The organism is Nonomuraea salmonea, assembly GCF_042428605.1.
In the GTDB taxonomy this organism is placed as follows: domain Bacteria; phylum Actinomycetota; class Actinomycetes; order Streptosporangiales; family Streptosporangiaceae; genus Nonomuraea; species Nonomuraea salmonea.
This window is the reverse complement of sequence record NZ_JBHMCF010000008.1, coordinates 278,133-385,938: the sequence shown is the minus strand read 5'-3', so window position 1 is coordinate 385,938 and position 107,806 is coordinate 278,133. Positions and strand designations below refer to the sequence as shown.

118 protein-coding genes and 1 pseudogene (2 of these 119 only partly in view) are annotated in these 107,806 nt (G+C 70.4%); 61 read left to right on the top strand and 58 right to left on the bottom strand.

Features of this window, described 5'->3' with window-relative positions; genetic code table 11:
- Positions 1-1,355, bottom strand: the 5' portion of a protein-coding gene (locus tag ACFFR3_RS09355; RefSeq protein ID WP_379482943.1) for an AAA family ATPase. It extends 1,225 nt beyond the left edge of the window; the window shows 1,355 of its 2,580 coding nt (coding positions 1-1,355); its start codon is at positions 1,353-1,355; its stop codon lies beyond the left edge, outside the window.
- Positions 1,356-1,524: 169 nt separating this feature from the next.
- Here ACFFR3_RS09355 and ACFFR3_RS09350 point away from each other — a divergent pair, with 169 nt between their 5' ends.
- The 4 genes from ACFFR3_RS09350 to ACFFR3_RS09335 all read left to right on the top strand — a co-directional run bounded on the left by ACFFR3_RS09350 (position 1,525) and on the right by ACFFR3_RS09335 (position 5,112).
- Positions 1,525-1,953 carry a DUF2267 domain-containing protein gene (locus ACFFR3_RS09350; protein ID WP_345407923.1) on the top strand — a complete coding sequence of 143 codons (429 nt, stop codon included), beginning with the start codon at positions 1,525-1,527 and terminating at the stop codon, positions 1,951-1,953.
- A 119-nt stretch (positions 1,954-2,072) separates the two neighbouring features.
- The gene (locus ACFFR3_RS09345; RefSeq protein WP_379482942.1) at positions 2,073-2,681 is read left to right on the top strand and encodes a DUF1345 domain-containing protein; all 609 of its coding nucleotides are present in this window, start codon (positions 2,073-2,075) and stop codon (positions 2,679-2,681) included.
- A gap of 171 nt (positions 2,682-2,852) precedes the next feature.
- Positions 2,853-3,416, top strand: a complete 564-nt coding sequence (locus ACFFR3_RS09340) for a phosphate-starvation-inducible PsiE family protein (RefSeq protein WP_379482941.1) — start codon at positions 2,853-2,855, stop codon at positions 3,414-3,416.
- 598 nt (positions 3,417-4,014) lie between these two features.
- Positions 4,015-5,112, top strand: a complete 1,098-nt coding sequence (locus ACFFR3_RS09335; RefSeq protein ID WP_379482940.1) for an FUSC family protein — start codon at positions 4,015-4,017, stop codon at positions 5,110-5,112.
- 76 nt (positions 5,113-5,188) lie between these two features.
- Here the strand turns inward: ACFFR3_RS09335 and ACFFR3_RS09330 are convergent, their stop codons facing one another.
- Together ACFFR3_RS09330 and ACFFR3_RS09325 are read right to left on the bottom strand one after the other, a co-directional pair.
- Positions 5,189-6,589, bottom strand: a complete 1,401-nt coding sequence (locus tag ACFFR3_RS09330; RefSeq protein ID WP_379482939.1) for a sugar porter family MFS transporter — start codon at positions 6,587-6,589, stop codon at positions 5,189-5,191.
- Positions 6,590-6,652: 63 nt separating this feature from the next.
- A complete protein-coding gene (locus ACFFR3_RS09325) occupies positions 6,653-7,705 on the bottom strand; it encodes a glucose 1-dehydrogenase (protein ID WP_379482938.1) in 1,053 nt (350 codons plus the stop codon).
- A gap of 369 nt (positions 7,706-8,074) precedes the next feature.
- On the opposite strand from ACFFR3_RS09325, the gene ACFFR3_RS09320 reads away from it, so the two are divergent.
- Both ACFFR3_RS09320 and ACFFR3_RS09315 read left to right on the top strand, forming a co-directional pair.
- Positions 8,075-8,413 (top strand): hypothetical protein, encoded by a 339-nt coding sequence (locus ACFFR3_RS09320; RefSeq protein ID WP_345407911.1) that lies wholly within the window; start codon positions 8,075-8,077, stop codon positions 8,411-8,413.
- A 15-nt stretch (positions 8,414-8,428) separates the two neighbouring features.
- A complete protein-coding gene (locus ACFFR3_RS09315) occupies positions 8,429-8,995 on the top strand; it encodes a hypothetical protein (protein ID WP_379482937.1) in 567 nt (188 codons plus the stop codon).
- 94 nt (positions 8,996-9,089) lie between these two features.
- Here ACFFR3_RS09315 and ACFFR3_RS09310 read toward each other — a convergent pair whose 3' ends face one another.
- On the bottom strand, positions 9,090-9,386 hold the full coding sequence (locus ACFFR3_RS09310) for a DUF6223 family protein (RefSeq protein ID WP_345407905.1): 297 nt from the start codon (positions 9,384-9,386) through the stop codon (positions 9,090-9,092).
- Between ACFFR3_RS09310 and ACFFR3_RS09305 the strand changes: the two genes are divergently transcribed.
- Together ACFFR3_RS09305 and ACFFR3_RS09300 are read left to right on the top strand one after the other, a co-directional pair.
- Entirely contained in the window at positions 9,324-9,491 is a 168-nt protein-coding gene (locus tag ACFFR3_RS09305; protein WP_345407903.1) for a helix-turn-helix domain-containing protein, read from the top strand. The genes ACFFR3_RS09310 and ACFFR3_RS09305 overlap by 63 nt on opposite strands.
- A 47-nt stretch (positions 9,492-9,538) precedes the next feature.
- The gene (locus ACFFR3_RS09300) at positions 9,539-10,582 is read left to right on the top strand and encodes a flavin-containing monooxygenase (RefSeq protein WP_345407901.1); all 1,044 of its coding nucleotides are present in this window, start codon (positions 9,539-9,541) and stop codon (positions 10,580-10,582) included.
- 270 nt (positions 10,583-10,852) lie between these two features.
- Here ACFFR3_RS09300 and ACFFR3_RS09295 read toward each other — a convergent pair whose 3' ends face one another.
- Positions 10,853-12,274: an MFS transporter gene (locus tag ACFFR3_RS09295; RefSeq protein WP_345407899.1), complete on the bottom strand. Its 1,422-nt coding sequence runs from the start codon at positions 12,272-12,274 to the stop codon at positions 10,853-10,855.
- Between the two features lie 196 nt (positions 12,275-12,470).
- Between ACFFR3_RS09295 and ACFFR3_RS09290 the strand changes: the two genes are divergently transcribed.
- Positions 12,471-12,959: a DUF4396 domain-containing protein gene (locus tag ACFFR3_RS09290; RefSeq protein WP_345407897.1), complete on the top strand. Its 489-nt coding sequence runs from the start codon at positions 12,471-12,473 to the stop codon at positions 12,957-12,959.
- Here ACFFR3_RS09290 and ACFFR3_RS09285 read toward each other — a convergent pair.
- Positions 12,953-13,255, bottom strand: coding sequence for a MerR family transcriptional regulator (locus ACFFR3_RS09285; RefSeq protein WP_379482936.1), 303 nt, complete (start codon positions 13,253-13,255; stop codon positions 12,953-12,955). The genes ACFFR3_RS09290 and ACFFR3_RS09285 overlap by 7 nt on opposite strands.
- Positions 13,256-13,282: 27 nt before the next feature.
- Here ACFFR3_RS09285 and ACFFR3_RS09280 point away from each other — a divergent pair, with 27 nt between their 5' ends.
- Complete coding sequence (locus ACFFR3_RS09280) at positions 13,283-14,017, top strand: methyltransferase domain-containing protein (protein WP_379482935.1); 735 nt, start codon at positions 13,283-13,285, stop codon at positions 14,015-14,017.
- A 230-nt stretch (positions 14,018-14,247) separates the two neighbouring features.
- The gene (locus ACFFR3_RS09275) at positions 14,248-14,766 is read left to right on the top strand and encodes a carboxymuconolactone decarboxylase family protein (RefSeq protein WP_364379261.1); all 519 of its coding nucleotides are present in this window, start codon (positions 14,248-14,250) and stop codon (positions 14,764-14,766) included.
- Positions 14,767-14,815: 49 nt separating this feature from the next.
- Here the strand turns inward: ACFFR3_RS09275 and ACFFR3_RS09270 are convergent, their stop codons facing one another.
- The 3 genes from ACFFR3_RS09270 to ACFFR3_RS50230 all read right to left on the bottom strand — a co-directional run bounded on the left by ACFFR3_RS09270 (position 14,816) and on the right by ACFFR3_RS50230 (position 17,594).
- Entirely contained in the window at positions 14,816-16,393 is a 1,578-nt protein-coding gene (locus ACFFR3_RS09270) for an FAD-dependent monooxygenase (RefSeq protein ID WP_379482934.1), read from the bottom strand.
- 102 nt (positions 16,394-16,495) lie between these two features.
- Positions 16,496-16,768 (bottom strand): hypothetical protein, encoded by a 273-nt coding sequence (locus ACFFR3_RS09265; protein ID WP_379482933.1) that lies wholly within the window; start codon positions 16,766-16,768, stop codon positions 16,496-16,498.
- The gene (locus ACFFR3_RS50230; RefSeq protein ID WP_446686038.1) at positions 16,755-17,594 is read right to left on the bottom strand and encodes an alcohol dehydrogenase catalytic domain-containing protein; all 840 of its coding nucleotides are present in this window, start codon (positions 17,592-17,594) and stop codon (positions 16,755-16,757) included. The genes ACFFR3_RS09265 and ACFFR3_RS50230 overlap by 14 nt, the downstream gene beginning before the upstream one ends.
- Positions 17,595-17,799: 205 nt before the next feature.
- Between ACFFR3_RS50230 and ACFFR3_RS09250 the strand changes: the two genes are divergently transcribed.
- Entirely contained in the window at positions 17,800-18,912 is a 1,113-nt protein-coding gene (locus ACFFR3_RS09250; RefSeq protein WP_345407885.1) for a DUF5685 family protein, read from the top strand.
- A 243-nt stretch (positions 18,913-19,155) separates the two neighbouring features.
- Here the strand turns inward: ACFFR3_RS09250 and ACFFR3_RS09245 are convergent, their stop codons facing one another.
- Together ACFFR3_RS09245 and ACFFR3_RS09240 are read right to left on the bottom strand one after the other, a co-directional pair.
- Positions 19,156-20,934 (bottom strand): FAD-dependent oxidoreductase, encoded by a 1,779-nt coding sequence (locus ACFFR3_RS09245; protein ID WP_364379270.1) that lies wholly within the window; start codon positions 20,932-20,934, stop codon positions 19,156-19,158.
- Between the two features lie 132 nt (positions 20,935-21,066).
- Positions 21,067-21,765, bottom strand: coding sequence for an alpha/beta fold hydrolase (locus ACFFR3_RS09240; protein ID WP_345407881.1), 699 nt, complete (start codon positions 21,763-21,765; stop codon positions 21,067-21,069).
- Positions 21,766-21,805: 40 nt separating this feature from the next.
- Here ACFFR3_RS09240 and ACFFR3_RS09235 point away from each other — a divergent pair, with 40 nt between their 5' ends.
- Both ACFFR3_RS09235 and ACFFR3_RS09230 read left to right on the top strand, forming a co-directional pair.
- Positions 21,806-22,090: an MBL fold metallo-hydrolase gene (locus ACFFR3_RS09235; RefSeq protein WP_345407879.1), complete on the top strand. Its 285-nt coding sequence runs from the start codon at positions 21,806-21,808 to the stop codon at positions 22,088-22,090.
- An 89-nt stretch (positions 22,091-22,179) separates the two neighbouring features.
- Positions 22,180-22,767, top strand: coding sequence for a hypothetical protein (locus ACFFR3_RS09230; RefSeq protein ID WP_364379276.1), 588 nt, complete (start codon positions 22,180-22,182; stop codon positions 22,765-22,767).
- A 206-nt stretch (positions 22,768-22,973) separates the two neighbouring features.
- Here the strand turns inward: ACFFR3_RS09230 and ACFFR3_RS09225 are convergent, their stop codons facing one another.
- A complete protein-coding gene (locus tag ACFFR3_RS09225; RefSeq protein WP_345407875.1) occupies positions 22,974-23,231 on the bottom strand; it encodes a hypothetical protein in 258 nt (85 codons plus the stop codon).
- Between the two features lie 198 nt (positions 23,232-23,429).
- Here ACFFR3_RS09225 and ACFFR3_RS09220 point away from each other — a divergent pair, with 198 nt between their 5' ends.
- The 3 genes and pseudogenes from ACFFR3_RS09220 to ACFFR3_RS09210 all read left to right on the top strand — a co-directional run bounded on the left by ACFFR3_RS09220 (position 23,430) and on the right by ACFFR3_RS09210 (position 24,617).
- Complete coding sequence (locus ACFFR3_RS09220) at positions 23,430-23,717, top strand: NADPH-dependent FMN reductase family protein (protein ID WP_345407873.1); 288 nt, start codon at positions 23,430-23,432, stop codon at positions 23,715-23,717.
- Between the two features lie 10 nt (positions 23,718-23,727).
- Positions 23,728-24,149, top strand: a pseudogene (locus ACFFR3_RS09215) (NAD(P)-binding domain-containing protein); the annotation flags it as partial.
- Positions 24,132-24,617 (top strand): imine reductase family protein, encoded by a 486-nt coding sequence (locus ACFFR3_RS09210; protein WP_379482989.1) that lies wholly within the window; start codon positions 24,132-24,134, stop codon positions 24,615-24,617. The pseudogene ACFFR3_RS09215 and the gene ACFFR3_RS09210, both read left to right, overlap by 18 nt.
- Before the next feature lie 140 nt (positions 24,618-24,757).
- On the opposite strand, the gene ACFFR3_RS09205 is transcribed toward ACFFR3_RS09210, so the two are convergent.
- Together ACFFR3_RS09205 and ACFFR3_RS09200 are read right to left on the bottom strand one after the other, a co-directional pair.
- Positions 24,758-24,976, bottom strand: coding sequence for a cupin domain-containing protein (locus ACFFR3_RS09205; protein ID WP_364379282.1), 219 nt, complete (start codon positions 24,974-24,976; stop codon positions 24,758-24,760).
- A 104-nt stretch (positions 24,977-25,080) separates the two neighbouring features.
- The gene (locus ACFFR3_RS09200; protein WP_345407866.1) at positions 25,081-25,521 is read right to left on the bottom strand and encodes a cupin domain-containing protein; all 441 of its coding nucleotides are present in this window, start codon (positions 25,519-25,521) and stop codon (positions 25,081-25,083) included.
- A 122-nt stretch (positions 25,522-25,643) separates the two neighbouring features.
- On the opposite strand from ACFFR3_RS09200, the gene ACFFR3_RS09195 reads away from it, so the two are divergent.
- The 4 genes from ACFFR3_RS09195 (at position 25,644) to ACFFR3_RS09180 (ending at position 28,840) form a co-directional block, all read left to right on the top strand.
- Positions 25,644-25,799, top strand: a complete 156-nt coding sequence (locus ACFFR3_RS09195) for a hypothetical protein (protein ID WP_345407864.1) — start codon at positions 25,644-25,646, stop codon at positions 25,797-25,799.
- A 218-nt stretch (positions 25,800-26,017) separates the two neighbouring features.
- Positions 26,018-26,335, top strand: a complete 318-nt coding sequence (locus ACFFR3_RS09190) for a hypothetical protein (protein ID WP_345407862.1) — start codon at positions 26,018-26,020, stop codon at positions 26,333-26,335.
- Between the two features lie 243 nt (positions 26,336-26,578).
- Positions 26,579-27,397, top strand: a complete 819-nt coding sequence (locus tag ACFFR3_RS09185) for a GNAT family N-acetyltransferase (RefSeq protein ID WP_379482932.1) — start codon at positions 26,579-26,581, stop codon at positions 27,395-27,397.
- A 249-nt stretch (positions 27,398-27,646) separates the two neighbouring features.
- Positions 27,647-28,840, top strand: a complete 1,194-nt coding sequence (locus ACFFR3_RS09180) for an MFS transporter (protein WP_379482931.1) — start codon at positions 27,647-27,649, stop codon at positions 28,838-28,840.
- A 193-nt stretch (positions 28,841-29,033) separates the two neighbouring features.
- On the opposite strand, the gene ACFFR3_RS09175 is transcribed toward ACFFR3_RS09180, so the two are convergent.
- Complete coding sequence (locus tag ACFFR3_RS09175) at positions 29,034-29,486, bottom strand: MarR family winged helix-turn-helix transcriptional regulator (protein WP_345407856.1); 453 nt, start codon at positions 29,484-29,486, stop codon at positions 29,034-29,036.
- Positions 29,487-29,621: 135 nt separating this feature from the next.
- On the opposite strand from ACFFR3_RS09175, the gene ACFFR3_RS09170 reads away from it, so the two are divergent.
- Positions 29,622-30,608: an NAD-dependent epimerase/dehydratase family protein gene (locus tag ACFFR3_RS09170; RefSeq protein ID WP_379482930.1), complete on the top strand. Its 987-nt coding sequence runs from the start codon at positions 29,622-29,624 to the stop codon at positions 30,606-30,608.
- Between the two features lie 166 nt (positions 30,609-30,774).
- On the opposite strand, the gene ACFFR3_RS09165 is transcribed toward ACFFR3_RS09170, so the two are convergent.
- Positions 30,775-31,476 (bottom strand): class I SAM-dependent methyltransferase, encoded by a 702-nt coding sequence (locus tag ACFFR3_RS09165; protein WP_379482929.1) that lies wholly within the window; start codon positions 31,474-31,476, stop codon positions 30,775-30,777.
- Positions 31,477-31,774: 298 nt separating this feature from the next.
- Here ACFFR3_RS09165 and ACFFR3_RS09160 point away from each other — a divergent pair, with 298 nt between their 5' ends.
- The 6 genes from ACFFR3_RS09160 (at position 31,775) to ACFFR3_RS09135 (ending at position 39,472) form a co-directional block, all read left to right on the top strand.
- Positions 31,775-32,827 carry an NAD(P)-dependent alcohol dehydrogenase gene (locus tag ACFFR3_RS09160; protein WP_364379298.1) on the top strand — a complete coding sequence of 351 codons (1,053 nt, stop codon included), beginning with the start codon at positions 31,775-31,777 and terminating at the stop codon, positions 32,825-32,827.
- Between the two features lie 59 nt (positions 32,828-32,886).
- Positions 32,887-34,716: a glycoside hydrolase family 15 protein gene (locus ACFFR3_RS09155; protein ID WP_379482928.1), complete on the top strand. Its 1,830-nt coding sequence runs from the start codon at positions 32,887-32,889 to the stop codon at positions 34,714-34,716.
- Complete coding sequence (locus tag ACFFR3_RS09150) at positions 34,713-36,083, top strand: glucose-6-phosphate dehydrogenase (RefSeq protein WP_345407842.1); 1,371 nt, start codon at positions 34,713-34,715, stop codon at positions 36,081-36,083. The genes ACFFR3_RS09155 and ACFFR3_RS09150 overlap by 4 nt, the downstream gene beginning before the upstream one ends.
- Complete coding sequence (locus tag ACFFR3_RS09145; RefSeq protein WP_379482927.1) at positions 36,083-37,843, top strand: IlvD/Edd family dehydratase; 1,761 nt, start codon at positions 36,083-36,085, stop codon at positions 37,841-37,843. Before ACFFR3_RS09150 ends, ACFFR3_RS09145 begins: the two co-directional genes overlap by 1 nt.
- Positions 37,830-38,825, top strand: a complete 996-nt coding sequence (locus ACFFR3_RS09140) for a C-terminal binding protein (protein ID WP_345407836.1) — start codon at positions 37,830-37,832, stop codon at positions 38,823-38,825. Before ACFFR3_RS09145 ends, ACFFR3_RS09140 begins: the two co-directional genes overlap by 14 nt.
- A gap of 68 nt (positions 38,826-38,893) precedes the next feature.
- Positions 38,894-39,472 (top strand): YdeI/OmpD-associated family protein, encoded by a 579-nt coding sequence (locus tag ACFFR3_RS09135; protein WP_345407834.1) that lies wholly within the window; start codon positions 38,894-38,896, stop codon positions 39,470-39,472.
- Between the two features lie 83 nt (positions 39,473-39,555).
- On the opposite strand, the gene ACFFR3_RS09130 is transcribed toward ACFFR3_RS09135, so the two are convergent.
- Complete coding sequence (locus tag ACFFR3_RS09130) at positions 39,556-39,981, bottom strand: nuclear transport factor 2 family protein (protein WP_345407832.1); 426 nt, start codon at positions 39,979-39,981, stop codon at positions 39,556-39,558.
- A 48-nt stretch (positions 39,982-40,029) separates the two neighbouring features.
- On the bottom strand, positions 40,030-40,920 hold the full coding sequence (locus ACFFR3_RS09125; RefSeq protein WP_364379314.1) for a LysR family transcriptional regulator: 891 nt from the start codon (positions 40,918-40,920) through the stop codon (positions 40,030-40,032).
- A gap of 112 nt (positions 40,921-41,032) precedes the next feature.
- Between ACFFR3_RS09125 and ACFFR3_RS09120 the strand changes: the two genes are divergently transcribed.
- The 3 genes from ACFFR3_RS09120 to ACFFR3_RS09110 are packed head-to-tail and all read left to right on the top strand — an operon-like array spanning position 41,033 to position 44,213.
- Positions 41,033-41,893, top strand: a complete 861-nt coding sequence (locus ACFFR3_RS09120) for an NAD-dependent epimerase/dehydratase family protein (RefSeq protein ID WP_379482926.1) — start codon at positions 41,033-41,035, stop codon at positions 41,891-41,893.
- Complete coding sequence (locus tag ACFFR3_RS09115) at positions 41,890-42,891, top strand: DMT family transporter (RefSeq protein WP_379482925.1); 1,002 nt, start codon at positions 41,890-41,892, stop codon at positions 42,889-42,891. The genes ACFFR3_RS09120 and ACFFR3_RS09115 overlap by 4 nt, the downstream gene beginning before the upstream one ends.
- Positions 42,852-44,213, top strand: coding sequence for an amidohydrolase family protein (locus tag ACFFR3_RS09110; RefSeq protein ID WP_379482924.1), 1,362 nt, complete (start codon positions 42,852-42,854; stop codon positions 44,211-44,213). Before ACFFR3_RS09115 ends, ACFFR3_RS09110 begins: the two co-directional genes overlap by 40 nt.
- Here the strand turns inward: ACFFR3_RS09110 and ACFFR3_RS09105 are convergent.
- On the bottom strand, positions 44,188-44,928 hold the full coding sequence (locus ACFFR3_RS09105) for a GNAT family N-acetyltransferase (protein ID WP_379482923.1): 741 nt from the start codon (positions 44,926-44,928) through the stop codon (positions 44,188-44,190). The genes ACFFR3_RS09110 and ACFFR3_RS09105 overlap by 26 nt on opposite strands.
- A gap of 48 nt (positions 44,929-44,976) precedes the next feature.
- The gene (locus ACFFR3_RS09100) at positions 44,977-45,450 is read right to left on the bottom strand and encodes a hypothetical protein (RefSeq protein WP_345407822.1); all 474 of its coding nucleotides are present in this window, start codon (positions 45,448-45,450) and stop codon (positions 44,977-44,979) included.
- 67 nt (positions 45,451-45,517) lie between these two features.
- On the opposite strand from ACFFR3_RS09100, the gene ACFFR3_RS09095 reads away from it, so the two are divergent.
- Positions 45,518-46,138, top strand: a complete 621-nt coding sequence (locus ACFFR3_RS09095; protein ID WP_364379332.1) for a TetR/AcrR family transcriptional regulator — start codon at positions 45,518-45,520, stop codon at positions 46,136-46,138.
- A 3-nt stretch (positions 46,139-46,141) separates the two neighbouring features.
- Here the strand turns inward: ACFFR3_RS09095 and ACFFR3_RS09090 are convergent, their stop codons facing one another.
- Positions 46,142-46,777, bottom strand: coding sequence for a transcriptional regulator (locus tag ACFFR3_RS09090; RefSeq protein WP_345407818.1), 636 nt, complete (start codon positions 46,775-46,777; stop codon positions 46,142-46,144).
- On the bottom strand, positions 46,774-47,142 hold the full coding sequence (locus ACFFR3_RS09085; protein ID WP_345407816.1) for a DNA-binding protein: 369 nt from the start codon (positions 47,140-47,142) through the stop codon (positions 46,774-46,776). Before ACFFR3_RS09085 ends, ACFFR3_RS09090 begins: the two co-directional genes overlap by 4 nt.
- Positions 47,143-47,198: 56 nt before the next feature.
- Here ACFFR3_RS09085 and ACFFR3_RS09080 point away from each other — a divergent pair, with 56 nt between their 5' ends.
- Positions 47,199-48,266: a PEP/pyruvate-binding domain-containing protein gene (locus ACFFR3_RS09080; RefSeq protein WP_364379338.1), complete on the top strand. Its 1,068-nt coding sequence runs from the start codon at positions 47,199-47,201 to the stop codon at positions 48,264-48,266.
- Here the strand turns inward: ACFFR3_RS09080 and ACFFR3_RS09075 are convergent.
- The 4 genes from ACFFR3_RS09075 to ACFFR3_RS09060 form a co-directional block, all read right to left on the bottom strand.
- Positions 48,259-48,582, bottom strand: coding sequence for a WHG domain-containing protein (locus tag ACFFR3_RS09075; RefSeq protein WP_345407814.1), 324 nt, complete (start codon positions 48,580-48,582; stop codon positions 48,259-48,261). The two genes, ACFFR3_RS09080 and ACFFR3_RS09075, sit on opposite strands and share 8 nt — an antisense overlap.
- A 34-nt stretch (positions 48,583-48,616) precedes the next feature.
- Positions 48,617-49,117: a hypothetical protein gene (locus tag ACFFR3_RS09070; protein ID WP_379482922.1), complete on the bottom strand. Its 501-nt coding sequence runs from the start codon at positions 49,115-49,117 to the stop codon at positions 48,617-48,619.
- 317 nt (positions 49,118-49,434) lie between these two features.
- Complete coding sequence (locus ACFFR3_RS09065; protein WP_345407810.1) at positions 49,435-49,932, bottom strand: MarR family winged helix-turn-helix transcriptional regulator; 498 nt, start codon at positions 49,930-49,932, stop codon at positions 49,435-49,437.
- Between the two features lie 54 nt (positions 49,933-49,986).
- Positions 49,987-50,424, bottom strand: a complete 438-nt coding sequence (locus ACFFR3_RS09060) for a nuclear transport factor 2 family protein (protein ID WP_364379344.1) — start codon at positions 50,422-50,424, stop codon at positions 49,987-49,989.
- A gap of 75 nt (positions 50,425-50,499) precedes the next feature.
- Here ACFFR3_RS09060 and ACFFR3_RS09055 point away from each other — a divergent pair, with 75 nt between their 5' ends.
- Positions 50,500-51,381: a LysR family transcriptional regulator gene (locus ACFFR3_RS09055; protein ID WP_379482921.1), complete on the top strand. Its 882-nt coding sequence runs from the start codon at positions 50,500-50,502 to the stop codon at positions 51,379-51,381.
- Here ACFFR3_RS09055 and ACFFR3_RS09050 read toward each other — a convergent pair.
- Together ACFFR3_RS09050 and ACFFR3_RS09045 are read right to left on the bottom strand one after the other, a co-directional pair.
- Complete coding sequence (locus ACFFR3_RS09050) at positions 51,378-52,238, bottom strand: NmrA family NAD(P)-binding protein (RefSeq protein WP_379482920.1); 861 nt, start codon at positions 52,236-52,238, stop codon at positions 51,378-51,380. The two genes, ACFFR3_RS09055 and ACFFR3_RS09050, sit on opposite strands and share 4 nt — an antisense overlap.
- Positions 52,239-52,294: 56 nt before the next feature.
- On the bottom strand, positions 52,295-53,026 hold the full coding sequence (locus tag ACFFR3_RS09045) for an SDR family oxidoreductase (RefSeq protein WP_379482919.1): 732 nt from the start codon (positions 53,024-53,026) through the stop codon (positions 52,295-52,297).
- 172 nt (positions 53,027-53,198) lie between these two features.
- Between ACFFR3_RS09045 and ACFFR3_RS09040 the strand changes: the two genes are divergently transcribed.
- The gene (locus tag ACFFR3_RS09040) at positions 53,199-55,235 is read left to right on the top strand and encodes a right-handed parallel beta-helix repeat-containing protein (RefSeq protein WP_379482918.1); all 2,037 of its coding nucleotides are present in this window, start codon (positions 53,199-53,201) and stop codon (positions 55,233-55,235) included.
- A 573-nt stretch (positions 55,236-55,808) separates the two neighbouring features.
- Positions 55,809-56,348, top strand: coding sequence for a hypothetical protein (locus ACFFR3_RS09035; RefSeq protein WP_379482917.1), 540 nt, complete (start codon positions 55,809-55,811; stop codon positions 56,346-56,348).
- Here the strand turns inward: ACFFR3_RS09035 and ACFFR3_RS09030 are convergent.
- From ACFFR3_RS09030 to ACFFR3_RS09015, 4 genes are read right to left on the bottom strand one after another with little or no spacing between them, the layout of a single operon-like run.
- Positions 56,336-57,367, bottom strand: a complete 1,032-nt coding sequence (locus ACFFR3_RS09030) for an ABC transporter ATP-binding protein (RefSeq protein WP_364379364.1) — start codon at positions 57,365-57,367, stop codon at positions 56,336-56,338. The two genes, ACFFR3_RS09035 and ACFFR3_RS09030, sit on opposite strands and share 13 nt — an antisense overlap.
- Positions 57,364-58,200, bottom strand: coding sequence for an ABC transporter permease (locus ACFFR3_RS09025; protein WP_364379367.1), 837 nt, complete (start codon positions 58,198-58,200; stop codon positions 57,364-57,366). The genes ACFFR3_RS09030 and ACFFR3_RS09025 overlap by 4 nt, the downstream gene beginning before the upstream one ends.
- Positions 58,197-58,946 carry a molybdate ABC transporter substrate-binding protein gene (gene modA / locus ACFFR3_RS09020; RefSeq protein ID WP_379482988.1) on the bottom strand — a complete coding sequence of 250 codons (750 nt, stop codon included), beginning with the start codon at positions 58,944-58,946 and terminating at the stop codon, positions 58,197-58,199. Before modA ends, ACFFR3_RS09025 begins: the two co-directional genes overlap by 4 nt.
- Positions 58,947-58,972: 26 nt before the next feature.
- Positions 58,973-59,386: a TOBE domain-containing protein gene (locus ACFFR3_RS09015; RefSeq protein WP_364379373.1), complete on the bottom strand. Its 414-nt coding sequence runs from the start codon at positions 59,384-59,386 to the stop codon at positions 58,973-58,975.
- 349 nt (positions 59,387-59,735) lie between these two features.
- Here ACFFR3_RS09015 and ACFFR3_RS09010 point away from each other — a divergent pair, with 349 nt between their 5' ends.
- A complete protein-coding gene (locus ACFFR3_RS09010; RefSeq protein WP_345407796.1) occupies positions 59,736-59,954 on the top strand; it encodes a hypothetical protein in 219 nt (72 codons plus the stop codon).
- Here the strand turns inward: ACFFR3_RS09010 and ACFFR3_RS09005 are convergent, their stop codons facing one another.
- From ACFFR3_RS09005 to ACFFR3_RS08990, 4 genes are all read right to left on the bottom strand, one after another.
- Positions 59,955-60,242: a hypothetical protein gene (locus ACFFR3_RS09005; RefSeq protein WP_364379379.1), complete on the bottom strand. Its 288-nt coding sequence runs from the start codon at positions 60,240-60,242 to the stop codon at positions 59,955-59,957. It lies immediately after the preceding gene.
- Complete coding sequence (locus tag ACFFR3_RS09000) at positions 60,233-61,039, bottom strand: MFS transporter (RefSeq protein WP_379482916.1); 807 nt, start codon at positions 61,037-61,039, stop codon at positions 60,233-60,235. Before ACFFR3_RS09000 ends, ACFFR3_RS09005 begins: the two co-directional genes overlap by 10 nt.
- Positions 61,040-61,248: 209 nt before the next feature.
- Positions 61,249-61,803 (bottom strand): TetR/AcrR family transcriptional regulator, encoded by a 555-nt coding sequence (locus ACFFR3_RS08995; protein ID WP_345407790.1) that lies wholly within the window; start codon positions 61,801-61,803, stop codon positions 61,249-61,251.
- Positions 61,804-61,863: 60 nt separating this feature from the next.
- Complete coding sequence (locus ACFFR3_RS08990; RefSeq protein WP_345407788.1) at positions 61,864-62,085, bottom strand: putative antibiotic biosynthesis monooxygenase; 222 nt, start codon at positions 62,083-62,085, stop codon at positions 61,864-61,866.
- A gap of 92 nt (positions 62,086-62,177) precedes the next feature.
- Here ACFFR3_RS08990 and ACFFR3_RS08985 point away from each other — a divergent pair, with 92 nt between their 5' ends.
- The 6 genes from ACFFR3_RS08985 to ACFFR3_RS08960 all read left to right on the top strand — a co-directional run bounded on the left by ACFFR3_RS08985 (position 62,178) and on the right by ACFFR3_RS08960 (position 67,408).
- Entirely contained in the window at positions 62,178-62,762 is a 585-nt protein-coding gene (locus tag ACFFR3_RS08985; RefSeq protein ID WP_345407786.1) for a TetR family transcriptional regulator, read from the top strand.
- A 69-nt stretch (positions 62,763-62,831) separates the two neighbouring features.
- Positions 62,832-63,344, top strand: a complete 513-nt coding sequence (locus ACFFR3_RS08980; RefSeq protein ID WP_345407784.1) for an RNA polymerase sigma factor — start codon at positions 62,832-62,834, stop codon at positions 63,342-63,344.
- Positions 63,341-64,348 (top strand): CU044_5270 family protein, encoded by a 1,008-nt coding sequence (locus ACFFR3_RS08975; RefSeq protein ID WP_364379390.1) that lies wholly within the window; start codon positions 63,341-63,343, stop codon positions 64,346-64,348. The genes ACFFR3_RS08980 and ACFFR3_RS08975 overlap by 4 nt, the downstream gene beginning before the upstream one ends.
- A 132-nt stretch (positions 64,349-64,480) precedes the next feature.
- Positions 64,481-65,263, top strand: coding sequence for an alpha/beta hydrolase (locus ACFFR3_RS08970; protein ID WP_364379393.1), 783 nt, complete (start codon positions 64,481-64,483; stop codon positions 65,261-65,263).
- A gap of 95 nt (positions 65,264-65,358) precedes the next feature.
- On the top strand, positions 65,359-66,723 hold the full coding sequence (locus tag ACFFR3_RS08965) for an FAD-binding oxidoreductase (RefSeq protein ID WP_379482915.1): 1,365 nt from the start codon (positions 65,359-65,361) through the stop codon (positions 66,721-66,723).
- A 34-nt stretch (positions 66,724-66,757) separates the two neighbouring features.
- Positions 66,758-67,408 (top strand): chorismate mutase, encoded by a 651-nt coding sequence (locus ACFFR3_RS08960; RefSeq protein ID WP_379482914.1) that lies wholly within the window; start codon positions 66,758-66,760, stop codon positions 67,406-67,408.
- Between the two features lie 60 nt (positions 67,409-67,468).
- On the opposite strand, the gene ACFFR3_RS08955 is transcribed toward ACFFR3_RS08960, so the two are convergent.
- Both ACFFR3_RS08955 and ACFFR3_RS08950 read right to left on the bottom strand, forming a co-directional pair.
- Complete coding sequence (locus tag ACFFR3_RS08955; protein ID WP_379482913.1) at positions 67,469-68,407, bottom strand: class I SAM-dependent methyltransferase; 939 nt, start codon at positions 68,405-68,407, stop codon at positions 67,469-67,471.
- A gap of 32 nt (positions 68,408-68,439) precedes the next feature.
- The gene (locus ACFFR3_RS08950) at positions 68,440-69,096 is read right to left on the bottom strand and encodes a hemerythrin domain-containing protein (RefSeq protein ID WP_379482912.1); all 657 of its coding nucleotides are present in this window, start codon (positions 69,094-69,096) and stop codon (positions 68,440-68,442) included.
- Positions 69,097-69,220: 124 nt separating this feature from the next.
- Between ACFFR3_RS08950 and ACFFR3_RS08945 the strand changes: the two genes are divergently transcribed.
- Positions 69,221-70,165 (top strand): alpha/beta fold hydrolase, encoded by a 945-nt coding sequence (locus tag ACFFR3_RS08945; RefSeq protein WP_379482911.1) that lies wholly within the window; start codon positions 69,221-69,223, stop codon positions 70,163-70,165.
- Positions 70,162-70,569: a hypothetical protein gene (locus ACFFR3_RS08940; RefSeq protein ID WP_345407758.1), complete on the top strand. Its 408-nt coding sequence runs from the start codon at positions 70,162-70,164 to the stop codon at positions 70,567-70,569. Before ACFFR3_RS08945 ends, ACFFR3_RS08940 begins: the two co-directional genes overlap by 4 nt.
- Before the next feature lie 6 nt (positions 70,570-70,575).
- On the opposite strand, the gene ACFFR3_RS08935 is transcribed toward ACFFR3_RS08940, so the two are convergent.
- On the bottom strand, positions 70,576-71,136 hold the full coding sequence (locus tag ACFFR3_RS08935; RefSeq protein WP_364379420.1) for an alpha/beta hydrolase: 561 nt from the start codon (positions 71,134-71,136) through the stop codon (positions 70,576-70,578).
- A 274-nt stretch (positions 71,137-71,410) separates the two neighbouring features.
- Here ACFFR3_RS08935 and ACFFR3_RS08930 point away from each other — a divergent pair, with 274 nt between their 5' ends.
- Complete coding sequence (locus ACFFR3_RS08930; RefSeq protein ID WP_345407754.1) at positions 71,411-72,172, top strand: class I SAM-dependent methyltransferase; 762 nt, start codon at positions 71,411-71,413, stop codon at positions 72,170-72,172.
- A gap of 22 nt (positions 72,173-72,194) precedes the next feature.
- Here the strand turns inward: ACFFR3_RS08930 and ACFFR3_RS08925 are convergent, their stop codons facing one another.
- Genes ACFFR3_RS08925 through ACFFR3_RS08900 form a run of 6 tightly spaced genes read right to left on the bottom strand, consistent with a single transcriptional unit; the run spans position 72,195 to position 78,058 of the window.
- Positions 72,195-73,133, bottom strand: coding sequence for a fumarylacetoacetate hydrolase family protein (locus ACFFR3_RS08925; RefSeq protein WP_379482910.1), 939 nt, complete (start codon positions 73,131-73,133; stop codon positions 72,195-72,197).
- Between the two features lie 2 nt (positions 73,134-73,135).
- Complete coding sequence (locus tag ACFFR3_RS08920) at positions 73,136-74,068, bottom strand: VOC family protein (RefSeq protein ID WP_379482909.1); 933 nt, start codon at positions 74,066-74,068, stop codon at positions 73,136-73,138.
- Positions 74,065-75,066: an amidohydrolase family protein gene (locus ACFFR3_RS08915; protein ID WP_379482908.1), complete on the bottom strand. Its 1,002-nt coding sequence runs from the start codon at positions 75,064-75,066 to the stop codon at positions 74,065-74,067. The genes ACFFR3_RS08920 and ACFFR3_RS08915 overlap by 4 nt, the downstream gene beginning before the upstream one ends.
- A complete protein-coding gene (locus ACFFR3_RS08910) occupies positions 75,063-76,175 on the bottom strand; it encodes an FAD-dependent monooxygenase (protein ID WP_345407745.1) in 1,113 nt (370 codons plus the stop codon). Before ACFFR3_RS08910 ends, ACFFR3_RS08915 begins: the two co-directional genes overlap by 4 nt.
- Before the next feature lie 7 nt (positions 76,176-76,182).
- Positions 76,183-77,121 (bottom strand): cyclase family protein, encoded by a 939-nt coding sequence (locus ACFFR3_RS08905; RefSeq protein WP_345407744.1) that lies wholly within the window; start codon positions 77,119-77,121, stop codon positions 76,183-76,185.
- Positions 77,111-78,058, bottom strand: coding sequence for a fumarylacetoacetate hydrolase family protein (locus tag ACFFR3_RS08900; RefSeq protein WP_345407743.1), 948 nt, complete (start codon positions 78,056-78,058; stop codon positions 77,111-77,113). The genes ACFFR3_RS08905 and ACFFR3_RS08900 overlap by 11 nt, the downstream gene beginning before the upstream one ends.
- Positions 78,059-78,154: 96 nt before the next feature.
- Here ACFFR3_RS08900 and ACFFR3_RS08895 point away from each other — a divergent pair, with 96 nt between their 5' ends.
- Together ACFFR3_RS08895 and ACFFR3_RS08890 are read left to right on the top strand one after the other, a co-directional pair.
- The gene (locus ACFFR3_RS08895) at positions 78,155-79,063 is read left to right on the top strand and encodes a LysR family transcriptional regulator (protein WP_345409899.1); all 909 of its coding nucleotides are present in this window, start codon (positions 78,155-78,157) and stop codon (positions 79,061-79,063) included.
- A 13-nt stretch (positions 79,064-79,076) separates the two neighbouring features.
- A complete protein-coding gene (locus ACFFR3_RS08890) occupies positions 79,077-79,574 on the top strand; it encodes a hypothetical protein (protein ID WP_345407741.1) in 498 nt (165 codons plus the stop codon).
- 86 nt (positions 79,575-79,660) lie between these two features.
- Here the strand turns inward: ACFFR3_RS08890 and ACFFR3_RS08885 are convergent, their stop codons facing one another.
- Positions 79,661-80,623 carry a helix-turn-helix transcriptional regulator gene (locus ACFFR3_RS08885; RefSeq protein WP_345407739.1) on the bottom strand — a complete coding sequence of 321 codons (963 nt, stop codon included), beginning with the start codon at positions 80,621-80,623 and terminating at the stop codon, positions 79,661-79,663.
- Positions 80,624-80,708: 85 nt separating this feature from the next.
- Here ACFFR3_RS08885 and ACFFR3_RS08880 point away from each other — a divergent pair, with 85 nt between their 5' ends.
- The gene (locus ACFFR3_RS08880) at positions 80,709-81,428 is read left to right on the top strand and encodes an SDR family oxidoreductase (RefSeq protein WP_364379444.1); all 720 of its coding nucleotides are present in this window, start codon (positions 80,709-80,711) and stop codon (positions 81,426-81,428) included.
- 118 nt (positions 81,429-81,546) lie between these two features.
- Here the strand turns inward: ACFFR3_RS08880 and ACFFR3_RS08875 are convergent, their stop codons facing one another.
- Complete coding sequence (locus tag ACFFR3_RS08875) at positions 81,547-82,065, bottom strand: hypothetical protein (RefSeq protein ID WP_379482907.1); 519 nt, start codon at positions 82,063-82,065, stop codon at positions 81,547-81,549.
- Positions 82,066-82,184: 119 nt separating this feature from the next.
- Between ACFFR3_RS08875 and ACFFR3_RS08870 the strand changes: the two genes are divergently transcribed.
- On the top strand, positions 82,185-83,300 hold the full coding sequence (locus tag ACFFR3_RS08870) for a hypothetical protein (protein ID WP_379482906.1): 1,116 nt from the start codon (positions 82,185-82,187) through the stop codon (positions 83,298-83,300).
- Positions 83,301-83,400: 100 nt separating this feature from the next.
- Positions 83,401-84,948 carry a DUF885 domain-containing protein gene (locus ACFFR3_RS08865; protein WP_364379453.1) on the top strand — a complete coding sequence of 516 codons (1,548 nt, stop codon included), beginning with the start codon at positions 83,401-83,403 and terminating at the stop codon, positions 84,946-84,948.
- A gap of 211 nt (positions 84,949-85,159) precedes the next feature.
- Here ACFFR3_RS08865 and ACFFR3_RS08860 read toward each other — a convergent pair whose 3' ends face one another.
- From ACFFR3_RS08860 to ACFFR3_RS08850, 3 genes are all read right to left on the bottom strand, one after another.
- A complete protein-coding gene (locus ACFFR3_RS08860) occupies positions 85,160-85,762 on the bottom strand; it encodes a superoxide dismutase (protein WP_364379456.1) in 603 nt (200 codons plus the stop codon).
- 62 nt (positions 85,763-85,824) lie between these two features.
- Positions 85,825-85,953 carry a hypothetical protein gene (locus ACFFR3_RS08855; protein ID WP_345407727.1) on the bottom strand — a complete coding sequence of 43 codons (129 nt, stop codon included), beginning with the start codon at positions 85,951-85,953 and terminating at the stop codon, positions 85,825-85,827.
- 184 nt (positions 85,954-86,137) lie between these two features.
- Complete coding sequence (locus tag ACFFR3_RS08850) at positions 86,138-86,599, bottom strand: hypothetical protein (protein WP_364379459.1); 462 nt, start codon at positions 86,597-86,599, stop codon at positions 86,138-86,140.
- Between ACFFR3_RS08850 and ACFFR3_RS08845 the strand changes: the two genes are divergently transcribed.
- Positions 86,589-87,143 (top strand): hypothetical protein, encoded by a 555-nt coding sequence (locus ACFFR3_RS08845; protein ID WP_364379462.1) that lies wholly within the window; start codon positions 86,589-86,591, stop codon positions 87,141-87,143. The genes ACFFR3_RS08850 and ACFFR3_RS08845 overlap by 11 nt on opposite strands.
- 1,015 nt (positions 87,144-88,158) lie before the next feature.
- Here the strand turns inward: ACFFR3_RS08845 and ACFFR3_RS08840 are convergent.
- Both ACFFR3_RS08840 and ACFFR3_RS08835 read right to left on the bottom strand, forming a co-directional pair.
- On the bottom strand, positions 88,159-88,404 hold the full coding sequence (locus tag ACFFR3_RS08840) for a DUF2283 domain-containing protein (protein ID WP_345407721.1): 246 nt from the start codon (positions 88,402-88,404) through the stop codon (positions 88,159-88,161).
- The gene (locus tag ACFFR3_RS08835) at positions 88,397-95,995 is read right to left on the bottom strand and encodes a polymorphic toxin-type HINT domain-containing protein (RefSeq protein ID WP_379482905.1); all 7,599 of its coding nucleotides are present in this window, start codon (positions 95,993-95,995) and stop codon (positions 88,397-88,399) included. The genes ACFFR3_RS08840 and ACFFR3_RS08835 overlap by 8 nt, the downstream gene beginning before the upstream one ends.
- Before the next feature lie 684 nt (positions 95,996-96,679).
- Between ACFFR3_RS08835 and ACFFR3_RS08830 the strand changes: the two genes are divergently transcribed.
- The 8 genes from ACFFR3_RS08830 to ACFFR3_RS08795 all read left to right on the top strand — a co-directional run bounded on the left by ACFFR3_RS08830 (position 96,680) and on the right by ACFFR3_RS08795 (position 100,918).
- The gene (locus ACFFR3_RS08830; protein WP_345407712.1) at positions 96,680-96,895 is read left to right on the top strand and encodes a Tn3 family transposase; all 216 of its coding nucleotides are present in this window, start codon (positions 96,680-96,682) and stop codon (positions 96,893-96,895) included.
- Between the two features lie 283 nt (positions 96,896-97,178).
- A complete protein-coding gene (locus ACFFR3_RS08825) occupies positions 97,179-97,553 on the top strand; it encodes a GntR family transcriptional regulator (RefSeq protein ID WP_345407710.1) in 375 nt (124 codons plus the stop codon).
- Positions 97,550-98,455 carry an ABC transporter ATP-binding protein gene (locus ACFFR3_RS08820; RefSeq protein WP_364379477.1) on the top strand — a complete coding sequence of 302 codons (906 nt, stop codon included), beginning with the start codon at positions 97,550-97,552 and terminating at the stop codon, positions 98,453-98,455. Before ACFFR3_RS08825 ends, ACFFR3_RS08820 begins: the two co-directional genes overlap by 4 nt.
- Positions 98,452-99,147: a hypothetical protein gene (locus ACFFR3_RS08815; RefSeq protein ID WP_379482904.1), complete on the top strand. Its 696-nt coding sequence runs from the start codon at positions 98,452-98,454 to the stop codon at positions 99,145-99,147. The genes ACFFR3_RS08820 and ACFFR3_RS08815 overlap by 4 nt, the downstream gene beginning before the upstream one ends.
- A 110-nt stretch (positions 99,148-99,257) precedes the next feature.
- Positions 99,258-99,491, top strand: a complete 234-nt coding sequence (locus ACFFR3_RS08810; RefSeq protein ID WP_364379483.1) for a hypothetical protein — start codon at positions 99,258-99,260, stop codon at positions 99,489-99,491.
- A 502-nt stretch (positions 99,492-99,993) separates the two neighbouring features.
- Positions 99,994-100,140: a cytochrome P450 gene (locus tag ACFFR3_RS08805; RefSeq protein WP_379482987.1), complete on the top strand. Its 147-nt coding sequence runs from the start codon at positions 99,994-99,996 to the stop codon at positions 100,138-100,140.
- A complete protein-coding gene (locus tag ACFFR3_RS08800; protein WP_345407702.1) occupies positions 100,116-100,274 on the top strand; it encodes a hypothetical protein in 159 nt (52 codons plus the stop codon). Before ACFFR3_RS08805 ends, ACFFR3_RS08800 begins: the two co-directional genes overlap by 25 nt.
- A gap of 53 nt (positions 100,275-100,327) precedes the next feature.
- On the top strand, positions 100,328-100,918 hold the full coding sequence (locus ACFFR3_RS08795) for a hypothetical protein (RefSeq protein ID WP_345407700.1): 591 nt from the start codon (positions 100,328-100,330) through the stop codon (positions 100,916-100,918).
- A 29-nt stretch (positions 100,919-100,947) separates the two neighbouring features.
- On the opposite strand, the gene ACFFR3_RS08790 is transcribed toward ACFFR3_RS08795, so the two are convergent.
- From ACFFR3_RS08790 to ACFFR3_RS08775, 4 genes are all read right to left on the bottom strand, one after another.
- Positions 100,948-101,313, bottom strand: coding sequence for a hypothetical protein (locus ACFFR3_RS08790; RefSeq protein WP_364912213.1), 366 nt, complete (start codon positions 101,311-101,313; stop codon positions 100,948-100,950).
- A 25-nt stretch (positions 101,314-101,338) separates the two neighbouring features.
- Positions 101,339-103,321 carry a hypothetical protein gene (locus tag ACFFR3_RS08785; protein WP_379482903.1) on the bottom strand — a complete coding sequence of 661 codons (1,983 nt, stop codon included), beginning with the start codon at positions 103,319-103,321 and terminating at the stop codon, positions 101,339-101,341.
- Positions 103,322-103,503: 182 nt separating this feature from the next.
- Positions 103,504-104,274: an SDR family NAD(P)-dependent oxidoreductase gene (locus tag ACFFR3_RS08780; protein WP_345407696.1), complete on the bottom strand. Its 771-nt coding sequence runs from the start codon at positions 104,272-104,274 to the stop codon at positions 103,504-103,506.
- A gap of 62 nt (positions 104,275-104,336) precedes the next feature.
- Positions 104,337-105,005 (bottom strand): HAD family hydrolase, encoded by a 669-nt coding sequence (locus ACFFR3_RS08775; RefSeq protein ID WP_379482902.1) that lies wholly within the window; start codon positions 105,003-105,005, stop codon positions 104,337-104,339.
- A 292-nt stretch (positions 105,006-105,297) separates the two neighbouring features.
- Between ACFFR3_RS08775 and ACFFR3_RS08770 the strand changes: the two genes are divergently transcribed.
- A complete protein-coding gene (locus ACFFR3_RS08770) occupies positions 105,298-105,810 on the top strand; it encodes a GNAT family N-acetyltransferase (protein WP_345407694.1) in 513 nt (170 codons plus the stop codon).
- Here the strand turns inward: ACFFR3_RS08770 and ACFFR3_RS08765 are convergent.
- On the bottom strand, positions 105,752-107,428 hold the full coding sequence (locus ACFFR3_RS08765; RefSeq protein ID WP_379482901.1) for an AMP-binding protein: 1,677 nt from the start codon (positions 107,426-107,428) through the stop codon (positions 105,752-105,754). The two genes, ACFFR3_RS08770 and ACFFR3_RS08765, sit on opposite strands and share 59 nt — an antisense overlap.
- Positions 107,429-107,564: 136 nt before the next feature.
- Positions 107,565-107,806 carry the 3' portion of a winged helix DNA-binding domain-containing protein gene (locus ACFFR3_RS08760; RefSeq protein WP_345407690.1) on the bottom strand. 853 nt of this gene lie beyond the right edge of the window, so the window shows 242 of its 1,095 coding nt (coding positions 854-1,095); its start codon lies beyond the right edge, outside the window; it ends in the stop codon at positions 107,565-107,567.

Genomic DNA, 107,806 nt, shown 5'->3' with positions numbered 1-107,806 from the left:
CCATGGCGGTCCTTCCCGTCGATGATCTCCTGCGCGTACGCCCGCGCGGTGCCGTCGTCCGTCAGGCGCGCGGTGGCGTACAGCTGCACCAGGGTCGCCCGCTCGCGTACGTGTCCGGGCAGATCCGGGATCGCCAGTACCGTCTCGGCCTCGTGGATCGCCTCGTCGCCCCGGCCCGTCAAGTACATCGTGTCCGCCAGCAGGCAGCGTAGTTCGGCCGAGCCGTACAGGGAGCCGTGCTCGGTGAGGCGGCTGCGTACCATCTCCTCGGCCTCGTGGAGCCGTCCATTGGCGATCGCCGCGTCTATGGCGGTGGAGGCCGGGCCGGTGAGCAGGCGAGCCGGCGCCACTCTCTCGGAGCTCATGAGAACGCCGGACTGGTCGAGCAGCGTCTGCCGTACCGACGAAGGGATGCCCGCGGCGACGATGTCCGCGACGAGTTTGTGACGGAAGGCCAGGCCGTGCTCGGTCACGATCAGGATGCCGGCGGCCGTGGCCTCCTCCGTGATCGGGAGCAGCGCGGCCGGCGTGGTGTCCAGCAGCGCCGCGGCGTGCTCCAGCGACAATGAGCGGCCGAGCACGGCGATCGTCTCCACGAGGCTCCTGGCCGTCGTGCCGAGGGGGTCGATCCAGCCCCGCACCACGATTCGCAGCCGGCTGGGCGTGCGGGCACGCGCCGCCTCCCGCGGCAGCTCTTCCTCGCGCAGCCCCGCGAACAGCTCCGTGAGCAGCAGCGGATTGCCACCGGCGGTCGCCGCCAGTGCCTGCGTCGCCGGGTCGGACGACCTCCCGAGGGTGTCCTCGGTCAGCGCCGCGACCGCGGCCGGGGACAGCGGCGCGAGCGTCATCCTGTCGGCCCCTTCCCGCTCCAGGATGTCGAACAGCGACACGGCCTGGCATGCGTTCGGCGCGGTCGAGCGGGACATCAGCCAGCTGATGGGCCTGTCGGCCAGCAGGCCGTGCAGGGTGTGCAATATCCTCAGCGTCGCCGGGTCCGCCCGTTGCAGGTCGTCGAGCGCGGCCAGCACGGGCCCCGTGGTCAGCCGCTCGAGGGCCGCTCGCAACCGCTCCAGGACCAGCGGGCCGAAGCGGGTGGAGGCGTCGCCGCCTTCCGGCTCGGACCGCAGATCGAGGGCCTCCAGCAACGTGCTGCACGGGGCGAGCTCGCCCAGCTCCTCCACCCTTCCGTGCACGACCCCGATCCCGCGTTCGGACGCCTCGGCGATGGCATCGGCGAGCAGCCGGCTCTTCCCCGACCCCGGCTCTCCGACAATCAGCAGTGTCCCGCCCCCACCTTGCCGCAACCTCTGCAGCAGGCTCTCGACGTGACACCATTCATGATCGCGTCCCCGCATGGTTCCTCCCATGGAGCGCCTGCCACGACAGGAAAAGGGAAATCCCATGCCCGATGAGATCTTTCGTTCCTGGTGCGACAACTACCCGGCTGGGGGATGTGGCCCCATGTCCGACATGCGGAAACTTGTCGGGAAGGCTGCCCGCAGAGGGGTGAAAGGAGTCAAGGCGATGGCGGAAACCGGTTATGCGCCGTTCAACCGTACGGTGGACAAGACCAACCGCGTGCTGCGGGAGATCGAGGAGGCGCACGGCTGGACGCCTGAGCGCCGCAATCAGTCCTACGCCGCCTTGCGCGCCGTGCTGCACGCGCTACGGGACCGGCTGACCGTGCAGGAGAGCGCCCAGTTGGCCGCTCAGTTGCCGCTGCTGATGCGCGGGATCTACTACGACGGCTGGCGGCCAAGCACCGTGCCGGTCAAGGCCCATCGTAAGGAGTTCCTCGACCGCGTCTCGGGCGAGCTGGCCTTCGAGCTCCAGGAGAGCGAGGAAGAGCTGGTCCAGAAGGTTTTGCAAGCGCTCAGAAGGCACATCACCGATGGCGAGTGGGAGGACGTGAAGTCCGCCATGCCGAAGGATTTGACCTCGATCCTGGCCTGAGCGCCCCGAACTCCGATCGGCGACACACCGGCCGGGGTCCTGTGGCTGCGGAGGCTCGTTGGGATGCTGGAGCGATGAGGTTCGCGTCCAGGGGAAGCGCCGGGAAGCGCGTCATGTCGGTGCGCCGCGTGCTGACATCCCTGGGGGTCGGGGTCGTCATCGCGGCTGGTTCCTGGTGTCTGGGGCTTCCGGAGTTGTCGCCGCTGCTCGGCTGGGGTGTGGCCGCGACGGTGGGCCTGGTCTGGGTGTGGTTGATCAGCTGGCCCAAGGATCACCAGGAGACCAAGCGGCTGGCTCAGGAGGAGGGCGACGCCCGCTCCACCGACACCGGCGTGCTGATCGGCGCGGTAGCCAGCCTGGGAGCGGTCGCGCTCGCGTTGGTCCGCACCGCCAGTCACACCCCGTTGACGACGGTCCTGGTCATTCTGAGCGTGGTGACGGTCGTCGTGTCGTGGGGCCTGGTGAACACGGTGTTCGCCTTCAAGTACGCCAGGCTCTACTACGTGGACGAGGACGGCGGCATCGACTTCGCGCAGAAGGATCCGCCGGCGTACAGCGACTTCGCCTATCTCGCCTTCACGATCGGTGTGACGTTCGGCCTGACCGACGACCGCGTGGTCAGCACGCACATTCGCAAGGTGGTTCTTGCGCACGCTTTGCTGTCCTACTTCTTCAACACCGGCATCCTGGCCGTGGCCATCAACCTCGTCACCGACCTGGGCCGGTAATCCAATGGTCACCATGACGCTGGGCTGCGATGAGCTACGAGTGCAGGACCTGAGCTGGGCAGATCATGGACAGCACCGCACAGGACCGGGAGATTCACACGTGCCGGACCGAGGGTAGAGGCCACCCTGTACGACGGTCCCAGCACACAGCATCAATCCCAGGTATGGCTCATGAACAACCCAACGGACAGATCAGGTGCGCCCGGACCTCCATCTGCGGCCGAAGCCGTGGCACGCGAGGTCGCTCACACGCCGGGTAACAGCAAGCTGCTGGCCATCCTGGTCTCTGCCGAGCACGGGATCCTCTACCTGGTGTCGCTCGTGCTGCTGGCTCTGGGCGTCGGCATTCTCGTCCTGCTGACCCTCACGATCGTCCAAGGAGGGGCATCCGGTGCTGAGAAGATCATCGTCATCCTGGAAGAGCTACTCCTCGTGCTGATCGTCCTGGAGATCTTCGTCACGGTGCAGACCCACCTCGCGGGCGGCCGCCTGCAGCTGGAACCGTTCATCATCGTCGGCATCATCGCGATCATCCGGCACCTTCTGTCGGTGGTCGTCCGGCTGACGGTGTCGGTGAGCCCGTCAGAGAGCCGCCAGCAGCTCACGGAGCTTGCCATTTATGCGGGAAGCGCCTTCATACTGGTGGCGGCGCTGGCGCTGGCGCGATGGTCGCGGCAGCGGCTCACCCCGTCGCCGCCGGGTCCAGCGACTCCAGCGCTTCCGGATGACGGCTGACCGATCCTTGCCCTCAACGCTCTTCCCTCCGAATCTGGTCCGGCCGCTTGTCCGGGCGCAGGCCACGCCAGCTCGGATGCCGCAGAACGGCCGTCCGCGCTTGGTCTCCGGAATGCCACGGCCCCGTCGCCGACGCTGTGGGGCGGACGCCCCAGTGCTCTCCTGCGTCTACGGCCGTCGAAAGCAGGTCTCTGACTTGCGCGTACGGCAGGTCGATGGTGGAGCCGCCGTCCACGTGCAAGGCATCGAAGATCAGGTACGAGATCGGCGTTGACCGAGCCAGGGCCGCGACTCGGCCTGAAGCGGTTCCAGCTCCGGACAAGCGGGGCTCGTGATCTCACCGAGGTGACCTGGCGGCATGGTGAAGGCAATGTGCTGTTCGGGTACGGAGCGCCCGCCACCCGATTGGGCGGCCCCACGATAAAAGGGGAAAGACGACCCGGAAGCCGCCAGGCGAGGCAGCACGTCTAGGGGCCCAGTGATGGTACTTTCCGCCGTGAGGCGATGGCTGAACCGATGGGGCGACCGAATCTCCGACTCGGTTCGATGGCGGCGGCGTGGGGTTCACCGCTGGGTGCGGCGTGAGAGGCAGTTGCTGATGCCGACGGTGACGGTCATCGTCGGCTGCCTGGTGGCTTGGCGGGTCTCCACCGAAGTCATCGGTTCACCCCAGCCGGTGCTCGCTCCCACCGGCGTGTTGCTGTCGGTGACGGTGACCGCTTACAGCACGGTGGTCCAGGCCGTCCAGCAGACGATAGCGGTGCTGGTCGGACTGGCGGCCGCACTCGGCTTCGTGCAGGTGTTCGGCACCAACGCCGCCACCATGGCCATCCTCGTCGCAGTCGCGCTGGTGGTCAGCAGGACCGTCGGCATACCTTGGCAGAACACGCAGGCGCCCATCACCGCCCTCCTGGTGTTCGCCCTGGGCCGCGAGTACGGCATGGCACGGCTGCTCGACATCGTCGTCGGCGCCCTCGTCGGAGCCACGCTCATACTGATGATCCCGCCCCGTCACGTGGGCAGGGCCGCCAAGGACATGGCCGACCTGGCCGATGATCTCGCAGACCTCTGTTCCGATCTGGCGGAAGGCGTCAGGCAACCCTGGACCGCACACCAGGCGCAGAAATGGCTGGCCCGCGCCAGGCGCATGTCTGCCAGGCTGCGATCGGCCCACGAGAGCGCCGAACGAGCCACTGAGTCCCTGCGGTTCACCATGCATCGGGAACGAACCCGCCAGCGCCTGCGCCGGATCATGCAGGCTGTCCTCTGTCTGGAGCACGCCTGCCATCAGATGCGCGGCGTCGCCCGTGCCCTCGCGGACCTGGCCGCCGGGGTCCGTGGCCTTCCAGGACAGCGTGAGACCGGCGATTTCCCCGAGGTCTTCGCCGACCTGCTGGATGGGATCGGGCAGGCCTATGCCTGTTTCGAGCAGCTGCTGGTCGCCCCTGGCGGCGGGGTGGACCTGGTTCGCCTGCGCGGCATCGTGGCGGAAGGTGAGCGCCTCGAGCGCGCTGCTCGCATGGAGATGGCGAAGATCGATCCGCATTCACCGCTCTGGACGTTGTACGGCGCTTTGCTCGACGACTGCGTCCAACTGCGCTACGAGGTCGATCCCGACGACGGGCCACATCGTGAGGCCATTCCTCCACGCGCCCGTGAACAAGCGGACTGGCTCACGTCGCGGCGACGACGCTGACCTTCCGCCGTCCAGCGCATTCACCGGGAGATGGCCGGCCGACGGGCGGTGGCGCGCCACGGTTGTAGCGACCGGGTCAACCCATTTCCTCCAGACTGCGCCCCTTGGTCTCCCTGATCCATCTGGCGACGAAGACGAACGACAGCAGCGCCATGACGGCGTAGCCGGCGTAGGTGAGCGGAAGATTCCACTCCGCGAGCGCCGGGAACGACACCGAGATCAGCCAGTTGGCGATCCACTGGGCCCCAGCGGCGACGCCCAGGGCTGCGGCGCGGATGCGGTTGGGGAACATCTCGCCCAGCAGCACCCAGATCACCACCCCCCACGACAGTGCGAAGAACAGCACGAACACGTTGGCGGCGACGAGCGCGATCAGCCCCTGCGGATCCGGCAGCGTGACCTTGTCGCCGGTCCCCCTGGCCGCGCTGAACGCCCATGCCGTGGTGGCCAGCGCGATCGTCATCCCCACTGAGCCGATCAGGAGCAGCGGCTTGCGGCCGATCCTGTCGACCAGCGCCATCGCGATCAGTGTGCCGACGATGTTGATGATCGAGCTGGAGAAGCTGATCAGCAGGGAGTCGCTCTGGTTGATGCCGACCGACTGCCACAGTACGGTCGAGTAGTAGAAGATCACGTTGATGCCGACGAACTGCTGGAAGGCCGACAGGATGATGCCGATCCAGACGATCGGCAGCAGCCCGAGCGCCGGGCCGCGGAGGTCCTTCACTCCCGGCACGCGTTCGACGCGCACCACGTGCTGGATCTCCGCGATGCGCTTGTCCAGGTCCACGTCCTCACCCTCGATCTGAGTCAGCACCTCGCGCACCTGCTGGGTGCGGCCCGACATGATCAGATAGCGGGGCGATTCGGGGAGTTTCAGCGCGAGCAGCAGGTACATCAGGGCAGGGATCGCGCAGGCACCCAGCATCCACTGCCAGGCCTGCAGCGGCCCGAGGTGGTTGCTGACGTTGCCGCCGGCGATGCTGGCGATCACATAGTTGACGAGCTGTGAGATGGCGATGCCGAGCACGATGGCCAACTGCTGGAACGAGCCCAGCCGGCCACGGTAGGCGGGCGGCGCGACCTCGGCGATGTACGCGGGTGCGAGCATCGACGCCATGCCGATCGCGAAGCCCGCCACCACTCTCCAGAAGCCGAGATCCCAGAGCGAGAACGGCAGCATCTGCCCGATCGAGCTGACGGCGAACAGCAGCGCCGCCAACTGCATGGACCTCGTACGCCCCAACTGGTCGGCCAGCCGTCCGCCCGTACAGGCGCCCACGGCCGACCCCAGCAGCGCGATCGCCACCACGACGCCGGTCTCGACCGGTCCCACCCGGAAGCGGTGCTGGATACCCACGACAGCGCCGTTGACGACGGCACTGTCGTACCCGAACAGAAATCCGCCGACGGCCGCGGCTGCCGCGATGAACGCGACACGTCCCAGGCGCCCGCGCCGGGCTTGGTCAGTGATCATGAAAGTTCCCCTCGGCGGGGCATACCCACTGGTCACCCCCAGTAGCCGGCATGGCCGGTTCCGCTATGTGGTGAGGTCGATGACGACCTTGACGTCGTCCCCGGGCCGGAAAGCCTCCAGCGCGCAGTCCAGCGGCACCCGCCTGGTGATCAGCCGTTCGAGCCACCCTCGATCGGCCTCGGCCAAGGCGGTCGCCGCGGCCCTGAAGTGGCGCAGGTTCGCGTTCACCGTGCCGAAGACCACGTCGTTCTCCAGCACGATCTCCCGGTTGATCATCCCGGGGTCCACCCGATGCTCGCGCCCTCCGGGCGCGAGCCCGCACAAGCACACGATGCCCGTCGGCGCATTCATCGTCATGGCTTCGATGACGAGTTGCCCAGCACCAGTGCACTCGATGATGACGTCGGGCTTGTGCCGGCGGAAATCCATCAGGGACGTGCCCGAGTGATAGGTGCCGCCCAGGTCTGAAACCAGTCTCGACTTGAGTCCTCCTTCAGGAGCCAGGTCGAGCACGTGCAGGTCAAGCCCCCGCTGCCGCCCCATGAGCGCGGCCAGCAACCCGATCGGCCCTGCCCCCGTCACCAGCACCATGTGTGGCTCGAACCAGGCCCGTGCACCGATTCGGTCGATCTGCTCCCACGCCTTGGCGACCACGGACATGGGCTCGGTCAGCATGCCGACACTTTCCAGCGACGGATCCAGGCGCACGGAGTACCCCGCCTCTACCGTCCAACGCTCGCTTCCGTACCCGTCGAACTCCTTGATGCCGCGCTCGGAGTAGCGGCCGTTACGGCACATGTCGAACTCGCCGTGCAGGCACGCCCCGCACGGCACCGGATCGGGGCGACGTACGACACCCACCACCAGGTCACCCGGCGAGAACGCGGAGCCCGCGGGCGCCTCCAGCACCCGGCCGAGCGACTCGTGCCCGATGACCATCCGCTCCTCGCCCGGGGGCGCCCAGCCGTACACGGCGGCGGCCAGCTCCCTGTCTGTCCCGCAGATGCCCAGGGCCAGCCCTTGGACGAGCAGCTCACCCGCGCCCGGCTCCGGATCGGGCACCTCCCGCACCGCCAGCGTCCCCATCTGGCCTGGCGCAAATGTCAGCGCACGCATCCGGCCTCACCCCCGGGACGGGTTCCTACCCGGGACGTTCAGGGGAATGGTAAGGCGCCGACCATGACATGGCGCTCAACGCCTTGCCTCGCATTCGTATCCGGCGCGCACCGCTTGGATGAGGGGCCGAACACCTGATTTCCTGGGGCCTCCTTCCACGGTGCCCCGCCGCGGCTCTGCTCGAGGCTGAAAGCGGAAGGTCGATCGAGGCCGCCGCCGATACGGCCCGACCTGAGCGTTCTCGATGCGGCCCGCGGTGCCGGTGTATCGCTGTTGCACCCCGGCCGATCCGGTGCCCTTTCTGACGACGGCGTCCCAGCGGGCGGTGCGCAGCAACCGCTGTCGGTTGGTGCCCCGATAATCTTCCTCATGACGAAATCTCTGACGGCCGTGATGGCGGCTGTCGTGGTCATCCCGGCTGCCCCAGCCCAGGCGGCATCGGTGGATGTGGTGAGGGCGGTCGAGAAGCTGGTCGCCGACGGGGCCGCAGGGCGGGTCTGGCAGTTCGCGAGTGCGGCGATGCCGCATGATCCCAGAATGGACGATCTGCCGCGCGGTTCGTTCCCCAGCACCTCGTTCCACGTCCACACCAGGGGCATCTTGCGGCTTGGCCGCCCGGGCATCGTGAGTTCCGACCTACGGCGGGAGGTCAAGGCGAACTATTGGCACGTGCATTTCCTCAAGGAGGATGCCGCCTACGGCGATTAGCGGGACGCGGACCTGGTGAAGGTGTTCACCCGTCCGCAGCGGCTGCGGACGGTCGGCGGCGTGCAGTATGCCAACGGGCCAGCGTATGGACGGAAGGGGTGGGTGAATCTGGGCAAGGCGCCAGGCGGAGCCGGGCTGCACGCCGACCAGGTCATCGACATCTTCGAACGGGCCACGCTGAAGGCTTTGATCGCCAAGGCCACCATCAACAGGCCCTCCGGCGCGCTTGTCGGTGTCGACAACCGAGCGGTGGTCAAGAAGTCCTGGACCATCAGGGGGACGATCACCCTGACTGAGTTGTTCAAGCTGTCGCCTGCCTTCCGCGAGATGGTTGGTGGCCCGCTCCACCCGAGGATGCGGAACCTCAGCCTCATGTGGGGAATCTCCGCCGATCTGAGCGGACGTCCGATCGTCGTCCAGACAGTTCTGAGGACGGGCAAGGGAGACCCGGATCTCGCGATCGGGAATGTGGTCTCGGCGACCCGGTACGGCTGGGACGCCAAGGCCACTGTCACGGCGCCGACCGCAATGCGGGTCAAGCGGTTGCCCTTTGGGGACGACATCACCGACTTCTTTCGGTGAGCCGGTGCGATCATCCCCCGGGGGTCGGCGAACTGCCCGCCTCAATGGAAATTGAAGCCGGTCCACGCACGACATCCGACGGTCCAGTTGCGGGTCAGGTGGTCCGGCGGGAGCGGAGCAGAGCCAGGGCGCCGAGGAGGAGGGCGATCCGGGCCATCGCCAGGTCCACGTAGCCGCCGACGATGCCGTACCCCGTGCCAGGACCGCCTTCTGCGGCGGCGATGATCCAGCCGCCGATGACCGCGGTGGCGAGCCCCGCCGTCAGAGCTATGGTTGCGCCCCGCCTTCCGAGGCGGCCGGTGGGGCGGGCCGGCCGTACGTGCTGTGGATGCGGCTCCGGCTCGCGCTGTACGCGCTGGCGGACGGTGCCACCCTGACCGACGCCGCGCACGCTGCCGGCTTCTCCGACGCCCCGCACCTGAGCCGGACGATCCGCCGCATGATGGGCGACGCACCATCGGTGCTGTCAACCGGGGTGCGCTGGCTGCGGGGATAGCAGGTTCGTTCAAGCCAGACCGGCGGGCGGCGGGCCAGGCTGATCGCATGATAACCGTGATCGGCGCCGGCCAGGCAGGGCTTGCCGTGGGCCGGGAGCTACGCCTGGCCAGGCATGACGTGCTCGTCCTGGAAGCGCACTCGCGCGTGGGGGAGTCCTGGCGGCGCCGCTGGGACTCGCTGCACCTGTTCACCTCCGCCCGGCTGAGCTCGCTGCCTGGCCTGCCGCTGCCCGGCGACGGCGGCCGTTACCCGCATAAGGACGAGGTGGCCGCCTACCTCGAGACCTATGCGACACACTTCGACCTCCCCATCCGTCTGGGCACCCCCGTACGGCAGCTGCGCCGGGCGAAAGACGGAACCTTCGAGGCGGTCACGGATCACGACACCTACACCGCCGAGGGCGTGGTGGTCGCGACCGGCCCTTTCCAACGTCCGCACATTCCCGGTCTGCCGCTCCCGCCGGACATCGTCGCTGTGCACAGTGCCCATTACCGCAGCCCCAGCCAACTGCCCGACGGACCCGTGCTCGTGGCAGGCGGCGGCAACTCCGGCATGCAGATCGCAGCAGAGCTGTGTGCGGACCGGCAGGTCACTGTCGCGCTCGGCACGCGTAAACCGGCGTTGCCCCAGCGCGTTCTCGGCCGCGACCTCTTCGCCTGGCTGGAGCTGGCCGGGGTCGTACGAGCCCCGGTCACCAGCCGTCTCGGCCGCCTCGTACGCAGGCGCGACCCGCTGATCGGCACCGGTCCCGAGCAACTGCGCCGTTTGGCAGTGCGCGTCGTCGATCGCATCGTCTCCGTAGAGGGAAACCGGTTCAGAACGGCTGAAGGCGAGACGGTGACGCCGTCCGCCGTGATCTGGGCGACCGGATACCGCCCTGACTACCGCTGGATGCGTATCCCCGGAGCTCTGGACGGCGACGTGCCGCTGCACATCGGCGGAATCAGCCCGGTGCCCGGCCTCACCTACGTCGGCCTGCCCTTCCAGAGCAGCCGCGGCTCTGCTTTGCTCGGCTGGGTGGGAGAAGACGCGGCTCGCGTGGCACAAAGCTACCCGTCAAGAGGCTCCGCGATAACGGTACGTCGGTGACTCGACCGCAGGTCGCCGAGGCAGGGCCGCAGTCCGCCGCGGGCTGGGCCCTGCACGCCCCTGAACTGTCCTACCGGAAGACCTGCTATGCAGGGGAGCGACCTGCACCGATTGCCGGGTCAGCAGGAGCTTCGTGAGTCGATCTGAACGGTTTGGATCGGTGTCGGGCCGATCTCTCCCAGAGCGTCATTGTCGTCCGCGCCGACCCACCAGGTCGTGCGGTGGATCGGCACGGGATCGCGGCCCGGTCCGGTATCGGTGGGAGGACACTCAACTTCGGGCGGCGGTGACCTGCTCGGTGGGAGCCGGGGCGGTGGTCCGCAGGGTGGTGGCGGCGGTCAGGGCGGCCAGGAGGGCGATGGCGGCGGCTCCGATGAAGGCGGCGGAGAAGCCGTCGGTGAGTGCGGGCAGGTTTCCGAGCCGATCGGCGCCGTTGGCGGCGGCGACGGCGGTCATGGCGGCCAGGCCGAGCGCCGAGCCCACCTGGTAGCTGGTGTTGACGATGCCCGAGGCCAGGCCGCCTTCCTCCGGGCGGGCGGAGGAGATGGCGGTGCCGAGGGAGGGGATGAAGGCCAGCGACATGCCGAGCGCGGCCACGAGGCCGGCGGGCAGGACGTCGGTGAGGAAGCCGCCGTCCGGGCTGATCAGCGACAGCCAGGCCATACCGGCGGTGAGCAGGACGAGGCCGGCGACCGTGGTGGCCTTGGGGCCGAAGCGGCCGATGGCCCGGGGCGCCAGGACGATCATGCCGAGCATGATGAGGACGGTCATCGGGAGCAGCGCGGCGCCGCTCGGGAAGGCGCTGTAGCCGAGGACCTGCTGCAGGTAGAGGTTGAGGAAGAACCACATCGGGATCCACGCGCCGCCCAGCAGGAGCTGGGTGAGGTTGGCGGCGGCCAGGTTCGGCGTACGGAAGATCGACAGGCGCATCAGCGGCTCGCGGCGGCGGGCCTGGACGGCGACGAACGCGGCCAGCAGCACCACGGCGCCGGCGAGGACGAGCCACGTCTCGGCCGAGCCCCAGCCGGCCTCCGGTGCGCGGACGATGGCGTAGACGGCGGTGCCGAGGCCGAGGGTGACGGTCAGGGTGCCGAGCACGTCGATGGAGCCGCGCGCCGATGGGGTGGCGGGCATCAGGGCGCCCGTGGCCAGGAGCGCGACGAGGGCGATGGGGATGTTGATGTAGAAGACCCAGGGCCAGCTCAGGTATTCGGTGATGAGGCCGCCGAGGAAGACGCCCGCGGTGCCGCCGGCGGGGGCTGCGGCGCCGTACAGGGCGAGAGCCTTGGTCAGCTCCTTCGGGTCGTGGCCGAACAGCATCATCAGCAGGGTGAGCGCGGACGGAGCGATCAGCGCGGCGCCGACGCCCTGGACGGCACGGCCGGTCAGCTCGATCCACACCTCGGGTGCGACGCCGGCCAGGAGGGATCCGGCGAGCAGGATGAGCCAGCCGGTGCTGAAGAGCCGGCGCGCCCCGAACAGGTCGGACAGGCGGCCGCCGAGGAGGAGCAGGCCGCCGAAGGCGACGACGTAGGCGTTGAAGACCCAGGACAGGTTCTCCTGGGAGAAGCCGAGGTCCTGCTGGATACGGGGGAGGGCCACGCCGATGATCGACGTGTCCATGATGACGATGAACTGGGCGGTGGCGATCAGGGCCAGTGCGGCCCAGCGCCGGGGGAATGGTGCGGGCATGGGTGTTCTCCACTCGAAAGCCTGATACCCCTAAGGGGTATTGCGTCGGCTAGAAAATACCACCGGGGGGTATCTGTCAAGCCGGTCGAGTGGTGAACGGGGAACGCGGCTGCGCAGGGCCGGCGGCAGAACATTGCCAGCATACGGGTAGGGGGTATAGGTTTGCCTGGGTGTCTATTCGAGCTAGAAGGTTCTGATGTCTGAATCGACGCACCACGGTGACGGCTCCGGCGTCCACCGGCAGCGGAAGGTGACGTGGGGAGTGGCCGCCTCGGCGACCCTGCACTGCCTCACCGGCTGTGCCATCGGTGAGGTGCTCGGCATGGTCATCGCCACCGCCCTGGGCTGGCACGACCTGCCCAGCATCCTGCTGGCCGTCGCGCTGGCGTTCGTCTTCGGATACGCGCTCACCCTGCGCGGACTGTTCCGTGCGGGCCTGAAGTGGCGTGCGGCGCTACGCCTCGCCCTGGCCGCCGACACCCTGTCGATCCTCGTCATGGAGATCGTCGACAACGGCGTCATGGTGATCATCCCGGGCGCGATGGACGCCGGTCTCGCCTCGTTGCTGTTCTGGGGGGCGCTGGCGTTCTCGCTGCTGGTGGCCTTCCTCGTCACTCTGCCCATCAACAAGTGGATCATCGGGCGCGGCAAGGGGCACGCCGTGATCCACGCCTACCATCACTGACCGGTCGGCCTGCCCGACGCGTTCGGATCCTCGCGGTTGCGGCGGTGGATCTCGCGGCGGGTGGCCGGCTCTGCGGCGGTGAGCGTCTGACGGAGATCCTCCAAGCCGATGCCGGCTTCCCCGGCGCGCAGGATCGCGGCGACCCGGTAGAGGTCGTCACGGCCGTGGCGGCGGCGATCGCCCTCGGCGCGGGCCGGGGAGAGCAGGCCCACCGCCTCCCAGTGGCGCAGGACGTGCGGCGCGAGCCCGAACCTGGCTGCGGCGTCGCCGACGGCCATCGCCGGAGTTGACTTCATGTCGACATCAAGTCGCATGGTGGGGGCATGTCGAACGAACTCATCAAGCTCCTCGACCGCGCCGACGCCATGCCGGCCGCCGCCCTGTTGCGCGCCCGCACGTACGACCTGCTCCGGCTCAAGCCCGGCGACACCGTCGTCGACGTGGGCTGCGGCGCGGGCCTGGCGGTCGCCGAGCTGGCCGACAGGAACGTCACGGCGGTCGGCATGGACGTCAGCGAAGAGATGATCACGGTGGCCCGGCGGCGCCGGCCCCAGGCCGACTTCCGCATCGGCGACGCCTATCGCCTGCCCTTGCATGATCGCGAGGTGGCCGGTTACCGGGCGGACAAGGTCTTCCACGAGCTCGCCGACCCGGCCAAGGCTCTGGCCGAGGCCGTACGCGTGCTGACCCCCGGCGGCCGGATCGTCCTCATCGGACAGGACTGGGACACCATCGTCATCGACTCCGACCAGCCCGCCCTCACCCGGATCATCGTGCACGCCCGCGCCGACCTCACCACGAACCCGCGCGCCGCCCGCGCGTACCGCAACCTGCTGCTGGACGCCGGGTTCCGCGAGGTGGAGGTGGAGGCGCACGTCGGGGTCTTCACCGGCGAGACCATGCTCGCCATGCTGACCGGCCTCGCGCAGGCCGCGCATTCGGCGGGGGTCATCACCCGGGAGGAGTGCGACGCCTGGACGGGGGAGCAGGCGCGCCGTGCCGAGGAGGACCGGCTGTTCCTCGCCCTGCCGCTGTTCGTCGCCTCCGCCACCAAGTAGCCGATCAGCCGGCGCCGCAGGCGCGCCACCCCAGGTCACGGAAGCCGGCGGCCTCGGCCACGGCGGCGGAGGCCCGGTTGGCGGGGTCGTGCATGTAGGTGGGCAGGGCGCCTTCGTCCAGCACCCGCCTGGCCGGCGGGCCGGCGGCCGAGCCATCGAGACAGATGCCGAGTCAGCAAGCGTTGCATCATCTTCCCTTCCTATACGGTAGGGGGGTAGGGTACGTCGCTATGAGACGCTTGGTGCCGCTTGAGCCCGCGACCGCTCCCGGCAAGTCCCAGGACCTGCTGCAGGACATCCTCGACAGGAGGGGCAGCGTGGGGGAGATGGTCGCCACCATGGCGCACTCCCCGGCGCTGCTGGAGGGTTACCTGAACCTGTCGCGCGCCATGAAACGCGTCAAACTGCCGCGGGCGCTCAGCGAGAAGGTCTCGCTCGCCGTACAGGAGTGGATCGGGTGCGGCACCTGCATGCAGGCGCACATCGAGGCGGGACGTGCTGCCGGGCTCAGCGATGCCGACATCGCGCTGGCGCGGCAGGGCACGTCCACCGACGCCAGGGAGGCGGCCCTGATCGCGGTGGCCGTACGGGTGCTGGCCGAGCCGTCGTCCCTCACCGACGCCGACGTGGCCGATCTGCGGGCGCACGGGTGGAGCGACCGGGTCATCGCCGAGATCGTCGGCGTCGTCACGCTCAACTTCCTGACCGGCGCCTTCAACCTCCTGGCCGGCCTGCAGCCGTCGAGCTGACGATCGCCAGAATCTGGTACGAAGGCTGGGCCGATGAAGGGCTGTTCGACTACCGAGGGTCGCCGGTCAGCCTGTCGAGGTGGTCGGCCACGGAGCGGTCGTTCCAGCTGCCTCCCGCGAGGGCGACGTAGCCGTCAGGGCGGATCAGCACGAGACCGTCGCCGTCCACCCCGTACAGCTCGTGCGCCTGTCCCGTCGCGTCGATGAGTGCGCCGTCGCCACAGGACAGGCCCGGGGGAACGATGCGATGCGGGTGCACGTCGGCGCGCCGGCTCCCGCGCACCTGAGGTGCGGGGCCGGAGCCGAAGACGAGCAGTGTGAAGTGCGTGCCGTGGAAGAGGTCGAACAGTCTGACCTGCTTGCCGCTCTCCGGTTCGACGCAGTGGGCGTCCGGGGCGCGGTCGCCGGCGCGGATGCCGATCGCCTCGTCCAGGTCGCAAGCCAGGCTGCCGCCGCGGTAGGTGAGGGTGAGCTGGCTGACGTCGCTGAACGGGTCCTGCCCCTTGAACGCGCCGGCGATGCGCTCCGACACGCGTGCGGTGTCGCCGCCGGCCCAGTATCTGCCCCGGGCGGTGGTCGAGGCCAGCACGTGCCTGGCGATCGGCAGGCGTTCCTCCTCATAGGTGTCCAGCAGCGGTTCGGGCGCTCCGCGCAGGACGTGCGCGAGTTTCCAGCCGAGGTTGTACGCGTCCTGGACCCCGGTGTTCATTCCCTGGCCGCCCGCGGGGGTGTGCACGTGGGCGGCGTCTCCCGCCAGGAAGACGCGGCCGGCCCGGTATCGGTCGACCATGCGGATGTTGACCTGGTAGATCGACAGGTAGATCGCGTCGTGGAAGCGCACGCCGGGCAGCCCGACGTGCTGGGCGAAGATGTCGCTGAACGTCTCCACCGAGACCAGGGGAAGCTCCTGGCCGTCGTCCGGCGGCAGCGGGGCGGTGAAGAACCAGGTTCCGCTGCTCGGCATCGGGGCCAGGGTCAGCATGCCGCCGGGGCCGGTCGCCCACATGTGGGAGACCGAGGCGTCCAGGCCGTCGACACTGAGGTTGCCGAACAGCATCCGCTGCCGTTCCCACGTCTCGCCGAGGAAGTCGATGCCGGCCTGCTTGCGTACGGTGCTGCCGCCTCCGTCGCACCCGACGAGGTAGCGCGCGCGGATGTCCTGCAGCCGCCCGTCGGTGCGGACGGATGCCGTGACCAGGTCACGGTCTTGGGACAGGGCGACCAGTTCGGCGCCGAGCTCCACCGTGGTGCCGAGTGAGGCCAGCTTCTCGCGCAGGGCCGCCTCGGTGAACTGCTGACCCACCATGAGGCTGCCCGGATAGGGCGCGCCCGGCACCGGAGGCGCGTCGTACATGATCACCTCGCGCACCACGTTCCCCTGCGCGTCGTAGAAGCGCGTGGGGAGCGGCGGTTCGGCGTGTTCGGCCAGGCGGCCGAGCACGCCGATGTCCTCGAACACCTCCTGGGTGCGGGCCCGGACCCCCCGGGCCCGCGTTCCGGCCGGATGAACGGTGGCGCGATCGATGATCCGCACGCGCACGTCGCGGCGGGCGAGCTCGCACGCCAGCGTGAGCCCCACCGGCCCGGCGCCGACGACGAGGACGTCCGTGATGTCCGAGGTCTCCATGGAGACGCTCTCCCTTCATGACGACAATAGAGTGGGCGAGCGCCCATTCTTAATGGGCGCTCGCCCACACGTCAATTCGGCAGAGCGGGCGTGTACGTCGTCCTATGGCTCTGACCTCGGCGTTCTGCTAGGAGATGACGCCCGTCCAGCCGCTCCAGTCGGAGGGCGAGTTGACGAGGTGGGTACCTGAGCGGGTTGTGCACGGTCTTGATCTTGGTTTGCCGCAGACGGCGTCGCTGTGGTGGTGCACCGTGACGTGCAGGGGCCGTCGTCGGTGAGGGTGGCGCCGTCCACCCTGGCTATGCCGAAGTCGATCACGCGCGGGCCGTCTGGGCCGAGGGCGACGTTCTCGGGCTTGAGGTCACGGTGGATCACCCCGGCCCGGTGGATGGCGGTCAGCGCGGTCGCCGCCCAGATGTACGGCTGCGTACCGTGCAACCTGCCAAGAGGCCGGCTCGGCCGGCCGGCGCCCCGTTGCTCGGCCGCCGATGGCGGGGGGTGGCGCGAGGATCACTCGCCGGAGGCGGCCTGTTCCCGCTTGCGGGCGCGGTAGGCGCGCAGGTTTGCGGCGTTGCCGCAGAACCGTACGTCGTGCCAGACGCCGCTGTTGTTGCGTGAACGGTCGTAGAACGCACACGGGCAGCGAGACCTCATACCCGGCGGACCGGCCCAGCTCCGCCTTCTCGGTGGTGGTGGCCGTGGTGATGGCCTGCGACGCGCCCAGGACACGGGCGACCTCCACGCCGCCCTGGCCGACCGCACCGCCGACGCCCGGCGCCAGTACGCTCTGGCCGTCGCGGAAGCCCGCCAACTCCTTCAGCGCCAGGTAAGCGGTCAGGTAACCGGCGCCGGTGGTCAGCGCGGCGGCGGTCTCGTCGTCGACGCCGTCCGGGATCGGCACCAGATGGGCCGCGTCGACCGCGATGTAGTCGGCCCACGAACCGTCGGTGCTCACCCCGTACCGTCCTCCGCTCAGCACGACACGGTCACCTGCGGCCAGTCCCGTGGCGCCGGGCTCCTCGACCCGCCCCACACCGAAGCCACCCGGCCGGATCGGCAGCGGCTTGTGCAGGGCGGGTGCGAGTTTTCCCGAACGCACCGTCTCGTCCAGCAAGTTGACCCCGGCCACCGACATCCTGACGAGCACCTGCCCTCTCGGCGGGCACCGGCAAGTGCCTCTCCCGCACCTCCAGTACGTCATAGCTGCCGAACCGGTCGTATTCAATCGCGCGCATGGCTCGTTCCTCACCTCGGTCCCGCCGATCGGTCGGACGACCGATGCTGAGAGTCGACCGCGCGCTGGGATGCCGGCAGGCGATCGGCGGTCCGCAGGCCGGCGGCCGCAGCTCACCACCCAGGGGCTGCTGCTACGGTTAGGGATCTCCGTTGTGACCATAAGGGGACGTATGTTCGGCATTGTCCGCCCGTGTCGGCACGTCCTGTGCAAGGGCCTGTACGCGGACTGGATGGGCCACTTGTGCGGACTCTGCTTGGCCCTCCGCGACGAGCACGGACACCTGTCCCGGCTGGTGACCAACTACGACGGCCTGCTCGTGTCCGTCCTGACCGAGGCCCAGACATCCGCGCCCACGCCGCGCAGGAAGGCGGGCCCGTGCGCGTTGCGCGGGTTCAAGGGCGCCGACGTGGTGGAGTCCGAGGGAGTACGGCTGGCGGCCTCGGTGTCGCTGCTCCTGGCGGCCGGCAAGGTGAACGACCATGTGGCCGACGGCGACGGCATGTACGCCCGCCGCCCCGTGGCCGCCGGCGCCACCCGCCTGGCGAACCGCTGGTCCTCCGCCGGTACGGCCACGGCCGGTACGCTGGCCTTCGACCCAGCCCCGCTGACGGAGGCGGCCGAGCGTCAGGCGCTCCTGGAACGCATCCCCGCCCAGAGGTCTCCAGGATTAGGCGAGCTGACGAGGCCCACCGAGGACGCCGTGGCGGCGGCGTTCGCGCACACCGGGACGCTCGCCGCCAAACCCCACAACCGCGACGCCCTCGAGGCGGCCGGTCGCGCGTTCGGGAGACTGGCCCACCTGATCGACGCGGTGGAGGACTTGGCCGAGGACCGGGCGTCCGGGGCGTACAACCCGCTCGCCGCCACCGGCACCGGCCTGGACGAGGCGCGCCGCCACTGCGACGCCGCACACGCCGACCTGAGCGCCGCCGTACACACGCTCGACCTGCCCCGCCCCGCCCTCACCCACGCCCTGCTGGTACGGGAGACCGGCCACGCCGTCTCTCGAGCCTTCGCCGTCGCCGAACCGAACCACCCTGGCGCACCACCGGACCAACGGCCGCCCAGGCGCGACCCCGGCGGGCTGCTGTCCCTGGCGTGCGCCGCGCTGACCTGCTGCACCTGTGGCCTGTACCGGCCCGCCTGGGACGAGGAGCGCGACAGCTCCTGCTGCGGCCGCCTCGACTGCTCCGGCTGCGACTGCTGCAGCAACTGCGGCGACTGCTGTTCCTGCTGCTCATGCGAGGACGGCTGCTGCTGCGACGGCTGCAGCTGCGACTGACGTCAGCGGTCTCAACGGACCGCCCATCGGTGGGGAGGGCCGCGCGGCGCGGGACGAAGGCTTTCGGACGTAACCGAACCAGTTGTAGAAGCACCAGGGGTCGCTGATGTAGCTGGCCGCCCGGACGATGGGCGGGATGATGTCGGCCGCATCGTCATACAGGCCGCGTGCAACGAGACCGTACGGCTCAGACCACTTGGTGGTGCCGCCCGGAGTCCCTGGGTGTGTGGCCGGCCGGGCGGCCTACGGGCCCAGGTAGACGGTCGGCGAGAGCCATGCCGGACGTGGCAGGCCGAAATGCTCCTGGAGCATCAGTTCGGCCTGGGTGAGCGCACCGTAGACCCAACCCTGCCCGGTCGACCACGCCGATCCGCAGATGTACACGTTGGCGCCGGGGATCGGGCGGCGCATCCGCGGCATGATCTCCCAGCTCTTCGCCCCGACCTGCCAGAAGTGGTAGGCCGCGCCATAGGGGTCCTGCACCCAGTTCTGGAAGTACGCGGCCGTCGGGTCGGGGATGCGGGCGCGGCGCCCATGCAGCTCGCGCAGCTGGCGCTGCGCCTCGTCGACCAGTGTTCCCGGTGCCGTCGCGTCCATCGGCCGCGGCGGCCGGGTCACCGACACCGGTGCCAGGCGTTTCGGTCGCGTCAGCAGCTCGTTCCAGTACTCCACGTCGCTGAGGTCGTTGTAGGAGGCCAGCAGCAGGGCATTGCGGTTGGCGGGGTCGGCTCCGGGCTGGTTGCCCTCGACGCCCCAGTAGTAGGTCTGGCGCAGGGGCATATCGGTCACCGAGCGACCGGCCTTCAGGCCGAGATCCTCCCACCACGGCCGGTCGTAGGCGAGGAAGAGTTTCGAGGCCGGCCTCGTGACGATCGAGCCGAGGTCGGACAGGAACCGGTTGCTGGAGAAGAGGAACGTGTCCGGGTCCAGCAGCTCGATCGAGCGCTGCGGCATCGCCAAGACGACGTGGCGCGCCCGGACCTTGAGCGGCCGGCCCTCTGGCCACACCGTCATGGCAAGGGACAGCACCTCCTCGCCGCCGACCGTCTCCCGGTCGATCCGGCGTACTTGGTGGTGGAGGTGGACGCTCCCGCCTTCCCCCACGAACCGGCGGACGAGCTCCTCGGGCATCGTCTGGTAGCCGTCACGCAGGAGCAGGTACTGCGGCGGCGGGGAGCCGACGAAATCCGCCACGGACGCCTCCATCGCCTCGACGCTGTTGACGCTGGACACCACCGACCCGTAGCCCAAGCCGTCGCGGAGGAACGACCACCCCTCCTGACCAACCGCGTCGAGCAGCAGATTCCAGAACCCGATGTCGTACAGACGCCGCCCCTCGGCCGACGCCGTCGGCTTGATCGCGTCCCAGGCCCGGTGATCCATCCGGGCGGCGTTGGGAACGAAGCGCTGAATGACGGACAGGAGCGCGTCGTCCGGCGTCCTGCCGCGGATCGCGGCCGGCAGGTCGTACGGCACGACCCTCGGATCGGTGAACTGGCTCATGGTGAAGCGGCGCCGGCGCAGGTAGACGAGGTTCTGTGGCTCGTCGACAGGGAAGGGGGCCGTCGGCAACCGGAGATGGCTCACCAGGTCGGCCACGACCGGCTGGTTGCTCAAGTAGCGCATCCCACCCAGCTCGGCGTGCAAGTGCGGCATGCCACGCGGCGTCACCGAGAAGAGGCGGCCGCCGACGCGCTCGCTGCTCTCGAACAGCCGCACCACGAGCCGGCCGCCGCGCCGCCGCCGCCGTAGCCTGCTCAGCACGCCGCTGCGCCTGGCCTCCGGTCCGAGCAACCGCCAGCCCGCGTACGCCCCGGACACTCCGGCGCCGATGACGGCGACGTCGATGACGCCCTCCCGGGCGGGCGCCGAGGCGGCCCGCGCCGGGGCGCCGAGCATTCCCCCGACGATGGCGGCGGTACCGACCGCCGCGCCCCCCTTGAGCAGATCGCGCCGCGTGGATCCCCCCTTCGCCGACGGCATTCCGGCTGGGATGTCCTGGCTGTGCTCGTGAATGCTCATGCAGCCCCCCTGGCGTGCTCCGCAAGTGGGGGGCGTGATGATCTTGCATCTGGTGGCCGTTCTTGTCGAGGCGACACCCCGACCAGGCACATTGTCGTGCGGGTGGCATGGCTGCGCGAGGATAGCCTGCGGTCACTCCCCGGCTGCTTGGAGGAAGATCTGCGCCAGTTCGCGGGGCCGGGAGAACATCGGCCAGTGACCGGTGTCCATCTCGACCAGCCGCCAGTGCCTGCTGGTCAGCAGCCTGCGCACGTCGTCGCTGAGCTCCGCTCCGGCGAGCAGGCACTGGATGTACGTCGCCGGGAGTTCGTCCAGGGGCCGTGCCAGCACGGCGGGCTCGGTCAGCGTGGCGCCCGGGTGCGGCGTCGAGCCACTCAAGATTCGTGCGATCTGCTCATCGGTCAGGCCGTGGCCGTCGTAATGCGTTGCGGGCACGAGCGGCCAGAATCCTCCGTTCTCGGCGATCGACGCCTTCACCATGGCCCCACCGTCCGGCCAGGCGGAGACGCACGCCTCGCCATCGGCTGGCACGCTGGAATCGACGAAGATCACGTGGGACAGCCGGTCACCGATCCGCTCCGCGGCCTGACCGACCGGGATGCCCGAATAGCTGTGACCCACCAGGACGACGTCGCGCAGATCCCGACCTTCGACCTCGTCGACGATGTCCTGGACATGGGTCTGCTGCCCAGCCGGCACACCCCGTCTGTCGGCAAGGCCGGACAGCGTCAACGGATGAGCGCCCTGGCCCGCTGCACGCAGATGGGGCACCACCTCGTCCCACGCCCACGCCCCGAGCCGCGCGCCTGCAACTAACACGAAATTCGCCATGGCCGCACCGTAACGGAGCAGCCTGCCAACCGCCCGGCCGTTGCCTGCGGAAGGACTCGCCCTCGAAGGGCACGAGCTGCACGCGGTCGAGGTCGGCCACAGCGACGGCGACGCCTCGACCGTTCTGCACGTACCGGCGCTCCATCTCGTCGTCGCAGGCGACGACGCCTACAACAACGTGCACCAGTACCTCGCCGACGGCGGCATCGACGCGGTACGCGCCCTGCGCCCGCCGCCGTGGTGGCCGGGCACAAGGACGCGGACCGCGCGCGTTCTTCGGCGAGATGGTGCAACGCTACCCGGACCGCCTTCAAGCATCTGGTGAAGGGGATGATGAACGCGCCGGGATCTGACACCGAAGTCGAGTCCGCACGAGCCCATCGCGGGCTTGTCGCCCATCGCAGAGGAGCATCGATGGAATACGTCACCCCCCTCCTTGCCGCAGCGATTGCTGTGGTGGGGACATTGACCGCGTCGATCTACACCCAGCGATCAGCGCTTCGCGGCAAGCGGATGGATTTCGAGCAAGCGCAGTCCCAGCGGAAGGAGGACCAGGAAAGCAAAGAGCGAAAGGAGTGGTTGGAACAGCGGCGTGCATGCTACGTGGCGTTGAACATCGCCATCAGGCAACACCGCACGGCCATCAACGACCTCCTGCACGGTATCCGTGACGGTGCGGCCAGCGATGAGCTAAGAGCTGACGTCGCACAGACACGCCGCATGTATATCGAACGACACGCTGAGGCCCAGATGACCGGCCCCCGTGAAGTGCTGAATACGGCTGGCGCAGTCAGAGGACACCTCAGCAGCTGGTATGGGATGGTCAGAAGACTGGATCAAGGGATCGCCGGCGAGGGAGAAACCCTGGACGCGGCCCTCGCGTACAGCGAACGATTCTGGGAACGGGGCGAGCGCCTGCGTGCGGCAATGCGGAGTGACCTTGGAATCTCAGATGTCTCCGACGCGGTTGCCGACTCTGGTCAGGACACGAGAGACGGGTAGCACACCTCAAGTCCGTGGCGCGATGAGCCCTTCGCCGGCCACCGCATTCAGTCAACGCCCGTCGCTGATTTCCACGAGTTCAACCTAGTACTCGAGCCGGACTCAGCGGTTGAGGAGGCGTTGTTGTCGCTGGTAGTGGCATGGCGAAACCGCGGATCGACCCCGCGCAGGTGCCGACGTCGGTCGCGCAGCGGGTTGCGGACGTTCTACCTGCGGAAGGGTGACCCTTTGGGCAGCAGGCGCAGGGTGCAGGCGCGTTCGAAGCGGGCGTCGATCGAGGTCCACAGGTCGGCGGCCTCGGTCAGTGCGGCGTGGTCGTCGTACAGGATGCCGCGGGTACGGGCCAGGCTCGCGGCGGCCCAGGTGTTCTGCTCCGCGTACGGCGCGGCGAGGAGTACTTCGAAGGCGTCGCCGACCTGGCCGGCAAGAGCGAAGAAGAGCGCGCGGAGTTCTTCCTCCGCCACGACAGCTTCTTCGTCTGATCCCTCACCACCCGCACCTGCGAAACGAGCACGTCATGACCAAGGTCGCCGTCATCTACCACTCCTCCACCGGCAACGTCCACACCATGGTCGAGGCAGCGGCCGAGGCCGCGGCGAAGGCGGGCGCAACTCAAGCAGTTCGTCGACACCACGGGCGGCCTGTGGTTCCAGGGCAAGCTGGTGAACAAGGTCGTCTCCTCCTTCACCTCGGCCGGGCACGGCGGCCAGGAGAGCACCCTGCCGGCCCTGAACAACGCCATCTACCACTGGGGTTCGATCATCGTCCCGCCCGGCTACGCCGACCCCGTGCAGTTCGACCCGGCCAACGGCAACCCCTATGGCGCGAGCGGCACCTCCGGCAACACCCCGGCGAACGTCGCCGAGGCCAACCTGACCGCCGTCGAGTTCCAGGCCCGCCGCGCCGTCGAGATCGCCTCCGCGCTGCCGCGCGGCCTCATCGCCGCCTGAAAGGATCATCATGACCACGACGAACGCAGGCCCGGCCCAGGTCACCGTGCTCGGGCTCGGCTCCATGGGCTCGGCGATCGCCCGTACCCTGCTCGACCGGGGCCACCGTACGACGGTCTGGAACCGGACGGGGAGCAAGAGCCGCCCCTGGCCGAGGCCGGCGCCGCGACGGCCGCGACGGCCGCAGAGGCGGTGGCGGCGAGCCCGCTCGTCCTGATCTGCCTGCTCGACGGCCCGGCGGTCGAGCAGGTCCTGGAGTCCGTCGAAACCGCGGTCGCGGGAAAGGTGCTGGCGAACCTCACCAGCGGCTCGCCCGCCCAGGCGCGGGCGAACGAGCGCTGGGCCCGCGAACGCGGCGCCCGATACCTCGACGGCAAGATCATGGGCGACCCGCCGTACGTGGGCACACCGCACGTGCAGCTGCCGTTCAGCGGCTCCTCCGCCGCCTTCGCCGCCTGCGAGCCGGTGCTGCGGGAGCTGGGTACCGTCACCCACCACGGCGAGGACGCGGGTCTGGCGGCCGTGGAGTTCCTCGCCCAGATCGCCGTGTCGTACGAGCTGCTCATCGGCTACCTGCACACGTTGCGCCTGGTCCAGGCCGAAGGGGTCGACGTGGTGGAGTTCGCCGGGCGCGTCGGCGCCTCCCTGCCCGCCTACCCGCCGCTGCTCACCTCGATGGCGCAGGCGGTCAAGAACGGCGACTATGGGCCGGACCTCGGCCCGCTCACCGTGCAGGCCGCGCTCATGGACGACCTGATCGGCCACCGGCACGCCGCCGGCGTGGAAGCCGTGCGGATGCGGGAGGTCAAGCGGCTGATGGACCGCAGGATCGCCGGCGGCCACGGCGACCAGGGATTCTCCAGCCTTTTCGAGCTGCTGGCCGAGCCCACCGGCACGTGACGCGCCCCGAGCTGACCGAGCGATACTTCCGCGAGTCTCCTGGCAGCCGCCGCACCTATATACATGTGCGCGAGCACGGGAGCTTCTCCCGGCAGCTGCGCCGACGGCGGGAACCGGGCCCCGGTTCCCGCCGTCCGTCTTCACCGCGTGGTGGTGAACAGGTATACGGAGTTCTCCACGGCCTCCACACGGTGGCGGCGTTCGGGCATGACCAGCAGGTCGCCGGGCAGCCCGTCCCACGAGTCAGGTCCGGCGACGAGCCGTACCCGCCCGTGCAGCACGTGCACCGTGACCTCGCCAGGATGCTCGTGTTCGTGCATGTGCTCGCCCTGCCGCAATGCCATCACGGTCTGCCGCAACGAACGATCGTGTCCACCGTGGACAGTGGTGGCGCTCCGACCGCTGCCCGTCTCACGGGCACGCGCGAGCAGATCGTGAACGAGCGCGGTCAGTGAAACCTTGGTCATGACCGTGGCGCCCGACGGTCTCGCCGAGCCTCCAACTCCTCTGGGCTGACCACGGTCAGCATCGGTTGCCCGGGCGCGCAGAACATCGTCACGACGAACGCCGACTCCTCGTCGGCGAGGTGGTTGCCGTCCTGGTAGTGGATCACGTCCCCGCCAGGCTCCCAGAACGCCTCGCCTGCTCGGACAACCCGTACGGGTTCACCTTCGAGTTCGAAGTTGATGGCGCCCTTGACCACGTACCCGTATGCGGGACCGGAGTGCCGGTGAGGCGGCGCACCAGGGCTGTTCGGCGGCAGCGTGACGTGGATCGTCATCGCCTCGGCCCCCTCCGGCGCGGGCGGCGCCCCGGGCACGGTGGCGACCACGTCGATCTGCGGCGGCGGCCCGCTCTTGTCGGGGTTCTCCAGGTGGTGAGCGTGTGCTTGATCGGTGCCCATCAGGCTTCCTTCCGCGAAACGGTGGCCGGCTCGATCCGGCCGTGCACCAGCTCAGACCGGACAGCGCCCCGTTTTGTGACAACTTCCGCAGCATCTCGGGCGCGTCGGCCCGGATGCTCTGCATGTGCACACCGGCCGGGCGGGACGAGTACTTCGTGCGCATCGGCGACGTGGTGGCGGGCAAGGACGCCCCGCCGCCGCAGCTGTCGCCGGACGAGCTCGCGGAACGCCGCCGCGCGGCAGAACTGGCCCCGGCCTACCGCAGCGAATTCCTCTGACCAGCGCGACGACAGGTTTCACCGGGCGGTTCGGTCGCCGCGATCGACGGCACAAAAACAGCTCACTGACAGACCATTTTCGTTCCGGACTATAAAACAATACCTTGCGGTCGGTCCGTAAGATCACCCGCGGAAAAATGCGTTCCACTCCCTATGGATATCCACCAAAGCTGTGGCTACCATCAAGCGGTGATGATCGACACCGAAGGAGGTAGTTGATGGGCCACATCAAGAAGTTAGCCGTTTCGGCGGCAGCGGCGGCCGGAATCGCCGCCGTGACGGCTCTCGTGTCACCGGCTTCCCCTGCTCAGGCGGCGACCTGCAGCACTGACGCGCAGATCGGCACTCCCGGCGGCACCGGCTGGGCGCTGTGCAGCGGCACCGGAGTCACTCAGACGCGGGTCGTGCTCTTCTGCCAGAACAGCAGCGGCGGCTACACCACGCTGTTCGGCCCATGGGTTGCTAATTCCGTCAAATCAAATGCGAAATGCAGCAGCACCTCGTGGCCGATCTCGGTCGGATATCAAACGCTCTGAGCCGCCGCGAGTTCATCTGATTTCGGCTCGAAATAAACCGGCTGTGCCACGGTCCTTGCACCCCTTCACGTTCTGATCGCCGGTTGCCGTCCAGGTTCTTGCTTTTTCGGCGAGCCGCCATGGCTCCATCAGTCACGTGCGCGACCGGTGCCCGGCCTGCGAGGGACGGGCACCGAGGGGGGACGGTGTCACTGAGATCATCCGCTGCTGGGGTGGAGGGGGCGACGGAGTAGGTTCTCGTCTGTGAGTGATATTCGGCTTCTCGGCCTGGATGACCTGCCTCTGTGCCAGCGGCTGGAAAGTGATCGGGGGTGGTCCACCGACGAGGCGAAGTGGCGGCTGATGTTCGAGGTGGGCGCGGTGTACGCCGTCGATGCGGCCGACGGTGACGGTCTGGCGGGGTGCGTGGTGGTGACCTGCTACGGCGACTCGCTGGCCGGTGTCGGCATGATGCTCGTCGCCGACAGGTACGGCAGGCAGGGGCTGGGTACGCGGCTGATGGAGCACGCCCTGCAGGTGGCCGGGAATCGTGTCGTGGAGTTGACCGCGACCCGTTTCGGGCGTCCCGTTTACGAGCGGCTGGGCTTCCGCCCTGTTGGCAGCCTGACGATCACCATGGGTCCGATGCGGGGGACGGCGTGCTCGCCGCGAGTTCGCGTGGCGACACCGGAGGACCACGCCGCGCTGCTGAAGCTGGACGCGGAGGTGACCGGGGCCGACCGGAGCAAGGCGCTGACCGGGCTGCTGGCCAGGGCCGAGCGGACGGTCGTCACCGACGGCGGCTTCGCCGTGGCCTGGACCGCCGGCCCTCACCGTGTCATCGGCCCCGTCGTCTCACCCTCGGAAGAAGCGGCCCGCGAGCTGATCCTGGCGGCCGTCCACGGCGCCGACCGCGACGTGCGCATTGACCTGCTGGACGCCTACCCGGGCCTGCGCCCGTGGCTCACCAAGCTCGGGCCCGTCCAGGGCTCCGCAGCCCTGCCGACGATGGTCTATGGCGCTCACCGACCCCCGGGCGACCGTGGGCGATACGTCGCGCCGATCCTCATCTCGATGGGCTGACCGGCCTTCGAACCGGCCCGCCGCCCGAACCGAACAGACCACGCCGGGCACGACGGTTCCTATCTGCAGGTCCTCGTCTATGGCGACGCGTGGCTGATGAACCTCACGGTGGCCGGGATCGGTGCGAACGCCGCGACGGAAATACTGTTCCGCGCTCAAGAAGTACTGGTGACACGCGGCATGCCCACGGAGAACGGATCGGCGAGCCGACCACCGACTCCGACGGCCTCACCCCCGGAGAATGTACCGATGTTCCGCAAGAACCGAGATTTCACCCTGCTCTGGAGCGCCGGTGCCGGCTCAGCCCTGGGCGTGCACATCGGGCTGGTGTCCTATCCCCTCATCGCCCTGGAACTGACTGGATCCTCCACCCAGGCCGGCCTGCTGGGTTCGCTCGCCCTGCTTGTCCAGTCGGCCATCCGCTTGCCGGCTGGAGCACTTGTGGACCGCTGGGATCGCCGGAATGTCATGATCGCTTGCGACACCGTTCGTATCGTGCTCGCGGCCGGGCTCGGTGTGTCCGCGTTGCTGGGCAGCCTGACCTTCTGGGTCTTGATGGCCGCCGTCGCCTTGTCCAGCGCGTGTGAGGTCGTTTTCCAGCCTGCCGAGACAGCGGCGTTGCGTCGCGTCGTTCCCGCGGATGCCCTGCCGAGGGCGGTGGCGGCCAACGAGGCCAGAGGGCATGCCGCAGCCATCGTGGGGCAATCCTTGGGCGGCACCCTGCTCGGCCTCGGCAAGGCCCTGCCCTTCCTTGGGCAGTCCATGGGTTTCCTGGTTTCACTGTTCGCCACCCTCCTGGTTCGGACGGAGATGCGTGGCCATGGAAAGTCCGAGTTTCTCCTTCGGGAGATCGCCGAGGGTGTCCGCTGGACCTGGCGGCAGCGGACGCTGCGGGTGATTCTCCTTTCCGGAATCGGTATCAACTTGGCCTTCGCGGCATTGACGTTCGGTGTTGTGGTCATGGCACGGTCCGAGGGCGCCTCCGCAGGGGAGATCGGCCTGATATTCGGAATGGGGAGCGTCGGAGGCATGCTGGGGGCCGTACTGGCCACACAGATCGTCCATCGCTGGCCCCCGAGCCGCATCATTCTCGGCGTGTTCTGGACCAATTCCGCGCTGATCGGGCCGATGATCCTCTACCCGAACGTCCACGTGATGGGTGTGCTCCTTGCCTGCATGCTGTTCATGACCCCCTCCGCGAACGCGGTCCTGATCGGTTTCCAGGTCGCCGTCACACCCGACCGTCTTCAAGGCCGGGTCATATCGTCCATGCGACTGATCATCTCTTTGGGCGCGCCGCTGGGGCCCGGTTTCGCGGGCCTCCTCGCTGAGTCATCGGGAGCCTCTGTCGCGCTCCTCGCGACGAACGGAGTGATGCTGTTGGTCGCCGTGGGAAGCACCTGCAGCCGGACCATGCGTCAATTGCGGCCGCAGCAGACGTGACTCCTCGTCGGAACGTTTCGATGGGCGCCGGCGATGGGCCGGGGAAGGGCGGCCAGTGGCCGTCCGGCGCGCGGACGGGGCAGCGTTGACGGCTGGGCACGGTGGCGGTGTCCGTTCGTGCCGTCGAGGGGTTGCACCAGCCACTGTCGCGCGAGCACCGAGGCGGCACGCGGCGGCCGTGAACTCGGCTTTGTCAGTCGTCGGTCGCCGGCGCCTTCTCGGCGCTGAGGGTTCGCAAGATGCCGGCCAGGGTCGACAACTGCTCTTCGGTGAGCGGCTTGAAGAGCTCTTCCGCCGCCCGTTCATAGCCGGCCGTCCAGTCCTGCGCCAGTGCGGCTCCTTCTGCTGTCACGTGGAGGAGCACGGAGCGGCGGTCGTCCGCGCTGGCCTGGCGTTCGAGTAGTCCGTCGCGGACGAGCGCGTCGACCAGGGTGGAGGCGGTGCCCTGCGCGATGCCGACCGCGAGGGCGAGTTCGGTGAGACGGACGGGCTGCGAACGCGCCACCTCCACCACCAGGCGGGACCTCGGCGTCGACACCCCGTGCTCGCCCAGACGCTCGTTGAAGTGACGCACGAGAACCTTCGCCGTACGGCTGAACTCGTCGGCGACCTGTGCGGCGGTCACGCTCTTCTTCGCTTGCGGCATCGCCCACCTCCCCTTGACGCACCCATCGTACGAGAGGTTACATTGACACCAATACATCTACATCAAACTATTTGAGGGCGATGTATCAGCGCGATCAACGATGTATCAGCGCGATCAACCACGAGGAGCGGAAGCATGAAGGTCTTCGTCACGGGGGGCAGCGGTTTCGCCGGCGGCGTTGTCGTCCGTCGCCTCATCGCCGAAGGACATGAGGTCATGGCACTCGCCCGATCGGAGTCGAGCGTTCAGCGCGTACGTGCGGCCGGAGCCGAGCCCGTTCCCGGCGACCTCACGGACCTCGGACAGGACGGCTCACCGGCGCCGAGCTGGGTCGTCAAGCTGCGCGAGGGCGACGCGGTCGTGCACGTCGCGGCGCACATGGAGTTCTGGGGTCCCGACTCGCTCTTCGAGCGGGCCAACCACGTGCCGACGGTCGCCCTGCACGCCGCGAGCGTCGCGGCCGGGGTGCGTCGGTTCGTGCTCATCAGTGCCGCATCCGTCTCCACGGGGAGTCAACGTCGTCCCGTCGTCGACGAGTCGACGCCGGAAGGCCGGCCGAACGTCGCCTACAGCCGGGTCAAGCTGGCCACCGAGCGCGCACTCCTGCAAGCCTCCGGTGGGAACACCGAACTGGTGGTGCTCCGCCCGCCGTTCATCTGGGGTCGCGGAATGGCGGCGATCAACGACATGGCCGAGGTCGCCGAGGCCGGACGGTTCGCCTGGATCGACCACGGCAGGCACATCGCCGACTTCGTGCACGTCGAGAACCTGGCCGCCGCCACGCTCCTCGCCCTCACGCGGGGCCGCCACGGTGGGGTTTATTACGTGACGGACGGTACGCCGATGCCCATCCGGGACTTCCTCACCCCCTTGCTGGCGACCCGCGGCGTGGACGTGTCCAAGAGCCGCAGCGTCCCCCTGGCGATGGCGGTGCCCCTTGCGGCGCTGGTGGACCGTACGGCCCGCCTGCTCCGGCGCAAGTCGGCGCCGCGGCTGACGAACTGGCTCGTGAGCTTCACCGGCCGCGACCGTTCCTACGACATCACCGCCGCGCGGCGAGAGCTGGGCTACTCACCTGACCTGACTCTGGAGAGGGGCCTGGTGGAGATGGGCTTCTCGTGAGTCCGCTTTGAGGGAATGTGGTGGCGAGATCACAGGCAGCCGGACAGATGGCGGGTTGTGCCCGTAGCTCGCCCTCGTCTGGGGCGACAGTGCTCACGCCGGTACATCGGCGCGCCGTTTTCTGCCCAGGCATCGCCGCCACGGCACACGTGGCCAGCTTCGGGCATCAGTCGGTCTGCAGGACGAAGAACAGGAAGGACAGGAACTTCCCCGAGGGTCTGTCCACGAAGGCCTCGGGGAACACTTCGCGGGCGCCCGGTGCGGGGGCCGGTTCGCTGATGGCGGTGATGCGGAAGCCGGCCCCGGTGAAGGCGTCGGCCATCGCGTGCAGCGGCCGGCTCCAGAAGGTCAGCACTGCGGTGTGACCGCCGAGGGTCCATTCGTCGGAGCTGCTGCGCGTCGCGAAGTAGCTGGTGCCGGGCTCGGCTTGCAGGAAGTCGGCGAAAGGGTGATTGACGGACACGAGCAGTCGGCCGCCGGGCACCAGCACGCGCCGCAGCTCGGCCAGGGGTGCCGTCCAGTCCTCCAGGTAGTGCAGGACCAGCGACGCGACGACATCGTCGAACGCGGCGTCGGGGAACGGCAGCGGGCTGCTCAGATCAGCGAGGTGCAGGGGTACGTCGTCGCCGAGCCGCTGCCGGGCCAGTTCCAGCATCTTGGCGCTGGCGTCGAAGCCGGTCATGATGGCGCCGCGGTCGCGCAGCGCCGCGAACAGGGGGCCGGAGCCACAGCCGGCGTCGAGGATCCGCCTGCCGGCCACATCACCGGCCAGGTCCAGCATCGCGGGGCGCTCGTAGTACGCGTTGAGGAGGCTGGTCTCGTTCTCGGCCGAATACCCCTCGGCGATGCTGTCGTAGTCGTTCGGCACAGCCCCCTCCGCGAGGGCGGCGGCACCGTCAACAGGACGGATCCACGACGGCCGCGTGACGCGTCCGGTGCCTGCTTGACCTGCGGAACTCTGGGGAGCGAAAGCCATAGCAGCGATCTTGGCACGCGCTCGACCCCTTTTGCCGTGAAAGATGCAATGTGAACACGGACGGTTGTCGGAAGGGTGTTCCCGCTGCACGGCGCCAGGCCGCCCCAAGGACCCGGTCAAAGCCCTGAGGGCGTTAAACGCCGAGGTCACAGGGGTAGAGCTAGGCACCTCGGGGACATGCGGGGGCACCATGCGAGCGTTCGTGATGAAGGAGATCGGGCAGGTCGGCCTGATGGACAAAGACGTCCCGCGGCCAGGTCCGCTGGACGCCGTCGTCAAGACGACCACGGCACTGATCTGCACGTCGGACTCCCACACCGTCAAGGGCGGCATCGGGCCGCGGCAGAACCTGACGCTCGGCCACGAGGGCGTCGGCGTGGTGCACGAGGTGGGCGACGAGGTGCGGACGTTCCGTCCCGGTGACCGGGTGCTGGTGGGCGCCATCACCCCCGACTGGGGCGACCTGGCCGCGCAGAACGGTCACCCGTCGCAGTCCTGCGGGCCGCTCGGCGGGTTCAAGTTCGCCAACTCCAAGGACGGCGTCTTCGCCGAGTACTTCCACGTGAACGAGGCCGACGCCAACCTGGCGAAGATCCCCGACGGCGTCCCCGACGAGATGGCGGTCTACTGCGCCGACATGCTCTCCACCGGGTTCATGGGCGCGGAGAACGGCGACATCCCCATGGGAGGGACGGTCGCCGTCCTCGCCCAGGGCCCGGTGGGGCTCATGGCCACCGCGGGTGCCAAGCTGCGCGGCGCCGGTCTGGTCATCGGCGTCGAATCCGTTCCCAGGCGGCAGAAGCTGGCCCGCTTCTACGGCGCCGACGAGATCGTCGACTTCACCACCGAGGACGTCGTCGAACGCATCCTCGACCTGACGCAGGGGCAGGGCGTCGACACCGCCATCGAGGCCCTCGGCGCGGACGCGACCTTCCAGACCGCCATCAAGATCACCAAGCCGGGCGGGACGGTGTCCAACACCGGCTACTACGGCGAAGGCGACTTCGTACGGATCCCTCGCCTCGAGTGGGGCGTCGGCATGGCCGACAAGACGATCACCACCGGCCTGTGCCCGGGCGGCCGGCTGCGCATGGAACGCCTGCTGCGCATCCTGGAGGGCAAGCGGCTCGACCCCACCCAGATGACCACGCACACCTTCCGCTTCGACGAGATGGAGCGGGCGTTCGAGGTGGCGGACAAGAAACTCGACGACGTGGTGAAGGTGCTGATCACCTTCTCGTGACGGAAGCTCAGGAACGCCTTCTCGCAGACGTACACCGCCACCAAGGACAAGGCCCAGGCATGCTCGACCTCGATCCGCCCTTTCGCCCGGTGCGCCGCCTCGACGGCTACCTGGCGCTGGAGGATCTCGGCCTCATCGGCGACGGCACGACCGCGGCACTGGTCGGCCTCGACGGATCCATCCCGTGGCTGTGCCTGCCCCGCTTCGACAGCGACCCGCTGCTGTGCGGCCTGCTGGATCACGAGCGCGGTGGCCACTTCACCGTGACGGTGGACGACCTGAGCGAAGCCAGGCAGTTCTACGAACCGGACACCGCGGTCCTGGTGACCGAGCTGCGCGGCCCCACCGGCCTCGTGCGCGTCACCGACGCGATGACCCTACGCGCGGGCACCGACCTCAGCGACGACGCGGGCGGCGGCCGGTCCGAGCTGGTCAGGTCCGCGGTCGTCCTGGACGGGACCGTACGGCTGCGGGCCGAGCTGGAACCGCGCGGCGGCGCGCAGGCGCGGGCCCTGCACAGCGGCCTGGAGGTGCGCGTCACCCGGCGGCCCGACCTGCGGCTGCACCTGCGGTCCAACCGTGCGCTGACCGGCCTGCGCACCGTGCACGACCTCCAGCGGGGCGACCGCCTCGACCTGGTGCTGTCGTGGGGCCGCATCCACCGTCATCACCGGTTCGACCCCGAGACCATGCTGCGGCAGACCGCCGAGGCCTGGCGGCGCTGGGTGGGCGCCTGCACCTATCACGGCCCGCAGGAAGCGCTCGTGCAGCGCTCGGTGATCACGCTGAAGCTGTGCGACGACTGGCACAACGGCTCGCTGGTCGCGGCGCCCACGTCCTCCTTGCCCGCGCCGATCGGCGGCGTCCGCAACTGGGACTACCGCTACACCTGGATCCGCGACGCCGCCTACGCCGTGTTCGCGCTGCGCCGCGTCGGGTTCGGGGAGGAGGCGGACGCCTTTCTCGGCTGGGTCCTCGACGCCTTCGAGCAGAGCGGCCGGCCGCGCATCATGTACACCCTGCGCGGCGACCCCGTACCCGAGGAGGTCGTCGACGCAGAGCTGGAGGGCTACCGGCGCTCCGCCCCGGTGCAATGGGGCAACGGCGCCGCCGACCAGCGCCAGCACGACGTCTACGGCGAGGTGCTCGACTGCGCCGACCAGTGGCTGCGCTCCGGCCGCGAGCCTCAGCCGGCGTTGTGGTCCGGCCTGGCGGACCTGGCCGGAGCCGCCGCGCACACGTGGCGGCAGCCCGATCAAGGCATCTGGGAGGTACGCAGCGAAGGCCGTGTCTTCACCTACTCCACCGGGATGTGCCAGGTGGCACTGGACCGCGCCGCGGCGATCGGCGAGCGGCTCGGCCTGTCCGGCCCGATCACCACCTGGAAGAGCACCGCCGAGAAATTGCGCCGCCTCATCCTGGAACAGTCCTGGGACGAGAAGGCCGGATGCCTGAGCGAGCACCTGGACGGCGGCGGCTCCCTGGACGCCAGCCTGCTCGCGCTCCCGCTGCGCAAGGTCGTCCCGGCCGATCACCCGCGCATGGCGGCCACCACCGCGGCCATCGCCCGGCGGCTGTCCGCCGGCGACGGCCTGCTCTACCGATACCTGCACGACGACTCACCCGACGGCCTGCCCGGCGACGAGGGCGCCTTCCTGCTGTGCAGCTTCTGGCTCGTCGACAACCTGATCCTGCAGGGCCACCTCGAACAGGCCGAGGACCTGTACGCCTCGCTGTGCGCCCGCGCCAGCCCCGTCGGACTGCTGCCCGAGCAGATCGACCCGGCCACGGGCGCGTTCATGGGCAACTTCCCGCAGGCGTTCAGCCACATCGGGATCATCGCCAGCGGCGTCAACCTCGCACGCGCGAAAGCAGGCGGTACGACATGATCAACCGGCTCGTCATCCTCGGCGCCACCGGCGACCTCAACGGCCGCTACCTGCTGCCGGCCCTGACCGCCCTGCGTGCGGCCGGGCACCTGGCCGATCACTTCGAGCTGAGGTGCGCCGACCGGCAGGACCAGACCGCGGAGGACTTCCGCCGCTGGGCGTCCGACCAGCTCGATCTGCATGCCGCGCGGGAGCAGCGCGAGGCAGGGGACGCGATCGCCGAGCGCGCCGAGTACCGGCAGGCGGACGCCACCGACCCGGCCGACCTCGCCGCGCTGCTCGCCGGTGACGGACCCGCCGCCGTCTACCTCGCCCTCCCGCCGGGGATCTTCCCCGGTACGGTGGCCGCCCTGCGCGACGCGGGCCTGCCGCCGGGCAGCCGGATCGTGCTGGAGAAGCCGTTCGGCGAGGACCTGGACGGCGCCGTGGCGCTGAACCGGCTGCTGGCGCAGGTCGTCCCGGAGCAGGCGGTGTTCCGCGTCGACCATTTCCTGGCCATGACGACCGTCCAGAACGTGCTCGGCAGCCGCCTGGCCAACCGGGTGCTGGAACCCCTCTGGAACAGTGCGCACATCGCCGAGGTCGAGATCATCTGGGAGGAGTCGCTGGCGCTGGAGGGCAGAGCCGGCTACTACGACGGCGCGGGAGCGCTCAAGGACATGGTGCAGAACCATCTGCTCCAGGTGCTCTGCCTGGTGGCCATGGAGCCGCCGCTCAGCCTTGGGGAGCGTGACCTGCGCGATAGGAAGATCGACGTGCTGCGCTCGGTACGCCCGCTGACGGACGACGACGTCGTGCGCCGCACCTGCCGCGCCCGCTATGGGGCGGGCCGCATCGCCGATCGGGACGTCCCCGCCTATGCCGAGGAGGACGGCGTGGACCCGGGGCGCGGCACCGAGACGTTCGCCGAGGTGGTGCTGGAGCTCGACAGCTGGCGCTGGTCGGGGACGACGTTCCGGCTGCGTACCGGCAAGGCGCTCGGCCGGGATCGCAAGGAGGTCGCGGTCCGCTTCCGGCCCGTGCCCCACCTGCCGGCCGGCTTCGGCACGGAGGCCGAGCCCAACGTGCTGCGCTTCGGGCTGGAGCCGGAGGGCATGACGCTGGCGCTGACCGGCATCGGCGCCGGGAGCCACGTGCTCGCCCCGGTCACCCTGACCGCGCGGCCGGCGCCTTCCGACCTGCCCGCGTACGGCCGGCTGCTGCTGGACGTGCTCCACGGGAACGCGGCCCTGTCCATCCGCGGGGACGAGGCCGAGGAGTCCTGGCGGGTCCTCGAACCGGTCATGTCGGCGTGGTCCAGGGACTTGGTGCCGCTCGTCGGCTATCCGGCCGGATCGGACGGTCCTGCCGTGGTGAGGGGAAGCTGATGCCGCAGACGAAGCCGTCCCTGCGCAGCAGGCTCTGGTGGGACAACGCCGGCAATCCTGAGATGACGGCGCTGTATCTCGAACGTTTTCTCAACTTCGGCCTGACCGCGAAGGAGCTTCAGTCCGGCCGGCCGATCATCGGCATCGCCCAGACGGGCAGCGACCTCGTTCCCTGCAACCGCCACCACCTCGCCCTCGCCGACCGGGTCAGGGCGGGCGTCCGCGACGCCGGCGGCATCCCGCTGGAGTTCCCCGTCCACCCGCTGCAGGAGACCGGCAAGCGCCCGACGGCCGCCCTGGATCGCAACCTCGCCTACCTCGGGCTGGTCGAGGTGCTGTACGGATATCCGCTCGACGGAGTCGTCCTGACCACGGGCTGTGACAAGACCACCCCCGCCTGCCTGATGGCGGCGGCCACGGTGAACATCCCCGCGATCGTGCTGTCCGGCGGGCCGATGCTCAACGGCTACCACCACGGCGAGCGGACCGGCGCCTCAGGCTCGGGGCTGGTGATCTGGCAGTCGAAGCGGCTGCTGGCCGCCGGGGAGATCTGCCCCGACGAGTTCATGGAGCGCGTGGCCGCCTCCGCACCCAGCATCGGGCACTGCAACACCATGGGCACCGCGCTGTCGATGAACTGCCTCGCCGAGGCCCTGGGCATGTCGCTGCCCGGCTGCGCGGCGATCCCGGCCCCCTACCGGCGCCGGGCGCAGATGGCGTACGAGACGGGCCGCCGGGCGGTGGCCCTCGTCCAGGAGGACCTCACCCCGCGCAAGATCATGACCCTGGCGGCCTTCGAGAACGCGATCGCGGTCGCCTCGGCCATCGCCGCCTCGACGAACGCGCCGATCCACATCAACGCCATCGCGCGGCATACCGGGGTGCCGCTGTCCATCCAGGACTGGCAGCGCGTCGGAGCCGACATCCCGGTGCTGGCGAACGTCGCCCCCGCCGGTGAGTTCCTCGGCGAGGACTTCTACCGCGCCGGTGGCGTGCCCGCCGTCATGTGGTCGCTTCTGACGGCCGGGCACCTGCACGGCGACGCCATGACCGTCTCCGGCCACACCGTGGCGGGCAACCTGGCCGAGGCGCCGCCGACCGACCCGACGGTCATCCGGCCCTGCGACGACCCTCTCGCCGCGCGCGGCGGGCTGCTCGTCATGACGGGCAACCTGTTCGACTCCGCGGTCATGAAGACCTCCGTCCTCGCCGGCGACGCCCGCCCGGTGCGCGAATACCGCGCCGTCGTCTTCGACGGGCCGGAGGACTACCACGCCCGCATCGACGACCCAGGCCTGGGCCTGGACGAGGACTGCATCCTCGTCATCCGCTACACCGGGCCGATCGGCTACCCGGGATCGGCCGAAGTGGTGAACATGGAGGTGCCCGCCGCGCTGCTCCAGCGGGGCGTCGCCACCCTGCCGACGCTCGGCGACGGCCGCCAGAGCGGCACCTCCGACGCGCCGTCCATCCTCAACGCCAGCCCCGAGGCCGCGGCGGGCGGCAACCTCGCCATCCTGCGCACCGGCGACCGCGTCCGGGTCGACCTGGACGGCGCGCGCGTCGACCTGCTCCTTCCAGACGAGGAGATCGCCGCGCGGTGGGCCGCCTACACGCCGCCTCCGCTCGACCATCAGACGCCCTGGCAGGAGATCTACCGCTCCACGGTCGGGCAGCTGGACGGCGGCGGCTGCATGGAGCTCGCGCTCGCCTACCAGGACCTCGTACACACCAAGGGAGTCCCGCGTGACTCGCACTGACGCCAGGGGCACCATCATGATCGCCGACTTCGACTTCGGCGACGTGGACATCGAGCGCCCGATCATCGAGGGGGCCGGGTTCGAGCTGCTCGCCGCCCAGTGCAAGAGCGAGGACGAGGTGATCGAAAGGGGCAGGGACGCCGACGGCGTCCTCACCCAGTACGCGCGGGTCGGCGCCAGGGCCATCGACGCGTTGCCGCGTTGCCGGGTGATCGCCCGCTACGGCACGGGCGTGGACATCGTCGACGTCGACGCCGCGACCCGGCGGGGCATCCAGGTCACGAACGCGCCGAACGAGTGGTGCGCCGACGAGGTCGCCGACCACGCCGTCGCGCTCTGGCTGGCCGCCGCCCGCAAGATCTGCGTGTACGACCGGGCGACCCGGCAGGGCGAATGGCACTGGCGCAGCGCACAGCCGATCTGGCGGCTGCGGGGACGCGTGCTCGGGCTGCTGTCCTTCGGCGCCATCGCCCAGCTGATCGCCGAACGCGCCAGAGCGTTCGGCGTCGAGGTGTGGGCGCACGACCCGTTCGTCGACGAGGCGGAGATCCGATCCCGCCAGGCGCGGCCGGTGTCGTTCGACGAGCTCGTGGAGGGGTCCGACTACCTCGTGGTGCAGGCGCCGCTCACCCCGCAGACCCACCACCTCTTCGACCGTGCGACGCTGCGCAGGATGAAGCCGACCGCCGTGCTCGTCAACACCGCGCGCGGTCCCATCGTGGAGGACGCGGCGCTGCACCAGGCGCTCACGGAGGGCTGGATCGCCGGCGCGGCCGTGGACGACCTCGAGGAGGAACCGGCGAAGCAGCGCGACTGGCGCCCCAGCAGCCCGCTGTTCGCGCTGCCCAACGTGATCGTCACACCGCACGCCGCCTACTACTCGGAGCAGGCCATCATGATGGTGCGGCGCATCGCCGCGGAAGAGGCCGTACGGGTCCTGACCGGACAGAGCCCCCGCCATCCCGTCAACGACGTGACGTGATGCGCCAAGACGGCATTTTCTAAGACAGAATGCTGGTGCGAGTCCCCGAGAGAAGGAGCGCTCAAGCCGTGGCGGAGAAGCAAGGCCTGCCCATCATCGCCTTCCCCTCCCAGGAGGCGTTCGAGAAATGGCTGGAGGCCGAGCACGAGTCGCCGGGGCTCTGGCTGCAGATCGCGAAGAAGGAGTCCGGCATCCCCTCCGTCACCTACGCCGAGGCGCTCGACCTGGCGCTCTGCTTCGGCTGGATCGACGGGCAGAAGGCCGCGTTCGACGACGACCACTGGTTGCAGCGCTTCACGCCGCGCAAGGCCAGGAGCAAGTGGTCCAAGGTGAACCGCGGCCGGGCGGAGCAGCTGATCGCGGCGGGGAGGATGCGCCCGGCCGGCCTCGCCCAGATCGAGGCGGCGAAGGCCGACGGCCGGTGGGAGGCGGCGTACGCGGGGCAGAAGACCGCGACGGTGCCCGACGACCTGCGGGCGGCCCTGGACGCCGACCCGGCGGCGGCGGAGTTCTTCGCCACCCTCGACGGCAGAAACCGCTACTCGATCCTCTACCGCGTGAACGACGCCAAGAAGCCCGAGACCCGGGCGGCCCGAATCGAGAAGTTCGTCATGATGCTCCGGGAGAACAAGAAGATCTATCCCTGAGCGGTCATGGAGCGGCGGCGGACCCGTCCGGGTCCGCCGCCGCTGCCCGCTTGAGCTCGGCCCGCGAGCTGCTGAGGCGGTCGTCAGCCGCGCTTGGCGGGGTCCCAGCCGTGGCCCCAGCCGCCCTGGACCATGGTCTGGAAGGCCCAGCCGTCCTCGGTGCGCACCAGCAGGTCGGCGTAGTGCATCTGGTGCTCCTGGCCGTCGATGGTCATCGTGGCCTCGGTCTCCACGACGACCAGGTTCGGGCTGAGGAAACGCGGGGTGCGGGTCGAGCGCAGGTCGAGACCGGCGGTGCCGCCGCCCATGGACTGCCGCATCGCCTCGATGTACTCGGCTCGCGTCCACTGGCGGACCGCCGCGTGGCCGTCGGGCACGTCGGTGACCACGTTCATCGGGAAGACCGCCAGGTCGGCCAGCTGCTCGATCGCGCCCTGCTCGGCCAGCGCGTCATAGGTGGCGAACCATGCCTCGATGCTCTTCAGTTCTTCGGTGATGGGCTGGTACATAAGGGTCCTCCTCCATAAGCCGTACGCCGTACCGTACACCATACGGGATCAGAATGCACGCTCGCGATGGATGTGCTGGGGGAGCAGGTCCATGAAGGCGTAGAGGGCCCGGGTCGGTTTGCGGCGGGCTGAGCGGATCACGCTGAGGGTCCAGGACAGCTCCGTGTCCAGAGGCAGCGCCCGCACGCCGGGGGCTGCGGGGAACGCCTCGGGCAGGAGCGCCACGCCGAGGCCGTGGGCGACGTACGCGGGGATGGTGGTGACGTCGGAGACCTCGACCGTCACCTGGCGGCTCAGCTCGGCGCGGGCGAAGGCCTCGTCCACCACCTCCCGCTGGCCGAAGCCCAGCGGCATGTCGATGAACGGCTCCCCGGCGACCTCGGCGAGGCCCACGGCCGCACGCCCGGCGAGCGGGTGGTCCTCGGGGACGAGCAGGCGCAGGTCGTACTTCTTGATCGGGGTGACGTGCAGGTGCTCGTCGCGGAGGTGCCTTCCGACGAAGGCCACGTCCATGCGGCTGTCCTTGATCTGCTCGGCCAGTCCCGCGGTGCCGCGCTGCGACATGGCGAGGCGGAGCCGGACCCCCGGGTGCCTGCGGTGGAAGTCGCCGGCCAGAGCGGGGACGTCCACGATGGTCATGCTGGTGAGCATGCCGACGGTGAGGCTGCCGCGCAGGCCGGCGGAGACCGGCTCGACGGCGGCGCGGGCCCGGTCGAGCGCCTCCAGGGCGGCCCGGGCCTCGGGGAGGAACGCCGCGCCCGCCTCGGTGAGCTGGACCGATCGGGTCGAGCGGGTCACCAGCTCCACGCGCAGCTCGCTCTCCAGCGCCTTGAGGCCCGCCGACAGCGTCGACTGGGTCACGAGGAGGCGCTGGGCGGCGCGGGTGAAGTTCATCTCCTCCGCCACCGCGATGAAGTACTCCAGTCTGCGCTGGTCCATCCACGCCTCCAATAATCGAGATCAGCGATAACAGCATCGAAATTCTTCGTTGGACACGATATGTGAGCGTCGGTGAAAGTGGCCAGGACGGCACTTCCACGAAGGACGATTCATGCGCGTATTTCTCACCGGCGGCACCGGCTACATCGGCACGGCGGTTCTCGGCCGGCTCATCAGCGAAGGCCACCAGGTCACCGCGTTGGTCCGCGACCCGGGCAAGGCGGAGGCCGTACGGGCGAAAGGGGCGGACCCCGTCATCGGCGACCTGGCCGACGGCGCGACCGTGCACCGGCTCGCCGGCGCCGCCGACGGCGTCATCCACCTGGCCTCACCGGGTGACGGCAGCAGTGCGCGGATCGACGACACGGCGGCCACGCACATCATCGCCGCCCTGAAAGGCAGCGACCGGCCGTACGTCCACACCACCGGCGTCTGGGTGCACGGGAGCGGCGCCGCCATCACCGAGACGAGCCCGATGAACCCGCCGCGCCTGACGGCCTGGCGGGTGCCGATCGCGGAGCGGGTGCTGTCCGCGCCGGGCGTGCGGAGCGTGGTGGTGGCTCCCGCCGTGGTCCACGGTCACGGCGGCGGGCTGCTCGATGTCGTGGCCGCGGGGCCGAGGACCGGCGGGGCACTGACCATGATCGGGCACGGTGACCAGCATTGGAGCACCGTGCACGTGGACGACCTCGCCGCCCTTTACGTGCGGGCACTGGAAAAGGCGCCGGCGGGCTCGTACTTCATCGGGGCGAGCGGCGCGAACCCCACCGTCCGCGAGATCACCGAGGCGGTGAGCCGGGCGATCGGCCTGTCCGGCCGGGTCGCGCCCGAGCCGGTGGTCCAGACGCTGGAGCGGCTCGGGCTGCTCGGCGAGGCCCTGCTGCTCGACCAGCAGGCCACCGGGGACGCCGCACGGCGCACCCTCGGCTGGGCACCGGAACACCCCACGATCCTCGAGGACATCGCGCCATGACGCGGCCATGGATGCGTTCGCCCGCCCTGCCCGTGCTGGTGGCCGTCGCGGCCGGAGCGGTCGTCCCGGTGCAGTCCCGGGTGAACGCCGAGCTGTCCCACCGGCTCGGTGACGCGGTCGGCGCCGCCGCCATCAGCTTCACCGGCGGCGCGATCATCATGACCGTGCTCGCGCTCTGCCTGCCGCGGCTGCGCCAGGCGCTGATGAGCCTGCCGCGCGTCACGCGGGAGCGCCGCCTGCCGCGCCGCTACCTGCTGGCGGGGATGCTGGGCGGGACGTTCACGCTGGCCCAGTCGACGACCGCGCTGATCACGGGCATCGCGGTGTTCACGGTGTCGGCCATCGCGGGACAGACCCTCGGCGGGCTGATCGTCGACGCCCGGGGCGTCGGCGGCGTGCTCCGGCAGCGGCCCGGCGTCCATCGTCTGGCGGGTGCGGCGCTCACCCTGGTGGCCGCCGTCGTCTCCGCGCTGCCGGGGCTCTCCGGCGCCCCGGCCACGGTGCTGCTTCCCGCGCTGCTCGCCGTGGCCGCCGGCCTGCTGCTGGGCCTGCAACAGGCCATGAACGGCGCCACCGGGGCGGCGGTGGCCTCGCCGCTCGCCGCCACCTGGGTGAACTTCGCCGTCGGCGCGGTCTTCCTCGGCCTCGCCTGGACCGTGAAGACCCTGGCCTTCGGCCTCGGCGGCCACCCGTTGCCCACGCAGTGGTGGGCCTACCTCGGGGGCGCGTGCGGCGTCGTCTTCATCGCGACGTCCGCCCTGCTCGTCCGCAGGATCGGCGTGCTGCTCCTGGGTATGGCGTCCATCGCGGGACAACTGCTGAGCTCCATCGTCCTGGACGCCGTCCTGCCCTCGGGCGACCACGCGCCGGGAGCGTTCACCGTCGTCGGCGCGGTCCTCACCTTCGCGGCCGTCTGGATCGCCGCCCATCGCAAGCAGGAAAGAAAGGAAGAACCACAGTGCCCCACGACCGCATCCTCATCAAGGGCGCGTATCTGATGACCCAGGACGAGCGGCTCGGCGACCTCGCCGGGGACGTCCTCATCGCCGATGGAACGATCCAGGAGATCGGCCCTGACCTCCAGGACGGGCAGGCCCGCGTGATCGACGGCTCCGGCACCGTCGTGCTGCCCGGCTTCATCGACACCCACCGGCACAACTGGCAGGGAGCGCTGCGCGGCCTGGGCCCCGCCTGGACCTACGAGGAGTACCGCAGCCGCGTCCAGATCGGGCTCGGCCAGTACTTCGAGCCCCGCGACGTGCACATCGGCAATCTGGCGGCCGACCTGCTGTCCATCGACGCCGGGGTGACCACGGTGCGCGACGAGTCGCACATCAGCAACAGCCCCGAGCACACCGACGCCGCGATCGCCGCGCACTGGGAGTCGGGCATCCGCGCGGTGTTCGACCACGGGTGGCCGTCCACGGAGGCCGAGGCATGGCAGTTCGGCAGCGACCGTACGCACCCGGACGACATCCGGCGCGTACGCCGCGACGTGCTCACCGACGACACCGCCCGCGTCACGCTGAACGCGATGCTCCGCGGCCCGGAACTGTCCACCCCCGAGGTGGCCGAGCACGACATCCGGCTCGCCAGGGAGCTCGGGCTGCGCATCAGCATGCACGTGGGCCTGGGGGAGTGGGGCGCGAAGCAGCAGGCGATCGGCAGGCTCGCCGGCTCCGGGCTGCTGGGCTCCGACATGACGTTCATCCATTGCTGCACCTCCACCGACGAGGAGCTCAGGATGATCGCCGCCCACGGAGCCACGGCGTCCGTGGCGTCCGCGCTGGAGGTCTTCATGCCGGGGCTCGGCCAGCCGGCCACCAACCGCCTGCTCGCCGCCGGCGTACGCCCGAGCCTGAGCGTGGACACCGAGACGATCGTCAGCGGCGACATGTTCGGCGTCATGCGGGCCGCGCTCGCCTACCAGCAGCTCGTCGTCGCCGGGGCGGCCGGCCCGATGGACCGCGCCCCGGGACTGCCCACCTTCGACGCGGCCGACCTGCTCTCCTTCGCCACCATCGAAGGCGCGCGGGCCTGCGGCATCGACGACCGTACGGGCAGCCTGACGCCGGGGAAGGAGGCGGATCTGATCATGATCAGGATCGACCACGCGAACCTGCTGCCCGCCACCGACCCCGCGGCCGCGATCGTCGCGAACGGTCACGCGGGCAACGTGGACACCGTGGTCGTGGCCGGTCGCGCCCTGAAGGAGGGCGGCGTGCTCAAGGGCGGGGAGACGGTGTTCGAGCAGGCGGCGGCCTCCCGCGACCGGCTGTTCCGCGCCGCCGGCCTCAGCCGGTCCGGGGCGGCGGGCTGAACAGGCGGTATTCCCCTACCTCGACGAACCCCATCCGCCGATAGACGGGGGCGCCCATGCCGCTGGCCTGGAGCGTGCCGATGGCCAGGCCGCGTTCGCGTCCTGCCTGGAGGGCGGCGGCGGTGAGCGCCGCGCCGATGCCCCGGCGGCGGTACGGCTCCGCGGTCGCGACGACGTAGACGCCGGCCACCCCGTGCGCGTCGTACAGCAGGGCGGTGCCCACCGCCCTGCCGTCGATCCGTCCGACGAGGCGGACGATGCGTGCGTCGTCCGTCCGCGCCGACTCGTTGCGGACGGCCTCGTCGATCAGGTCGCCGGTGACGCCGAAGGACGGGCCGTAGGCGTTCACCCACTCCTCCAGCGCGTCCACGGGCGCGATCTCCAGGCCGGCGGGCTGCTCGACGGGGGCGAGTCGGTCAAGGTCGACGGCCATGATCGGCATCGCCCCCGCGAGTTCGGCTCCGTGGCGGACGAGCTCGTCGGCGATGCCGCCGGCGCTGTCCGGTCCGACCCACCACAGCCACGGGACGTCGCCCATGGCCTCGGCGGCCTGCCTCACCCGCCCGGGGTCCTGGGCTCGGAGCACCCCGTTGAGCTGGGAGTGGGCGATGTCGCTGCGGTAGTACGCGAGGGCACCGCCGGAGCGGGCCGCCGCGCCCCAGCCGAGCCAGTAGTCGCGGCAGTTGGCCAGGTGCGGTTCGAGGTCCGGCGTCAATGTTCCTCCTCCACCGATGCGTCCGGTGTGGCTGCTTGACCAGGTGATTCAGCGTATGCGGTCGAGCAGGGAGCTCCCGCCCTCCGGGGCGAAGGGGGCGCCGGTGGTGCGGGCGCGCAGGCCCAGGGCGAGGGCTTCGCCGAGGAGGCTGACACCGATGGACAACGTCATCGGGCGCAGCTCTTCCGACGTGGTCAGCGCGCCGAGGCCGGCGTTGACGGCGGCCGAGGCGGCCCAGACGAGCAGGGTCCAGACGGTGTAGCGCTGCCAGAGGTGGCCGTCGCGGACGAACAGGCGTGGGGTCAGGCCGCGCAGCGCGCCCAGCAGCAGTCCCACGACGGCGCCGGCCAGCACCCAGGCGAGGTCGGCGCCGACCGGATGCACGTCCTTGACCAGGCCGTACGCGCCGATGCCGACGAGCACCACGGGTGGGCCGAACAGGTCGCGGGCCCGCAGGGGCTCTCCTTTGAAGCGGCGGATCACCACGACGACGACCAGGGCGAGCGCGATGAACGCGAACATGACACCTCCGTTTTGTAGCACGAGCATGCTAAATAAGAACGTAGCATGAGCGTGCTATAAAGGCAGGGTGCCGAAGATCGTGGATGCGGGGGAGCGGCGGCGGGCGGTCGCCGAGGCGGTGTTCCGTGTGGTCGGCCGTGACGGCCTGGAGCAGGCGTCGCTGCGCAACGTCGCCGCCGAGGCCGGGCTGGCCATCGGATCGGTGCGGCACTACTTCGACGGGCACGACGAGCTGATGGTGTTCGCGATGCGGGAGATGTCCGCGCGCGTGATCGGCCGGCTGGACGCCCACGCCGAACGCCTCATGGACCCGTCGGCGCCGCCCACCCCCGACGAGCAGCGCGAGATCGCCGTCCGCATGCTGGCCGAGCTGCTGCCCCTGGACGACGAGCGGCGTACCGAGGTCATCGTCTGGTTGTCCTTCGTCGCCGCCGCGCGCACCAGGCCCGGCCTGCGCGCGCACGCCGACGAGTTGTACGACGGCCTGCTCGCGCTCACCACCCGCATCCTCGAGGGCGCCCGCCGGTCGGGGCGGCTGCGCCAGGACCGCGACGTCACCCTGGAGGCGCGCCGCCTGTGCGCGCTGCTCGACGGGCTGGCGATGCAGGCCGCGTTCCACCCCGGCAGGCTGGACGCCGACACCATCCTCGGCGTCCTGCGCACGCACCTGGCCGCGCTCGCGCCCTGAAAGTCAGATCTCCGTGCGCCGGTCGACGCCGAGCGTGGCGATGAGGTCCTCGTGGAGCTGGAACCAGACGCGGTGGCAGGAGTCGACCTCGCTGCCGTCCACCCAGGCGGTGTCCCCTGCTCGCGCGCGGGCCAGGGCCGCGGCGAAGCGGGTGTCGTACCCGCGCAGTCGTGACAGGACGCGCCCGAGCCGGTCGGTCAGTGGCGTGAGCGCGTCCGAGAGGGCGGCGAGTTCGCCGAGGACGCGGGTGTCCCAGGCGGGGTCGGTGTGGTCGTTGGCGGCGAGCCGGTCGCCGGGGGCGGGCCGGAGCTGCCAGTCGGTGCAGGCCTGCTGCAGACGGGCGTTCAGGGGGAGGAACGCTCGATAGGCGTCGCGGACCTCGTCCGTGCCGCCGGCGTCGGCGAGCTCGGCGGCGAGGCGGCGCTCGTTCTCGGCGCGGCCGCGTTCGGTCAGCGACCAGCCTGCGGTGCCGGCGAAGGCGGAGCGGCCGACCCAGCCGTGCGCCTCGGCGTCGTGCAGCAGTTCCTCCGTCTCGGCCGCGTCGAGGTCGTAGCGCCGGGCGAGCTCCGGGGTGCCGGCGAAGCCGAGCACGCGTACGGCGTGCAGGACCAGCAGGTCGGGTACGGAGTCGCGGGTCATGAGACGGTGTCCTGCCGCGCGGTCAGGCGGGTGTAGTGCTGCTGGCAGGCCTGGGGCGAGTTGAAGCCCATCGCGTCCGCCATCTGTGCCCAGGTGAGGCCGGCGCCCCGGGCGATGAACAGCAGGGCGGACTCCAGTCCTTCGGCCTCGGCGCGGGCGGCGGGCAGGAGGGCCAGCGCGCCGAGCACGTCGCCGGGGCCGAGGTCGGCGTGGCGCCAGACGGCGAACTGGACGAGGTCGATCGCCGACGGCGGCACCGGCGCGGGGCGCCAGGGGCGGGGGTCGAGCGCGTCCGCGCCGAGGCGCAGGAGGCGTTCACGGGCCTCCTTCTCGCGGTCGGCTTCCTCTCGTGGGTTGCGTGACATGTCGGTTATGGTCCAACATCAATAAATCGTTGTCAATCTTTTGTTGATGAGGGCAGATGATCGTACCCCTGAGGGCGGCTGTTCCCGAGACGTGCGGAGGCAAGGCCGGGGCGCTCGGTGCGCTGCTGCGGGCGGGGCTGCCGGTGCCGGACGGGTTCGTCGTGCCGTTCGCCGATGCCGGTGCGGATCTGCGGCGGGCGGTCGAGGAGTTCGGTGACGCGCCCGTCGCGGTGCGGTCGTCCGCCTCGGACGAGGACACCGCGCACGCTTCGGCAGCCGGTCAGTATGAGAGCTTTCTCGCCGTACGAGGGCCCGACGCGGTGATCGAGGCCGTACGCGCCTGCCGGGCCTCGCTGTTCACCCCGCGCGCCCTCGACCACCACGGCGACCGCGCCATGGCCGTCCTCATCCAGCGCCACCTGGACGCCGACGTGTCCGGCGTCCTGTTCACCCCCGCGGCCCCGCACGACCCGGCCCGCATCGAGGCGTCATGGGGGCTCGGCCCCAGCGTCGTCGGCGGCACGGTCACCCCCGACACCTACCTCGTCGCCGAATCGGTCACGCGCACGATCGCCCGCAAACGCACCCGCCTCGACCGGCGCGGCGGCGAGCTGGTCACGTCCGACGTGCCGCTCGATGCCCGCGATCGGCCGGCGCTCGATGACGCGACCGCCACAGCGCTCGCCGCTCTGGGCAGGACGATCGCCGCCGTACGCGGCGGCCCGCAGGACGTCGAATGGGCGATCGCCGGCGGCCGCACCTGGATCCTCCAAGCACGCCCGATCACCGCCGCACCCCCGCCGCTCGCGTCGGCCGCGCTGAACGGAATGCCGGGCAGCCACGGCGTAGCGACCGGCACCGCGCGGATCGTCCGCGGCCCGGACGACTTCGCGCGCGTGCGTCCTGGCGACATCCTCATCTGCCCCTTCACCGACCCCGCCTGGACGCCGCTGCTGCGCATCGCCGCCGGCGTCGTCACCGAGACCGGCGGCGTGCTCTCCCACGCCGCGATCGTCGCCCGCGAGCGCGGCATCCCCGCCGTCCTCGGCATCCAGGACGTCACGAACACCCTCCACGACGGCGCCACCATCACCATCGACGGCACCACCGGCACGATCACCTGACGAAGGCGCGCAGGGCGTCGAGCAGGCAGGCGAAGTCGGCGTCCCTGACGTCCTGCGCGTGGTGGTCGAAGCGGCCGGCCGCCTCGCTGGTGGCGAAGCCCAGGACGGCGGTGCTGATGAGGCGTTCCGCGCGGGCGGCCCGCTCGTCGTCCAGGCCCGCCTCGCGCAGGGCGGCGCGGGCCCGGTCGCGGACCTGGCGGGCCTCCTCGGTGACCGCGGGGCGCTGCAGCAGGAGCGGGAACACGCTGGGGTGGCGGGCGGCCGACCGCCGTACGCCGGTGGCCAGGTGCCGCAGGCGGTCCTGAGGAGCGGTCATGCGGATCTTGATGACGGACGGCTCAGGGCTCACCTCACGTCAATGCGCCACCGTGCTGTCGCGCGCCGGGCACGTGGTCGAGGCGCTGACGTCCGACCCGCTGTGCGTGTGCGCCTTCACCCGGCACGTACGCCGCCTGCACCGCGTCCCGCCCTACGGCGACGACCCGTTCGCCTGGCTCGAAGCGGCACTGACCGTATATGAGGCCGGCGGCTTCGACGTGCTCCTGCCCACCCAGGAACAGGTGGCGGTCCTGTCCCGGGCGGCGGACGGGCGGGCCGCCACCGTGGTGCCCCCGTTCGCCGCGCTCGCCCGCGTACAGGACAAACTCTCGGCCGCCGCCACGCTCGCCGAGCTCGGACTGCCCCAGCCCCCGCAGGCGATCATCACGAGCGCCCGCGACCTGGCCGAGTGGGACGTCTTCCCCGCCTACCTCAAACAGCCCATCGGCACCGCCACCAGCGGCGTCATGAAACTGACCGGCCCCGAAGACCTCAAGGACCGGCCCGTCGAGGACGGCCTGGTCGTGCAGCATGAGGTGCCGGGCCCGCTGGCGATGATCCAGACGGTGTTCCGAGGGGGAGCTGCTTACCTTCCACGCCTGCCGCAGAGAGGGCGAAGGCGCGCGGGGCGGAGCCGGTCGCAAGCGCGGCCTCGCCCTGCCCGAGGTCCGCGACCACCTGGTCAAGCTCGGCCGGGCGTTGTGCCGGCACGGCGCGCTGTCGGCGGACACCATCCTCGGCCCCGACGGGCCCGTCTTCATCGACCTCAACCCGCGCCTGGTCGAGCCGGTGAACGCACTGCTGCGCGCTCAGCGGGCCGGCCTGGCGGCGCATCGTGCGGGGGCCCGTGTCATGACGACCGGCGGGCCAGGTCGCCGGTCGCGTCCTGGCCGGCGTCGGTGGTGCGGCGGAGGAAGTCGGCGAGCAGGTCGAGATCGTGGTCGCCGTACTGTTCGCAGATCTCGTCCATCTTCGAGCTCATCCCGCCGTAGAGCTCGAACAGCTCCGCGTTGCGCTCCCGGTTGGCGCGGACGATGACGGCGCGGCGGTCGGACGCCTCCGGGTCGCGGTCGCGGGTGACCCAGCCGGCGCGCTGCAACCGGTCGAGGATGCCGGTGATGGTGGCGGGGTGCAGGCCGGCGCGGCGGGCCAGCGCGGTCGGGCTGAGCGGGCCGTGCCGGTTGATGAGGTCGAGGCAGGACAGATCGACGTCCTTGAGGCCCGCGTGCGCGCCGACCTGGTGATTGAGCAGCGACAGCTGGATGCTCAGGGCGCGCAGCGACTCCTTGATCTCATTCGTCACCCGGCGCCGTGACCGCGCCGGGTCGGCTGCCTCTGAGGACGTCATACGGTGGGCCTCCCGCGCGAACAAATATGACCCACGTATTGTATGTGACTCACATCATGTGGACGCCGAGCCCGGCAGAGGGCTGGAGTCGGCGTACCTGACCTCGTAGACGCGTTCGGCGAACTTCCAGCCCTCAGGGGTGCGCTCGTAGCGGTCGTGGTAGATGGCGTAGTTCAGGTGGGAGCCGCCGTCGCGCAACCGGCCGAACTCCTGGATGTACGACCGCCCGGTCGCGGTGTCACCGTCGATCCTGATGACGCCCGGGTGGACGTTCTGAACGAAGAACTCCCACAGGCCCTGCCCCCACTCGACGCCGGCCCTGATCGCCTCCCGGCCGGCGAACTCCCTGCCGATGTGCGGCCACCGCACCACGCACTCGGGAGTGAACAGGGACTCGACGCGGTCGTAGTCGCGCATCATCACGGCGTCGGTGAGCTCGCCGCGCAGGGCCTCGATCTCGACGCGGTCGGCGATCGCTCGCATGTCGTTCATGGCTCCAGCATCGAAGCCGGCGCCATAGAGAACAACGTAGGCTTCGTGTGGCGATCCATAACATGGGGGTTATCCGTGGAGCTGAGGGACATCGAGATCTTCCTGACGCTCGCAGAAGAGCTGCACTTCGGCCGTACCGCCGAGCGTCTGCACGTCTCGCAGGCCCGCGTCAGCCAGGCCATCGCCCGGCAGGAGCGGCGGCTCGGCGTGGCGCTGTTCGAGCGCACCAGCCGCCGCGTCGCCCTGACCCCGGTCGGACGGCGGCTGCGCGAGGACCTGGCGCAGGCGTACGACCTGCTCCAGCAGGGGCTCGCCCGGGCCGAGGCGGCGGGACGGACGCTGCGTCTGGGGGTGTTCGGCCACGCCGGGTACGAGCTGCGCCCGCTCATCGACGCCTTCCGCGCCCGCCACCCCGACAGCGACGTGCTCTTCAGCGAGGTCACCGGCGCCGACCCGTTCGCCGCACTGCGCGCGGGAGAGGCCGACGCCCACGTGCTGTGGCTGCCGGTCGCCGAACCCGACCTCACCGTCGGCCCCACCGTGCTCACCAGCGGGCGCGTGCTGGCGGTGGCGGCCGGGCATCCGCTCGCCGGACGCCGCGGCGTGTCGCTGGAGGACCTGGCCGGCGAGCGGGTGGCCGACCTCGGCCCGGCGGCCCCGGAGTATTGGCTGGAGTCCATGGTCCCCGCCCGTACGCCGTCGGGCCGCCGCATCCCGCGCGGGCCCGCCGCCCGTACCTTCAACGAGATCCTCACCCTGGTGGCCGCCGGGCACTGCGTGCACCCGCTGGGCGAGCTCGCGGCCCGCTACAACAACCCGCCGGGCGTCGTGTTCGTCCCGATCCACGACGCCCCGATCCTCGAGTTCGCCCTGGTCTGGCTGTCCGTCACCGACAGCCCGGCTGTCCGCGCGCTGGCACGGACCGCCGCCGGCCTCGGGCCCGTCGCGATCGGCTAGGCCGCGCCGCGGAAGGCGGTGGCATGGTCGGCGACCCAGTCGGCGTAGGTGCGCGCGGGGCGGCCGAGGATCTTCGCCACCTCGTCGGTGACGGCCTCGGCCGGTCCGGCGCCTCTGGCGTACCTGGCCAGCAGGGCCGCCACGAACGCCTGCGGGAACCCCCGCTGGACCATGCCCTGCGCGTACGCCTCCGGCGGGATCTCCTGATAGCGCAGCGGCCGGCCGATCACCTCGCCGATGACGGCCGCCATCTCCTCGTGCGACAGCGCCTGCGGGCCGGTGAGCGGCATCTTGCGGAACGCCGGCCCTTCGTCGAGCAGCGCCCGCGCGGCCACCTCCGCCAGGTCCTCCTCGTGGATCAAGGGCTCGGCGAAGGTCGCGTACGGACCCCGCACGACGTCGCCCGCGCGGACCTGCGGAGCCATCGTGTGCAGGGTGTTGACCGCGAAGGACGCGGCGCGCAGGCTCGCCCACTCCATGCCGCTGGCGACGGCGGCGTCCTCGGCCTCCTTGTTCCTGTCGCCCTGGAAGCGGGACGGCTGTGCGGCCAGGTCCTCGTCGACGTTGATCGCGGCGAGAGCCACCACCCGCCCGGCGCCGCGCTCCCTGGCGAGCGCGCACAGCTCGGCCGCCGAGTCTCCGACGGCGCGCGGGTGGAGGAACAGCGATGTGACGCCCTCCATGGCCGCCGCCATCGTGCCCGGCCGCGACGGGTCGCCCACCACGATGTCCACGTTCGCGGGCAGGCCGGACGCCTGCGGGCCGCGGGTGACGGCGCGCACCTTCGCGCCTTCGGCGGCGAGCAGGGCGACGAGGCGGCTTCCGATGGTGCCGGTGGCGCCGGTGACAAGGATCATGACGAGTCCCCTCTCTTGTATGAGTTTCATATTATACGAAACTCATACAAGATGCGTCAGACCATGCCCGCCCGGATCTCGTCGTACAACCGGGTGGGATCCTCCGCCAGCGACCTCTTGACGTGCTTGCTCCATTCGTCGGCGAGCACCTCGGCCGCTCCCGCCTCGATCCCGTCCAGGCCGGCCCGCACGGCCTCGGCCGGGTCGCCCTTCGGCCCGTCGTAACCGGCGCTGAAGTCGGTGTCGACCGCCCCCAGATGCAGCGCGGTCACGAGCGTGCCCGGCAGCTCCAGGCGCACGCCGTTCGTCAGCGCCCACTGGGCGGCCTTGGTGGCGTGGTAGCCGTTCGTGCCCGGGTAGGCGTGCCAGGACTGCGCGGACAGCACGTTCAGGATCGCCCCGCCGCCGTTGGCCGTCAGCGCCGGTGCGAACGCGCGGACGGCGGCCAGCGTGCCCCAGAAGTTCGTCTCCATCTCCGCGCGGATGGCCGCCGGGTCCGTCGTGAGGAAGTACGTGGAGTGGCTGACGCCGGCGTTGTTCACCAGGAGCGTCACGTCGGTCGCCGCGGCGGCCGCGGCCAGGACCTGCGCCTCGTCCGTGACGTCCAGCCGCAACGGCACGACGCCGGGCAGGTCGATCGTCTCCGGGCGCCTGGCGGTGGCGTACACGCGGGCCGCGCCGCGATTCAGAAGCTGCCGGGCGAAGTGGCGGCCCAGCCCGCGGTTGGCGCCGGTCACGAGCGCCACCGCGCCCTCGATGCGGAAACCGTTCAGGTTCTTCGTGGTCATGCGAGCACGCTAAGACCTACCGCTGACGTCAGGGTCAAGTCCTGGGGAGGTTCGGGACAAATCGGTCGGGCGTTCGCAGATGATTCGGCTGACTGCTATTGATCTTGACCGCTACCCTTCACGATCAACAACGTTTCGTAGAACGGGAGCTTTCATGCGACACCCTGTTGTCGTGAGTGCGTTACTCGCCCTGGTGACCGGCGCCGGCCTGCTGGCCGGACCGGCCACCGCCGCGGTGGCCGACGACAGCGCGGCCGGCGGCTGGTACACCGAACTGCCGGACACCATGAAGGTCTGCGACAACGCGACCTGGCAGGACGGACCGGCCGGCGCACCACAGGGCGCCATCGTGGTCCCGGCGGGCGACAACGCCGGCTTCGACTTCGGCCAGAGCGGCAAGACCTACTGGTTCGCCCCGGGCACCCACACCCTCGGCGACGAGCAGTACAGCCAGATCAGCCCCGGGGACGACAGCGTCTTCCTCGGCGCCCCCGGCGCCATCCTGGACGGCCAGAACAAGAACCTCTACGCCTTCTCCGGCGGCGCCTCCAACGTGCGCATCGCCTACCTCGAGGTCCGCAACTTCGGCCGCGGCAAGGACAACAACAACGAGGGCGTCATCAACCACGACGCGAGCAGCGGCTGGGTGATGGAGCACCTCTACGCGCACCACAACGACGGCGCCGCGGTGTTCCTCGGCAACACCAACACGATCCGCAACAGCTGCCTGAAGGACAACGGCCAGTACGGCATCAGCATGTACCGCCCGCAGATCGAGGGCGACGCGGCGATCAAGGACATCGTCGTGCACAACAACGAGATCTCCGGCAACAACCAGGACGACTGGGAGGCCGAGATCGAAGGGTGCGGCTGCTCCGGCGGCGTCAAGTTCTGGGACGTCGAAGGCGCCACCGTCACACAGAACTACGTCCACGACAACCTGGGCGTGGGCCTCTGGGCCGACACCAACAACATCGACTTCCTGTTCGACCGCAACTGGATCGAGCACAACGAGAGCATCGGCATCTGGTACGAGATCAGCTACAACGCCACGATCACCCGCAACGTCTTCAAGCGGAACGCCTGGGTGAGCGGCAACGACAACCAGGGCTCGCCGGCGCCGGCCATCTACATCTCCGAGTCGGGCGGTGACGCGCGCCTCGCGAGCGACACCAGCGGCAGCACCGACCTGAGGATCAGCGACAACTACTTCGAGGACAACTTCTCCGGCATCTCGATCTTCGAGAACGCCAACCGCTTCTGCAACTCCAACGGCAACACCAGCAAGACCTACTGCACGCCGTTCGTCGCTCCGACGGTGATCCCGGAGCCGTACGACTTCGAGTACCCCAACCCGATCAACGACGCCCACCCCTGCTACACCTCGATCGCGAACGAGCCGCAGCGCACCGACTGCCGCTGGCACTCGCGCAACGTGAAGGTGACGGGCAACGAGTTCCGCTTCGACCGCTCGGTCGTGCCCTGCGCCGGCACCTACTGCGGGGTCCAGGCCCTGTACGCCCAGGGCGCCGACAACATGCCGTGGGCGCCGTACACCGTGTCGGAGATCCAGCAGGACATCATGTTCGACGCGGGCAACAGCTTCACCGGCAACACCTACGTCGGCGACTGGAAGTTCGCCAAGGGCTGGGGCGAGACGATCTCCTGGGACGCCTGGCGCTCGGCCCCGTACAACCAGGAGGCCGGCAGCACCTACAACGGCTCGACCGAGGAGCCGCCGGTGCCCAACGCCCTCGACGCCGACACCTCGACCCTCGAAGGCTCGATCGGCCAGTGGTCCGCCTGGTACAGCAGCTCCGTCGAGCGGTCCGCCGACGCCGCCCACGAGGGCGACTACGGTCTGCGCATCGCGGTGACCGAGGCGAACGGCTGGGGCGTCGCCCTCGACAACTGGCCCGGCTTCGAGACCAGGGCCGGCGCCAAGCAGATCAGCTTCTGGGCCCGGCAGGGCACCCCGGGGATCGCCGACGCGACGATCAGCGTGCTGTGGCGCGACTCCGAGCAGGAGCTGATCCGCACCGACGAGATCCCGCTGAGCGGCCTGACGACGAGCTGGAAGGAGTTCACCCAGCAGCTCACCGCCCCGTCGGGCACCGCCGCCGTCTCACTGGAGCTGGGCGGCGACGGCTCCGTCGGCGAGATCCTCGACCTCGACGACATCGTGATCGCCGACGAGGAGAACGCCTAGATAAGTGGGGAACGGGTGCCCACCACCCGTTCCCACCCTCTCCGCCGCATCCAGCGCGACGCTTGAGCGTCTCCAAGGACGTCTCAGGTGTCCGCCTCCGGCTCATGGCGGCGCATCAGAGGGCTTTCGGGCGCGCCCGGCTCGCGGTCTTCGGCCGGTTGCCGGGAGACGAGGTGGGCCCGTCGCCGTGACCCAGCGGTGCTGCGACGCCGTCACGGCTATCCAGCACGGCAGTGGATCGGGGTGGTCGGTGAAGCCGAGATCCCGGCAGAGCGGTTCCGCTTCGCGGGAGGCGGTGAGGTCGACCCGTACGGCGTCGCGTGACCGGAACCAGTCGAGCAGGCCGAGCGTGATCGCCCGGCTGTGCCCGCGCCGCCGGTACGCCAGGTCGGTGACGGCGGACGAGTTCCGAAACATCGCGCCCTGTAGCTTGTCGCGTCAAGGCTTCCGTAAGGACCTTGAACGTCTCAACCCTCACATCCCGTCGATTCCCTCGCGCGGGGGAGGCGCGCTCTGGGCCCATGACAGGACGCTGGTCACGTTACGAGCGTTCGAAAGGGCTGGAGGGGTGGCGTGACTGCGTCGTTGCGGGTCAGGGTCTGGGTGTACGTGTTGCTGTGCGGGCTTTTGCCGTGGTCCGTGGTGAAGACCGTGTGGACCCTCGGGGGAGACGCGCTCGGGGTGAGCGGCCAGGACTGGTTACGGAGCGTCGAGAGCGACGGCGGCGCGGTCTACGAGGCGCTGGCGGCCGTGGGGATCGATCTGACGGTGCTGGCGGCCCTGCTCGGCGTGTTCCTCGCGCTCGGGCTGGTGCATCGGTGGGGGAAGATCTTTCCGCGGTGGACGCTTTTCCTGGCCGGGCGACGGGTGCCGCGCCTCCTGCCGCTGATCCCCGCGTGGGTGGCCGGGGTGTGTCTGGGCGGGTACGGGCTCGTCCTCCTCGTCATGGTGCCGCTCTCCCTGACCGGGGTGATACCGGCGTTCACGCCGCCGGAGCCCTTCACCAGCAGCGCGGACGTGACCTGGATGATCCTCTTCGGGGGCCTGGCGTTCGGCGGCCTCGGCGGAGCCCTCGTGCTGGGAGCCTGCTCGTACACCTCTCATGCGGGGTAGGCGTGCGTCTCGGTGGCCTTGACCGACGCCCAGATCTCCTGCCCCGGGCTGAGGTCGAGGTCGGCCACGGCGGCCGGGGTGATGTCGGCGAAGGCCGTGATCGGGCCGTCGAGGTGGACGCGGACGTTGTCGCCGTGCCGTTCGATCCCGTCGATGCGGGCCCGCCACAAATTACGCGGGCTGCCGTCGGGACGCGAGCGGTAGAGGGCGACGGCGGCGGGCGGGAAGGCCACGAACGCGGGCCCTGACAGGTGCTCGGAGCTGTGCAGCAGGAGCTCGCCGACCTTGACCCGGCCGGCGTCGGCGCTGCCCCGGTAGAGGTTGAGCCCGACGAGGCGGGCGACATAGTCCGTACGGGGCCGGCGCGCGACCTCGGCGGGCGGCCCCTCCTGGACGACGGCCCCCTGCTCGATGACGATCAGCCGGTCGGCCAGCACCATGGCGTCCAGCGGGTCATGGGTGACCAGCACGGTCGCGCCGTCGAAGTCGGCGAGGTGGCGGCGCAGCTGGGAGCGGACTGCAAGCCGGGTGTGGGCGTCGAGCGCGGCCAGCGGCTCGTCCAGCAGGAGCAGCTCGGGCCGTACGGCGAGCGCACGGGCCAGCGCCACCCGCTGCGCCTGCCCACCGGACAACTGCCGCGGCCTGGCACCGGCCCGATCGGCCAGCCCCACGCGTTCCAGCAGCTCGGCGGCGGCGCGGCGGGCCTCGGCCTTGGGCACACCCTGGCAGCGCGGCCCGAAGGCGACGTTGTCGAGCGCGGACAGGTGCGGGAAGAGCAGGTAGTCCTGGAACACCATGCCGATCGGCCGGCTCTCGGCGGGCAGGGTGTGCAGCGCCCGGCCCCGCAGCGAGATGTGACCTGCGGACAGGCGGGTGAGCCCGGCCAGCGCCCGCAGCGCCGTCGTCTTGCCGGCCCCGTTCGGGCCGAGCAGCGCCACCACCTCACCGGCGGCGGCGTGCAGCGTGGCGTCGAGGGTGAAGGCGGGCCTGGTGACCACCAGGCGGGCATCGAGGGTCACGGCGCGCTCACCCACCGATCACGCAGGCTGGCCAGGATGACCACCGACACGGCCAGCAGGACCAGGCTGAGCACGATGGCGGCCTCGGGCTCGGTCTCCAGCGCCAGGTAGACGGCCAGCGGCATCGTACGGGTGGTGCCGGGGAAGTTGCCGGCGAACGTGATGGTCGCCCCGAACTCGCCCAGCGCCCGCGCCCAGCACAACACCGCGCCCGCCACCACACCAGGCATGACCATCGGCAGCGTCACCCGCCGGAACACCGTCCACCGCGAGGCGCCGAGCGTCGCGGCGGCCTCCTCGAACCGCTGGTCGGCGCCGCGCAGCGCCCCCTCCACGCTGATCACCAGGAACGGCATCGCCACGAACGCCTCGGCGATGACCACCCCGGCCGTCGTGAACGGCAGCGTGACCCCGAACGACGCCTCCAGCCACTGTCCGACGATTCCGCGCCGGCCGAGCACCAGCAGCAGCGCCACACCGCCGACCACCGGCGGCAGCACCAGCGGCACGGTGACCAGCGCCCGGACCACCCGCCGTCCGGGAAAGTCGACCCTGGCCAGCAGCCAGGCCAGCGGCACGCCGAGCAGCAGGCACGCGGCGGTGGCGATGGTGGCGGTGACCAGCGACAACCGCAGCGCCTCCAGCACCTGCGGCTCGGCCAGCCGGCCGGGCAGCGTCGTCCACGGTGCGCGGACCAGCAGCCCCGCCAGCGGCAGCACCAGGAAGACGAGCCCGATCAGCGCGGGCACCACCAGCATCCACGGCAGCCTGCCGGACGCCTCGCGTCCTCGGGTCGTGGGGCCGGTCTGGTCTTGGACGGGAGCGTTCGTCATGGCGCTTCGAATCCGGCCTTGGTCAGCACGTCCTTGCCCTGCTGCGACAGCACCAGGTCGACGAACCGCCGGGCCGCGTCACCGGCCGGGGCCTCGGTGATGGTGGCGATGGGATAGTCGTTGACCGCCTGGTCGGCCTCGGGGAACGCGATGCCCCGCACCTTGCCGGCGGAGGCGATGACGTCGGTCTTGTAGACCAGCGCCGCGTCCACCTCGCCCAGCTCGACCTTGGTCAGCGTGGCCTTGACGTCCTGCTCCAGGGTGACGGGCTTGACCTGCAGCCCGGCGGCGTCCAGCGCCTTGGCGGCGGCCGCGCCGCACGGCACCTGCTCGGCGCAGAGCGCGACCTTCACCTTCGGGTCGGTGAGGTCTTTCAGCTCGTCGATGTGCGCCGGGTCATCAGCGGGGACGGCGATCTGCAGCTTGTTGCGGACGAACGTGGCCGGCGAGCCCGCCAGGGACGCGTCGGTGACGGTCTTCATGGTGGCCGGGCTCGCGGCGGCGAAGACGTCGGCCGGGGCGCCCTGGACGATCTGCTGGGCCAGCGTGGCGCTGGAGCCGAAGTTGAACCGCACCGACGCACCCGGATGAGCGGCCTCGAAGACCTTCCCGAGCTCGGTGAACGTCCCGGTCAGCGACGCCGCCGCGAACACCGTCACCTCCTTGCTCCCTCCAGCGGCGGGCCCTCCTGACCCGCACCCGGCAAGGACCAGCGCGACGGGCAGAACGAGCGCCCACGAGGACATGCGCCGAAACACCAAGGGCCGGCTCCTCACACCTGACTGGCCACGCGCTCGTGGTCAGGGATCTCCACGACGACGTTGGTCGACTTGATCACCGCGACCGCCACCACCCCCACCTCCAGGCCCAGCTCATCGGCGGCCTGCCGGCTCATCAGCGACACCACACGGAACGGCCCCGCGGCGATCTCCACCTGCGCCATCACCGCGTCGCGGACCACCTCCGTCACGATCCCCCTGAACCGGTTGCGCGCCGAGGAACGCCCGCCCCCGCCGCTCTCCCCGACCTGCGCGCGGGCGAACGCCGCCAGGTCGGCGCCGTTGACCTGCCGATGCCCGTGCTCGTCGCGCTCGGCCCGCAACCGGCCCGCGTCCACCCACCGGCGGACGGTGTCGGAGCTGACCCCGAGCAGCGCCGCGGCCTCACTGATCCGAAACGTCGTCACAAGTCCTCACCCTACCCCCGCACTTTCGAGCACGAACACCCGTCAGAAGCAGCATGAGCGACACGTTACGCTTTCTAGCCATCGCATCCACGAGGTCAGGCGTTACCCGGCCCCTGTGACCGCTGACGACGTGCTCGCGATCTGCCGCTTGCTGCTTCGTGATCATTGGCTCTCCCAGGAGACGACGGCCTCAACACCCGGATGGCCCTCACGGTTCAAGGGGCCGTCCAGCCGCGCTCGGGGGAAGGGACGAGGGTGATGCAGGAACGGATCCAGCACCCGGCGGCGGCACCAGCGTCCCTCGAGTGCGGCTCGATAACGTGACGGTCCCCTCGCGCTGGAGAGCCTCATGTCATTCCTTCGCTCAGCCCAGGTGTGGGCGCGCAAGGCCGGGAAGCACCTTTACGCAGGTCTGGTCATGCTGGGCGCCGGTGTCCACGCGCCCTCGCTGCCCCTGCTCTGGGACGGGCGCGCGGAGCACGACGTACCGGACCTGCGCCTGAGCCCGTCCGAACGCGCCGCCTGGCGCCAGCTGACGGCCTCCCTGACGAGCGACGAGAAGTCCTGATCATCTGGGTTTGGGCGGCAGCATCAGTGCGGTGAGGACGGACAGCAGGAGCAGTGCGGCGGAGATGAGGAAGCCGAGCTGGTGGCCGCTGGTGTGGGCGATGAGGGGGTCTGTTCCGGCGTCGAGTTGCCGGTTGGTCTGGGCGGCGGCGATGGCGGCGATGACGGACAGGCCGAGTGCGCCGCCGGTGACGCGGGAGACGTTGATGAGGCCGGAGGCGATGCCTTGGCGGTCGGCGGGCACGCCGGTGCCGGCGGCCAGGGACAGCGGCAGGAAGGTCAGAGCCATGCCGACGCCGATGACGATGGACGGGCCGAGGATGTTGGCGAGGTAGCTGCCCTGGGGTCCCGACTGCCGAGCCCGGTCTGCAGGGGGTTGTAGTGCAGGACTTCCTGCTGGTAGAGGGTGGCGATGTAGAGCATGGCGAACATGCCGCCGCCGACGAGGGCCTGGGTGACGTTGGCGCCGGCGACGTTGGGGATTTTGAGGAGGGTGAAGGGCAGCAGGGGGTCTTTCGCGCGTGCTTCGTGGAGGGTGAAGGCGGCGAGCAGCGCCAGGCCGACGATGAGGGGCAGCAGGGTGGTGGGTGAGGTCCATCCGGTTTGGCTGCTTTGCACGATGCCGATGGTGAGCAGGGTGACGCCGGCGGTGGACAGGACGGCGCCGGTGAGGTCGAAGCGCTGGGTGCGGCGGGCTGGGCGGTGGTCGCGGGCGATCCAGAGCAGGACGCCCGCGATGACGAGGGCGCTGATGGGGACGTTGATGAGGAAGATCCAGCGCCAGCCGGGGCCGATGGTGAGCAGGCCGCCGAGGACGAGGCCGAGGATGTCGCCGATGCGTCCGCACAGCAGCAGGAAGCCGCCGAAGGTGACCAGGTAGCCGTTGACGACCCAGCTCAGCCCGGCTTCGGTGAAGCCGAGTTCGCTTTTGATCGGGGGCAGGGCGACGTTCATGATCGAGATGTCGATCGTGTCCAGGATCAGTGCCGCGCAGATGACGACCACGGTGAGCGTGTGACGGCGCGTCCACGCGAACCGCGCCCCTGCCTGTGGTGCCGCGTCCTGCTCCTGCTGTGCGTCGGTCACGCGGCACCCCCGCTACTTGTCGAACGGTCGGTCAGTTGGCCTCAGCGTAGGTACCTGACCGAACGGTCGTCAAGGCTCTTGCGGCAATGGAAAGGTACGGCGGCATAGGTGGATGGAGCGGGATTGCCGCCCCGGCGGTCAGGGCAAGCGCCACGAGGCGGGAGCCGACCGGCCACGCCGGTGGCCACCCGCCGTTGCCCCGGGGGCGATCACTGATCCAGGCAGCGCAGCGCGGCGGCCAGGAACTCCTGCTTCTGTGCCGGCGAGAGCGTGCCGTTTCCGGCCTCGACCGCCCAGAACGCGCCCTGCTTGGCCACCGCGAACGCGGCCCAGGCACGGGCCAGGGCCTCGTCGCTCGCGTTGGGGCCGGCCAGGGCGTGGATGAACGTCCGGGTGCTGCCCTCGACGTCGTACATGCCGCGCAGGACGGGGGAGATGGACGGGTCGCTGCTCAGCAGCGCGTTGACCGCGTGCGTCTCCACCGTCAGATCGATCAGGGCGCGCAGCAGTTCCTCGGGGCTGAGCCGCTCTTTCGCGCAGCGCTCGGCCAGCTTCGCGAACAGCGACAGCGGCTCGGTGATGAGCGCCCCGAGGATCAGCTCCTTGGAGTTGAAGTGGTAGTAGAGCGTGGCCTTGCTGGTGCCCAGCTTCCCCGCGATGTCGGCGATGGAGGTGCCGGCGTAGCCGCGCTCCACGAAGAGCTCCTGCGCGGCCTCCAGGATGCGCGCCCGGGTGCGGACGCCGTCGCGTTCCCCTACGGCCACGAGATCACCCTCTTCATGGGCCGAGCATACGGGACTTGACGACCGTCCGGTCATGGTGCTTCACCGCTCGCGCCGATGAAGGCGGGCGTTGACGCGCAGGAGGGCCGGGACCAGCAGGTAGACCACCACGGGCACCACGATCGCGGTCACCACCAGCGTGCGCAGCGCCTGCGGCAGCGGGCTGATGACCGGCTCCAGCAGCAGTTGCACCAGCATGAGCGTCGCGTAGACGGCCGCCCAGGTGATCAGGGCGCGGCGGTGCACGGACGGTGTGGCAGGCATGACGGGTCCCCCTCGATAATCCAACTCATCAGTTGGAGTTTTGCACACGAATCTCCAACTGTCGAGTTGGATAGTGCGGCTATGCTGGGAACATGGCATGGAACACGGCCCGCACCCGGCAACTCCTGCTCGACGCGGCGGTCGAAGAGTTCGCGGAGCACGGCCCCGAGGCGGCCAGGCTCGACCGCATCGCCGCCACGGCCGGCGTCAACAAGGAGCGCATCTACCAGTACTTCGGCAACAAGGAGCAGTTGTTCGCCGCCGTGCTGAGCTGGAGTCTGGAGCGTTTGGCCGAGGCCGTGCCGCTGGACGGGCCGCTCGCTGCCGACCTGCCCGCGTACGCCGGCCGCGTCTACGACTACCACCGCGAGCACCCGCAGTTCATCAGGCTGCTCTACTGGGAGGGCCTGCACCGCGGCGGCGACCCCATCGCCGCCAGGGAAGAGCGCGCCGCCCACTACGCCGCCAAGCTCTCAGCCCTGGCCGCCGCACAGAAGGACGGCACGCTGCCGTCGGAGTTCACGCCGGGCGAGCTGCTGTACGCGGTGATCGCCCTGGCCGGCTGGTGGTACGCCACCCCGCCGCTCGCCCAGATGATCATGGGCGACGGCATCGGCGGCGCCCGCGACGCCCTGGTCCGCATGGTCGCCAAACTGGCCGGCTCAACCTCCTCCTAGCGAGCCGCCACATTCCGCAAGGTGCCGGACATTTACCAGATGTTCGACACCTTGTGGCAAGGAGACTTCGTGACCTACCGAGATCGCTTCGAAGCGGTCTACGACGCGTATTACCCGGCGATACATCAGTACGCCGCCCGCCGTACCGGCTCGCCCGACGACGCGGCCGACGTCATCTCGGAGACGTTCCTCACCGCCTGGCGGCGCATCGGCGACGTGCCCGAGGGCGAGGAGGCGCTGTTATGGCTGTACGGGGTGGCCCGCCGCGTGCTGGCCAACCAGCAGCGCGGCGCATCGCGCAGGGCCGCGCTCACCGAACGGCTGCGCGCGGAACTGGCCGCCGACCGGCCGGCCGGATCGGTGGATCTGGACCATGTACGCGCGGCCTTCGACGCTTTGTCCGAACGTGACCGCGAGGTGCTGGCGCTGGCCTGCTGGGAGGACCTGACCGGCCAGCAGATCGCCAAGGTCCTGAAATGTACGCCGATCGTCGCCCGTACCCGGCTGCACCGGGCGCGCAAACGGATGGCGGCGGCGCTGGAGCGGCAGACGTCCATGACGGTCGCGATGGGGGAAGCATGAGCGACATCGACACCCTGATGAAGGCCATCGACCCGGCACCGCACGCGCCGGAACAGGGGCCCGCCGCGCGCGACCTGCGTGCGGCGATCATGGCGACTCCGGCGCCCACGCGCAGGACGGCCAGGCGGACGCCGTGGCGGGCCGGGGCCATCGGGCTCGCCGCGGCCGCGGCCGCGACGGCGGTCTTCCTCGTCCAGCCCACGCCCACGGTCGTACCTGCCATGCCGGGGACGTCGCTCCTGCTGGCCGCCGCCGCGAAGGCCCAAGCCGCCCCGGAGGGCGCGTACTGGCATCTCAAGGAGCTGTACGTGGGCTCGGCGGGACCGTACGGCCGCGACGGCGACACCTACCGTCTGGAGACCTCGTATCTCTCGGAGACGTGGTTCGCCAAGGACGGCCGGGCGTGGATCGGCGGCAGGAGGCTCGCCGCACGCCCCCTCGACAGGGAGGCATGGCGCCGGGACGGATCACCGACCGAGTGGACGATCGGAAGGGACGGCGGTCTCTACTCCACCTCGCCCGGCGCGGGCACGCTCACCCGGCTCAAGGGGGAGCGGAAGCTCTACTGGAGCGCCATGCCCATGACCATCAAGGAGATCGCGGCGCTGCCCGCCGACCCGGAAGCGCTGAAGAACCGGGCCGCTGAGGCGATCCGCCGCGATCGGGACTTCGCCGGTTCCGTGGCGGACGGCCTGCCGCCCACCTTGGCCTCACTCCTGTACGCGCTGCCCGCCTCCCCGCAGGTGCGCGGCGCCGCGTACCAAGCGCTGGCGAAACTGCCCGCGGTGCGGGTCGAAGGCCGGACCACCGACGTCCGGGGGCGGGCGGGCGTCTCCGTGACCTTCCCGCTCCAGGGAGGTGGACCTGCTCAGGGCAGGCTGATCATCGACCCTGACACCTCCAAGGTGCTGACCTACGCGGTCACCGGCGGCGGGTCGAAGGAGGACCGGGTCACCGTGGTGCTGGACTCCGGCTGGACCGACACCCCGCCATCCGCGGACTGATCCAGGTGTGAGGGAGAACGTTCGGTCTTGACTGGTGTGCCAGGTGTGCCATGATGAGACCGAACGTTCTCCCTTGTCTGGGGGAACGTCGTAAGTCGTTCTGACCTGAAAGGCCACATCATGGGAACCCGTATGCTTCGCCGTGCCGCACTCGCCGTCGGCGCCCTCGCCTTGATCGGTGCCACCGCGCCCGGCGTGGCGATGGCGGACAGTGCGAAGTCCACCGGCGCGAAGCCGACCATCGTCCTGGTGCATGGAGCGTGGGCCGAGTCGTCGAGCTGGTCGTCGGTGGTGGAGCGGCTGCGCAAGGACGGTTATCCGGTGCGCGCCCTCGCCAACCCGCTGCAGGGCCTCACCAGTGACAGCGCCTACGTCTCCAGCTACCTGGCCTCGATCGACGGCCCCCTGGTGCTGGTCGGCCACTCGTACGGCGGCGCCGTGATCACCAACTCCGCCGTCTCCGACCCCGACGTCAAGGCCCTGGTGTACATCGCCGGTTTCATCCCCGCCAAGGGCGAGACCGTCGGCGACCTGGCCGCCAAGTCCTCCCCGGCCATCCCGCTGGTCACGACCACCGTCCCGGACGGCGCCGAGGTGTCCATCGACCCGGCCCACTTCCGTGAGTCGTTCGCCGGCGACGTCGACAAGGCCACGGCCGCCACCCTCGCGACCGTCCAGCGTCCCGCCAACACCAAGGCGGTCACCGACGCCGGCGAGAAGGAGGCGTACCGGACCATTCCGTCCTGGAGCCTCATCACCCGGCAGGACAAGGCGATCGCGCCCGACCTGCAGCGCTTCATGTCGAAGCGGGCCGGTGCGCGCGTCGAGGAGGTCAACGCCTCCCACGCCGTGATGGTCAGCCGCCCCGACGCGGTCACGAACCTGATCGAGAAGGCCGCCCGCAGCGCCCGCTGAGCATGGGCCTCATGTTCCCCGCCGGCCGGTACGGACCCTCCGGCCGGCGGCGGACCAGCCGATCCGCACGCTCCTCCCGAGTGAGGTCTCAACCCATGACCCAGCACCAGATCGGCCGCCTGGCCGACACCCTGCGGCGGACCATCCACGCCGACCGCGTCATCACCACAGGGCCGGACTACGACGCCGGCCGCGCCATCTGGAACGGCGCCGTCCTAGCCCGGCCCGGCGTCATCGTCCGGTGCGGCGATCACACCGACGTCCAGACCGCCGTACGGGCCGCGCGCGAGGCCGGGGTGCCGCTGTCGGTGCGCGGCGGCGGCCACGACTGGGCGGGACGATCGCTCAGCGACGGCGGCCTCACCATCGATCTGTCCGGTATGCGGCAGGTGACCGTGGACCCTGAGGCGAAGGTCGCCGACGTCGCGGGTGGGGCGACGGCCGCCGACGTCGTACGCGCCGCGCAGCCGTTCGGCCTGACCGCCGCGACCGGCTCCGCCGGGTCCGTGGGCATGGCGGGCCTGACGCTCGGCGGCGGGTACGGGCCGCTGAGCGGCCGGTTCGGGCTCGCCCTGGACAACCTGCTCGCCGCGGACGTCGTGCTCGCCGACGGCTCCCTCGTCACCGCCGACGCCGAACGCGAGCCGGACCTGTTCTGGGCACTGCGCGGCGGCGGGGGCAACTTCGGCGTCGTCACCTCGATGCGCGTACGGCTGCACGCCGTGCCGACCTTGTTGTCCGGCATGGTGCTGTTCGCGTGGGAGCAGGCCGGGGCCGTACTGGCCGGACTGCAGGACGTCCTGACCGGGAGCCCGGACGAGCTGACCGTGCAGTCCGGCGTCCTGGCGGGCCCGGACGGCAAGCCGGTGGTGTTCCTCTCGCCGACCTGGAGCGGCGACGACGCGGCGGCGGGGGAGCGGGCGCTGGCCCGGCTCGGCGGCCTCGGCACGCCCCTCCTCTCCCAGATCGGCCCCGCCACCATGCCCGAGATGCTCGCGGGCATCGACGCGCAGTTCCCCTTCGGCCGGCACGTCGAGATCCGTCCGCGTTCCGTGCCGTCCCTTTCGCCGGGCGTACGCGAGGTGCTGAGCGTCGCCGGCTCCACCCTGACCTCGCCCTACTCGGCGGTCTCGGTGCACCACCTGCACGGGGCCGCGGCCCGCGTACCGGTCACGGAGACGGCGTTCGGCAACCGCGACCCGCACCTGATGATCGAGATCATCGCCCTCTGGGAGCCCGGCGACGCGCAGGCGGCCGGCCACCGCGCCTGGGCCGCCGACGTGGCCCGCGCCCTGGAGCCCGACGCCCTTCCGGGCGGCTACCCCAACCTCCTCGGGGACGACGAATCAGCCCAGATCGCCCACGCCTACGGCCCGAACGCCGAACGGCTCCTAAAGGTGAAACACCGCTACGACCCGGACCGGATCTTCCGCGCGATCCCGCTGCCGGACCCGTCCTGAACCCCCTCTTTCCTAACGAGATAAAGGTAGATGTATGAACCTGCGTACGAGGATGACCCGCTTCGCGATGATCGCCGGAATGTTCGGAGCCACGACGGCCCTGTCCCTGCCCGAGGCGATGGCATCGGCGGCCCCGGCCGCCGTGGGCGGCGTGGTCGCGGCACCACCGTCGTCGTCGCTGGGCAAGCTCGGCCCGTTGACGGACCTCGTCATCGAACGGCTCCTGGTGAGCGACGACGTGGCCGCCTCCAAGTTCGGCACCGACTCGCCCATCGAGGACCCGGCCCGCGAGCAGCAGGTCCTTGACCAGGTCCGCCGGCAGGCCGAGGACCTGGGGGTGGACGGGGACGCCGCGGTGGCGTTCTTCCGCGACCAGATCACCGCCAGCAAGGTCGTCCAGAAGGGTCTCTTCGCCCGCTGGACCGCCCACCCGGAGGAAGCCCCGACCACCCGCCCCGACCTGGCGGAGATCCGCCGGCGCCTCGACCGCCTCACCACGGAACTCCTGGACAGCCTGAAGTCCACGGAGCACATCAGGAAGAAGGCGGTGGCCTGCGCGACCCAGCTGACGCTGGCCACCGCATCAGGCGCGAAAAGGGAACGCCTGGACGCCCTCCACCGCCAGGCCCTCGAAACCGCAACCGACTCGGTGTGTAACCCCGCCAAGCCCGCCGGACACAACTGACGGCGTAAGGTCGCCGCCGCAGAGGAGACGGCAGTGTATGGACGCACTGCCGATGCCTGCTCAAGGGCGTTGCGCCGCTACCAGGACAGGGCCGCCCGGCACCGTGGGGAAGCGTTGCTGATCCTTCAGCCCGTACGTGGTGAGAGCCTCGGTGGTGCGGTCGGCGTCGTACGTGTTGCCGCCGTTGCGTACCGACTGCCAGCCCGCCACCGCACGGCGCAGGCCGTCAGCCGGAGCCGGGTTGGTGCCGACCACGAGCCAGGCGCCGGGTTTCAGGGCCTCGATCAGGCGGGGGAGGGCCTGTGTGAGGATGGGTTCGGGGAGGAAGGGGGCGGGGAGCCAGATCAGGTCGTAGACGGCCTGGTCCGATACGGCCGCGACGTCCATGTGGCGCAGGGTGATGCGGTCGGCGGCGGGGCCGGCGGTGGCCAGCTCCTCGCGAGCCAGGCGCAGCACACGCTCCATGATGTCGATGCCGACGACCTCCGCCTCGGGGAACGCCTCCGCCAGTGCCAGAGCCAGGGCGGCGATGCCGGTGCCGACGTCGAGGATGCGGCTGCCCGGCTCGGCCAGCCGTGCGGCGAGGCCGGGCAGGGCGGGGACGACCTTGGTGGCGAGGGCGCGGCCGGTGCCGGCCGACGCGCGGCCCTGGTTGCGCAGGACCTCGTCGTCATGGTCCGCCCAGCCGGCCGTGCCCGACTCGCCCGCGGCCGCCGCCACCGCCTGGCGCAGCGAGCTGAGCCGGGCCTGCGCCGAACTGCGGTAGCTGGGGCCGTCGGCGTACTGGTACGCCGGGTGCAGGGTCAGGGTGTCGCCGTCCCGCTGCGCCAGCCCGGCCGCCTCCAGGACGGCGGTGCGTTGCGGGTCGGCGGCCAGGACCTCGGCCAGGGGTTTCGTGGCGGCCTCGTCAAGGGTCGCGATCAGGGCTGCCAGCGCCCAGGTCGCCGCCTCCAGAGTGGCGGACGGATCCGGGGCGGATGGCGAGGTTCGTACGGACATGTGCGCCTTTCTGCCGCAGGCCCAGAAGGTGGTCAGGCCCGTCCGAGCAACCGCTCCCGGTGGGCGGCGTATTCCTGGGGGCCGACGGCGGAGACCACGTCGAAGATCTCGGGCGGTACGGTGCCGCGTACCAGCTCGTAAAGCTCCGGGTCGAGGTCGTGCAGCAGCATGCCGAACAGCAGTGTGTGGCTCGACGGTGGCAGGCCGGCGAGGCCGTGGCGGCCGACCTCGGCCCACTCCTCGGCGGTCAGGTGCTCGTCGATGAGGGTGAGGATGGCCGACTCCTCGGCCGCCAGGTGCTCGCGCAGCACCGGCAGGAGGTCGCGCAAGGAGCGGACGGCCGCCTCATGGCTCGGCTGGTCCGGGGTGGCGCGCCATTGCTTTATCGCGGCGGCGACGGCGTCCAGGCGGTGGTCGATCTCGTCGTGCTGGGACTGCATGGTGTCGAGCAGCGGGGCGACGTCGCCCGGAGCGCGGTCCTGGAGCTTCGGCCAGAGCAGGGCGTCCTCGGCGGCGTGGTGGGCGTGCAGCAGCCCCGCCACGAACTCGACATGGCCGGCGACCACCGCCGCGTGGCCGCCGTCACCGGGCCGCACGTTCTCCGCCAGGTCGGGCATGGCGGAGAACTCGCGCCTGAACATGTCGTGGACGGCGATCATCTCGCGGCTGTCGGCACGATTCGCGTTCATGAGCACTCTCCATCGCATAGGGATGCCGCCCAGACTACAGCAGTAGATAGAACGTTCGGTATTGACAGAGGGAGGTGCGAGCGCCAGGCTGGGGGAGAACGTTCGGTATTGCGAGGGGGAAGATATGAGAACGGAACCGGCAAGTGAGCACGTCGGGGCGATGGAGACGCTGCCTCTCCAGGACGGCCGGATCCTGGAGTACACGGTACGAGGGCCGGAACGAGGACCGCTCGTCCTCTTCCACCACGGCATGCCCGGCTCCGCGGTCCCCATGGGGTCCGTCTTCGACTCGGCCATCGACAAGGGGTACCGGGTCGTCACGTACTCGCGTCCCGGCTACGGCGCCTCGACCCCGGCGCCCGGCCGTACGGTCGCCGGCGCCGCCGAGGAGTGCCGCCAGTTGATGGACCACCTGGGCGCCCGCCGGTACCTGGTGGCGGGATGGTCGACGGGCGGCCCGTACGCGCTCGCCACCGCCGCAGGGGACGCGCCCCGGGTGATGGGCGTGCTGCTGATCGCCTCGTTCGCACCCCACGACGGGGAGGGGCTGGCGTTCGCCGACGGCATGGGGCTGCAGAACCAGGTGCTGTTCGGGGTCGCGTCCCGCGACGAGGAGAAGCAGCGCGCGGTCGTGGCGCAGCTGGCCGCGGCCGTACGCGACGGCGACGCCGCCGACCTCGCCGCCGGCATGGCGAGCCTGTTCCCCGAGGTGGACGCCGCCGAGCTGGCCGGCGCCTACGGCGCGGAGAACATGGCCCACATGCACCACGCGCTCGCGCCGGGCGAGGAGGGCTGGCTGGAGGACTTCCAGGCGCTGACCACCTCCTGGGGCTTCGACCCGGGCGGCGTCACCGTCCCCGTCGAGCTGTGGCACGGAACGCTCGACCGCATGGTGCCCGTCGCGCACGGGCAGTGGCTGACCGCGCACCTCCTGAACGTCCGTGCTCATATAGAGCGCGGACACGGGCACATCTCGATCGGCGTCGGAACCCTCGGCGACAAGCTCGACCGCCTCAGGTCGAGAGTCAGGGGGAGCGCGCCGGTCAGAACTTTCTGGGAGGGACTGTGACGAACGGCACCGTACTCAACGTGGGACTCGATCCGCAGGTCGTCGGCGACCCCGGCGCGCCGAGCGAGGCGTTCCCCACGGTAGACGCGGAGCAGGTCAGGGCCGGTCTCGCCAAGGCCGCGGCCGAGCTGGCGGACATGGGTCTCGCCTTCGAGACCTGCCTCCTCGGCCGGGGTGCGGGGGCGGAGGAGAAGTTCCGCGAGGCCGTAAGCGGCAAGCACTACGACGTCATCGTGTTCGGCGGGGGAGTGCGCCTCGAACCCGCGATGACCCCGCTCTTCGAGAAGCTCATCAACATCGCGCGGACGCACTCGCCGGCGTCCGTGCTCTGCTTCAACACCGGCCCGCAGACCACCGTGGACGCGGTGCGCCGCTGGTGGCCCCGGCCGTCCGACGCGGGCTGACGCGGGTCACTTCGTGTCGATCCGGCCCAGCGGTTCGCCGGCCGCCGCCAGCGCCCGGCGGACGGCGGGCCAGGCGTCGTCGTCGAGGCCGAGCGCGGTCCGCAGGTAGGCGAGGGTGGCCTCCTGCACGAGGGCGACCCGCTCAGGGCTCTCATCGGTGGTACGGGTGTCGAACGCCCCCTGGGTGCCGCCGAGCCCGTGCTCCGCGCCGAACAACGTCAGCAGATCGGTCGCGCCCGGGCCGAGCCGGTAGCCGTCGGCGAACCAGTCCGGCCCGCGCACCGTCAGCGGCGACTGGTCGCGGTCACCCGCCACGACCAGGCTCGGCGTCTTCAGCTCGGAGAAGTCGGGGTTCATGAAGGGGAAGTGCTGGGCGGCCAGCGGGCTCAGGTCGTCACCGCCGCTTCCGGGCAGGCGCAGCAGCACGGCCGCCGCGACCCGCGTGCCGATCAGGCTCTCACCGTCGCCGACCCGCGCACCGGCGAGGGTGCTCGCCGTCCGGGCGCCCCACGAATGCCCGGCGACGGCGACGCGTTCGCGATCGACGCGCCCGGCCAGCCCCGGCACCTGGGCCTCAATGACCTCCAGCTGGTCGAGAACGCCGGTCAGATCGCCGGTGCGAGCGGCGCCAGATCAGCGGCGTACGGGGGTCGTCGGGGGCGAGGCCCAGCGGGGGCCGGGAGCACGACCGGGCGGACGGAGATGAGGGCGATGTCGTTCATAAGGGGAGACCTTCCAACAAAAGCGGAACACTGCTCCGCATCAATATACGGAGCAGTGTTCCGCTTGCCCAGTCGCGAAGATGTCCGCGTTCTGTGTGGATCTTGGGCAGAATGGCCCGATGCCTACCATCCCGCACAGGTTCGCCGAGGCCACGTCTTCGTCCTCGTACAACGACTACGACCAGATGGCCGAGGGCTACTCGGCCGAGAACGAGACCAGCCTCGCGAACGCCTACTACGAGCGCCCCGCCATGCTGGAGCTGGCCGGGGACGTGGCCGGGCGGCGCGTTCTCGACGCGGGTTGTGGCTCAGGGCCGCTGTTCGCCGAGCTGCGGAGCAGAGGGGCGATCGTGACCGGCATCGACGCGAGCGCGGGGATGCTGGAGATGGCCAGGCGGCGGCTGGGCCCCGACGCGGACCTGCACGAGGTGGATCTGGCCGGGCCGCTGCCGTTCCCCGACGACACGTTCGACGACGTCACCGCGTCCCTCGTGCTGCACTACCTGGAGGACTGGGGGCCGACGCTGGCCGAGCTGCGACGCGTGCTGAAGCCCGGCGGCCGGCTGCTCGTCTCGGTGGACCATCCTTTCTCCATCGCGCTCTTCCAGCAGATGGCCGGGGAGAAGCCCGCGTACTTCGAGACCCGCACCCGCACCGAGGAATGGGTCATGGGCGGGGAGACCGTCCGGATGAGGTTCTGGGACCGGCCGCTGCACGCGATGACCGAGGCCTTCGCCGCCGCGGGCTTCCGCATCGACGTCATCAGCGAGCCGCCGTTCGCGCCGGAGGCCCGCGAGCTGTTCCCGGAGGAGCTCGGCCACATCGGGCCCGATCGCACGAGATTCCTCTGCTTCCTGTTCTTCGTTCTCGAGGCCGGCTAGACACCGGCTCAGGCCCCGCACATCACCGCGGGTTCTCCTGGGGACGGATCCGGGCCTTGGGCAGGGGCAGCGGGGACGTCCCGGGCACGACGGTGTTGCGGATGGTGCCGATGCCCTCGACCGTCATCTCCACCACGTCCCCCACCTGAAGCGGCGGCGGGTCCTGGCGGCCGTTGCGGCCCCACAGCTCGGCCAGGCAGCCGCCGTTGCCGCAGGTGCCCGAGCCCAGCACGTCGCCGGGCCGGATCCGGGCGCCGCGTGAGGCGTAGGCGGCGAGCTCCTCGAAGGTCCAGGCCATGTTGGACAGCAGGTCACGGCCGACCTCCTCGCCGTTGACGCTGACGGACAGCGTGAGGCGCAGGAAGCCGTCGGCGTCCCGGTACGGCTCCAGTTCGTCGGCGGTGACCAGCCACGGGCCGAGCGTGGTGGCGGTGTCCTTGCCCTTGCAGGGGCCGAGGCCGACCTGCATCTCGCGGGACTGCAGGTCGCGGGCCGACCAGTCGTTGAAGATCGTGTAGCCGTAGATGTGGTCGCGGGCCTGCTCGGGGCTGAGGTCCGCGCCTTTCTTGCCGATGACGGCGGCGACCTCCAGTTCGAAGTCGAAGGCCCGGCAGCCGGGCGGGACGGGCACGTCGTCGTGCGCGCCGATCAGCGCGTACGGGTTGCTGAAGTAGAAGGTGGGCGCGTCGTACCAGGCGTCCGGCACGCCGCCGCGGCCGTCCACGCTCTTGCGCACGCCCTCGACGTGCTCCTCGAAGGTGACGTGGTCGCGGACCGACGGGGGCTCGACGGGCGGCAGCAGGCGTACGCCGGCCAGCGGCAGCGGCTCCCCGGTGGCCGGGAGGTCGCCGGTGCGGATGACGTCGAGCAGGACGGTCCCGCCGGGGAAGGGCAGGACGGCGTCGCCCGAGACGACGCCGCAGCCGCGCAGGCCCTGGTGGGTGAAGGTGGCCAGGCGCATGATCACACCGGCGGGGCGACGAACACGCCGCGGTCGACGTCGTTGAACGACTCCTTGGCGATCAGCTCGTTCATGGGGTTGGCGGTGCCCCACTGGTCGCTGACCTCGGGCTGGGAGAAGTCGTACACGTGCGGGTGCCAGGCGTCCTCGTCGAGCTCCTCCAGCTCCGTGGTGTATTCGACGGTGTTGCCGTGCGGGTCCAGGAAGTAGGAGAACGTGTTGTCGCCCGCCAGGTGACGGCCGGGCCCCCAGAGCATCCGGACGCCGGCGCGCAGCAGCCTGCCGGTGCCGTACATGTACTCGTCGAGGCCGCGCAGCTCGAAGCTGATGTGGTGCAGGCTGGCGTGCGGGCCGCGGGCGATGGCCATGCTGTGGTGCTGCGGGTTGCAGCGCATGAAGTGCATGACCTGGCCCATGCGGGGATGGGCGAGGGTGTCGGACAGGGCGAAGCCGAGGTGGGTCTCGTACCAGGTGCGGGTGGCGTCGATGTCGGGGGCGTTGAGCACGACGTGCGAGAGCCGTACGGGCACCGCCTCCTTCGCCTCCAGCCTGCGGTGGGCGCGGACGGCGACGTCGGCGGAGACCTCCACCGTGCGGCCGTCGAGGTCGAAGAAGCGGAAGCCGTAACCGCCGCCGGGGGTGTCCAGCTTGCCGGGCTCGGAGATCAGCCGGACGCCGGCGGCGCGCAGCCGCCCGGCCAGCGCGTCCACGTCCTGCGGCGCGGCGGCGCCGAAGGAGATCAGGTCGAGCCGCTTCTCCTCGGCCTTGCGCAGCCGGACGATGTACTGCTCGGGCGAGCCCTCGGCGGCCAGGAAGCTGATGCCGCTGTCGTTCGCGACCTCGGTCAGGCCCCAGACGCCGGCGTAGAAGTCGCGCTGCCTGTCGTAGTCGGGCACGGCCAGATCGACGTGCCGCAGGTGCGTGATGAGTCTCATGAAGGGTCCTTCAGGTCGAACAGCCGGACGGCGTTGCCGCCACGGACGGGGGTGTCCGCGAGCCCGGCCGCGCGCAGGGCCGCGAGCGGGTCGGGATCGCCCATGTCGAAGGGGAAGTCGGAGCCGAGCAGCACCCGCTCGGGCCCGGCCACCCTGACCAGCTCGCGCAGCGCGGCCGGGTCGTGGGTGAGCGAGTCGAAGTGCAGGTCGCGCAGGTAGCTGCTGGGCGGCCGGGCGCAGCCGCGGGCGTCGGGCCGCACCCGGTGGCCGTGGTCGGAACGGCCCAGGTAGTACGGCAGGTAGCCGCCTCCGTGCGCGGCCAGCAGCTTCAGCCCAGGATGCCGGTCGAGCACGCCGGAGAAGATCAGGTGGGACAGCGCGACGGCGTTCTCCACCGGCTGGCCGACGATGTTCGACAGGTACCAGCGGTCCAGCCGCTCGTCCAGCGTGCAGCCGAACGGGTGCAGGAACACCACCGTGCCGGTCTCGGCGGCGCGGGCCCAGAACGGCTCGTACGCGGGGTCGGACAGCTCGCGGCCGGGCGCGTGCGAGGAGATCTCCACGCCCTTCAGGCCCCTGGCGAGCGCCTGGTCAAGGGCCTCGACCAGCAGGCCGGGGTGGTGCAGCGGCACCAGGCCCAGGCCGTGCAGCCGCTCGGGGGCCCGCGCGATGTGCGCGGCGACCCCGTCGGCGGCCAGCCGGCACACCTCGGCGGCCGCCTCCTCGCCGGTCCAGTAGTGGTAGTGGGAGGGCGACGGGCTGACGATCTGCACGTCCACGCCGGCCGCGTCCATGGCGGCCAGCCGGGCGTCCACGTCGGTGAGCAGGGGGATCCTGGCCGCGACCATCGGGCCGCTGACCTCCAGCGCGGCCGGGCCGTTGCGGCGGGCGTCCAGCTCGCGCTGCCGCTCGTGGCCGGGCAGCCCGGCCACGGCCCGGTCGATCTCGGGCAGCAGGACGTGCGCGTGCACGTCCACGGTGAGCGGGCGGCCGGTCATGGGTGCTCGCTCACGATCGCCGAGATCCGGCCCATCAGCCCCGGTACGTCGGCGTCGCGCACGCCGTCGAGCTGCCAGCGCGCCAGCTGCAACGACGCCTCCACCACGGCCTGGACCCGCGCGTACCGGCGGTCCATGAACGCGTCGAACAGCTCCTGGTCCAGCCGGTCGGCGGCGAGCAGCAGCTCGGCGAGCACGGCGGCGTCCTCCAGGCACAGGGCGGCGCCCTGGGCGAGGGTGGGCGGGCAGGCGTGCGCGGCGTCCCCGACGAGCACGACCCTGCCGCGGTTCCACGGCCGCTCGACCAGCAGCGACTCGAACCACGTGTAGTTGATGCGAGCCGGGTCGGTGATGCCGGCGCGGATCTCGGCCCAGACGCCGCCATAGCCTTCGGCCAGCGCCCGCATGTGGGCGCACTTGTCGCCCACGGCCTCGCGGGGACGAGCCTGCTCGACGAGGTAGGCGTACATGGTGTCGGGGCCGGTCGGGCAGTAGCCGGCGATGAAGCAGGGGCCGCCGTAGATCAGGTCGGTGCGCTCGACCTCCTTGGGGCGGCGGGTGTGCAGCCGCCAGATGCCCATGCCGGTCGGCTCGGGCGCGACGTCGATGCCGAGCATGCCGCGTACGGCCGAGCGGATGCCGTCGGCGCCCACGATCAGGTCGTAGCGGCCGGTGGCGCCGTCCGACAGGTGTGCCTCGCCGCTTTCGGCGACGCCGGTGACGGTCGTGCCGTACCGGACGCGGGCCCCGGCCTCGCGGACGGCGGCGGCGAGGATGGCGGCCAGCTCGGGCCGGTTCATGCCGAGCGTGGCGGGCAGGTCGGAGCCGCCGGTGCGGGTCTCGGGCGGCTCGGCGAGCAGCGTGCCGTCGGGGGCGCGCAGCCCGACGGAGGTGAAGGCGAAGCCGGCCGCGCTCGCCCGCTCCCAGACGCCGAGGTCGCGCAGCACGCGCAGCGCGTTGCCCTGGAGGGTGATGCCGGAGCCGTGCGTGGCGGGTCCCGGCTCGATCTCGACGACGTCTACGGCGACGCCGGCGCGGGCGAGCAGGATCGCCAGGGCGGAGCCGGCGGTGCCGGCGCCGACGATGAGGACGCTGTCTACTGCTGGCATGGGGGCCTCACTTGAGCGCGAGGGGGTTGACGGGGGAGCCGACCGCGCCGGTGATCGGCAGCGGCGCGGCGGTGAGGAGGAACTCGTAGACGCCGTCCGCCGCGCAGTCGGCGGCCAGCGCGTCGAAGTCCCACATCTCGCCGACGAGCAGGCCGAGGTGCGGGATGACGACCTGGTGCAGGGGCTGGAACGCGTTCTCGAACTCGTTGGGCCGCACCTCGAAGCCCCACGTGTCGGTGGCGACGGCGGCGATCTCCGTACGGTGCAGCCAGCCCGCCGTCCAGAACGACAGGCCCGGCGCGGGGCCGCCCGCGTAGTCGCCCCAGCCGTCCCGTTTGGCCCTGGCCAGCTGCCCGGTGCGCACGCACACCAGGTCGCCGCGGCCCACCTCGACGCCGTGCGCCCGCGCGGTGGCGGTCAGGTGCTCCTCGGTGATGGCGAAACCGTCCGGCAGCTCGCCGTACACGGCGGCCACGTCCAGCAGCACGCCGCGCCCCGCGACCGGGGCGGCCAGGTGCTCGATGCCGGTGACCAGGTCGCCCTCGCTGGTGACGACCTTGTCGGCGGGCCTGCCGTTCCACGCCCGGCCGTGGTCGAAGATGTGGCCGAGCCCGTCCCACTGCGTGGAGCACTGCAGCGGCATGGAGATCACGTCGTCCGCGCCGCCGATGCCGTGCGGGAAGGCCGGCTCGCCGTACACGGCGTCCAGGCCGGTCGAGGTCATCGTGTGCACCGGGTTCGTGCGCCGCTTCCAGCCCTTCTGCGGACCGTCGGCGTCGAAGCGCTGCGCCAGAGAGAAGGCGGCGCCCCTCCTGACCAGGCCCGCCGCGCGGCGGCGGGCGGCCTCGTCGATGAAGTTCACGGTGCCGAGCACGTCGTCCTCGCCCCAGCGGCCCCAGTTCGAGTACGCGGCGGCGGCCTGCGCCACGGCCTGCTCAGCGTTCATCGCGGCACCTGTTCCGCTGCGAGCCGAGGCCGCTGATCGTGCCCTCCATGACGTCGCCGTCGCGCAGCAGCCGGCCGTGGTGCAGGCCGTTGCCCGCCGGGCTGCCGGTCAGCAGCAGGTCGCCGGGGAGCAGTTCGACGGTCTGCGACACGTACGACACCAGCCGCGCCACGTCGAAGATCATGTCCTTGGTGGACTCGTCCTGCATCGTCGCGCCGTTGAGCCGCAACGTCACCCGCAGGTCCTGGGGGTCGGCGACGAACGCGGCCGGCACCAGGTACGGCCCGAGCGGCGTGAACGTCGGCGCGTTCTTGGCCCGCAGCCAGTCGGTGCCGATCTCCTTCATGTCCCGCCGGAACACCGCCTCCCGCGCGGTGACGTCGTTGGCGATCGTGTACGCGGCCACGTGCCCAAGCGCCGACTCCACCGGTACCCGGAAGGCCGGGCAGCCGATCACCGCGACCAGCTCCAGCTCCCAGTCCGGCTCGGTGCACCAGGACGGGAGGACGACGTCGTCGTACGGGCCGGTGATCGAGGACGGCAGCCCGGCGAACACGTACGGCAGGTCCTCGGCCGCGCGCCGGTCCATCATCGCCGCCACCTCGGCCCGCACCTGCTCGGCCGGCCGCCCGCCGGCGGGTTCGTGCGCCACGGCCAGCTCGGCGACGTGGGTGCGGTAGTTGGCGCCCGACTGGAAGATCTGGCGCGGCTCGACCGGCGGCAGCACCCGCAGCCCGTCCAGCGGCCGCCACGCGCCCGTGGCGTCGTGCAGCAGGGGCAGCACGTCGTCCCAGCGCTCCAGCAGGGCCCGGGTGTCCGGCGCGAGGCCGCTCAGGTCGAGGACCCGATCACCGGCGACCAGGCCGGGGAAGGCAGGTCCGTCGGCGGCGAACGTGCCGAGCGCGAAGGGCCCGGCGAGAGAGGGGGATGATTCCACGAGGTTTCCTCCGGATTTCGTGCCTTAACCTTGAGCCACCCGCCCTGATAGGGGAAATCGATTCTCTGGATGCGCACTATCCATGCGGTGGATGACATGAACCTGGCCAGCCTCGACCTCAACCTCCTGGTCGCGCTGCACGCCCTCCTGGAGGAGCGCAACGTCACCAGGGCCGGCCAGCGCGTCGGGCTCAGCCAGCCCGCCATGAGCGCCGCCCTGGCCCGGCTGCGCCACCACTTCGCCGACGAGCTGCTCGTCCGCCAGGGCAATCGCTACGAGCTCACCCCGCTCGGCAACGCGCTGCGCGCCCCGGCCGCCAACGCGTACGCCATGCTCGACCGCCTGTTCACCAGCCGCGCCGACTTCCGTCCCGGAGACGAGGAGCGCGACTTCACGCTGCTGTCCTCCGACTACGCCATCGCCGTCTTCGGCGCCGCCCTGGCGCGTGCCCTGCACGCCGAGGCGCCCGGCCTCCGGCTGCACTTCCGGCACGTGCCGCCCGGTTTCGTGGAGGCCCCCGAGGCCGTGCTCGGCGCCGTGGACGGCGCGATGATGCCGCACGGCGTGATCAGCGGACTGCCCGCCGTCGAGCTGTACGAGGACGCCTGGGTCTGCCTGGTCGCCGACGACCATCCCGAGATCGGCGACCGGATCACCCTCGACGACCTCGCCCGCCTGCCCTGGGTGGTCTACCAGCGCACCTTCGACGCTCCCGTCACCCGGCAGCTCAGCATGCTCGGGCTGGAGCCGCACGTGGAGGTGTCCGTGCAGCACTTCCAGCTGCTGCCGAGCCTCGTGGCGGGCACCCGCCGGGTCGCGCTCGTCCAGCGGCGGCTCGCCGAGCTGCTGCGCGACGTCGCGCCCGTACGCATGCCGGCCCTCCCGTTCGAGGCGGTGCCGCTGCGGGAGGCGCTGTGGTGGCATCCGGTGCACACCCACGACGCCGCCCACACCTGGCTCCGCACGACCGCCACCCGCGTCGCCGCGAGCCTGCCCGCCCTGTGAAGGAGCCGCTCACGTGTCACGCTCAGCGCCGTTGGCCTGGACCGCGGCCCTCGCCGCCGCTGCCTATCCCACGTGGGAGTGCTGGAGGATCCCGCTGGAGGTGTTCTCCGGGAAACTGCACTACGGCGGTCATGTCGAGGGGTTCGTGGCTTGTCGCGAGCCGCCCCACTCCTTCTCGCCGTCCGCGCCGTCGCGCGACGCCCTCGCCACGCTCGCCGAGGTGGCGACGACCTGGGCCGTGCCGGTGCTGGTCGTGCTGGCCGCCCTCGTCGGGCGGACGTCCGCGTCCCGCGCGGCCTGGGCGCTGGTGGTGATCGCGGCCGCCAGGCCGCTCGCGGCCGACTACCGGGATGATGACATCTGCTCCCGCTTGCCCATGTTCACCGCAGACTGGTTCGAGTCCTTCTCCGGTGGCTGGGGACTGTACGAGTCGTGCCTGCTGGGGGCCGCCCTGCTGGTGCTGACCGCGCAGCCGTTCAGGAGGGCGGTCGTGCGAGGCCGCCGGCGGTGAGCATGAGGTGGGTTCCCGCGGCGATGACGGCCTGGCCGGTGGGCGACAGGAACATCCGCGGCGGGTCGGGCAGCGTCGATGCTGATCTACTTTGTAAAGGCGCCGGCACAGGTCGTCGCCACCTGATGCAGCGCTTCCAGCAGCTCCGGCGGCTCGGTGACGGTGAACGGCAGGCCTAGTGCCGCCAGGTAGACGGCCAGCGTCAACGGGGTGCCGGCGCCGATGTGCAGCAGGCAGCGCTCGTCGTCGAGATGCTCGACGCGAGCGACCGGCGGCACCCGTTCGCCGACGACGGCGGCGGGCGCGTGGACGGTGGCCACCGTACGGCAGGGGCCCAGCGTCGAGGCGACGCCCTTGGTGACGAAGTCGATGGCGTCACCCGGCGGCATCTCCCGTCCGGAGAAGACGGGGCCGAGTGGCACGCGCGGGGTCAGCCGGTCGATGCGGAACGTCCGCCAGTCGTCCCGCCCCACATCCCATGCCACCAGGTACCAGCGCCGCCCGGTCGAGACCAGCCGGTACGGCTCCGCGTCCCGCACGCTCACGTTCCCGTCGTGGTCGCGGTAGTCGAAGCGCACCCGCCGCCGGTCCCGGCACGCGGCGGCCAGCGTCGCCAGCACGTCGGCGTCCACGTCCGCGCGGGCGCCGCCCGGCACCGGCACCGTGTACGCGGCGAGCGCCGCCAGCCGGGGCCGCAGCCGGGCGGGCAGCACCTGCTCCAGCTTGGCCAGGGCGCGCAGCGACGCCTCCTCGATGCCGCCCACGGCCTGCACCGCCGCCGTACGCAACCCGACGGCGACCGCCACCGCCTCCTCGTCGTCCAGCAGCAGCGGCGGTAGCCGGGCTCCGGGCCCCAGCCGGTAGCCGCCCGCCGTACCGGACACGGCCGACACCGGGTAGCCGAGCGCGCGCAGCCGTTCGACGTCGGAGCGGATCGTCCGGGTGCTGACACCGAGCCGTTCGGCCAGCTCGGGGCCCGGCCAGTCGGTGCGGGACTGCAGCAGCGACAGCAGCCGCAGCAGGCGGGCCGCAGGGTCCTTCGTGCTCATGCCCGCACTCTCTCGCACCTCGCGGAAGCCCTGCTTCCGCAAGGGCTGCCATGGTGTGGGCTCCCTCTTACATGAAGGAGTTCCGATGACGAATGCGGTGGTGACCGGAGGGTCGCGCGGGATCGGGCGGGCCGTGGTGGAGCGGCTCGCGGGCGACGGCGCGACCGTCGTGTTCAGCTACGTCGCGGACGAGGCGGCGGCGCGGCAGGTGGAGCAGGCGTGCGGCGGGCGGGCCGTCGCCGTGCGGGCGGACGCGGCCGACCCCGCCCAGGTGGAGCGATTGTTCGAGGAGGCGGGCACCGTGTTCGGCGGGCCGCTCACGGCGCTGGTCAGCAACGCGGGCGTGATGGATCACACGCCCGTGGACGCCGTCACGCCGGAGGCGTTCGAGCGGGTGATGGCGGTCAACGTGCGCGGGGCTTTTCTCGCCGTACGTGCGGCGGCCGCCAGGATGGCCGACGGCGGGCGCATCGTCACGATCTCCTCGACCGGCACCGCCTGGCCCAGCGCCGGCGAGTCGCTGTACGCGGCGAGCAAGGCGGCCGTCGAGCAGCTCACCCGCGTCGCCTCCCGCGAGCTGGGCCGGCGCGGCATCACCGTCAACGCGGTCTCGCCGGGCCCGACCGACACCGACCTGCTGAGGGCCGACGTGCCGCCGGAGGGGATGGCGGGGGTCGCCCACATGACGGCCCTGGGCAGGATCGGCACGCCCGCCGACATCGCATCGGTGGTCGCGCTCCTGCTGAGCCCGGACGCGGCCTGGCTCACCGGCCAGAACCTCCGGGCGGACGGCGGCCTCGTGTGACCGCCGGCTCCGTGGTTGCGGCGACGATCGCAGAGGCTTCCTCGGCATGACCCGCCGCACGCCCTGCGCGCAGGGCATGCGGCACGCCCGTCGGCCTACGGCGACCCGGGCGGGTTGGTCAGTGGTGCCGGGCGCCGGTTTCGATCTTGCCGCCCACCTTCTTGCGCAGCCCCTCAAGCAGCGCGGGCTCGGCCACGACCGTCCAGCGGTCGCCCACCAGGTACGTCCCTCCATAAGCCTGGGCGTAGTCGAGCCAGTCACGCTTGCCCTTGTCGGCGGCGAAGGTGACGATCGTGTACCGGCCGCGCTTGGTCTGGCAGGCCGTCTGCTTCAGCTCGTCGGCGTCGATCTGCAGGCGTGCCTTGGGGCAGCCGGCGCCGGCTTTGAGCTTCTTCATGCTCCGGCGTGGCAGCTTCACGGTCGCGGAGGGCTGCGTGCCGCCGCCGGCCACGTGCCCCTGATGGTGCGCCTGGTGGTGCGCGGCGACGGGGGCCGCCGCTTTGGCGGTTGGAGTCGGCGCGTTCCCGCAGGACACCAGGCACGCGCCCAGCACGGCCGCACCCGCCGAAACGGCCAGCAGGCCCGTCACCCGCCTCCGTGCACGTGCGGGGGACGGCGGCCGCGGTGTGAGCGTCATGGCGATGTTCCTCCGATTCAGGGAAGCTCCCACCCGAGGTACGCACGCCCGTCCGCACGCGGTTCACCCGCAGGAAAAGCGTTCGTGTCCATCACGGACGTCCCGTTACCATCGCGCGGATGAACGCTGTGCTCTGGTTGTCGGGCCCTTCGGGCGTCGGGAAGTCGTCGGCCGGGTGGGAGATCTGCGCGCAACTCGGCCGGGAGGGCGTCAGGACGGCGTTCGTGGACGCCGACCAGATCAGCCTCATCCACCCCGAGCCGGGCGAGAACACCCACCGCCTTCGCGCCCGCAACCTGGCCGCCCTCTGGGACGGCTTCCGGGCGGAGGGCGCGGAGTGCCTGGTGCTGGCCGGCTTCGTGGACACACCGGACGAGGTACGCGAATACCCCTCCGTCCTGCCCGACGTCGCGTTCACGGTGTGCCGGCTGCGGGCCCCGGCGGAGGAGCTGCGCCGGCGCTTCCTGGGCCGCGGGTGGCAGCCGGACCTGGTGGAGCACGCGGTGGCCGAGGCCGCGGCCCAGGACCGCACGTCCTACGCCGACCTGACCCTCGACACCACCGGCCTGACGGTCCAGGAGACGGCCCGCCTGATCAGGGAACGCACGGGCTGGCCGGGGGCCACCGCACCCGGCCCAGGACGTCCCGTGCGGGCGGAGCCGGCGCCGGTGCCGCTGCTCTGGTTCACGGGGGCGACGGCGGTGGGGAAGTCCACGGTCGCGTACGAGGTCTTCCGCCACGTCGTACGGACCGGCACGCGCACCGCGTACGTCGACCTGAAACAGATCGCCATGCTGCGGCCCGCCTCCGGCGACGGACACCGGCTCAAGGCCCGCAACCTCGCCGCGCTCTGGGCCGGCTACCGCGCGGCCGGGGCGACGTACCTGATCGTCTGCGGCGAGGCGGACACCGACGAGACCGTCCGCGACTACCTCGGCCTGCTGCCAGGCGCGCAGCCTACGGTGTGCCGGCTGCACGCCTCCCCGGCCACGCTGCGCGGACGCGTCCTGGACCGCGGGAGGGGCGGCGGCCCGACGATCCCCGGCGACGAGCTGCGCGGGCTGGACGAGCACGCCCTGCACGAAGCCGCCGCCCGCGCGGCGGCCGAGGCGGCCCGCCTCGATCAGGCGGGTGCCGGAGACGTGCGCATCGACACCGACGACCGTCCGGTGCCGGACGTGGTGGCCGGCGTGCTCGCCCACCTCGGGCTCACCCCGGAGAACTCCCGAGCTTGAATTGCTCTCGCCCTGACCCCGTTACTGTGTCCGGATGACACCGATTTTTGCGCTTTGTGGGGGATATGTCGGGAAGTCGGCGGCCCTCGATCCGATCAGCATGGGAGTCCGTGGGGTCACCGGTGAGTTCGCCGCGGCCACCGATTACAGCCCCGACGGCCATGCCGCCCGCGCCGACCTGATCCGCCGCACCCTGGCCGAGCTCGCCGGGCTGAGCCCTGCTTCGGAGGCCGATCGGCACGCCGCCGCGCACCTTCGGGAACGGCTGGAAGCGCAGCTGGCCTGGCACGACAGCGGGGAGCCCCTGCGCATGCTGCGCGGCCAGTTCGGGCTGATCAACGTCATCCGCGACAGCGTCGACCTACTGCCACGCGGCGACGACGACCGGTGGCGCGACGTCGCCGCCCGCCTGGCGGCCGTGCCGGAGATGCTCGCGAGCTGGCGTACGAGCCTCGATCTCGGCCTGGAGAAAGGGCTGGTGGCGGCTCGGAGGCAGGCTCTGGAGGCCGCCGACCAGGCCGAGCGTTTCGCGGGGGTGCACGACGCGCTGGTGACGTCCTATGGCGACGGGCCCCTGGCCGGAGAGCTGGCCGAGGCGGCGGCCGTGGCGCACGCGGCCTACGCGGCGACCGCCGGCTACCTGCGTACGGACTACGCGCCCCGGGCGGCGGAACGGGACGGGGTGGGGGCGGAACGCTACGCCGTGGCGGCCCGGCAGATCCTCGGCGCCGACCTCGACCCGGCCGAGGCGTACGCGTGGGGCTGGGCCGAACTGGACAGGATCGAGGCGGAGATGGCCGCCGAGATCGAGCGCATCCGCCCGGGTGCGAGCTGGGCGGAGGTGGCCGCGTACCTTGATGGGACCCACTGCGTGACCGGGGTGGACGCCTACCGGGGCTGGCTGCAGGACCAGCACGATCGCGCCATCAGCACGCTGCACGGCACGCACTTCGACATCGCCGAGCCGTTGCGCGAGGTCGAGGTGGTCATCGCGGCGGGCTCCACCGCCGGGTCCCCCTACTACACGCCTCCGACGGAGGATCTGTCGCGGCCTGGCCGCACCTGGTGGCCGGTGGCGGGCCGGGAGCGGTTCGCGATCTGGCGTGAGCTGACGACGGTCTTCCATGAGGGAGTGCCCGGTCACCACCTGCAGATCGGCGGGATGATGGCGGCCGGGGACACGCTGTCGCGCTTCGCGAAGACGTCCCGGGTGAGCGCGCACAGCGAGGGCTGGGCCCTCTACGCCGAACGCCTCGGCGACGAGCTGGGCTGGTTCTCCGACCCGGGAACCCGCCTCGGCATGCTGGCCGCGTCGGCGCTGCGCGCGGCCCGCGTGGTCATCGACATCGGCGTCCACCTGGACCTGCCGCTGCCCGACGGGTCCCGATGGACGTTCGACAAGGCTTGCGAGGTGCTGCGCGAGCGTGGTCACGCCGCCGCGCACCGGATCCGTCCCGAGGTCGCCCGCTACTTCGGCTGGCCCGCTCAGGCGATCTCGTACAAGCTCGGCGAGCGGGCCTGGCTGACGGCCCGCCAGGCGGCGAGCCGGCGCCCGGGCTTCGACCTCCGGCGCTGGCACACCACCGCCGTCGGCCTCGGCCCCATCGGGCTGGACGGCCTGGTCGACGCCCTGAAGGACGTCGGCTGAGGCGCCGCCGGTCAGTGCCGCACCTGGGCTCGTCAGCCCAGGTCGCGAGGGGTACGTGCGGCTCGGCCTCGCCGTCGTCGGCGGCATCGTGGTGCTCGTCGCCGGACGATGGGTGATCGAACCGGCATGAGCGCGGACCGGTTCCTGAAGGCGGCGCCCGCCTGGCCCCGCGGACCAAGCTCGGGCCGGGTGGGCGCCGCCGGCTCAGGGGTCAGGCGCTACGTGCGGCGTCGTAGCGGGCGATCACGTCGGTCCAGTTGATCAGATCCCACAGCTTCTCCACGTAGTCCGGCCGCACGTTACGGTACTGCAGGTAGTACGCGTGCTCCCAGGCGTCGAAGACGAGCAGCGGGGTGGTGTTCATGCCGACGTTGCCGTGGTGGTCGTAGACCTGCTCGACGACGAGCCGCCGGCCGAGCGGCTCCCACGCCAGCACGCCCCACCCCGAGCCCTGCACCGTGCTGGTCGCGGCGGTCAACTGCTTCTTGAACGCCTCGAACGAGCCGAAGTGCTCATCGATGGCCGCGGCCAGCTCGCCGCCGGGGCGGTCGCCGCCGTCGGGGGACAGGTTCTGCCAGAAGATCGTGTGCAGCACGTGCCCGGACAGGTTGAACGCGAACGTCTTCTCCAGCCCGACCAGCCCGCCGAACTCACCCTTGTCCCGCGCCTCAGCCAGCCGCTCCAGGGTGTCGTTGGCGCCCTTGACGTACGCGGCGTGGTGCTTGGCGTGGTGCAGCTCCAGGATCTCGCCGGTGATCGCGGGCTCCAGGGCGGCGTAGTCGTACGGCATGTCGGGCAGCGAGTACTGACCCATGACGCTCCTCATCGTTGTTGCGAACTATTCGCAACAACGATAGACCCGCAATAAGCCTCCCGTCACGGACGCGGATACGACCGCATGTTCGCGGCGATCGCCGCCACGATCGCCGCCACGATCGCCGCCAGAACGCCGGCGATGATCGCGGCCGGGGCGTTGGCCTTCGGTTCGGGCGGCTTGGGCGGCATCGGGTTCGGCGGGCCACCTCACAGCGCGGGGCCGCCTGGTGCCGGTGCGTGACCAGACTGGGGGAAACCGGGCTGCCGGTGATCTGGTTGTATCCGCACTCCTCGCGCGTTCCGTCGACACGCGAGTGTGTCGACCGTCATGAAGCGATCATCGTAACGAAGGCGGATGCGCGCCTGATCCTTGTTACGGCGTGGGGTTGCCCGTGCTCCCAGGTCGGGTGTCGTCGTCATCATCGGCGGGGCTTTCGGATGGGGCGGCGTTCCCGTCCGGATCGCGTGGCACGGGCTTGAACCAGGAGTCCAGAGCTCCAGGCGGATCAGAGGACGCGAAGGGCGGCCTCCAGGCGGCGGTCGCCTCAGGGTCCGCGTCGGGGTCCGCGCCGGGGTCCTGCGGGGGTGAGCCGGGGCGCGGGTCGTCCGCCTTGTTCTGGTCGTCGAGGGCGACGACGTTCTCGAGGGCTTCGAGGAGCTGCCGCGTCCAGGGGTTGTCCTCCTGCACGGGGTACGGGCGCGGGGCCGGTGGTGGGGGCACGGGGTCGGCGACGGGTTCCGGGGTGGCCAGGCGGGTCCGGCGGGACCTCGTTACGACCACCGCGAGCACGGCCAGCACGGCGGCCACGAGGAGCACGGTCGAGGTGATCACCATCGTGGTGGAGACGTCCCGCTGCTGGCTGGCCACCGTGGTGGTGAGGTGCGTGGGGACGGCGCTGGAAGCCGTGGCGGACGCCGACGGCGCCGCGGCGCCGCCCTCGTCCTCCTCGGCCTCCGGCGTGGGCGACGTGGACGTCGACGTGCCCGCCGCCGCTTCCGAAGAGGACGTGGCGGACGCCTCGGCTTCGTCGGACGTCGAAGCGGCCGGCGACTCCGACGCCGCGGCGCTCTCGGTGGGCGCCGGTGCGTCGGAGGCCGTTGCGGTCTCTGCGGGCGATGACGGCTCGGACGCGGTCTCCGTGGGCGACGCCGAGTCGGATGCCGTGGGGGTCGCTGTCGGAGTCTCTGTAGGGGTTTCCGTGGGGGTGGCCGAAGGGGACTCGGTGACCGTGGGCGTGGGGGAGGACGAATCGGACGGGGTGGACGTCGGGGTGTCCGAAGCGGTGGGTTGCGGCGTATTTGTGGTGGGGGCCCCGCTCGGCGTCGAGGTGGGGGTGGCCGTCGGAGTGCTCTCGGATGGCGACGTACTCGGAGTATGAGTCGGCCTCGGAGTATGAGTCGGCTCTGGCCCGGGACGAGTCGGCGCAGACGACGGACCGCCACCTTCGTGGTGGGACCCGCCCTGATGGGAGCCGCCCTGATCGGATCCGCCCTGATCGGATCCGTGCTGATGCGGGCCGTCATGGCCGCTGTCGCCGCGCTCCGGAGGAGCCGGCGAGAAGTCCGGCTCCTCCGGGGAGCCCTTCCATCCGAACCCGTGAGAATCCGAGCCCTTCCCATGCGAGCCCTGGTGCCTTCCCTGGGCATCGTCCGTGCCGGTGCGCGGCCCATCATGGGGCTCGCGCTCCGGCGGACCCACGTGGTCATAGGGGGGCCGGTGGTCCGGCTGACCCGTCAAGAAGGAGACCGAGTCGATGAACTGCTGGAGATCGTGCGTCATGGAAGCGGGGGACCTCCTGGGACGAGACCGGACTTAACCTCGCAGAAAGGACTATTGGGGCTAAAACCGGAAGCATGTGGGGTGCAGCGAGCGTACCGGATGTCCTCGCAGGTCACACGGCGCGATCAAAGCCCCGGCCGGGAGCGAAAACCCAAGCAGGAGAGGCACTGTCGCCGCATCAGCCGACACCGACGAGCAAAAAGATCTACCAAAAACCTCTGGTCGCCCCACCGCCCGAAGAGGGTGGGGCGGAAATCAGCGCACGTCCCAGCCGGCGCACTCCGCCATGGCCCGCGCTATCCGCCGCCGCTTCGGATCATGCGCGCGGATTTTCGCATGGCGCTCTGCGTACGCCTCGGCGACGTCGCCCCCTGAACGGGAGACCAACATCCCGATCCTGCCAGAGCGCTTCCACCCCTTCCAAGTCGTCTTGATCCCCTGTAATTCGGGCCGCAGAAATCCACCACCCGGATGCACCCAGTGATCGCAGGAAGCCCGGCAATTCCCGATGCTCGCCACCACCCGCCGCTCCGAATCTCGTGCAGGCGTCTCAGGCGAGTTCAAGAACCGGCGGCATTTCGGCGAGAGACGGCTCTCCCGCCGGCCGCCACAGGTCAGGTGCCTTCAAGATCGATGCGCTCCGCCGCCTCAAGCATGTACGCGGGCAGCTTCGACCTGGCGTCCAGCACCTCGACGCCTACCAGGCGCCCGCCCGCATCGAAGTCAAGGTTGATCATGCCGCCGACTTTGACGGGGTCGCAGGGATACATGCTTGCCACATTCGGGCGGGCCTGCGGGTCCGCGAGCTGTATATAGGCCGCGTTCGCCACCAGATCGTAAGTGACTTTGAGATCAGCCATGGTGCCCGTCCATGAGTCTTCTGATGTAGGCCCGGTCGACATTGATCATCACTGTGTTGATGTTCCCATCGATGGTTTTGGCGACGAACAGCTTGGAACCTGGATGGTAATAGCCCAGCTTCCACTGGCCTTCATGGAAGTAGGAAAATGGTTCCCTGTTGAGAACGGCTCGAGCTTGCTCTTCTGGTACCTGGCGCCGTGCCAAACGTTCGATCGCATGCTTGGTGAGGTCGTCGGCGACAGGCTCGGGGCCGGGCTCAGGTTCGGCGCGCACAGGTTGAGCCGGCTCAGGTTCTCCGCGCACAGGTTGAGAGCGCGGGACCACTGGCATGCCCTCGTAATTGCAGTAGCAATCCTCGGCGTGGTCCCAAGTGCCGCAATCATTGTGTACCAGTACCGGCGTCGTTCCTGCCAGCACATAGTAGGTGTGCAGGTCGTCGACCGTGAGGTTGTGGACCTGCCGGACGGCCGTCCACCGCTCGACCGCGGATACGAGCACGTAGGCGCCCGCTGACGTGCGCAGCCACATGCCGGGCTGAAGATCGCCGGCGTCGATCCAGGCGTGCAGATCCGGTACCCAGAAAGGATGGTGGTCCGTCGCGATGATCGTGTCGGTGGTGACATCGCCCGTACCGCCGACATTCACGGTGATCGTGATCAGGTGTTTGGTGCCGTTGCCCGTGATGAGCGCGGTGACAGATTCGGCCTCGGTCTCGCCGGTGGCCGCGTCGGTCGCCAGAACACGGTCACCGACCTTGATGTCCTCGATGGCCTTGCTGCTGCCGTCGGCCAAGAGAACTCGGGTGCCCGTGACGAAGCTGTTGGGGTTGCAGTCGACGGTGGATGGGGGCCGTTCGCTGGTGTAGGTCGGGATGTCAGCGGGAACCGGGTCGTCGGTGAAAAGGCTGGTGACTGTCTCGGTGGCCGTAGTGGCGACGAAGGTCGCACCGAGTACGAGCGCCGGACCGGCGTGGGCGGCGACGAAGGTGCCCGCCTCGAAGAGTCCCGTGGCCGCCACCGTCGCGGGCAGCAGCCACCAGCACGGCTCGCCTATGCGGCAGTCGTCCTCCGGTGCCAGCGGGCCGTGGCCGTCTACCATGCATTTCTTGCCGCAGTTTTTCCCGGGAAAATACCGTCCCCAGCAGAAGATCTCACATGGATCCTCCTTGTCTTTGACCTTCTTGGGATCCGTAGGGTTCTTCGGACGTGGGGGATTCGTCGGCTGAGGTTCGGAGGACGGGCGATCGGGTGTCTTCGGGTTCTTCTTCTTTCCGTTCGTGGACGGTTCGTTTCCGTTCGTGGACGGTTTGGCGGGGCATTTGTTGCTGAACTCGGCACACTTGTCAGGTGGCGGGGGCGGGTTACAGGCGGCGGTCCTGCCGTACTTGTCCTTACAGACGTCATCGCTGGCGGTTGGCCTGGCGTCGGTGAAGACGTCACAGATGGTGGCGAGCGGGACACCGACTATGGGAATCGAGGCAGCTCTGTAGCAACGTGGATTCGGGGCGTGTCCAGTCGGGTCCTGATAGAGAAGTGGACTTCCTGCTCCATAGGAGTAGCGGTTGCCGAGAATGGATGGGGAGGGGGCGATGTCCCAGGTGTCGCGACTGGTGAAGTTTCCGGTGCCGGGCTGGTACCAGCGGGCGTGCATGTTGACGTTGCCCGTGTCGGGGTCGGTGTATTCGCTCTGGTAACCGAGGGCGGGTTTGCTGCCCGTCTGGGCGGTGACTTCGCCGAAAGGGTTGTAGGTGGTGGTGCTGGACAGGGTGGTAGCGGTGAAGGTGCCGACCAGGTCGTTGTGAAGGTCGGTGAAGGTGCCGGCGGCGGGGGCGATGCCTTCCTTGACGCTGGTCAGGTTGCCGAGGGGGTCACGGCCGTAGCTGGCCTGGACGGCGCCGTCCTGGCCGGTGACGGCGATGACGTCGTTGTCCAGGCCGGCGTAGGCGAACCGCTGCTCTGTGGAGCCGCTCTTCTGGCGGGTGGCCATGCGGTCGAAGGCGTCGTAGGTGTAGGAGGCGTCGCCGTCGTTGATGAGCCGGTCGAAGGCGTCGAAGGTGAGGTTGCGGGTGACGCCGTTCTTGGTCTGCGTGGCCAGGGTGCCGCGCGGTGTGTACGTGTAAGTGTTGCCGTCACCTTCGATCAGGCGGTTGCGTTCGTCGTAGGTGTAAGTCTTGTCGCCGGCCCTGGTGCGGTTGCCTGCGGCGTCCCACTCGTAGGTGGTGGTGCTGCCGTCGGGGCCGGTCCAGGAGGTGAGGCGGCCGGCGTGGTCGTAGCCGTAGGTGTTGCTGCCGGCTCCGGCCAGGCCTTCGGTGGTCTTGGAGGTGAGGTTGTCGTCCTTGTCCCAGCCGTAGGCGATCTTGGCGAGCCGGCCGCCGCCGCTGTCCTTCAGGGTGTGGGTCAGCGGTCGATCCAGGGCGTCGTAGGTGAAGACCTGAGTGTTGGCGGGGTTGGCCGAGGTGATCGTGGTGAGCCGGTCGGCGCCGTCGTAGTCGTAGGTGTTGGTGCGGCCGCTGACCGGGTCGGTGACGGTTTTGAGGCGGTTGTCGGCGTCCCAGGTGTAGGTGGTGGTGCCGGTGACGTCGGCGCGCTGTGTCGGGTTGCCGAGGGAGTCGTAGGCGTAGGTGGTGGGGGTTCCGGTCGGCGGGGTGAGCTTGGTGAGCAGGCTGCGATCGTTGTATTCCAGCCGCTGATCGCTCACCGACGTGGGGCGGTCGGCCAGGTCGTAGGTGTAGGTCTTGTCGTCGGCGACGATGCCCGCCCCGGAGGCGCTGATCTTGGTCAGGCGGTTGAGGTTGTCATACTGCTTGTCATGGCGGACGCCGCCGGGCTGAATCAGCGCGGTCTCGTTGCCGCTGGCGTCGTAGACGTGCGTCCAGGTGCGGTCGTCCAGGTCGGGGTGGGAGGTGGTGGCCGGCTCGGTCAGGGTCTCGATGAGGCCGAGGGTGTTGTAGCCGGTCCAGGTGGCGTTGCCGCGGCCGTCGGTGACGCGGGTGCGGGCGCCGGTGGCGTCGTAGCCGAAGCTCGTGGTGATCGACGTGCTGTCGGAGACCGGCTCGATCAGTTCCAAGAGCAGGTTGGTGGCGTCGTAGCGGCGGTGGGTGACGTGGCCCTCGCCGGAGGTGGAGCGGATGAGGTTGCCGGCGGCGTCGTAGCCCAGGCCGATGGTCCGGACCGGGGTTCCCGTGCCGTCCAGGTTCTTGACGGTGGTGAGCCGGCCGGCCAGGTCGTAGTCGCCGACCGTGGCGTTGCCGAGCGGGTTGGTGGTTTTGACCGTTCGTCCGGCCAGGTCATAGGCATAGGTGACGCTGTCCTGCGCCGGGTCGGTGACCTTTTCCGGCTCGCCGGCCGCGTTGGGCGTGTAGACGGTGGTCTTACCGCCCGGCTGGACCTGCCGGGTGAGGTAGCCGGCGTCGTTGTAGTGCAGCTCGGTGACGTACGCGGCGCTCGCGGGTTTGCGTTCGAGCACCGTATGCGTAACTTGGCGGCCCAGGTCGTCGTAGGTGGCCTGGACGCGGGCGCCGGTGGGGTCGACCGTGGCGAGCTGCTCACCGAGCAGGTCGTATTCCGAGATCCATTGCCCGGCCGGCTGTCCTGCTGCCGCGGGCGGATCGGTCACCCTGACCGGGTTGCCGAGCGCGTCGTACTCCGTCGTCGAGGTCTGCCCGCGGGCGTTCGTGACCGTGATCCGTCGTCCGGCGGCATCGTAGGCGTAGCTCGTCTTCGGGACCAGCTGGGTGCCGCCGGGCGGCGTGTACGGCATGCCCGTCACGGACGTCAGACGGCCCATGCGGTCGAAGCCCGAGGTGGACAGGCGCCCTTCCGCGTCGATGACGTGGGTGCGCTCTCCCGCGGCGTTGTAGCCGATCCGGATCGTGGGGCGGCTCTGCTCGGCCGTGCCGGCCTTTTCGATCGTGACGCTGGGCGCCTTGACCTCGACCGCGCGGCCGAGCGGGTCGTAGCCGGTCGTGGTGGTGTAGTCGGCGGCGGAGGCGCCGTCGGCGTTGCCTCGCGGGTCGGTGGTCGCGGTGATCAGACCGCGGTCGTCCACCTCCCAGGTGGTGGTCAGGTCCTGATCGCCGTTCTCGGCGGTCTGACGGGTCAGGATGCCCGCCGCGTTGTAGGCGTATGTGGTGATCTCCTGCCGGGTTCCCCCGGCCGCTCCCGTACGGGTCTCCTTGATGGTCTGATCGTTGGCGTTGTACGCGAAGACCGTCTTGCGGGCCAGCTTGTCCGGATCGAGCGTGGCCGAGGTGAGCCGGTTGGCGGCGTCGTAGGAGTACGAGGTGGTGACCGTCCCGCCGCCGGTCACCCGGCTGACGAGGTTGCCCGCCTTGTCGTAGGTGTTGCTCTCGAGGATGACGTCCTTGGTCGTGAGACCAGGGTTGACCTTGGCGTCGTCGGCGATCACCTGTGACAGCAGGTTGTCGCCGTAATAGGTGTAGGTCGTCTTGCGGCGCATCGCGTCGGTCTGGGCGACCAGCCGCCCGCCGGGATCGTAGGAATAGGAGTTCAGGACGATCTTCGTGGCCGGCTGCGGGTCGACCGGGCTGCCGGTCCAGTTCTGCAGAGATTCGGTGGCCAGTTCGCCGCGCGGCGTGTAGGTGTAGCCGAACACCGAGCCGAGCTGATCGGTGATGGTCTCCTGCTGGCCGAACGCGTCCCACGTCGTGGTGACCACCCCGCCCTCGGGGTCGGTCATGGTCTTTTGATGACCGTGGTCGTCGTAGGTGTAGGTGATGGTGCGTTCTGCGTCGCCGCCGGTCAGGTCCTTGACGATCACGGTGAGCGTGTTGCCGTCGGCGTCGTAGGCGTAGCTCGTCTCGGCGGTGTGCGTGATGCCGGTGATCTCGTTCTTCACGCCGGGCGTCGTGGCGGTGGCGGGCCGGCCGATGGCGTCGTAGGTGAAGGTGGTCGTGACCCCGTCGGGTTCGGCGTCGGAGATCGTGGTCTGGGCGGTGAGACGGCCCAGTTCGTCGTACGTGAACCTGGTGACCAGCCCGGACGGGTCGCTCCGTTCGGCCAGGTCGCCGGCTTCGTCGTAACGGAACTCGGTGACGTTGCCCTCGGCGTCGGTGAGGGTCTTGGCCAGGCCAGGGGGAGTGGTGCCGCCACCGACGGCGGGTTCGCTGCCGTCGGTGTAGGCGATCGTGGTGGAGCGGCCGTCGGGGAAGTCGGACGTGGCCGGGGTGGTCTGCTTGGTCTGCTGGCCGGACGCGTTGTACTCCCACGTGGTGGCGTACGTGTCGCTGGTCGCGTCAGGCGAGCGGGCATCGCGGAACGCCACCCGGCGGCCGTTGCGCGGGTCGAGGTCGTCATCCTCGTTGGTGTAGTAGTCGTGGTGGGTGAACTGGCAGTCGCCGGTCTTACGGCAGGACTTCTCCTTGATCACATAACCGTGCTTGTCGTTCCACCGCCGGAACACGTTGCCGTTCGGGTCGGTGGTCTTGATGGAGAAACCGCCGGTGTCGTACTCGAAGGTGGTCTGGGCGCCGGCCTGGTCGGTCACGTACGCCGGCTGCTCATCGCGCAGCGAGTCGTAGGCGTAGTCCAGGGCGCCGCCGCGCGGATCGGTCAAGGTGAACGTGTAGAGACCCTTGACCCAATCGATGGTGGAATCACTCAGTTTCCACAGGCCGCCGTGCCGATCGGTGTGCGTCAGGAGGCGGTCGGTCGCCGAGTCGTAGGTGTTCTTCGCCCAGATCCGGCCGGAAGGCAGCGTCACCTGGGAGAGATCGTGGCCGACCTTGGTTCGGGCGGCCCAGTGGGATTGCACCTCGGTGTCCGTCAGCGGCTTTGCGTACACCGCGAACTCGTCGATCGTGCCCTGGAACGGCCAGGCGCCTCTGGTGGTGGTGCCGCCGGGGACATCGGACCACGAACTGGCGCGATCGCCGCTGCCCACGAAGGCGTACGGGCGCCTGTCGCCGAAGACGGCACCGGTCAGCTCGCCGGCCAGTTGACCGTCCAGGTAGAGACGCTGCTTCTCACCCGCCACTGTGAGCACCACGTGGTGCCATTGGTCGTCGTTGACGGCACTTGCGGATGTGACTGGCTTGTATCCGCCACTGACCAGCTCACCCAGTTGCCCGCGTAGCCGCCCGTCCGTCCCGACGTAGAGGACTGGCCTCGTCCCGCCGAGCCCGCCGCCGAAGTCGTCTTCGGAGAAGATCACGCCGGGCTTGGTCGTCTTGATCCAGCCCTCGATCGTAACCTGATCGCGCAGGTGATCCAGCAGGTTGAGGGGCAGCATCATCGTGGACTGGGTGAAGCCGCCGGCGGTGTCGGTGCTGCCCTCCAACGCCCCCGGCTGGCCGACCGTCACCTTCGTGTACTGGCCGGTGCCGCCGTCGCTGCCGAGGTTCTCGGCCGGGCTGTTCGGTGCGTCTCCCAGCCGCCAGTAGCCCACCGGCTCGGAGTCGAGCACCAGGCCCTTGTAGCGGGAGCCGTCCTCGTAGGTGTAGGCGGTGCAGTTCGGCGCGGCCAGCGGCGTGCACACCGAGGTGAGGTTGTCGCCGGTGTAGCCATAGGTCCACGTCTGGGGTTCGCCGTTGACCGGGTCCGTGGACACCGTGGCGACGCGCGGGCCGTTCCAGGTCAGGTGCAGTTTCCTGCCGCCGGCTCCGGTCACCGTGTCGAAGGTGCCGTCGGTGTTGTAGTTCAGCGTCTGCGCGCGCCCGCGGTTGTCCTCCAGCCTGACCAGCCGGCCGTCGGCGTTGAAGACGTAGATCGTCGAGGTGGTGTCCTTCAGCCGCCATCCGCCGCTGTCCACGTCTGCCAGCGCGTCCTTCATGCCAGGCGGCGGCTGGTAGGTGCCGTCGCCCTTGGCCGCGAACCGGACCCGGCGGCCGCTGGCGTAGGTCACCAGCAGGCCGGTCACGGTCGTTCCCGACCGCTCGGCCATGACCTTCATGTCCCAGGCGGTCGACCAACCCGCCCCGAAGATCCCGTTGGTGCGCGCGTCGGAGCTGTTGTATGTGCGGACCACCGCAAGGGCGGGACCGGCCACCTGTACCCGCGCGTCCACCGCCGTGGTGGTGTAGTTGCCGTTGACCAGGGAGAACTCTTCCTGATCTCCGATGCGTTCGCCCAGATGCGAGCCGTTGACCGGCTGCGCGGGCCTGATGGCGATCAACTGCTTGTCGCTGGTGTCGACCGCCTTGCTCTCGGAGTCAACGACGCGGACCCACCAGTTGTACTGCTTGCCCCACTCCAGCCGATTCGCCGGCACCTGCCAGGTCTCCGCGCCCGGTAGAGCTCCGGAGTTCCAGCACGGCGGCGTCGGGTCGGAAGCGCCGGTGTCGTCCTCGTCCTCTTCCGGGACCTCGCAGATGTGGTAGGTGAACCGCAACTCGCTGAACGGATCCGTCGGCACGCCGACCCGCTCGGCCCGCACGGTGAGCAGCGGAGTCGTCGTTCCTACCAACGATCCCGCGACGGGATACACGTCGTAGATCAGCGGGAAGGTGCTCGCCGCGGTCGCCCGGTCCTTCTGCTCGGCACGGCGAGTGCCCGCGGGCAGGCCGGACCCGGACTCGTCCTGCAATGCCGTACGCGGCCACGCCCCGCCATCTCGCGGCAGAGCGCCCTTCACGGGCGGGTCGCCACCGTCGTCCGACACCGCAGAGCCAGACGCGACCGTCAAGCTCGGTAAGACCCCTGCCGAGCCCAGCTGCTGCACCGGTGTCACAACGCTGCCCTGCTCGACGCTCACCGCTCCTTCCCGAACGGTCTGCGCGGACACGGGAACCGCTGCCAGTGACAGCAACCCCGGCAGGGCGGCGACAAGCAGAAGGGCCGCAGAACGGGAGAAGATGGCACGCGAAAACAACCTGCGCATGAGTTGTCACACTCCGAACCACAACGAGGAACACCACAGCGGGCGCCGAACGTCGCTCCACCCACCCGGCAGGGTGCAACCTGGCTCGTGCAGCTCTGGAGCTCTTTGACAAACGGGAGAAGCGTATCTTTTGCAAGATCAAGCGACAAGAGTGATTTTTTGTCGTCAACTAGTACGGAGTGTGACGTACCGGATGCACGTTGATACTGAAGGTAACTGAATAACTACTGAGAGACGGTTACGCCTGTTCGCTGGGGATGGCGGTGGACGCGTTCGTCATGGCGGGGGACGCCGACCGCGACGGCAGGCTCTCCCAGGAGGAGTTCGTCGCGCTCTACGCGGCGACCTTCCCACGCTGGACAAGGAGGAGGTGCTCGACGCCTTCGGGCACCTCGACCGCGACGGCAGCGGTTACCTCGCCCGCGACGCCTGCGCAGCTTGCAGGCCGCGCTCGTGTACATCAACACCCTCATGCTGCAGGACGTCCTGGCCGACCCCGAATGGGCTCAGCTGCTGGGGCCCGCCGACCAGCGCGGGCTGACCCCGCTGTTTTGGCAGCACGTCCAGCCCTACGGCGAGGTCCGCCTGGACGTGGCCAAACGCCTTTCGCTCGGCGGCGCTGCGCAAGCTCCGGAGGCGGGCAACCCGGACTAGCTTCATGATCGTGGTAGGGCGTGCGCGCCCCTGGCAGGCGTGCAGGCCTGGAGAAGTCGTACAAGGAACTGCGTGTGTTGCGCGGCATGGACTTCGAGATGGCCACTTGCGTCGAGACGACGCTGCCCATGCATCCCCGGCTGGCCTTTCCTGAGCGGGAAACGGGGGTCCCGGCGTCGCCGGCGGCCGAGGTTGCGGGACGCCCGGGTGGCTTGACAGCCGCGGCGCAAGGTTGCATGGTTGCTTACACATGTAGCTAACCAGTTGGGCGGCTAAGCCAGCAATGGACGACGACCGACCGATCTTCCTTCAGATCGCCGAGCTGATCGAGAACTCGATCATCGACGGGTCGCTGGCGGAGGAGGCCCAGGTCCCCTCCACCAACGAGCTTGCCGCCTTTCACCGGATCAACCCGGCCACCGCAGCCAAGGGCGTCAACCAGCTCGTGTCGGAGGGAACGCTCTACAAGCGACGCGGCATCGGCATGTTCGTCGCCGGTGGCGCCCGGGCCAGGCTGCGCGAGCGGCGACGGGAACGGTTCACCGAACAGTACGTGGAACCCCTGCTCGCCGAGGCGCGCAAGCTCGGCATCGGCCACGACGAGCTGATGAAGATGATCGATTCATTTGGTGCGGTTGTCGGGAGGGACCTGGGATGACGGCGGTGGTAACCGCACACGGGGTGACCAAGCGCTTTGGTGACGTCACGGCGCTCGACGACGTGAGCTTCGCGCTGGCCGAGCACACGATCTACGGCCTGCTCGGGCGCAACGGGGCGGGCAAGACCACCCTGATGCAGATCCTCACCGGGCAGGCGTTCGCGTCGTCGGGGAACGTGTCGGTCTTCGACGCGCCACCGGTGGAGAACCCGGCCGTCCTGTCGAAGGTCTGTTTCGTCCGGGAGAGCCAGCGCTACCCCCACGTCTACACCGTGCGCCACGTCTTTCGCACCGCACGCCGGCTGTTTGCGAACTGGGACGACACGTTCGCGCACGGCCTCGCCGCGGACTTCCAGCTACCGGCCGGGCGGCTGGTCCGCAGGCTCTCGCGGGGCATGCTGTCGGCCCTCGGCGTGACCGTCGGGCTGGCCGCGCGGGCGCCCTTGACGTTCTTCGACGAGCCGTACCTCGGGCTCGACCCGGCCGCCCGGCAGCTTTTCTACGACCGCCTGCTCGCCGACTACGCCGGGCATCCCCGCACCGTGGTGCTGTCCACCCACCTCATCGACGAGGTGAGCGATCTGGTCGAGCGGGTGCTGCTCATCGACCGTGGCCGGCTGCTGCTCGATGAGGACGCCGACGACCTGCGCGGGCGGGCGGTGGCGGCCACCGGACGGGCGGAGGCCGTGGACGGGTTCGCCGCCGGACGCACCGAGTTGCACCGCGAGCGGTTGAGCGGCCTGGTCCGGTCGACCATCCTCGGCGGGCTCGGACCGCACGCGAAGGCGCACGCGCAGACGCTGAACGTCGAGCTGGAGCCGCTGTCGTTGCAGCAACTCGTGGTCCGCCTGACCGTACCGCCGACGACAACGGCGGCGGCGGGCCGGGAGGCCACCCGATGAACCGCATCCGTCAGGTGGCCCGTCTCCAGATGCCGGCCTGGCCGCAGATCCTGGGCTGGACGTGGGGCATGACGGCCGTCGTGTTCGGCATCAACCTGTTGACCTTCATGGCGAACTACGACCTGGGCGACGGCGTGACGAACACCGGCGGCCTGGTCAGCCTGTGCGGCGTCGCAATCGGGATGGCCGCCGTCTCGGTCACCCAGATCTTCCCGTACGCGCTGGGCATGAGCGTGACCCGCCGGGAGTTCTACCTGGCCTGGTCGCTGCTCGCGGTCGTCCAGTCGGTGCTCTACGCGCTGGTGCTCTGCCTGCTGCGCGCCGTGGAACAGGCCACCGGCTACTGGGGGGTGGGGATGCGCTTCTTCAGCCTGCCGTTCATGGATGACGCCCACCCGGTGCTGCTCCTGCTCGGGTACGCGGTACCCATGCTGGTCGTGACCCACCTCGGGATCCTGCTCGGCACGTTGTACCTGCGCTGGGGCACCACCGGCGTCATCGCCTGCCTCACCCTGGCGTTCACGGCGCTTGGGCTGGCCGCCGCGCTGATCACGTGGACCCGGCAATGGCACGCGATCGGCCGCTGGTTGCTCGACCAGTCCCCCACAGCGCTGCTCGCCGGCTGGCCGGTCCTGGTGGCCGCCGCGTTCGCGGTCGGCGGGTACAGGCTCATACGCCGTGCCACGGCGTAGGCGCGGCGGGCACTCGGCCGCTCCGGACACCGGACAACGCGAACACCAACATCCGCCGTGATGGGCCGCCAGATTGTCAGCCCTGTCCACGCGTCCTTAGGAGAGATGCAATGACGAGCAACAACACGCCCCCGCCCGCCGGAGGTCTCGGGATCTGGGCGAATCTTGGGATCTGGATCGCCTTCGGCGCTGCCTTCGGCGTCCTCGTCGGCGTCGTCGTCGGGGGCTTTTTCGACAACCTCGCTTACGGTGTCGCGCTAGGTTCGTCCATCGGTCCGGGCCTGGGTGTGGCCGCCTGGGCCGTCTTCATCGCGCCGCGAAGGAATGGCCGCCGCGACTCCTGAACCGTCGAGCCCGAGTATCGGCTACGGGGTCGTAGGCGCCACCGGGAAGTTCAGGAAGCAACGCACCGGCGCTGGCGATGGCGGCCGTGACGGATGATCGCGCCCCGGCGGGCCGAGATCTGGTGGCGGTTGAGTTGGATCAGCAGCCGGCGCGGAGCGCGCCACCACCATGGCGATGTGGTAGTGGTACAGCTTGGTCGAACCGACGCCAGGCCAAGCGGTGTTCCATACTCGGCCCACACTCAGAGTCATCGACGCAGCCGGTGGTCCAGGCGCTCCCGGCGTCGCGGCTGCCGTCATAGGACTCGCCGACCGGATCGTCGACTGGGCGGATGGCTACGCTGCCCGTCGTGTTGAGGTGTGACCAGGTCTCGCGGTCATAGGTCTTCGACGTAGTCGGCGGCGATGTCGTCGGGTGGGTTGGTGTAAAGGCGCAGGTAGCGGTCGTTTGGGCGCGTACGGCATCCCGGCGCAGGCCGACATCGCCTACAGCCCGTACGCGATGCAGCGTGACCCGCCATCCTTCCCCCGGCCCTTGACCTTCGACCCCGACCGCTGGACACCCGGCCGAGCCGCCGGCGTACCGAGAACGGCGATGATCCCCTTCGGCGTCGGCAACCGGCAGTGCCCGGGGATCACGTCGCACTGACCGAACTGGCCATCATCCTGGCCACGCTCACCTGCCGCTGGCGCCTGGTCCCTGCCCCAGGCACCGACACCAGGACCAAGATCGGCATCACCCTGCACCCGAGACGGCTGCTCATGCGCGTCGAACCACGATAGGGAAGGCCGGTGGTGTCCTGGACCGGGCTGGGCGGGTCCGCCACGATGGGGCCATGGGGAGTGGATCAGCGCGCGGCGAGGGAGCGGGTTCGCGGCTGAACTGGACGGCGGTGAGCGCCGTGGCGGGTTCGCTCGCAGCCGTGGTGGCGCTCTTCACCTACCTGAGGCCGCCCGTCACGGGGTCCGGCGCGGTGGTCTCCACTCCGTCCGCGGTCTCGAGCCCGTCCCCGGAGCCGTCCTCGCCGGACCGGGAAGACGCCCGGCCCTCCCCATCGCCTTCGCTTGAACGAAGTACGTCCCGGCCGCCGGAACGCACGCGCGCGACCCAGGACACCCCTCCACCGCTGCCGGAGGTCCGGCCCGCCGGCTGTGACGAGGCGGCTACGGCGCTGAACGCGTACCGCAGGGACGCCGGCACCAGCGGCAGCGGCCAGGCGGCCGCGGCTCAGCAGACGTACCGCGACCTGATGGGCGCGGGGCTCAGCGCGCAGGGAGTGGTCGCGGCGAAGATCAGACGGCTGGCCGCGGAGTTCCAGGAGCTGGGCTTCCGCCTGACCGGCATGGTCGACGCCGACCCCAACCAGGTGATCACCGACATCAACACGGACATCAGGGAGTTCAACGGGCTGTGCGCCTTCGACTGATCGCAGACCGCCCGGGTGCGCAGCGGGTTTCAGCCGGGCGAGCAGATCCCCCACTTGTCCGGCTCCCAAAGAGGACGGTCGGACTCATCTACCTCCACCAGGCTCGCCAGGACGTATCCGTGATAGCCGTGTCCGCGCAGGATCAGCAGATCATCGAGCTGCGCGCGAGGTCCGAGTCGCGCGGCCACGTCGTGCGTCGCCTGCGCATCCGGCTGCTCGACGGTGAGGCCGTCCATCAGGACGGGCAGGCTCACGGCCGAGACGTCGCCGAACGCGATGTCGATGCGCGTGGTGCCGGAAGTCTCCCGGCCACTGCGTAGCAGGAGCCTGGAGTGCGAAGGGACGTAACTCCACAGCCGGAATTCGCGTTCGCGGTAGGCAATGGCGAATCGCACGTACAGTCCACCTCACTGCGAGGGCTCAGCGGCGGGAGAAGGCGCGGGTGAGGCCGGCCAGGATGGTCGTCGCGAGCAGCCAGCCCGCGGCGATCATCGTGGCGGCGAGCCACTGCTGGGTGCCGTGGGGGCCGAAGGCGTTCTCCTGGCCGAAGCTGATGACCGGGAGGAGCAGGTCCAGGGTGTAGAGGAAGGCGTTGAACGGGGGCGCTTCGCCGGGTTTGAAGGCCGGTGGGTGGTCGGTGGCGAAGACGAGCGTACCGATGAGGAGGAGGGCGGCGAGCCAGAGGGCGGCGCGGAGGGGGCGGTAGCCGTAGCCGACGGTCCAGTCCTGCAGGTAGCTCCAGAGCCGGGCGGCGAGGCGCTGGCCCGCGCGGCGGCGCCGCTGTCCCTCCAGCAGCACGTCGCGGGCGGCCTCGTCGTGGCCGTGGCGCCGGTAGACGGTGGCCAGCTGCTCGTACGGTTGCGGCAGGTAGTCCTCCTTGGCCAGCCAGTCGAGCCGCTCCTGGACGGGCAGGACGTGCTCCAGGTTGTCGTAGGTGAAGCCGTTCAGCTGGAGCCGGGCGGGCCAGCGGCCGGGGACGTCGTCGAGCACGCCGACCCGGGTGTTGCGGAGGTCGACGGCGCCGAGGAGCGCGGTCTCCGGTCCGATCTTCAGCGCGGCCGCCTGGACACGGCGTACCTGAAGATCACCGTCGATGGTGGCGTGCGCGAAGCAGAGCGCGCCCGCGATCTGGGAGTCCCTGATGGACACGCCGCCTTGGGCGGTGAAGCCTTCGCAGCAGTCGACGCCACCGCCCACGCTCACCTCCCACAGGCTCAGCACCCGCGCCCCGGGATTGCTGAGGACGGCGCCGTGGAACTCCATGATCCCCTCGACCTTGGCGTCGATGAGGACGATCTCCCCGTCGGCGCGGAACCCCTCGCCGCAGCTGAACCTGCCGGTCACCCCGAGCCGGCGCAGCGAGAGCGCCGTCGCCTCCGGGTTGGACAGCCGCCCGCCGTCGAGGTTGAGCGACCCGCGGACCTGCGTCGAGTCCAGGAAGACCACTCCGTCCGCCACGAACCCCGGCGTCGCCCGCAGCCCGCTGCCGATCTCCATCAGCGGCCCGTTGAGCGCGCGCCCACCGGGGTGGACGAGGGTCGCATGGGCCAGGGAGAGCTGGCCGGTCACGCGCGCCCCGCGCAGGAGGACCTCGCCTTCGGCGGTGAAGCCCTCGTCGATGTGCAGCCCGCCCTCGACGGAGAGCCGTTCCGCGTTGAGGGCGATGCCGGACGGGTTGGACAGCCGGGCGCCGCTGAACGCGCATTTCCGTCCCACCCGGGCATCCTGGACACTCAGCTCGCCGTACGAGCGGAAGCCGCGGCCGCAGGACAACCCGCCGTCGATGACGATGCCGTCGGCCGTGAGGCTGCGGCCGTCCGAGGAGCCGACCTGCGTGCCGTCGAGGATCATCGTCCCGGAGATCCTGGCGCCCGCGAGGTGGGACTCGCCGTCGAGGACGGCGTTCGCGCACAACAGGTCCCGATCGATGATCAGGCCCGCGGCGTCGACGGCGGGGTGGGCGTGGATCGCCGTGCCGCTGAGCTCAATCACCCCGTTGACGTGCGCTCCGCCGAGCTGGAGCGGGCCGTCCAGCCGGCACCCTTCCAGGCGCAGACCGCCGCCGATCACCGCGTTCCCGGCCAGCAGCCCCGGTAAGCGGCAGGCGGCGAGGCGCACCAGGCCGGTGCGGGCGCCGGTGAGGACAGGGGCCTCCTCGAAGTCGCAGTCGGTCAGGTTCAGCGGATGGTGTACCTCGGCGTACGACAGGTCCAGCCGGCCCGTGATCCGCGCCCCGGACAGGCGCAGGCCCGGCGTCTGCCCGGGAAGGTCGTCGAGGGCGCCGAGCAGCAGCCTGGCGATGACCGTCGCCCGGACGGGGGAGCCGGAGAGGTTCACCGGGCGGGCCGCGGGATACGCCTTCCAGAGGGCGATCTCCGGCTCGGACAGATCTTCGGTGATCATGGGGCCGCTCCCGGGAACGTCGCCTGCATCGGTAGGTAAGGAGATGCTCCAAGGTCACCACCGCGCTTGGCAACCACACCGCCGACATCGTGGTCGTCGACCACGCCGTCGCCCTGGTCTCCGACTCGCCGCCAAGGCGGGTTTCTGGTCATCGACCTATCAGGGATCGAGCGGCAGGATGGTCAAGGGAGCGGGTCCTGGGAGTAGGCGATGCGGCCCGACAGCGTGGCTGCCGGGGCGCGGCACAGGGCCAGGGCGGCGGTGGCCATCACTTCCGGCGGTTCGGCGTTCGGGTCGTTTTCGGTGGTCAGGCCGTGGAAGACGGTGCCGGGGGTGGGGACGACCTGGGTGGGGGAGAGGCAGTTCACGGCGATGTTGTCGGCGTACAGTTCGGCGGCGAGGCCGGTGGTGAGGCGTTCGAGGGCGGCTTTGCACATGCCGTAGACGGTGGCGCCCAGGCCGGCCATCGGGCCCGGAGGCAGGGACGGGTGGCGGGCGGCCACCGAGCTGATGTTGAGTATCCAGCCCTGACCGCGTTCGCGCATGCCGGGGATGACGAGTTGGGCGAGGTGGGTCGGGGCGTTGACCTGGACCTCGAACATCAGCGCCATGCGGCGGGGGGTGAAGTCGGCGACGGGGGTGAAGAACGTGACCGCGGCGTTGTTGACCAGGATGTCGGCCTTGCCGAAGCGGTCGAGGACCTGCTTCACCAGACGAGTTCTGTCGTCGGGGATCGAGAGGTCGGCGGCGAAGGGCTCGGCGGTGCCGCCGGCGTCGCGGATGCGGCCGACCGTGTCGCGGAGGGTGCCCGGCAGGCGGCTGGTGCCTTCTTCCAGGGTGCGGGCGGTGACCGCCACCTGTGCGCCTGCCGCGCCGAACGCCTCCGCGATCGCGGCTCCGATGCCCCTGCTGGCTCCGGTGACGATCGCGACTCGCCCGTCGAGTTCGCCCATGGCCACTCCCTATTTTAGAACAATGTTCTGAAATAGAGCTTCTGCCTGGGCGGCGCGGGGTGTCAAGGGGTCAGGAGGGAACGGCCCAGCTCGTACGCCTCCGTCAGGTCGCCGCCCCGGTAGCTGAGCGCGGCCAGGTCGGCGAGGTGGTGGTCGGCGTTCACCGCGACCGTGTTCGTCAGGCGGCGGAACAGCGGCGCGTCCGACATGGAGTCGCCGTAGGCGACGCACCGCTCGTACGGCAGACCGAAGCGCACCCGCAACTCCTCGGTGATGTCGACCTTGTCGGCCGGGGTGAGGATGGCGGCGGGGTCGAGCGGTTCGGCGAACGGCGGCGCCGGGAACCGGGACGCCACCACCTCGTCGAAGCCCAGGTCGAGCAGGTGGCGGGCGAAGAAGTCCGGCGACATGGTGATGACGGCGGAGCGCTCGCCCCGTTCGCGGATGTCGCGGCAGACCTGCTCGATGCCGTTCAGCCACGGGCTGGCCGCGAACGCCTCGGCCACGGCGGCCTGCGTCAGCTCGCGCCACAGCTCGTGGATGGCGGCGGCGAAGCCCCGCGTGTCGATCTCGCCGGCCGCGAACCTGGCCTCCAGCTCGACCAGGTCGTCGTACGTGCCGAGCCGGCGGGCGATCTGCAGGCTGGCCGAAGAGCCGGTGAGCAGCGTGCCGTCCATGTCGAACACGTGCAGGGACGCCGCCCGCGTCCCCCCGTCAGTCTCGTGCCGCACGTTCCCCGTCCCGCCCCGTCCCGCTCGTCGTGTTCCGGGAGGAAGCGTATCCAAGGCGTCGAAGTCATCGGATCTCGCGCAGGAACCGCTCGATCGCGCGCCGGGTGATCTGCCTGCCGCCCGCCCTGGACGAGCAGGGTAGGCGGGAGCCCGCGGCGCCGTAGCGTCCGGCGTTGCGCGGCGACCCAGCCCAGCGCGCACTTCACACCCCCTGGCGTCGTCCGCCAGTCAGCGGCCGGTTCCAGCCGATATTCGGTTGCTCATGCGGGTATCGGCGGCTACACATCGACAGATGGGCGTCTCATCGCTGTCCGACGGTGTCGTCACCCTTTCGCCGCTGTGCCTGGACGATCTCGATGCGCATCTGGCCGGTGAGGATGATCAGCTTGTACGGTGGCTCAACGGCGGGCCGAGCAACCGGGCCGACACCGAGGAGTACATACGGGGCTGCATGGAGCTGTGGGCCGCCAAGGGCCCGCATCGCGCCTTCGGGATCCACGTCGTCGGCCATCAAGACCTGGTGGGCACCATGGACGTGCGTTTCGGGACGGAGGAGCTGCCCGATGACCAGGTGAACCTCGCCTACGGGCTCTATCCGCGGTGGCGGGGACGCGGCCTGGCCACCCGCGCGGTCCACCTGGCCTGCCGGTTCGCGGCCTCGGAAGGGGCGACACGGGCGTTGATCCGGGCGGAGCCGGAGAACGCCCCGTCCATCGCCGTCGCCCGGCGGTCCGGCTTCCGGTACGTCAGGCGGAGCCAGGACGAGGACGGCACCTGGTACGACCACTACGTCCGTGATCTGTGAGGACACGTCTGGCCCAGGCCAGTTCCAGCTTGCCCGCCGGGGAGCGGGGGAGGGCGGGGCGGAGGAGGATGTGGCGGGGGACCTTGTAGCCGGCCAGGTCTTTTCGGGCCCACGCGTGGAGAACGTCCTCGGTCAGGGTCGGGCTTGTGGTGGCCACGACCGCCGCGACGCGTTCGCCCCACGTCTCGTCCGGCAGGCCCACCACCACGCAGTCGGTCACGTCGGGGTGGGTGAGCAGGGCGGTCTCGACCTCCTGCGGGTAGACCTTCTCGCCGCCGGTGTTGATCACGGAGGAGCCACGGCCGAGGAAGCGGATCGCGCCGTCCGCCTCCAGCCGTGCCAGGTCGCCGGGGATCGCGTGGCGGACGCCGTCGATGACGCGGTACGTGGCCGCCGTCCTGGCCGGGTCGCCGTGATAGCCGAGGGGCATCGGGCCCGCGTACGCGAGCACGCCCGTCTCGTCGCTGCCCGGGGTGAGCCGCCGGCCGTCCGGGGTGATGACCTTGGTGCCTGGTACGGGGAAGAAACGGGCGGGCAGGTCGGCGGCCGACGACGTGACCGCGAAGGCGAACGGCCCGCCCTCGCTGGAGGCGATCGCGTCGAAGATCGTGACGTCGGCGCGTTCGTGGAGGACCTGTTTGAGGTCGTCGCTCAGTGCGGTGCCCGAGCTGATCAGGGAGGTGAGCGAGCTCAGGTCGTAGGACCGTCCTGCCTGGAGTTCGGCCACCAGCGGGGCGCAGACCGCGTTGCCCGCCACGATCACCGTACGCACGCGCCGCTCCGCCACCGTCTCCCAGACGTGCCGCGCGTCGAGCCCGCCCGGCCGCGTGGTCACCACCCGGCCACCGGTCAGCAGGGCGCCCATCGCGTTGAACAGGCCGGTGGCGTGCATGAGCGGCGCGACCGGGAGCGTCACCGGCGCTCGCCCGTCCTTGCGCGCCGCCACCGCGATCTCCACGGCCTCCTCCAGCGTGGCGGGCAGCCCCTGTACGCCGAGCGGGCCGAAGACCGGGACCGCCAGGGAGTGCAGCAGGTCCGCCAGCCGCCACACCACCCCCTTGGGGCGGCCCGTGGTGCCGCCGGTGTAGAGGAACAGCTGGTCGGAGCCAGGACGCGGCTCCGCCGGTCTTGGTGGCGTGGTCGCGATCAGGTCGTCCAAGCCGGCAGACATCCGGCCGGGAACGTCGAGGAGTATCTGTTCGTGCGCCGCCGCTCGGCCGGGGCGATCAACCCGTACGAGCAGGCGCAGGGTGGGCACGGTCCTGACCGCCTCCTCGACCCCGGTGGCGAGCGACCCGCTGAACACGATCGCCTCCGCGCCGGCATCCGTCAGCAGCCCCGACAGCTCCTTACCGGTGTAGCGGTAGTTGGCGTTGACCGGCACCGCGCCGATCTTCAGCGCGGCGAACACGGTCACCAGGTAAGCGGCCCCGTTGTGCAGATAACAGGCCACCCGGCCGCCAGGTCCCACCCCCGCCCTCACCAGCGCCTCCGCCAGCCGCGCCGCCCGGTCGTCGAACTCGGCGTACGTCAGCTCCCTGCCCGGCTCCTGGACCGCCACCGCGCCGGGCAACCTGCGGGCGACGGCTTCCCAGATCGTGGCGAAGGAGACGTCCATCAGCATCGTCCTCGACTCGGACCGGGGCGGGACCGCGCCTGCCGTAGGCGCGACGGACCCACGGTAGGCGCGGCGCCGCGTCCAGGGACACAGGCGGATGCCCGGTGCGGGACACGACAAATGACGTACCCGGCGTTCAGGTGAGGCGTACCTCGTCGGTCTCGCCGTCCGACAGGAACGACGCCAGCGCCTGCCCCTCCTCGACCAGCTCGGCCCGCTCGGCCGCCGTGAGATCGCGCAGAGGGGTGACGACCACCGCGCCCGCATCGCGGGCGGTGATCCAGGTGGCGGACACCCGGCCGTCCACGAGGACCACGCGGGCTCCGCTGACCGACAGGTTCCGGTGGGCGTCGTCGATGATCCGCGTACGGTCGTCGT

Excerpts from the sequence above, each read along its gene's own strand:
- ACFFR3_RS09350 (WP_345407923.1), top strand. The coding sequence starts at position 1,525 with ATGGCGGAAACCGGTTATGCGCCGTTCAACCGTACGGTGGACAAGACC.
- ACFFR3_RS09340 (WP_379482941.1), top strand. The coding sequence starts at position 2,853 with ATGAACAACCCAACGGACAGATCAGGTGCGCCCGGACCTCCATCTGCG.
- ACFFR3_RS09335 (WP_379482940.1), top strand. The coding sequence starts at position 4,015 with ATGCCGACGGTGACGGTCATCGTCGGCTGCCTGGTGGCTTGGCGGGTC.
- ACFFR3_RS09330 (WP_379482939.1), bottom strand. The coding sequence starts at position 6,589 with ATGATCACTGACCAAGCCCGGCGCGGGCGCCTGGGACGTGTCGCGTTC.
- ACFFR3_RS09325 (WP_379482938.1), bottom strand. The coding sequence starts at position 7,705 with ATGCGTGCGCTGACATTTGCGCCAGGCCAGATGGGGACGCTGGCGGTG.
- ACFFR3_RS09320 (WP_345407911.1), top strand. The coding sequence starts at position 8,075 with ATGACGAAATCTCTGACGGCCGTGATGGCGGCTGTCGTGGTCATCCCG.
- ACFFR3_RS09305 (WP_345407903.1), top strand. The coding sequence starts at position 9,324 with ATGCGGCTCCGGCTCGCGCTGTACGCGCTGGCGGACGGTGCCACCCTG.
- ACFFR3_RS09300 (WP_345407901.1), top strand. The coding sequence starts at position 9,539 with ATGATAACCGTGATCGGCGCCGGCCAGGCAGGGCTTGCCGTGGGCCGG.
- ACFFR3_RS09295 (WP_345407899.1), bottom strand. The coding sequence starts at position 12,274 with ATGCCCGCACCATTCCCCCGGCGCTGGGCCGCACTGGCCCTGATCGCC.
- ACFFR3_RS09290 (WP_345407897.1), top strand. The coding sequence starts at position 12,471 with ATGTCTGAATCGACGCACCACGGTGACGGCTCCGGCGTCCACCGGCAG.
- ACFFR3_RS09285 (WP_379482936.1), bottom strand. The coding sequence starts at position 13,255 with ATGAAGTCAACTCCGGCGATGGCCGTCGGCGACGCCGCAGCCAGGTTC.
- ACFFR3_RS09280 (WP_379482935.1), top strand. The coding sequence starts at position 13,283 with ATGTCGAACGAACTCATCAAGCTCCTCGACCGCGCCGACGCCATGCCG.
- ACFFR3_RS09275 (WP_364379261.1), top strand. The coding sequence starts at position 14,248 with ATGAGACGCTTGGTGCCGCTTGAGCCCGCGACCGCTCCCGGCAAGTCC.
- ACFFR3_RS09270 (WP_379482934.1), bottom strand. The coding sequence starts at position 16,393 with ATGGAGACCTCGGACATCACGGACGTCCTCGTCGTCGGCGCCGGGCCG.
- ACFFR3_RS50230 (WP_446686038.1), bottom strand. The coding sequence starts at position 17,594 with ATGACGTACTGGAGGTGCGGGAGAGGCACTTGCCGGTGCCCGCCGAGA.
- ACFFR3_RS09250 (WP_345407885.1), top strand. The coding sequence starts at position 17,800 with ATGTTCGGCATTGTCCGCCCGTGTCGGCACGTCCTGTGCAAGGGCCTG.
- ACFFR3_RS09245 (WP_364379270.1), bottom strand. The coding sequence starts at position 20,934 with ATGAGCATTCACGAGCACAGCCAGGACATCCCAGCCGGAATGCCGTCG.
- ACFFR3_RS09240 (WP_345407881.1), bottom strand. The coding sequence starts at position 21,765 with ATGGCGAATTTCGTGTTAGTTGCAGGCGCGCGGCTCGGGGCGTGGGCG.
- ACFFR3_RS09230 (WP_364379276.1), top strand. The coding sequence starts at position 22,180 with ATGGAATACGTCACCCCCCTCCTTGCCGCAGCGATTGCTGTGGTGGGG.
- ACFFR3_RS09200 (WP_345407866.1), bottom strand. The coding sequence starts at position 25,521 with ATGGGCACCGATCAAGCACACGCTCACCACCTGGAGAACCCCGACAAG.
- ACFFR3_RS09195 (WP_345407864.1), top strand. The coding sequence starts at position 25,644 with ATGTGCACACCGGCCGGGCGGGACGAGTACTTCGTGCGCATCGGCGAC.
- ACFFR3_RS09190 (WP_345407862.1), top strand. The coding sequence starts at position 26,018 with ATGGGCCACATCAAGAAGTTAGCCGTTTCGGCGGCAGCGGCGGCCGGA.
- ACFFR3_RS09180 (WP_379482931.1), top strand. The coding sequence starts at position 27,647 with ATGTTCCGCAAGAACCGAGATTTCACCCTGCTCTGGAGCGCCGGTGCC.
- ACFFR3_RS09175 (WP_345407856.1), bottom strand. The coding sequence starts at position 29,486 with ATGCCGCAAGCGAAGAAGAGCGTGACCGCCGCACAGGTCGCCGACGAG.
- ACFFR3_RS09170 (WP_379482930.1), top strand. The coding sequence starts at position 29,622 with ATGAAGGTCTTCGTCACGGGGGGCAGCGGTTTCGCCGGCGGCGTTGTC.
- ACFFR3_RS09160 (WP_364379298.1), top strand. The coding sequence starts at position 31,775 with ATGCGAGCGTTCGTGATGAAGGAGATCGGGCAGGTCGGCCTGATGGAC.
- ACFFR3_RS09155 (WP_379482928.1), top strand. The coding sequence starts at position 32,887 with ATGCTCGACCTCGATCCGCCCTTTCGCCCGGTGCGCCGCCTCGACGGC.
- ACFFR3_RS09150 (WP_345407842.1), top strand. The coding sequence starts at position 34,713 with ATGATCAACCGGCTCGTCATCCTCGGCGCCACCGGCGACCTCAACGGC.
- ACFFR3_RS09145 (WP_379482927.1), top strand. The coding sequence starts at position 36,083 with ATGCCGCAGACGAAGCCGTCCCTGCGCAGCAGGCTCTGGTGGGACAAC.
- ACFFR3_RS09130 (WP_345407832.1), bottom strand. The coding sequence starts at position 39,981 with ATGTACCAGCCCATCACCGAAGAACTGAAGAGCATCGAGGCATGGTTC.
- ACFFR3_RS09125 (WP_364379314.1), bottom strand. The coding sequence starts at position 40,920 with ATGGACCAGCGCAGACTGGAGTACTTCATCGCGGTGGCGGAGGAGATG.
- ACFFR3_RS09120 (WP_379482926.1), top strand. The coding sequence starts at position 41,033 with ATGCGCGTATTTCTCACCGGCGGCACCGGCTACATCGGCACGGCGGTT.
- ACFFR3_RS09115 (WP_379482925.1), top strand. The coding sequence starts at position 41,890 with ATGACGCGGCCATGGATGCGTTCGCCCGCCCTGCCCGTGCTGGTGGCC.
- ACFFR3_RS09100 (WP_345407822.1), bottom strand. The coding sequence starts at position 45,450 with ATGTTCGCGTTCATCGCGCTCGCCCTGGTCGTCGTCGTGGTGATCCGC.
- ACFFR3_RS09090 (WP_345407818.1), bottom strand. The coding sequence starts at position 46,777 with ATGACCCGCGACTCCGTACCCGACCTGCTGGTCCTGCACGCCGTACGC.
- ACFFR3_RS09085 (WP_345407816.1), bottom strand. The coding sequence starts at position 47,142 with ATGTCACGCAACCCACGAGAGGAAGCCGACCGCGAGAAGGAGGCCCGT.
- ACFFR3_RS09080 (WP_364379338.1), top strand. The coding sequence starts at position 47,199 with ATGATCGTACCCCTGAGGGCGGCTGTTCCCGAGACGTGCGGAGGCAAG.
- ACFFR3_RS09075 (WP_345407814.1), bottom strand. The coding sequence starts at position 48,582 with ATGACCGCTCCTCAGGACCGCCTGCGGCACCTGGCCACCGGCGTACGG.
- ACFFR3_RS09070 (WP_379482922.1), bottom strand. The coding sequence starts at position 49,117 with ATGCTGCACGACCAGGCCGTCCTCGACGGGCCGGTCCTTGAGGTCTTC.
- ACFFR3_RS09065 (WP_345407810.1), bottom strand. The coding sequence starts at position 49,932 with ATGACGTCCTCAGAGGCAGCCGACCCGGCGCGGTCACGGCGCCGGGTG.
- ACFFR3_RS09060 (WP_364379344.1), bottom strand. The coding sequence starts at position 50,424 with ATGAACGACATGCGAGCGATCGCCGACCGCGTCGAGATCGAGGCCCTG.
- ACFFR3_RS09050 (WP_379482920.1), bottom strand. The coding sequence starts at position 52,238 with ATGATCCTTGTCACCGGCGCCACCGGCACCATCGGAAGCCGCCTCGTC.
- ACFFR3_RS09045 (WP_379482919.1), bottom strand. The coding sequence starts at position 53,026 with ATGACCACGAAGAACCTGAACGGTTTCCGCATCGAGGGCGCGGTGGCG.
- ACFFR3_RS09025 (WP_364379367.1), bottom strand. The coding sequence starts at position 58,200 with ATGACGAACGCTCCCGTCCAAGACCAGACCGGCCCCACGACCCGAGGA.
- modA (WP_379482988.1), bottom strand. The coding sequence starts at position 58,946 with ATGTCCTCGTGGGCGCTCGTTCTGCCCGTCGCGCTGGTCCTTGCCGGG.
- ACFFR3_RS09010 (WP_345407796.1), top strand. The coding sequence starts at position 59,736 with ATGTCATTCCTTCGCTCAGCCCAGGTGTGGGCGCGCAAGGCCGGGAAG.
- ACFFR3_RS09005 (WP_364379379.1), bottom strand. The coding sequence starts at position 60,242 with ATGGCTCTGACCTTCCTGCCGCTGTCCCTGGCCGCCGGCACCGGCGTG.
- ACFFR3_RS08990 (WP_345407788.1), bottom strand. The coding sequence starts at position 62,085 with ATGCCTGCCACACCGTCCGTGCACCGCCGCGCCCTGATCACCTGGGCG.
- ACFFR3_RS08985 (WP_345407786.1), top strand. The coding sequence starts at position 62,178 with ATGGCATGGAACACGGCCCGCACCCGGCAACTCCTGCTCGACGCGGCG.
- ACFFR3_RS08975 (WP_364379390.1), top strand. The coding sequence starts at position 63,341 with ATGAGCGACATCGACACCCTGATGAAGGCCATCGACCCGGCACCGCAC.
- ACFFR3_RS08970 (WP_364379393.1), top strand. The coding sequence starts at position 64,481 with ATGCTTCGCCGTGCCGCACTCGCCGTCGGCGCCCTCGCCTTGATCGGT.
- ACFFR3_RS08965 (WP_379482915.1), top strand. The coding sequence starts at position 65,359 with ATGACCCAGCACCAGATCGGCCGCCTGGCCGACACCCTGCGGCGGACC.
- ACFFR3_RS08960 (WP_379482914.1), top strand. The coding sequence starts at position 66,758 with ATGAACCTGCGTACGAGGATGACCCGCTTCGCGATGATCGCCGGAATG.
- ACFFR3_RS08955 (WP_379482913.1), bottom strand. The coding sequence starts at position 68,407 with ATGTCCGTACGAACCTCGCCATCCGCCCCGGATCCGTCCGCCACTCTG.
- ACFFR3_RS08950 (WP_379482912.1), bottom strand. The coding sequence starts at position 69,096 with ATGAACGCGAATCGTGCCGACAGCCGCGAGATGATCGCCGTCCACGAC.
- ACFFR3_RS08945 (WP_379482911.1), top strand. The coding sequence starts at position 69,221 with ATGAGAACGGAACCGGCAAGTGAGCACGTCGGGGCGATGGAGACGCTG.
- ACFFR3_RS08930 (WP_345407754.1), top strand. The coding sequence starts at position 71,411 with ATGCCTACCATCCCGCACAGGTTCGCCGAGGCCACGTCTTCGTCCTCG.
- ACFFR3_RS08925 (WP_379482910.1), bottom strand. The coding sequence starts at position 73,133 with ATGCGCCTGGCCACCTTCACCCACCAGGGCCTGCGCGGCTGCGGCGTC.
- ACFFR3_RS08920 (WP_379482909.1), bottom strand. The coding sequence starts at position 74,068 with ATGAGACTCATCACGCACCTGCGGCACGTCGATCTGGCCGTGCCCGAC.
- ACFFR3_RS08915 (WP_379482908.1), bottom strand. The coding sequence starts at position 75,066 with ATGACCGGCCGCCCGCTCACCGTGGACGTGCACGCGCACGTCCTGCTG.
- ACFFR3_RS08910 (WP_345407745.1), bottom strand. The coding sequence starts at position 76,175 with ATGCCAGCAGTAGACAGCGTCCTCATCGTCGGCGCCGGCACCGCCGGC.
- ACFFR3_RS08905 (WP_345407744.1), bottom strand. The coding sequence starts at position 77,121 with ATGAACGCTGAGCAGGCCGTGGCGCAGGCCGCCGCCGCGTACTCGAAC.
- ACFFR3_RS08895 (WP_345409899.1), top strand. The coding sequence starts at position 78,155 with ATGAACCTGGCCAGCCTCGACCTCAACCTCCTGGTCGCGCTGCACGCC.
- ACFFR3_RS08885 (WP_345407739.1), bottom strand. The coding sequence starts at position 80,623 with ATGAGCACGAAGGACCCTGCGGCCCGCCTGCTGCGGCTGCTGTCGCTG.
- ACFFR3_RS08880 (WP_364379444.1), top strand. The coding sequence starts at position 80,709 with ATGACGAATGCGGTGGTGACCGGAGGGTCGCGCGGGATCGGGCGGGCC.
- ACFFR3_RS08875 (WP_379482907.1), bottom strand. The coding sequence starts at position 82,065 with ATGACGCTCACACCGCGGCCGCCGTCCCCCGCACGTGCACGGAGGCGG.
- ACFFR3_RS08870 (WP_379482906.1), top strand. The coding sequence starts at position 82,185 with ATGAACGCTGTGCTCTGGTTGTCGGGCCCTTCGGGCGTCGGGAAGTCG.
- ACFFR3_RS08865 (WP_364379453.1), top strand. The coding sequence starts at position 83,401 with ATGGGAGTCCGTGGGGTCACCGGTGAGTTCGCCGCGGCCACCGATTAC.
- ACFFR3_RS08860 (WP_364379456.1), bottom strand. The coding sequence starts at position 85,762 with ATGGGTCAGTACTCGCTGCCCGACATGCCGTACGACTACGCCGCCCTG.
- ACFFR3_RS08855 (WP_345407727.1), bottom strand. The coding sequence starts at position 85,953 with ATGCCGCCCAAGCCGCCCGAACCGAAGGCCAACGCCCCGGCCGCGATC.
- ACFFR3_RS08850 (WP_364379459.1), bottom strand. The coding sequence starts at position 86,599 with ATGGTGATCACCTCGACCGTGCTCCTCGTGGCCGCCGTGCTGGCCGTG.
- ACFFR3_RS08840 (WP_345407721.1), bottom strand. The coding sequence starts at position 88,404 with ATGGCTGATCTCAAAGTCACTTACGATCTGGTGGCGAACGCGGCCTAT.
- ACFFR3_RS08825 (WP_345407710.1), top strand. The coding sequence starts at position 97,179 with ATGGACGACGACCGACCGATCTTCCTTCAGATCGCCGAGCTGATCGAG.
- ACFFR3_RS08820 (WP_364379477.1), top strand. The coding sequence starts at position 97,550 with ATGACGGCGGTGGTAACCGCACACGGGGTGACCAAGCGCTTTGGTGAC.
- ACFFR3_RS08815 (WP_379482904.1), top strand. The coding sequence starts at position 98,452 with ATGAACCGCATCCGTCAGGTGGCCCGTCTCCAGATGCCGGCCTGGCCG.
- ACFFR3_RS08810 (WP_364379483.1), top strand. The coding sequence starts at position 99,258 with ATGACGAGCAACAACACGCCCCCGCCCGCCGGAGGTCTCGGGATCTGG.
- ACFFR3_RS08805 (WP_379482987.1), top strand. The coding sequence starts at position 99,994 with ATGCAGCGTGACCCGCCATCCTTCCCCCGGCCCTTGACCTTCGACCCC.
- ACFFR3_RS08795 (WP_345407700.1), top strand. The coding sequence starts at position 100,328 with ATGGGGAGTGGATCAGCGCGCGGCGAGGGAGCGGGTTCGCGGCTGAAC.
- ACFFR3_RS08785 (WP_379482903.1), bottom strand. The coding sequence starts at position 103,321 with ATGATCACCGAAGATCTGTCCGAGCCGGAGATCGCCCTCTGGAAGGCG.
- ACFFR3_RS08780 (WP_345407696.1), bottom strand. The coding sequence starts at position 104,274 with ATGGGCGAACTCGACGGGCGAGTCGCGATCGTCACCGGAGCCAGCAGG.
- ACFFR3_RS08770 (WP_345407694.1), top strand. The coding sequence starts at position 105,298 with ATGGGCGTCTCATCGCTGTCCGACGGTGTCGTCACCCTTTCGCCGCTG.
- ACFFR3_RS08765 (WP_379482901.1), bottom strand. The coding sequence starts at position 107,428 with ATGGACGTCTCCTTCGCCACGATCTGGGAAGCCGTCGCCCGCAGGTTG.